This window comes from Cronobacter sp. EKM101R, assembly GCF_963888145.1.
GTDB classification, from domain to species: Bacteria; Pseudomonadota; Gammaproteobacteria; order Enterobacterales; family Enterobacteriaceae; genus Cronobacter; species Cronobacter turicensis.
Genome location: NZ_CAWPHW010000001.1, coordinates 605,809 through 721,151, shown reverse-complemented (window position 1 = coordinate 721,151; position 115,343 = coordinate 605,809). Strand labels below are relative to the sequence as shown.

The following is a 115,343-nucleotide window of genomic DNA, read 5'->3' as shown; positions in this document are numbered from 1 at the left end:
CCGTGTTACCGCACTGGCAGCAAGAGGATAAGAGATGGAAACCGTTTTAGCGAAAATCGTCGCGGATAAAGCGCTGTGGGTGGAAGCCCGCAAGGCACAGCAGCCGCTGGCGAGCTTTCAGAATGATGTCGTGCCGAGCACGCGCCGCTTTTATGACGCGCTGCGTGGCGCCCGCACCGTTTTTATCCTGGAGTGCAAAAAGGCGTCGCCGTCCAAAGGCGTGATCCGCAGCGATTTCGACCCGGCGCGCATCGCTGGCGTGTACAAGCATCACGCCTCGGCGATCTCGGTGCTGACCGACGAGAAATATTTCCAGGGCAGCTTCGATTTTCTGCCCATCGTCAGCGCTATCGCCCCCCAGCCGGTGCTGTGCAAAGACTTTATTATCGACCCGTACCAGATTTACCTGGCGCGCTTTTATCAGGCGGACGCCTGTCTGCTGATGCTCTCGGTGCTGGACGATGACCAGTATCGCCAGCTCGCGGCGGTGGCGCACAGCCTCGGCATGGGCGTGCTGACCGAAGTCAGCAATGAAGAGGAGCTGGAGCGCGCCCTGCGCCTTGAGGCGAAAGTGGTCGGCATTAATAACCGCGACCTGCGCGATCTCTCCATCGATTTGAACCGCACCCGCGAACTGGCGCCGCGCCTGGGTCACGGCGTAACGGTGATTAGCGAATCCGGCATTCATACTTATGGCCAGGTACGTGAGTTAAGCCGCTTCGCCAACGGCTTCCTGATTGGCTCCGCGCTGATGGAGCATGATGATTTGGAAACCGCGGTGCGTCAGGTGTTGCTTGGCGAAAACAAAGTGTGTGGGCTGACCCGTCCGGAGGACGCGCAGAGCGCGCTGCAGGCGGGCGCGGTCTTCGGCGGCCTGATTTTTGTCGACGCGTCGCCGCGCGCCGTCACTGATGAACAGGCGCGTGCGGTGATCGACGCCGCCCCGCTGCGCTATGTCGGCGTGTTCCGCGACGCGCCGGTGGAGGATGTCGTCGCGAAAGCCAACGCGTTTTCCCTTGCCGCCGTCCAGTTGCACGGCGACGAAGACCAGACTTACATCAGCGCCCTGCGCGCCAGCCTGCCGGAAACGACCGCTATCTGGAAAGCGCAAAGCGTCAGCCATGTGCTGCCGCCGCGTAATCTGCAGTATGTTGACCGCTACGTACTGGATAACGGCCAGGGCGGCAGCGGCCAGCGCTTCGACTGGTCTCTGCTTGAAGGGCAGACGCTGGACAACGTGATGCTGGCGGGCGGTCTTGGCGCCGATAATTGCGTTCAGGCCGCACAGCTTGGCTGCGCGGGGCTCGATTTTAACTCCGGGGTGGAGCGCGCGCCGGGCATCAAAGATAGCGACAAACTGGCGGCGGTATTCAGAACCCTGCGGGCTTACTAAAGGAAGATAATAATGAGCACACTGTTAAATCCCTATTTTGGCGAATTCGGCGGCATGTATGTGCCGCAGATCCTGATGCCCGCCCTGCGTCAGCTGGAAGAGGCGTTCGTCAGCGCCCAGAGCGACGCGGAATTCCAGGCGCAGTTCACCGATCTTTTAAAAAACTATGCCGGGCGCCCGACGGCGCTGACCAAATGTCAGAACCTCACCGAAGGCACCCGCACCACGCTGTATCTTAAGCGTGAAGATCTGCTGCACGGCGGCGCGCATAAAACCAACCAGGTGTTGGGACAGGCGCTGCTTGCCAAACGCATGGGCAAAACTGAAATCATCGCCGAAACCGGCGCAGGCCAGCACGGCGTGGCGTCAGCGCTGGCGAGCGCCCTGCTCGGCCTGAAGTGCCGCATCTATATGGGGGCGAAAGATGTCGAGCGCCAGTCGCCAAACGTGTTCCGCATGAAGCTGATGGGCGCGGAAGTCATTCCGGTGTACAGCGGCTCCGCGACGCTCAAAGATGCGTGCAACGAGGCGCTGCGCGACTGGTCCGGCAGCTATGACCGTGCGCACTATATGCTCGGCACCGCCGCAGGCCCGCACCCGTTCCCGACTATCGTGCGTGAATTCCAGCGCATGATCGGCGAAGAGACGCGCGTGCAGATTATGGAAAAAGAAGGCCGCCTGCCGGATGCCGTGATCGCCTGCGTCGGCGGCGGCTCCAACGCCATCGGCATGTTTGCGGATTTCATTAACGAAACGAGCGTCGGCCTGATTGGCGTCGAGCCTGCCGGTCATGGCATTGAAACCGGTGAACACGGCGCGCCGCTCAAACACGGACGCGTGGGAATTTACTTCGGTATGAAAGCGCCGATGATGCAGACGGACGACGGCCAGATTGAAGAATCTTACTCTATCTCCGCCGGTCTCGATTTCCCGTCTGTCGGGCCGCAACATGCATACCTGAACAGCATCGGACGCGCGGAATATGTCTCGATTACCGATGACGAAGCGCTGGAAGCCTTTAAAACGCTCTGCCGTCAGGAGGGGATCATCCCGGCGCTGGAGTCGTCTCACGCCCTCGCCCATGCGCTGAAAATGATGCGCGCCGATCCCGAAAAAGAGCAGTTGCTGGTCGTTAACCTGTCCGGGCGCGGCGATAAAGATATCTTCACCGTTCACGATATTTTCAAAGCACGAGGGGAAATGTAATGGAGCGTTATGAGCAGCTGTTTGACCGCCTGGCAGCCCGTAAGGAAGGCGCGTTTGTTCCCTTTGTGACGCTCGGCGACCCGTCGCCTGAGCAGTCGTTGCAGATTATCGACGCGCTGGTGGAAGGCGGCGCCGACGCGCTGGAACTCGGTATTCCGTTCTCCGATCCGCTGGCGGACGGACCGACTATCCAGAGCGCGACGCTACGCGCCTTCGCCTCTGGCACCACGCCGGATCAGTGCTTTGAAATGCTGGCCGCGGTGCGCCAGAAATACCCGGACCTGCCCATCGGGCTTTTAATGTACGCCAACCTGGTGTTTAGCCGCGGCGTGGATGAGTTCTATGCCCGCTGCGCCGCCGTGGGCGTGGATTCGGTGCTGGTGGCCGACGTGCCGGTGGAAGAATCTGCCCCGTTCCGCCAGGCGGCGATGCGCCATAACGTCGCGCCGATTTTCATCTGCCCGCCGAACGCCGATGACGATCTGCTGCGCCAGATAGCGTCTTACGGCCGCGGCTACACCTATTTGCTCTCGCGCGCCGGGGTGACGGGCGCGGAAAACCGCGCCGCGCTGCCGCTAAACCATCTCATAGAGAAGCTTACCGAATATCACGCAGCCCCCCCGTTACAGGGCTTTGGGATCTCTGAGCCTGCGCAGGTCAAAGCCGCCATTGAAGCGGGTGCCGCTGGCGCGATCTCTGGTTCGGCGATCGTGAAGATCATTGAGAACAATCTAAACGATCGCGCGGCGATGCTTGACGCGCTGAAAACGTTTGTCCGCCAGCTGAAAGCGGCCAGTTTGCCCGCATAACGTTGTCTTTTGAAATAAAAAGCGCGAGCCCTCGCGCTTTTTATTTCCCTGAATATCAGGGACATCCCGATTTTCATTCACAATTTTCCTTGCGAGTCCAGCGATACGATCGGCTTTTGAGCAAAATCTTAAGGCGGCCGTCGCATTCCTGACCAAAACTTATTCTCATGACAACGAAGCCCCGGCTGCAAACGCCACATGGTTTGCGGACCCGCCGGAAGGGAAACGGCAGGTTTCGGTGACAGAAAGCGTTGGAGCCACACACAGCGGCACAGACGCCGCCCCGGCCGGATCGTCGGAGGAGGTGTGGCAACTGACTTCAGACCATAAACCGCGTGAAAACGTAACGCGCAATCGCAGCCAGAACGGTCTGGCTGGATTACGGGAAAGGGTGGAGGTGAAGATGATTAACCAGCATATGATGAATAAAGCTCGCCGTGCAGCACGTGAAGCGTTAACCAAACGAAACGCCCGCAAATGGGATGAGGCCAACCGCATTATGCGTCAGGCTGCCGCCAGCGCGTTTAACTGACGTGTGGTGCCGAAGGATGTTAAGTGCCGCAAGTCGCGAGAAGCCGGTTTTCCGCTTCACCCGGCAGCAATAAAAAAACCAACCCGTCGAGGTTGGTTTTTTTATTGCTGAGAAACGCGCTGACGCGTGCTCAGAAACGGTAGCCCGCCGAGAACATAAAGACCCACGGGTCGAGACGCGTATCGATATTCTGCTGCTGGCCGTTCGCTTTGAATTTCACGGTAGTGTCGATATCCATGTACCAGACGGACATGTTAATCAGCCAGTCTTTATTCACCATGTAATCCAGACCCACCTGACCTGCCGCGCCCCAGGAATCGTCAACGCTCAAATCGCTTAAGCCACTTTTTTTACCGGTATCGTTAAAATCTTCGTCAAAGAATGTGGTGTAGTTAATACCCGCACCGATATAAGGACGCACTTTGCTTTGCGAATCGCCGAAATACCACTGCGCCATTAAGGTAGGCGGCAGTTGGTGCACGGTCGCGAGATCGCCCGTCGGGCCGAGGCCCACCTTATGACGGAACGGCGTCGCCGCCAGCAGTTCCACGCCGATATTGTCGGTCGCCATATACGTAAAGGTCAGGCCGAGCTGCGTATTGTTGTTGACCTTAAAGCCGCCCATACCCAGCACGTTGTCAGAGCCCTCTGACGGACGCACGGTCGCCGTACCTGCGCGCATAAAGAAATCACCCGCTTCATGCGCAGACGCCATACCCGAAAAACAACCCGCTAACGCCACCGCCACGATGAGTTTTTTCATTCCCGTTTCCCTTTTGTGGTTTTATTTGCCGGGTGAATATACTCACTACGAGTTAAGAAGTGATCCAACACAGATCACATTCGGGCTGCTAATTTAACATTCATTGATCTGAATTAATTTTTGCCAGCCTTGCGGCTCCGATGAATTTGATTTCAGGTCAATTTTTCCCTTTCCGCAGCCCCAAAATATATCTCGCATGCCCTCTTGCAAGTCCTTCCGGGCGGGAATAATTTAGTTTCTTCACAATTTTGAAACGATACGTTGTTTAGTTGCAGGTGAATGATGAGCGATCTCAATCCGTGCATGACGTGCGGTGCCTGTTGTGCTTATTTTCGTGTCTCTTTCTACTGGGCCGAGGCGGATGACGCGGGCGGCCCTGTCCCGGCGGCGCTTACCGAGCCGCTCACTCCTTTTCTGCGCTGCATGAGCGGCACTAACCAGAAACAGTGCCGCTGCGCGGCGCTGGAAGGTACGCCCGGCGAGGCGGTGCGCTGCACGGTGTATGAAAACCGGCCGTCGCCGTGTCGTGAGTTCGCCATGTCCGGCGAAGGCGGCGTGGTTAACGAGGCGTGCAATCGCGCCCGCGCCCGCTACGGCCTGCCGCCGCTTCCTGACAATTCCTTACCTGCCGCGCCGCTTTACAGCGCTGCCACTGCGCCATCATCCAGGGTACAATTGCCGGCGGAATAATATCTGCCAACCCAAGGAGAGTGCATGTCTATCACGGCAAAATCCGTTTACCGTGACACGGGTAATTTTTTCCGCAATCAGCTGGTCACCATCCTGCTGATTGCGCTGCTTTGCGCCTTTATTTCTATGATCCTCGGCCACGCCTTTACGCCTGGCGCGGATCAACTGGCGATTCTTAGCGAGGGCGACGCGATGAGCAACAGCGCCAGCCTGTTCGAACTGGTGCAAAATATGACGCCGGAGCAACAGCAGGTTCTGCTGAAAGCGTCGGCGGCGTCGACCTTTTCCGGCATGTTCGGCAATACGTTGCTGGTGGGCGGCGTGCTGCTGCTCATTCAAGCGGTGTCCGCCGGGCAGAACGTCAGCGCGCTACGCGCCATCGGCGCCTCCGCCCCGCTGCTGCCGCGCCTGTTTATCCTTATTTTCCTGACCACCTTCCTGGTGCAGATGGGTATTCTGCTGGTGGTGGTGCCGGGCGTGATCCTCGCGATTGTGCTGTCGCTGGCGCCGGTGATGATGGCGCAGGATAAAGCCGGGATATTTGGCGCGATGCGTAACAGTATGCGGCTGGCGTGGCGCAATATGCGCCTGGTCGCCCCTGCGGTGCTGGTATGGTTACTGGCCCGCACCGCCCTGCTGCTGTTTGCACCTGCTTTTGCCGCGCTGACGCCGCAAATCGGCGCCGTGGTCGCGGGAACGCTGAGCAACCTGCTGACCGCGCTGCTCCTCATTTATCTATTCCGGTTGTATATGCTTATCCGGGAATAACCCTTCCGCCCGCGGCGATGGTCGCTCGCGGGCCTTCTTACGGAACCGATGTATGAAGCAGTTACTCGATTTTTTGCCGCTGATCGTCTTTTTTGTCTTTTATAAATTACATGACATTTTCTGGGCGACCGGGGCGCTGATCGTCGCCACCGCGCTGGCGGTGATTTTTAGCTGGTACAAATACCGCAAGGTCGAAAAAATGACCCTGGTGACGTTTGTGCTGGTCGCGGTGTTCGGCGGGCTGACTATCTATTTCCACAATGCGGAATTCATCAAGTGGAAAGTCACCATCATTTACGCGCTGTTTGCGGGTGCGCTGCTGATTGGCCAGTGGGTAATGAAAAAGCCGCTGATCCAGAGCATGCTGGGCAAAGAGATAACACTGCCGCCACACGCCTGGTCCCGGCTTAATATCGCCTGGGCGCTCTTTTTCATCTTCTGCGGTCTGCTGAATATCTACGTCGCGTTCTGGCTTCCGGAAGCGGTATGGATGAATTTCAAAGTGTTCGCTATTCCCGGCCTGACGCTGGTCTTTACGCTGCTGAGCGGCGTTTACATTTATCGTCATATGCCGCAAGAAGAGAAGTAGTTCTCCGGCTGTTTTACTGAAAAAAACGCCCCTGCGGTTAGCGCCCGGGGGCGTTTTTTTATGCGCGATTTACCCCTCACTTCAGTTATCCCACTTTTTTTGTAAGCCATTACAGTCACATGCGCAATGATGAAGCAATTGTGGAGAAATCATGAAGAATCCCGACTTAATGTTGTAATGATAATTATTATCATTATCATGCGGGTCAGCAATTACATTTCTACACATAATGGAATAATTGATAATGTTTGAAAAAAAGCACGGGATTCGCACACCGCTGGCGCTGGCGGTAGCCTCACTTCTCGGTAGCGGCGCGACAGCGGCGCAGGCGGCTGACGTGGACGACGGCGATGTCATGGTGGTTCAGGCAACGGCCGAACAGGCGCTGAAACAACAGCCCGGCGTCTCCATTATTACGGCGGATGACATTGAGAAAGATCCGCCGGTAAACGACCTTTCAGACATTATTCGCAAAATGCCCGGCGTCAACCTGACCGGCAACAGCGCCAGCGGCAGTCGGGGCAACAATCGCCAGATTGACATTCGCGGCATGGGCCCGGAAAACACGTTGATTCTGGTCGACGGCGTCCCGGTCAGCTCACGCAACGCGGTACGCTACAGCTGGCGCGGCGAGCGCGACACACGCGGCGACACCAACTGGGTGCCTGCGGAAATGGTTGAGCGCATCGAAGTATTGCGCGGCCCGGCGGCGGCGCGTTACGGCAGCGGCGCCGCGGGCGGTGTGGTAAATATCATCACTAAACGCCCAACCAATGACTGGCACGGCTCTCTTTCGCTTTTCACCAACCAGCCGGAAAATGACAAAGAAGGCGCCACCCGCCGCGCTAACTTCAGCCTGAGCGGCCCGCTGGCGGGCGATGCGCTAACGATGCGCCTGTACGGCAATTTCAACAAAACCGACGCTGACGATTACGATATCAATACCGCGCAGAACGGCTCTTACGCCGCCGGGCGCGAAGGCGTGCGCAATAAAGACATCAACAGCGTTATCTCCTGGAAAATGACGCCGGAGCAGATCCTCGATTTTGAATATGGCTACAGCCGCCAGGGCAATATCTACGCAGGCGACACGCAGAACAGCAACAGTAACGCCAGCCCGAACGGTCTCATTCCTTTGCTTTATGGTCACGAAACCAACCGGATGTATCGCCAGAGCTATGGTATTACCCATAACGGCATCTGGGACTGGGGCCAGTCGAAAAGCGGCTTCTATTATGAGAAGACCAATAATACCCGTCTTCAGGAAGGCACCACCGGCCGCGTCGAAGGCATGATAACCAATGAGAAATACACCACCAGCCGCCTGGAAAACTATCGCGCCAGCAGTGAAATCAACGTGCCGCTGGCGTGGCTTGTGGATCAGACCGTCACGCTCGGCGCCGAATGGGATCGTGAGGAGCTTGACGATCCAGCCTCCATGCAGTCCACCAATGCCAGTAACATCACCATTGGCGATATTTCCGGCGACGCCGCCTCGCGCAGCAGTAAAAACAGCGCCACCACGGGCGCGGTCTGGTTTGAAGATAATATCGACGTGCTGCCCGGCACCGCCGTTATTCCGGGGCTGCGTTACGATCACCACAACCAGTCTGGCGGCAACTGGAGCCCGAGCCTGAACGTTTCTCAGGAGCTTGGCGATAACGTGAAGCTGAAAGCCGGTATCGCGCGCGCCTTTAAAGCGCCAAACCTGTATCAGTCGAGCAAAGGCTATCTGCTTGCCACGCGCGGCAATGGTTGCCCGATTGGAGTGAGCGGGAGCTGTTATCTGCTGGGCAATGATGATTTGAAACCAGAAATCAGCATCAATAAAGAGATTGGGCTGGAATACACACAAGACGGTTTTGATGCGGGCCTGACCTGGTTCCGTAATGATTACCGCAACAAAATCGTCTCCGGCGATCGCGTGGTGGGGTTTGCCTCTAACGGCAACAATATTCTGCGCTGGGAAAACGGCGGTAAAGCCGTGGTGGAAGGCCTCGAAGGCAATCTGACCATTCCTGTCATGAAAGAGACGCTGAGCTGGCGCACCAACGCGACGTATATGATTAAGTCGGAGATGAAAAAGAACGGCAACCCGCTGTCGGTTATCCCGAAATATACCGTGAACACCATGCTCGACTGGCAGGTGAATGACAAACTCTCCACCAACCTGAACTGGACTTTCTACGGCCGCCAGAAACCGCGCCAGGCCGCTGAAATTCGTGTTGAAGGCGACGGCAATCTTTCCCGTAAAGAAGTAGGCGCCTATTCCGTCGTCGGCGTGGGCATTAACTATGCGCTGACGAAAGATCTGCGCCTGAACGGCGGGGTCAGCAATCTGTTCGACAAAACGCTGTACCGCGAAAACGAAGGCGCCTCCACGTATAACGAACCGGGCCGCGCGTACTACGCTGGTGTAACGATGTCGTTCTGATAAACCCAGGGGGAGGTTCGCGCCTCCCCTTTCACCACCGCAAGATAGCCCCGCTTTCCCCGTTTTTTCCAGCCTTTACCCGCCTGCAACCGGTGTTATTATACCGTCGCTTCGCGCCCTTCGGGCGCAAGCCATTCACTGATAACACTAGCTGAGAAGCCCCATGACGACAGAGCAAACCACGCCTCAAGGTGAACTGGTTTTACGTACCCTGGCGATGCCCGCCGACACCAACGCCAATGGCGATATTTTTGGCGGCTGGCTGATGGCCCAGATGGACATTGGCGGCGCGATCCTTGCCAAAGAGATAGCCCATGGCCGCGTGGTGACGGTACGCGTCGACGGCATGACGTTCCTGCGCCCGGTCGCGGTTGGCGATGTGGTGTGCTGTTACGCCCGTTGCGTGAAGCGCGGCAATACATCGGTGACGATTAATATTGAAGTGTGGGTGAAGAAGGTTTCTTCCGAGCCGCTTGGCCAGCGCTACCGCGCGACCGAGGCGCTGTTCATTTATGTCGCGGTCGATGACGACGGCAAACCACGCCCGCTGCCGCCGGTGGCGTGACGACGTAAAAAAGCCAGAGACAATGCTCTGGCTTTTTTTCACATGCAGCGTTACTGCATGGTGGCGCCGCCATTGATGCGGAACACGATATTCACAATCAGGCCCGTGCCGGGCTTACCGGCTTCATAGCGCCATTTGCGCATCGCCTGTTTCACTTCGCGCTCAAACATATTGGCGGGTTTAGCGGACAGGATCTGCACATTTTCCACGCTGCCATCCGCCGCCACATCAAACTTCACGCGCACCTGCCCTTCCATACGCAGCGCATAGGCGCGCGCCGGATATTGCGGCTGGTTGCGGCTTAACGCGCGCGGGCCTGCGGGCGCGACATTCGCAGGCGCGGCGGGCGCCGGGCGCGACGCCGTCGCGGTAGTGCGCGTCGGCGTATTATTCTCAAACGGCGACGCCGGGCGAGGTTCGGCCGGTTTCACTTCCCGCTTCGCGGGCTCCTCCACCTTTTTCACCGGTTTAGGTTTCGGCTTAGGCTTCGGTTTCGGCTTCGGTTTTTCGATAACAACCGGCGCCGCTTTCGGCGGCTCCGGCACTACCTCGGGTTCCGGCTCTGGCTCTGCCACAGGCTCCGGCGGCGGCGGTACGACTTCAGGCTTCGGCGGCTCCAGCGATTCAGGCGCGACCATCGTTACTGAAATCGGCTGCGATGGCGCAGGCATTTCAACCACCTGATTTGCCGAGGTATAAAGCACGGCCGCCGCCACAATCGCGCCGTGGATCGCGACGGACAGTAGCGTCGGCCACGGAAAACGGCGAGGCATATCAAGGGTCATGGAAGTCATAGTCGTTTCACTGAATGAATGAGAGCTTAATTTTAAATGCAAATAGCAATCATATTCAACAACTCAGCCCGGTTCCTTGCGGTTTCTCTGGCGAACCGCTGAAAAAACCCGCTTGAATGTTAAGGATTTAACAGCCCGTTCAACTTTGCGTTGCACACCTGCTGGCTTTCACCTACCGTTATTTACCTTGCCGTTTCATAAAAAGGAGTGCGACATGCTTTATGTCATTTACGCGGAAGATGTGGCTGATTCACTGGAAAAGCGTCAGTCGGTGCGTCCTGCGCATCTGGCGCGTTTGCAGCTGTTACGGGATGAGGGGCGTCTGCTGACCGCAGGGCCAATGCCTGCGGTAGACAGCAACGATCCGGGTGCGGCAGGTTTTACCGGCTCAACGGTAATTGCGGAGTTCACCTCGCTGGAGGAGGCGCAGGCCTGGGCGGAGGCAGACCCGTACATCGCCGCTGGCGTTTATAAAACCGTCGCGGTGAAGCCTTATAAAAAAGTATTCTGACCGCGGCCGACAGGCTGCGTAGTGCAAAGGGCATTAACCTTCGGTGTGCCCTTTTTTTGCGCGGCCATTTTACCTGATAGCGTATTACTTGCCGCCCTGCACCAGTTGCAGCACCGTTGCCGGGGCGTGGTTTCGTGCGCTATGACATTTATGGGACGTCACGAACTGACGTGCCGCCTCGCAGGCGGAGACGCTCTCAGGCAGGCGCTGGCTGACGGTCACGGCCTCTTTAGCAAAGCCAAAAATTCCACTCGTTAATGTTCTGTCTTCAACGGTTCTGGGTCTTGCGCCGCAGGCTCCCTTGCGTAACAAAAATTTATGGATTTCTGTCAGAAATTCCTCTTGCTTAGTCATAAACGCTCCAGCAGTCACGGATGTAAGTTGTACCTGTAGGAATACAAGCTGTCGATAACCTTAATCTACCCTGGCCTGACCAGAAACAATCGCCGGAAATAACATTAAAAATGCTTCATTTTACATAAGAGCAATTATCACCGGCGGGAATACACCATATATTACAAATTGTGAATTTACGTTAAGTTTCGAAAAGTATTTTAAACGCATGATTTACATAATGTTCTTTCTGTTTACTCAGCATATTCTCAGATTGCAAATATTTAAAATTCCCACTTTCAGGCTGTCGATTTCTTATACCAGAATATTCCTAATTTTATTTAAATCCATTAGCGCGACGCGGGAAGTCGCGTCGCCAAATTTATCTTATTGCCATGAAGAGTAATGAGGTGAAAAAAGGAGGAATTTGCCGTAATTCGCGCGGCGAAAATGCAGGTGAAAACAGAGGCCGTTGCGGGGATATTTCGGGGCACCGCAGGCGGTGCCCTTTCACTACGTTTAGCGATCGTGGATGGCGAACAGCAACGAATTGCGCTGACGATTCACAAGACATTTTCTGATAGCGTGAATTCGCATATTGCGTCGGGATTGCGCTTCCAGCCAGCGAGCTTTACGCCGTTGAGACTGCCGCTGCATGCGCCAGCGCCCAACTTCGGTTCTACTACGCCTCATTTCTGATACTCTTGACTGAAACAGAACCGTCATTATAGCCCCTTCCCGCCGGCAGACCAGCCCTTTTCTGACAGGTTCTGATTGGAGCGCGACAGGGTTGTGCGTAAACTCTTAACGATACGCTTTTTAAAGGATTTTTAAACTATGACCACCTTCTACACGGTAGTGAGTTGGCTGATCATTCTGGGATACTGGCTACTCATCGCAGGCGTCACGTTACGTATTCTGATGAAACGCCGCGCCGTCCCTTCCGCCATGGCCTGGCTGCTTGTCATTTATATTCTGCCGCTGGTCGGGATAGTGGCGTATCTGTCGGTCGGCGAGCTGCATCTGGGCAAACGCCGCGCCGAACGCGCCCGCGCCATGTGGCCCTCGACGGCCAAATGGCTTAGCGATCTTAAAGCCTGTAAACATATCTTCGCCGAAGAAAACAGCGCGGTGGCGAGCGCCCTGTTCCAGCTTTGCGAGCGCCGTCAGGGCATCGCGGGCGTTAAAGGCAATCAGCTGCAACTGCTGACCTCTTCCGACGACGTGATGCAGGCGCTGATCCGCGATATTCAGCTCTCCCGCCATAATATCGAGATGGTCTTTTATATCTGGCAGCCCGGCGGGATGGCCGATCAGGTTGCGGAATCGCTGATGGCGGCGGCCCGGCGCGGCGTGCACTGCCGCCTGATGCTGGACTCCGCGGGCAGCGTCGCGTTCTTTCGCAGCCCCTGGGCGGGCATGATGCGTAACGCAGGCATCGAAGTCGTAGAGGCGCTGAAGGTTAACCTGATGCGTGTTTTCCTGCGCCGTATGGACCTGCGCCAGCATCGCAAAATGATAATGATAGATAACTATATTGCCTACACCGGCAGTATGAATATGGTCGACCCGCGCTTTTTCAAACAGGACGCGGGCGTCGGTCAGTGGGTGGATCTGATGGCGCGTATGGAAGGCCCCGTCGCCACCGCGATGGGCATCGTCTACTCCTGCGACTGGGAGATTGAAACCGGCAAACGCCTGCTGCCGCCTCCGCCGGATGCCAATATCATGCCGTTTGAGCAGGCCAGCGGGCACACGATCCATACCATCGCCTCCGGGCCGGGCTTCCCGGAAGATCTCATTCATCAGGCCCTGCTGACCTCGGTGTATGCGGCGCGCGAATATCTGATTATGACCACGCCCTACTTCGTGCCGAGCGACGACCTGTTGCACGCTATTTGCACGGCGGCGCAGCGCGGCGTGGATGTCAGCATTATTCTGCCGCGTAAAAACGACTCCCTGCTGGTGGGCTGGGCGAGCCGCGCCTTCTTCAGCGAGCTGCTGGCGGCGGGCGTGAAGATTTATCAGTTTGAAGGCGGGCTGCTGCATACCAAAAGCGTGCTGGTCGATGGCGAGCTGAGCCTGGTCGGCACCGTCAATCTGGATATGCGCAGTCTGTGGCTTAACTTTGAAATTACGCTGGTCATTGACGACGCCGGTTTTGGCGCCGATCTGGCCGAAGTGCAGGATGATTATATCTCCCGCTCGCGCCTGCTGGATGCGCGCCTGTGGGTGAAACGTCCATTCTGGCAGCGCGTGGTGGAGCGACTGTTTTACTTCTTCAGCCCGTTGCTGTAAAACGTGCCCAACATCATTTACTGGGGTAGTCACGATGGAAATGGATCTGAATAACCGCCTGACGGAAGACGAAACGCTCGAACAGGCTTACGATATTTTTCTGGAGTTGGCGGCGGATAATCTCGACCCGGCAGATATCATTCTGTTTAATTTACAGTTTGAAGAGCGCGGCGGCGCGGAGCTGTTCGATCCGTCTGAAGAGTGGCTTTCGCATGTCGATTACGATCTGAACCCGGATTTCTTTTCGGAAGTGGTTATTGGCCTTGCGGAGAATGACGGCGACGAAATTACCGACGTTTTTGCCCGCGTGCTGCTGTGCCGCGAAAAAGACCACAAGCTGTGCCACATTCTGTGGCGTGAGTAATCGCCAGCGGCGCGGCTTTCGCCGCGCTATGGTTTCCCGCCCGCTATTTTCTCACCGCATTCCTGACAATAGTTCGCCTGCTTTTGATATTTCGCGCCGCAGGCCGGGCAGCGCTGCGCCTCTTTTTTCTCTGCCAGCGCGTTGGTCATTTGCGAGGTAATAATGCCGGTCGGAATGGCAATCACCGAATAGCCAATCAGAATGAGCAGCGAGGCCACCGCGCGCCCGCCTGCGGTATGCGGCGTGATATCTCCGTAACCGACCGTCGTCACCGTCACCACCGCCCAGTAGACTGACGTGCCCAGCGTATTGAACCCGCTCGACGCGCCTTCGATGCCATACATCAGCGCGCCCGCAATTACCATGACGATGGAAATAAACGCATAGAACGCGATGAGTTGGTGACGCGCATTGACTATCGCCTGCCAGAGCACGCTGGTGGATGACATCATCCGCAGCAGCTTCAGGATCCTCAGCACACGCACAGCGCGTAAGGCTCGCCAGATAAAGAGATAGTTAATGCCCAGCTCCGGCCAGAGCCAGAGCACATAAAGCGGCAGCGTTGTCGCCAGATCGATAATGCCCCAGAAGCTCAGCGCATAGCGCGCCGGATTCGGCCAGACCAGCAGGCGCAGCAGATATTCCACCGTAAAGACGCCCGTAATGCCTATCTCCAGCAGGACGAAGATATGCCATTCGTCATAAGAGAGATGATACTGCGTGCCGAGACCGGACTCGATAAAAACGACAATGACGCTGAAGAGCGCGAACAGCCCGCAGAGCGCTTCAAAGCGTCGGCCGCTGCGCTGATGCTGATCGAAAAGGAAATGGTAGGCGCGCTGACGATATTCGGTTATCCGTGACACGTTGTCCTCGCAAAAGAAAAGGGCTGGCACCTGCCAGCCCTTGCGATTATAACGGGTCCACCTTCAGACAGGAAACCGCATGGCGGAAACTGCCTTCCAGCACCGGACGCGTCTGGGCGCATTCCGGGCCAGCCATCGGGCAACGTGTGCGGAACACGCAGCCCGACGGTGGATTGATAGGCGACGGCAGCTCGCCCTCAAGCAACTGAATGGTTTTATTCTTTTCGAGATCCGGGTCAGGGATTGGCACCGCCGACATCAGCGCGCGGGTATAAGGGTGCAGCGGATGATGATAAACCTCATCGTAGGTGCCAAGCTCCACAGCATGCCCCAGATACATCACCAGAACGCGATCGGAAATGTGCTTCACCACGGCGAGATCGTGGGCGATAAAAATCAGCGACAGCCCCATTTCACGCTGCAGTTTCTGCAGCAGGTTCACCACCTGCGCCTGAATGGACACATCGAGCGCGGAGACCGGTTCGTCGCAGATAATCAGCTTCGGCTCAAGAATTAGCGCGCGGGCGATGCCGATACGCTGGCACTGACCGCCGGAAAACTCATGCGGATAGCGGTTAACCAGGTTTGGCAGCAGGCCCACTTTCATCATCATCGCTTTGACGCGGTCACGCACTTCCTGACGCGGCATTTTCGGATGATAGGTGCGCAGCGGCTCGGCGATGATATCGCCAATGGTCATACGCGGATTCAGCGACGCCAGCGGATCCTGGAAAATCATCTGGATATCGCTGCGCACATCGCGCCACTCTTCCTGCTTCATGCCCAGCAGATCTTTGCCAAGCCACGCCACGCGGCCGCTGGTGGCTTTCACCAGACCAATAATCGCGCGCGCGAACGTGGATTTTCCGCAGCCGGACTCCCCTACCACGCCCAGCGTTTCGCCCTCATACAGGCGCAGCGTGACGCCGTCGACCGCTTTTAACGTTTTGGACGGCTGCCAGAACCACTGTTTGCCGTCTTTAATGTCGAAATGCACCTTGAGATCGGCCACTTCGAGCAGAACTTTTCTCTCTTCAGCTACGGTGCTCATTTCAGCTCCTCCACCGGTTTAAAGCAGGCGCGCAGGCGGCCTGGGGCGAACTCTTCCAGCGGCGGCGTCGTGCTGCAAATTTCCATCGCGTGCGGACAGCGCGGCTGGAACGGACACCCTTTCGGCAGGCGCAGCAGGTTCGGCGGATTACCCGGAATAGTGAGCAGAGATTCGCCTTCCGCGTCGAGGCGCGGGACGGCGTTGAGCAGACCGATGGAATACGGGTGCGCCGGATCGTAGAACACGTCGCGCGCTGCGCCATATTCCATGGTGCGGCCCGCGTACATCACCAGCACTTTATTACAGATGCCCGCAACCACGCCGAGGTCGTGGGTGATCATAATAATAGCGGTGTTGAATTCACGCTTAAGCTCATTCAGCAGCGTCATGATCTGCGCCTGAACGGTCACGTCGAGCGCAGTGGTCGGCTCATCGGCAATCAGGAGCTTAGGACGACACAGCAGCGCCATGGCGATCATCACGCGCTGGCGCATACCGCCCGAGAATTCATGCGGATACATGCGCATGCGCTTGCGCGCTTCCGGCATTTTGACCGCGTCCAGCATCCGGACCGATTCCTCAAACGCTTCGGCTTTGCTCATGCTTTTATGCAGCATCAACACTTCCATCAGCTGCTCGCCAACACGCATATACGGGTTCAGCGAGGTCATTGGATCCTGGAAAATCATCGAAATCTGCTCGGCGCGCAGGCGGTTTAACTCGCGCTCCGGCAGGTTGAGGATTTCACGGCCGTTGAACTTCGCCGACCCGCCGATGCGGCCGTTGGCGGCAAGCAGGCCCATCAGCGCGAACGCCGTCTGGGATTTGCCGGAGCCGGATTCGCCGACGATGCCGAGCGTTTCCCCGGCGCGCAGGCTGAAGTTCAGGTCGTTGACGGCGGTGACATCGCCATCCGGAGTTTCAAATGTGACGCGCAAATCTTTAACGTCAAGCAGCGTCGCTTGAGACGCCGCGGTCTGTTGCGGCGCAGAGAGTTCAATGGTGCTCATGGCGGCACTCCTTAACGATCTTTCGGGTCGAGGGCATCACGCAGGCCATCGCCGATAAAGTTAAAACAAAACAGGGTGACCACCAGGAAACCCGCCGGGAAGAGCAGCAGCCAGGGCGATACTTCCATCGAGTTGGCGCCATCGCTCAGCAGCGCGCCCCAGGAGCTGAGCGGCTCCTGCGTACCGAGGCCGAGGAAGCTTAAGAAAGATTCAAACAGGATCATGCTTGGCACCAGCAGGGAGGCGTAAACCACCACGACGCCCAGCACGTTCGGTACGATATGACGCACCACGATATTCGCCGTCGACACGCCGCCCACCTGGGCTGCCTCGATGAACTCTTTGCGTTTCAGGCTCAGCGTCTGACCGCGAACGATACGCGCCATATCAAGCCAGGAAACCATCCCGATAGCGACAAAAATCAGCAGGATATTTTGACCAAAAAAGGTCACCAGCAGAATCACGAAGAACATGAACGGGAAGGAGTTGAGGATCTCCAGCAGACGCATCATGACCGAATCCACTTTGCCGCCGAGATAGCCGGAAAGCGAACCGTAAAGCGTGCCGACAATCACCGCCACCAGCGCCGCCGCGACGCCTACCATCAGCGAGATACGCCCGCCAATCGCGACGCGCACCAGCAGATCGCGCCCGGAAGAGTCGGTGCCGAACCAGTGGCCGGATTCAGTATCCGGCGGGCTCGACATCATGCCCCAGTCGGTATCGAAGTAACTGAACTGCGACAGCATCGGCGCCAGGGTCACGAACAGCGCAATCAGCACCAGAACAATCAAACTCGCGACCGCCGCGCGGTTATGCATAAAGCGACGGCGGGCGTCCTGCCACAGGCTACGTCCTTCTACTTCCAGTTTTTCACTGAAGTTTTCCAGCGCCTCGCTGTTTTTCTTACTCAACATCATGGCGTACTCCAGTGTCAGTAACGAATTTTCGGATCGATAACGGCATACAGCACATCGACGATCGCGTTAAACAGAATGGTCAGCGCGCCGACCAGAATCGTCAGGCTCAGTACCAGCGAGTAGTCGCGGTTCAGCGCGCCGTTTACGAACAGCTGGCCGATGCCCGGCAGGCCGTAGATGGTTTCGATGACCATCGAACCGGTGATGATCCCGACAAATGCCGGCCCCAGATAGGAGAGCACCGGCAGCAGCGCAGGCTTCAGCGCGTGACGCAGTATAATGCGGCGCATCGGCAGCCCTTTGGCGCGGGCGGTACGAATAAAGTTGGAGTGCAGCACTTCAATCATCGAACCGCGGGTGATACGCGCGATACTGGCGATGTAAGCCAGCGACAGCGCGACCATCGGCAGGATCATGAATTTCAGCGCCCCGCCGTTCCAGCCGCCGCCCGGCAACCAGTGCAGCGTGATGGCGAAGATCATGACCAGCAGCGGCGCGACCACGAAGCTCGGTATGACCACGCCCGTCATCGCCACCCCCATGACGGCGAAATCCCACTTCGTGTTTTGCTTGAGCGCGGCCATAACGCCTGCCGCTACGCCTAAAATAACGGCCAGTAAAAACGCCGCAGCCCCTAATTTCGCAGAAACCGGGAAACTGGAAGCCACCAGATCGTTAACCGAATAGTCCTTATATTTAAAGGACGGACCGAAATCACCTTTCGCCAGTTGCTTCAGATAATTGAAGTACTGGGTCATGATGGGGTCATTAAGATGATATTTCGCCTCGATATTCGCCATCACTTCCGGCGGCAAATTACGTTCGCCGGTAAAAGGACTCCCCGGCGCGAGACGCATCATAAAGAAGGAGATAGTAATAAGGATAAACAGCGTCGGAATCGCTTCCAGACAGCGACGTAAAATAAATTTCAACATTGCCCGTACCTTCTGGCGTGTGCCTTTGACTCACGGAAAAATAAGACACAGTGGGGCAGAAAATCCTGCCCCACGAATTGCCATTAATGTTTGATAATATACAGGTTTTTAACGTAGACATTATCCAGCGGGTCTTTACCGGTGTAACCACCTACCCACGGTTTCACCAGACGGGCGTTTACGTAGTAATAGACCGGCACGATGACGGAATCTTTATCCAGCTGCTGCTCCGCTTTATTGTAGAGTTCGCTGCGCTGACCTTCATCGCTCACCTGCAGCGTTTCCTGCATCACTTTATCGAACGCGTCGCTCTTGTAATGCGAGGTATTGTTGGAGCTGTTGGACAGCATGGTGTTCAGGAAGGACGTCGGTTCGTTGTAATCCGCACACCAGCCCGCACGCGCTACGTCAAAGTTGCCCTGATGGCGGGTGTCCAGGAAGGTTTTCCACTCCTGGTTTTCCAGCTTCACGTTCACGCCCAGGTTTTTCTTCCAGATGGACGCGGCAGCAATCGCCAGTTTTTTGTGCAGATCGGAGGTGTTGTAAAGCAGATCGAACGTCAGCGGCTTGTCGGCGGTATAGCCCGCTTCGGCCAGCAGTTTTTTCGCTTCGGCGTTACGTTGTTCCTGACTCATTTTGAACCAGGCCGGTTCGGTGAATTTCGCACCGTCGGTGTACGGCGGGGTGTAACCATAGGCTGGCAGGTCGCCCTGGTTTTTCACTTTATGGACGATGATATCGCGATCCAGACCCAGCTTCAGCGCGGTACGTACGCGCGGATCGTTAAACGGCGCTTTCTGGTTGTTGATCTCGTAATAGTAGGTGCACAGATACGGGTCGACATGCACTTCTTTCGGGATCTCTTTTTTCAGCTTCTGGAACAGTTCAATCGGCATGTTGTTATAGGTCATGTCGATTTCGCCGCTGCGGTAGCGGTTTACGTCGGTCACTTCAGAAGAGATAGGCAGATAGGTCACTTCGTTGATAACGGTTTTCGCGTTATCCCAGTAGTTGGTGTTGCGCTCAAGCACGATGCGCTCGTTCACCACCCAGGATTTCAGTTTGTACGCGCCGTTAGACACGATGTTCGCCGGCTGGGTCCATTTCTCGCCAAATTTCTCAACGGTGGCTTTAGGCACCGGAGACATGGAAGAGTGCACCAGCAGTTTGTAGAAATACGGGACCGGCTCGCTGAGGGTCACTTCCAGCGTATGGTCGTCGATCGCTTTTACGCCAAGATCGGTGGCAGGTTTTTTACCGGCGATGATGTCGTCGATATTGGTAATATGACCGTATTGCAGATAGCTTTCATACGGTGAAGCGGTTTTCGGGTCAGCCAGGCGCTGCCAGCTGTAGACGAAATCCTGGGCCGTAACCGGCTCGCCGTTGGACCATTTGGCGTCTTTACGCAGATGGAAGGTCCAGACTTTAAAATCTTTGTTTTCCCACTTTTCGGCAACGCCCGCGCTCGGGTGGCCTTCCACATCCGTTACCAGCAGGCCTTCGAACAGGTCGCGGTTGATGTTGGACTCAGGCACGCCTTCAATTTTATGCGGGTCGAGCGACTGCACTTCTGAACCGTTGTTGCGCACCAGCGTTTGTTTCTCCGCCAGTTGCACACCCGCAGGAATATTCGCAGCCATTGCGTTTCCCGCGATTAGCGCAGAAAGAATTCCCGCTGCTACCAGACTTTTTTTTGTGATGATGGACATTGTGTTGGTACTCCACTCATTATTATTACTGACGAAAGTCAGCCCGTTCTCCCCTGATGGGGACCTGTGCAGCGCAGGAGCTTTCGCGTCCGCCAGGTGGTTTTTCTTTTTTACTACGTGCTATCACCGACTTTATTTATCACGGCTGCTCTCTGGCAGCCTGGCGTCGATTCTTTTGCTGCCCTTCCCTGTTTAAGGACAGTCTCTTTTCGCGCTACCTGTTGAGAGTAAGCGCTTTCATACGAAAATCATTCTCGTCTGCTGATAATTCGCAGGCAAATGTTTTGCCGGAAAGTATCAAATGCGTGAATTGTGCGCCAATACAATTTACAAATTTGTTAACCGCTTCTCTTTTGTCGCGAAAGAAGTCGTCGCGGCAACCCATCGAGAAACCGCGAGTTTTTCTTGCTTTGCGTTTATTATCAGTCAGTTAACCCGATTTTACACTGGAGATGCGGCGTGTCACTTCGCTCACAGCGCACCACAACATAAAATTAACAATTGAACAAAAATTAGCACATTTATCTGCGGTGGCGATGAATTTACTAATATCATTTCGTTAAACCCGCATCAATACTCAAAGTATCATGTGATAAAAATAACAGACTGATTGCTTTATTTATGAACGCACAAGAGGTTCCTGACACTGTAATTCATTGTTTTAATAATGCTTTGCCAGATATCAGATAAAGTTATGAAAAGAAAAGAGTGATGGGGAAGGTTATAGGAAATGCTAATACTAAAAGAAAAAAGCGAAGCTTCCGCTCCGCTTTTCTTGAGAAATAAAATGACTAACTTACCAGGCCCGGAAAAAGCGCTTTAATCCCCGTCACAATAAATTCAATGCCCAGGGCCATCAGCAACAGGCCCATAATACGGGTGATAACGTTGATGCCGGTCTGACCCAGCAGACGAACCAGCCATGGCGCCAGGCGGAACACGCCCCAGCAGCAGGCGGCGAAAAGCGCAATCGCAAGGGTAAAGCCCAGCATATACTGCCAGCTGTGAAAGCGAGTGCCCCAGACGATCGTCGAGCTGATAGCCCCCGGCCCCGCCATGAGCGGCAACGCCAGCGGCACCACGCCAATGCTTTCGCGAATCGCGGTTTCTGACTTCTCCTGCTTATTCTGCTTATCCTCGCCGAGTTTTCCGCTAATCATCGACATCGCGATGGTGACGACCAGAATGCCGCCCGCGATCCGGAAGGAGTCAATCGAGATGCCGAACACCTGCAAAATGGCGTCGCCCAGAAAAAGCGACGTCCAGAGAATAATGGCGACCGAGAGGTTGGCAGTCAGGTTGGTTTTATTGCGCGCGGCCGCCGTCTGATAGCTGGTCATACTGATAAAGACAGGGATGATGCCCACCGGGTTTACCAGCGCGAACAAACCGATAAAAAATTTAAAAAATGTAGGCAAATCAAACAGCATAGAATTCAAGGGAAGCTCCGCAGATTGGTAGGGCAACGGCGTGCGTAATGTAATCCAAAACCCCTGGCTACGCTACGGCATTACACCTTTATACATTCCTGATCTCGCGCCCGTTTGACCGCGTCGACCTGTGTTATTCTTTTGTTGAGTTTATGGTAATTTTAATTTCCACAACTGTAGCAAATATATTAATCACCGCTGAATTGCCGTCATAAGGGCTGCTGAAAGGAGTCAGCATGGGGTTAAATTGATTTAGATCACGCTTTTGATAACCAGAAGTGAGTATCTTGATGATGCCGCCAGGGAGTAAAACATTTTCCAGAAAAATGTATTCAGGCAAGGCTCTTTTAGTAAATCAGCGGAGGTTTAGGGTCGTCGTACTGGTAAACCTGTCTGTAACGCACGCTGTTTGGGGCTGACTATACTGTGGTTTCGAGCAGATGATTTACTAAAAGAGTTTAACATTATCAGGAGAGCATTATGGCTGTTACTAATGTCGCTGAACTAAACGCCCTCGTAGAGCGCGTCAAGAAAGCCCAGCGTGAATATGCCAACTTCACCCAAGAACAGGTTGACAAAATCTTCCGCGCCGCCGCTCTGGCCGCTGCAGATGCTCGAATCCCCCTCGCTAAAATGGCCGTTGCCGAATCCGGAATGGGTATCGTGGAAGATAAAGTGATCAAAAACCACTTTGCTTCTGAATATATCTACAACGCCTATAAAGATGAGAAGACCTGCGGCATCCTCGATGAGGATGACACCTTCGGCACTATCACCATCGCCGAACCTATCGGTATTATCTGCGGTATCGTTCCGACGACTAACCCGACCTCAACCGCCATTTTTAAATCGCTGATCAGCCTGAAAACCCGTAACGCGATCATTTTCTCCCCGCACCCACGTGCGAAAGAAGCCACTAATAAAGCTGCGGATATCGTACTGCAAGCGGCTATCGCTGCAGGCGCGCCGAAAGATCTGATCGGCTGGATTGACCAGCCTTCCGTTGAGCTGTCTAACGCGCTGATGCATCATCCGGATATCAACCTGATCCTGGCAACCGGTGGCCCGGGCATGGTGAAAGCAGCATACAGCTCCGGTAAACCGGCTATCGGTGTAGGCGCCGGTAACACTCCAGTCGTTATCGACGAAACTGCCGATATTAAACGTGCGGTCGCGTCTATCCTGATGTCCAAAACCTTCGATAACGGCGTTATCTGTGCATCAGAACAGTCCGTCATTGTTGTCGATTCTGCCTATGACGCGGTGCGCGAACGTTTTGCGAGCCACGGCGGCTACCTGCTGCAGGGCGCTGAACTGAAAGCAGTTCAAAATATCATCCTGAAAAACGGCGGTCTGAACGCGGCTATCGTTGGTCAGCCGGCCGTGAAAATCGCGGAAATGGCAGGCATTACTGTGCCGTCCAGCACCAAGATTCTGATTGGCGAAGTCTCTCTGGTTGATGAAAGCGAGCCGTTCGCTCACGAGAAACTCTCCCCTACCCTTGCGATGTACCGTGCGAAAGATTTTGAAGATGCGGTAGAAAAAGCGGAAAAACTGGTAGCGATGGGCGGTATCGGTCACACCTCCTGCCTGTACACCGATCAGGATAACCAGCCGGCCCGCGTCTCCTTCTTCGGCGACAAAATGAAAACCGCGCGTATCCTTATCAACACGCCGGCTTCTCAGGGTGGTATCGGGGATCTCTACAACTTCAAGCTGGCACCGTCTCTGACGCTGGGTTGCGGCTCATGGGGTGGTAACTCCATCTCTGAAAACGTTGGTCCGAAGCACCTGATCAACAAGAAAACCGTTGCTAAGCGAGCTGAAAACATGTTGTGGCATAAACTTCCGAAATCTATCTACTTCCGTCGCGGCTCACTGCCGATTGCGCTGGATGAAGTGATTACTGATGGTCACAAACGCGCCATGATCGTGACTGACCGCTTCCTGTTTAACAACGGCTACGCCGATCAGATCACCTCTGTGTTGAAAGCCGCGGGTGTTGAAACTGAAGTGTTCTTTGAAGTCGAAGCTGACCCGACCCTGAGCGTAGTTCGCAAAGGCGCCGAGCTGATGAACTCCTTTAAACCGGACGTTATCATCGCGCTGGGCGGCGGCTCCCCGATGGATGCTGCGAAAATCATGTGGGTCATGTATGAGCACCCGGAAACCCACTTCGAAGAACTGGCGCTGCGCTTTATGGATATCCGTAAACGTATCTACAAGTTCCCGAAAATGGGCGTGAAAGCGAAAATGATCGCTGTGACCACCACCTCCGGTACCGGTTCTGAAGTGACCCCGTTTGCGGTGGTAACCGACGACGAAACCGGCCAGAAATATCCGCTGGCGGACTACGCGCTGACCCCGGATATGGCGATTGTCGATGCCAACCTGGTGATGGATATGCCGAAATCGCTCTGCGCGTTCGGTGGTCTGGATGCGGTAACCCACGCGCTGGAAGCTTACGTTTCTGTGCTGGCGTCTGAATTCTCCGATGGCCAGGCGCTGCAGGCTCTGAAACTGCTGAAAGAAAACCTGCCGGCGTCCTACCATGAAGGTTCGAAAAACCCGGTTGCGCGTGAACGTGTTCACAGTGCCGCGACCATCGCCGGTATCGCGTTTGCGAACGCCTTCCTGGGCGTGTGCCACTCCATGGCGCATAAACTGGGTTCGCAGTTCCATATTCCGCACGGTCTGGCGAACGCCCTGCTGATCTCCAACGTTATCCGCTATAACGCGAACGATAACCCGACCAAGCAGACCGCCTTCAGCCAGTACGACCGTCCGCAAGCGCGCCGTCGTTATGCTGAAGTTGCCGACCACCTGGGTCTCTCCGCTCCGGGCGACCGTACCGCAGCGAAAATTGAGAAACTGCTGGCATGGCTGGAAAGCATCAAAGCAGAGCTGGGTATTCCGAAATCCATCCGCGAAGCAGGCGTTCAGGAAGCTGACTTCCTGGCTAATGTCGACAAGCTGTCTGAAGATGCCTTCGATGACCAGTGTACTGGCGCTAACCCGCGCTATCCGCTGATTGCCGAGCTGAAACAGATCCTGCTGGATAGCTTCTACGGTCGTGAGTACAAAGAAGGCGCTGAAGCAGTTCAGGCCGAAGCCGCTCCTGTTGTAAAAGCTGACAAAAAAGCGAAGAAAACCGTTTAAGATTATTATCTGAACGTAAAAACCCGCCGCCTGGCGGGTTTTTTTTGCCCTGCGAAAATCAGTCAGGTGCGCTGCGCACTGCGCGTACCAGAAACGCGGCTAATCAATGCCGCCCAGGCTCGCCTTTGCAACAAAGCAGCTTCTCTTATACACACGCAGCCTGATACACACGTCGTACCGGTCTGTAGCCCATTACGCGAACACGCCAGCCCCTGTTCCATAAAAAAGCCTCAGCGTGGCTCTGAGGCTTTTTCTGACAGGATCCCAGGGGAATAACGATGACGTGTTAATGCCCCTGCACGGCCTTTAAAGAGCTCTTCTCAAGCGCTTCTTTATAATGCTTACGACACACCGACACATAACGTTCATTTCCGCCAATGACAACCTGTTCACCTTCATTATAAGGCCGGCCCTCATGGTCGAGACGAAGCACCATGCCCGCCTTACGACCGCAAAAACAGACGGTTTTCAGTTCCACCAGTTTATCCGACCACGCCAGCAGATACTGACTACCTCCAAAAAGTTCGCCACGAAAATCCGTACGCAGGCCATAACAGAGCACGGGAATATCCAGCTTATCGACCACTTCAGACAGCGCATAAACCTGCTCACGCGTTAAAAACTGGCTTTCATCCACCAGTACGCAATGAACCGGGGCCTCGTGGTGGGCGTCGCGAATATCGTTGAATAAAGATGTCTGAACATTATAAAGCCGCGCGGGCGAGGATAATCCTATACGGGAACTCACCTTCCCGGCGCCAAAACGATCGTCAATTTCCGCCGTATAAACCAGCGTGCGCATTCCCCTTTCCTGGTAGTTATATGACGACTGGAGTAATGCTGTCGATTTACCGGCATTCATTGCCGAATAGTAAAAATAAAGTTGCGCCATCTGCTCGATAACCCTGGCTAAAGTGTTGATACGTTGCCGCCAGTGTATCATATTCTCGGCGCAGGCACCCCGCCGCCCAGACCCGGTGCGGACATATCTTATATAGTGATACGCGAAAGGATCAACGCTCAACACTTTGAAACAAATTGCGTCTCATATTGTGGATAAAGTGTGGAGAGAGCAGCCATTTTAGCCACTTAATCAAATAGGCATTGCTTGCTGACTATTCTAATAAGAGCCTGTCCTGGGCTACTGAAGGAACCACTAATACATAGGCAGGATATTTTTCTGGGCCGATAATAATCCCTTAAAAAATGGTGTTTCTCTGAAGAATTGGAGCCTGACGCCGCGCAGGACACCGCATTTTACCCCGTCAACTTTGTGCGTCAGTTCAAGAAAAATTTAAGTGTCGCTTTTTTAAATGCGCACAAATAATCCGATATTTTGACTTCCTTACATTTCGGCCTATTGCAGAACTGAATTTAAGGCTCTATTATTACCTCAACACACCACCCCATTATAAGTTTGAGATTACTACAATGAGCGAAGCACTTAAAATTCTGAACAACATCCGTACTCTTCGTGCACAGGCGAGAGAATGTACTCTGGAAACTCTGGAAGAGATGCTGGAGAAATTAGAAGTGGTTGTAAATGAGCGCCGTGAAGAAGAAAGCGCCGCCGCTGCGGAAATCGAAGAACGTACTCGTAAATTACAGCAGTACCGTGAAATGCTGATTGCTGACGGTATTGACCCGAATGAATTGCTGAACAGCATGTCTGCCGCTAAAACCGGTACTAAAGCGAAACGTGCTGCACGTCCGGCTAAATATCGTTATACCGACGAAAACGGCGAAAGCAAAACCTGGACTGGCCAGGGCCGTACGCCTGCTGTGATCAAAAAAGCGATCGACGAGCAGGGTAAACAGCTGGACGATTTCCTGATCAAGGATTAATTCCGTTCAGACAGTGCTTTTGGTGCTGTAACAAAAATCCCGCCTCGGCGGGATTTTTGTTTTTGTTTTTAAGGCCTCTCACAGTAAGCAAGAGGCGCTCAGCGCAATAGCGGCAGGGGTTTACCCTTCAACGTTATAAAAGCCTTTATACCACTCCACAAAGCGTTTAACGCCCTCTTCTACCGAGGTCTGCGGCTTAAACCCAATAACTTTATACAGCGCGGACGTATCAGCACTCGTTTCGAGTACATCACCCGGCTGCATCGGCAACATATTTTTCTGCGCTTCTTTGCCAAGGGCTTTTTCGAGAGCGGAAATATAATCCATTAACGCAACGGGAGAGCTGTTGCCGATATTATAAACACGGTATGGTGCTGAGCTGGTAGCCGGAGAGCCGTTTTCCACCGTCCATTGTGGGTCTGCCTGCGGAATGACATCCTGCAAACGGACAATCGCCTCAGCAATATCGTCGATATAAGTAAAATCGCGTCGCATCTGGCCGTGATTATAAACATCAATGCTGCTGCCTTTGACAATCGCCTGGGTAAATTTAAACAACGCCATATCCGGACGACCCCAGGGGCCATATACGGTGAAAAAGCGCAGCCCTGTCGTCGGCAGACCATACAGATGCGAATAAGTATGCGACATCAGTTCATTGGCTTTTTTCGTGGCCGCATATAAAGAGACCGGATGATCGACAGAATCGTCGGTGGAAAAAGGCATTTTACGGTTCAGCCCGTAAACGGAACTGGAAGACGCGTATAATAAATGCTCAACTTTATGGTGACGACACCCTTCCAGCACGTTTAAATGCCCCGTCAGGTTGGCATCCGCATAAGCATGAGGATTTTCCAGTGAATAACGCACGCCTGCCTGCGCAGCCAGATGAATGACACGCTGTGGCTGGTGATGAGCAAATAACGTTTCCATTGCCTGACGGTCTGCCAGATCAATTTTTTCGAAATGAAAGGCGGTATGTTGTTTAAGAAGATTGAGGCGGGCGAGTTTGAGGTTGACGTCATAATAATCATTCAGGTTATCGATACCGATAACCTGGTGACCGGCTGCCAGCAGACGTTCGCTAACATGAAAACCAATAAAGCCTGCTGCGCCGGTAACCAGAAATTTCATACGATCCTCATTAATTATGCAATGTTAATGGACGCTCCACGGCCGATTGCATAATAAACAAAGCCGCGTTTGCTGAGCCTTGCCGGATCATACAGGTTACGGCCATCAAAGATAACCGGTTCTTTCAGGGAATTTTTGATGAAATCAAAATCCGGCGCGCGGAATGCCTGCCACTCGGTGCAGATAATCAACGCGTCCGCGCCCTGCAGCGCCGCTTCTTTGGTGCCCATCAAACGCAAATCTGCGCGATGACCGTAAATACGCTGGGTTTCATCCATCGCTTCCGGATCGTAAGCCTGGACGGTCGCGCCATGTTTCCACAGCTCTTCCATCAGCACGCGGCTGGAGGCTTCACGCATGTCATCGGTATTCGGTTTGAAAGAAAGACCCCACAGCGCGAAGGTTTTGCCTTCCAGATTTTCGCCGAAATGACGGCGGATAAACTCCGGCAGCTTCATCTTCTGATCGTTGTTGACGTCTTCTACCGCTTTCAGCAGACGCGGCACATAACCGATATGCTCAGAGGTACGGATCAGCGCCTGAACGTCTTTCGGGAAGCAAGAGCCGCCGTAGCCGCAGCCTGGATAGATAAAGTGGTAGCCGATACGGGGATCGGAGCCGATACCCTGGCGCACTTTCTCGATATCCGCGCCCAGGCGTTCCGCCAGGTTTGAGATCTCGTTCATAAAGCTGATTTTGGTCGCCAGCATGCAGTTGGCGGCATATTTGGTCAGCTCGGCGCTACGAATATCCATCAGGATCATACGATCGTGATTGCGGTTGAACGGCTCATAGAGCTCGCGCAGCAGTTCGACAACATCATCGTTGTCGGTACCCACCACGATACGCTCAGGACGCATGCAGTCAGCGACTGCCGCCCCTTCTTTGAGGAATTCCGGGTTGGAAACCACATCGAACGGGAAATCCGCGCCGCGCGCTTTCAGCGTTTCGCTCATCACCTGACGCACTTTATCGGCGGTACCCACCGGAACGGTGGATTTATCCAGCACGACTTTATGACTGGTCATATGCTGAGCGATAGTGCGCGCTACAGCCGTGACATATTTCAGGTCGGCGGAGCCATCTTCATCCGGCGGCGTACCCACGGCGATAAACTGCATTACGCCGTGGTTAACCCCTTCCGCAGCGTCGGTGCTGAAATGCAGACGCCCTTCTTCGTAGTTTTTCTTCACCAGCGGCGTCAGGCCGGGCTCATAGATCGGGATAATCCCTTTCTTCAGGTTTTCAACCTTGTTGGCGTCAACGTCGATACACATGACGTCATGACCAACTTCCGCCAGCACAGCGGCCTGTACCAGCCCTACGTAGCCAATACCAAATACGGTTACTTTCATTACGTTGTCCCGGGTGATTAATTACTTCTTGTCGCCGACGGTGTCGTTAAGCCAGGTTTTGAACTCTTCACCCAGCGTATTGTGGCGAATTCCGTATTCCACAAAGGCCTGCATATAACCCAGTTTGTTGCCGCAGTCGTGGCTTTTGCCTTTCATGTGGTAGGCCTCGACGGTTTCTTTATCCATCAACATTGCGATGGAGTCGGTCAGCTGGATCTCATCACCCGCTCCCGGAGGGGTTTTCGCTAGCAGAGGCCAGATATCCGCGCCGAGCACGTAACGGCCGACAACCGCGAGGTTAGACGGCGCAACATCGGCTTTCGGTTTCTCAACGATGCCAACCATCGGCACGCTGTCGCCTGCCTGCAGCTGCGCGCCCTGGCAATCCACCACGCCGTACGCGGTCACGTCAGCCACCGGCTCAACCATGATCTGGCTGCGGCCTGTTTCGTCGAAACGCTTAATCATTTCCGCCAGGTTGTCCTGGGAGAGATCGGATTCAAATTCATCGAGGATAACGTCCGGCAGGATCACGGCCACCGGCTCATTGCCGACCACCGGATGCGCGCACATTACCGCGTGGCCCAGGCCTTTCGCGAGACCCTGACGCACCTGCATAATGGTCACGTGCGGCGGGCAGATGGACTGTACTTCTTCCAGCAGCTGGCGCTTAACGCGTTTTTCCAGCATCGCTTCAAGTTCAAAGCTGGTATCGAAGTGGTTTTCGATGGAATTTTTTGAGGAGTGAGTGACCAGAACAATCTCAGTAATGCCAGCGGCAATACACTCATTAACGACATACTGAATTAACGGTTTATCCACCAGCGGCAGCATCTCTTTTGGAATCGCCTTCGTGGCCGGCAACATCCTGGTTCCTAATCCCGCAACCGGGATTACTGCTTTTTTCACTTTCGAATTAATGGCAGCCATTGAATATTCTCCTGGACTGTTCAAGTTTCACACTTGTTCGTCAATTAAAAACGCGTTCGAGTATATCAGTTAAAAAATGGGGAAAGAGTCTGAATACCCTTGCGTCATGGCAATTTAGGACAAATACGAAGAAAACTGACGCGATATTACCACCTGCGCAGATAGCTAAGAAAAGCTATCTGCATCAGATAAATCAAATGCTCATTCTGCAGACAACATGAGTCTTAAACGACCGCCAGCGCCCCACACCTGACACTGCCAGGACTCGCAGCGCTGGCTGATTTGATTTAAGTAAGTATTGCCCAAAGTGCCCAAAGGGACACCGTTGCTGAGCTGAATTTGGTTATCTCCGGTATTTAACGTTGCGTTAAGACCGGCGGAGACTAATATGAGATTTTTTAATTCGCTGTGGTAATAACCCACCAGCAAAGGAAACTGTCCGTACAAATTCGCCTGGCGCAACAATTGATTTACCTGCTTAAGTAAAGCCCCAAGCTCCGGTAAACGCTGACGCTGTTGCGACAGTTGTTCCTGAAGTAATCCATTAAACAGCGCGCGTAATAACAGCGCGGCCAGCACGCCGTTGTCGCCAGCGCGCGTGACGTCGAGACAATAAAACGCCAGGTCGTTGTCGGAAATGGGCGCAATATCCAGCACCAGTCCCAGTTCGTCGGCGGCAACCAGCTGGCGATAATTGACGCGGCAGTGCGACATTACCTGCTGCACCGGCGGCTGTAGCTCTTTGAGCAACTTCGCGGCGGCGTGAGGGTTGTTCACCAGCGCATCCCAGTCCTGAAACAGGCGCTCTTCTTCCTCGACGCGCGAGTTGAACATATTGGGATAGAGGCAGGCGTAAACCGTTTCACGCAGCCGGTTAAAATCTTTGACGGGTTTCAGCAACACATCCTGCACGCCAAGACGCAGCGCTTTGGCGATATCAGACATATTGTCGGTCGCGGAAATGACCAGAATGGGGATTTGATTGCCGTCGTTGCGCAGACGCTCGATGAGCTTCAGGCCATTCATTCGCGGCATTTCCAGATCGCAAATCAGCAGATCTGCCGCGGCGTCGTGCATTTTCTCCAGCGCGTCAACGCCATCTTCAGCGAGATGCGTCTGCGCGCCCAGCGATGAAAGCCATGCGTCAAGCATTGAACGAAAAACGGCTTCATCTTCAACGATGAGGATCTGTTTGCCGGCTAATGGTTGCGTCATCTCTCCCCCCCTGAATGACTTGTTGCCAAGTTTGGCATGCTGAGGCGGGCTGTGCCTGTCAGAATTGCCCGAAGAATGTCAACGCAACAGGAAGAAACATAACGCTTTTGCGCCTGGTGCAATGAAGCGGGGGTAATCGTGCCCTGTGACCAAAAGATAAACTGCAGCATGTGGATACTTTATTTTATACCTTTGTGTAAGGCTAAGCCTTGCTGTGTGTTGGTTCGCCCCGGCATCAGGCGCCACGGGCGTAAAAGTTTGCATATCAGCGGCGGCGTGGCATCAAGGCCGTCGCTCGGTTAACATAGTGCCGCTGTGGCGTTTAACGCCTTAATTTTGTCCTCAAGGAGAAATCGTGTCGCAACTTTGTCCTTGCGGTAGCGCTCTGGAGTATAGCCTATGTTGCCAGCCTTATCTTTCTGGTAACAAGAGCGCAGCCCTCGCATCACAACTTATGCGCTCCCGATACTGCGCTTTCGTGATGAAAAATGCGGAATATCTGATAAAGACCTGGCATCCCGCCTGTGAGGCAGACCGCTTCCGTGCCGATATCGAAGCGGGCTTCGCCCATACGCAGTGGCTTGGCCTGACGATATTTGAAGAAGCGCCGGGTCATACCGAAAGCGAAGCGTACGTCAGTTTCGTGGCGCGTTTCCAGGAAAATGGCAAATCCGGCGCGATTATTGAGCGTTCGCGTTTTCTGAGCGAAGAGGGCCGCTGGTACTATATCGACGGCGCCCGCCCCGTGTTTGGACGCAACGATCCATGCCCCTGCGGCTCCGGGAAAAAATTTAAAAAGTGTTGCGGGCAATAACACCGCTGACTGACAACACACTGGCAAACCATCAACAGGATCACACCTGCAATGCAAGCATCACAACGTAAAGTACTGCGCACCATCTGTCCGGATCAGAAAGGGCTCATCGCGCGCATCACCAATATTTGCTACAAGCACGAACTGAACATCGTGCAGAACAATGAATTCGTCGATCACCGCACCGGCCGCTTCTTTATGCGCACCGAGCTGGAAGGCATTTTCAACGACGCCACGCTGCTGGCCGATCTCGACAGCGCGCTGCCTGCGGGCTCCGTACGCGAGCTGAATCCGGCCGGACGTCGCCGCATCGTCATTCTGGTGACCAAAGAAGCGCACTGCCTCGGCGATTTACTGATGAAAGCCAATTACGGCGGTCTGGATGTCGACATCGCCGCGGTTATCGGCAACCACGAAACGTTACGTTCGCTGGTTGAGCGTTTCGACATTCCGTTTGAGCTGGTCAGTCACGAGGGTCTCACCCGCGAGGCGCACGATAAGCTGATGGCGGACGCCATTGAAGCGCATCAGCCGGATTACGTCGTGCTGGCGAAGTATATGCGCGTGCTGACGCCGGATTTTGTCGCCCGCTTCCCGAACAAGATTATCAACATTCACCACTCGTTCCTGCCGGCGTTTATTGGCGCGCGTCCTTATCATCAGGCGTACGAGCGCGGCGTGAAAATTATCGGCGCGACCGCGCACTATGTGAATGATAATCTGGATGAGGGCCCGATCATCATGCAGGATGTGATTCATGTGGATCACACGTATACCGCGGAAGATATGATGCGCGCGGGCCGCGACGTTGAGAAAAATGTTCTCAGCCGCGCGTTGTACCAGGTACTGGCCCAGCGCGTGTTTGTTTACGGCAACCGCACGATTATTCTGTAAGTCATGGCCCGTTTCTGTTTAGCTTTAACACGTTACGGGCAAAAAGTACGCAAACAATCGTTATTGGCTAACGGAAGACTTTACAGGGGCGCGACATTTGATATGATGCGCCCCGCTTCCCGCAGTGGAGGCAGGCCAGTAAAAAGCATTACCCCGTGGTGGGGTTCCCGAGCGTACATCAGGGAGCTGACTGCAAATCTGCCGTCATCGACTTCGAAGGTTCGACTCGAGCGTAGTGAGAGAACGTTGCCGAAGGCAACAGCCTGAAGGGTGAGTCGCGAAGCGACGAATAATCCTTCCTTACAACGTCAATGCGAAATAAAGCGTTTTACCCCGTGGTGGGGTTCCCGAGCGGCCAAAGGGAGCAGACTGTAAATCTGCCGTCATCGACTTCGAAGGTTCGAATCCTTCCCCCACCACCATCTCACGCAGTACCTCTACAATATGAATTACCCCGTGGTGGGGTTCCCGAGCGGCCAAAGGGAGCAGACTGTAAATCTGCCGTCACAGACTTCGAAGGTTCGAATCCTTCCCCCACCACCATCTCCTTTAAATATCCCTTACGCTAATACACTCTTTCGTTCCCCTATAGCATGGACCGGGGAAGGATGAGAAGCTTCGACAAGGTTCGAGTCGAGCGACAGCGAGACAACGTTGCCGCAGGCAACGGCCCGAAGGGTGAGGAGCGCAGCGACGAGTAATCCTTCCCCCACCACCATCCCCTTTGAATACTCCTCACGCTAATACACTCTCCCATGTCCCATATGTCATTGACCGGGGAAGGATGAGAAGCTTCGATAAGGTTCGAGGCGAGCGACTGAGAAATCGCATTTCGTATCATCTGCTTTCGGTGGATGCGCTTGGCTTATCCACCCTACATTCACCTCCCATATGTCATTGACCGGGGAAGGATGATGCTTCCGGCATCCGCTGATGCCGGAAAGGCAAACCACAACTGTCAGTGATGAAGCGCGATCAGCATGTTGCCCGCTGCGTTTTTACCAGAATCAGCAACAGCAGACAGGTAGCGACAGCCGCTCCGAGGTTGTACAGCATCCCGGACACAAACGCAGAGGCATACTGTCCGGCTTGTGGCAGAGACGTCGCCTCTGAAAGCGCGCCATGAAACAGGATGCTAACAACGGCGACGCCCAGCGCCGCGCCAACCTGCTGCACGGTCGATATCACGCCGGATGCCATGCCCGATTCCGCTTCGTCGACGAAACCCAGCACCAGGTTCAGTAAGGGCGTCATAATGTAACCCTGACCAGCGCCGATCATTATCAGCGCCGGGATCAGCGTCGCGAGTTTAAGCTCAGCGCCAGATATTCCGACCTGCGCCATTAACACCCCGATAAAAACCGCATAGATGAGGCCGCCCCAAAACAGGGTCCGGGTTCCCTTTTTCGCCACCAGACGCGGCGCCACCAGCGATGCGAGCACAAACCCCACGCTACAGGGCGCAAACAGGCTTCCCGCCAGAAAAGGATCCAGCCCCAATCCCGTCTGCGCGAGTAAGGCAAAACAGAGAAAAAATGAACTGGAGGTCGAGTAGACCAGCAGCACCAGTAACGTGCCCAGCGCAAACTGGCGCTTCGACATCAGACGCATATCAACCATCAGCCACTTCCCTGCTCTGCGGCGTCGTTCCTGTTGCCGGTAAAAAAGCGCGAGCAACACCAGCGCCACACCGGGCGACCACAAGCTCCACGCAGGCCAGCCCTGCACCGCCCCCTCGATTAGCGGAACCAGTAACAGCGTCAGCCCGATGCTGACCAGTACCACGCCCATCCAGTCCAGCTGAGGCCTCTGCGGGGCGGTGGATTCGGGAATAGCGCGTGCCGCGAGAATGGCGATCGCCCCCACCGGTATATTGATGAGAAAAATGTTACGCCAGCTCAGCCCGAACAGATCGACATGTACCAGCCAACCGCCCAACACCTGACCGGCAATCGCGGCCAGGCCCAGCGTCATCCCCAGCAGGCCAAAGGCTCTGCGTCTGTCATTGCCCTCAAAGTTAACCCGAATGGAGGCATACACCTGCGGGAACAGCAGCGCCGCCGCCAGCCCCTGCAAGACACGGGCGCTAATAAGATAACTGATGCCGGGCGCCAGGCCGCAACACGCTGATGCCAGGGTAAAGCCCGCCATACCGACAATGAACAGCCGGCGGCGGCCAAAGCGGTCGCCCAGCCGCCCGCCAGTAATCAGCAACACGCCAAAAGCGAGTTCATACCCGGCGACGACGAGACTAATCTGGGCGAAATCCGCGCGCAGACCACTCTGAATGCCGGGAATGGCAACATTGACGACAAACAGATCGAAAATGGTGACGAACCCCGCGAGGAGGAGTACGGACAAGCCTGCCCACGGCGGCGCGGCGCGGGAGGCACGTTTGGTCGGCATCGTAAAGGAGTGGGGTAATTTCATATCGCGTATCCATTGTCTGAAGAATATGCGACGATTCTCACCGCCCTTTTAAACCATTACAATTTAACCGTTTATACTATTACTAAAAGCAATGAGATAAGCGATGCGAACACTGAATCGAACGCGTACCGATTTGGCCGCCTTTTTAAGGGCGCAGCGGGAGCGTCTGTCACCCGCCGATGTCGGCCTTCCCAGCGGCACCCGACGCCGGACGCCGGGGCTTCGGCGTGAAGAGGTCGCGGCGCTGGCGGGCGTCGGCCTTACCTGGTACACCTGGCTTGAACAGGGCCGGGATATCGGGGTGTCGTCCACCTTTCTGGATAATCTGGCCAGGGTGCTGAAACTGGATGCCGCCGAACGTCGCCACCTGTTTATGCTGGCGCACGAGCGCCCGCCGGCCGAGCCCGGTAAAACCTGGTGCGTGCTGCCGCCCCTGGTGCGACGCCTGATGCATGATCTGCCGCACCCCGCGTTTGTGCTTAATTTGCGCTGGGACGTGCTGGGGTTTAACGCCTCCGCCGATGCGCTGTTTCATTTCGCGCGTCATCAACCCGAGCGGCGTAACCTTCTCTGGCTTCTGTTCACCGATCCCGCCCTTCGGACGCGGGTGGTTGACTGGGAGGAACAGGCCCCGCTGATGCTCTCAAGCTTTCGCCGCGACTTCACGCGCGCCAGCCAAAGTACGGATATTCAGGAACTGGTCGATGAACTGGAACATGTCTCGCCAGAGTTCAAAATCTGGTGGCGACAACACCATGTTCACGCGCCCTGCAACGGCGTCCGCCGTTTGCTGATAGAAGAAAACCCCGTGCCGTTCGAATTTACGTCTCTGACCGTGGATGAAGACCGGCATCTGAGGCTGGTGGTCTATGCGCGACAACACGAAGCGACGACTCCGTGAGCCGTAAGCGCGCTCGCCGCGTGGCTACGAAGCAGAGAGAGGGGCTCCCCTCTCTTCAGAGCTTCACCTGGATTATCAGTAAGCAAACGGGGAATGTTGCTGCGCTTGTGTAAGAAATTGCCGGGCATCTTCACCCGCCGCGGTGTACAGCGGCGCGTTTTGATCGCGAGCGACGGCATAAATGGCATTCGCCACATCGTCTGCGTGCGTCACGGGCGCGTCGGCATTGCCCGCCTGGCGGATAAACTCATTCACCATCTCGCCGTACACCCGATCGTCCTGTCCGCCAAAATACGCCCGCGCATTTTCGCCAAACTTCGTTTCGGGCGAGCGCCCCGGTAACACCACATGCACGCGAATACCAAAAGGCCGGGCCTCGATGGCCAGTGACTCGCTCCAGGCATTCAGCGCCGCTTTACTGGCACGATAAACCCCAATCAGCGGCATCGCTTTGGTGGTGACGGACGACGACACATTAATGATCACCCCTGATTTTTTCTCTCGCATCTGCGGAAGAAACGCCTGGGTTAATAACAGCGTGCCCAGGACATTGGTGTTCATTAATTGTTGCGCGGTGGCAAGCGGCGTCAGTTCAACGGGAACCGGCGCGCCGACGCCTGCATTATTCACCAGAAGATCAATCGCGCCCGCTTTTTTCACCACCTCATTAATGCTCGCCTGCGACGTGATATCCAGCGGCAAGATAGTCAGCTTATCGCTTTCAGGAAAAAGCGACGGGTCCGGCGTTCGCATGGTGGCGATCACGTTCCAGCCTTTGGCTAAAAAAAGGGTGGCTGTTGCCAGCCCAAAACCTGAAGAGCATCCGGTAATCAGTGCAGTTGACATGGTTAATCCTCTCTGTTGGCAAGAGAGGCAATCATAGCCGCCGCCCGCTGGACAATATATAATCAAAAATCCACTTAACATTAGAGAGCGTCCAGTGGCAGACCCCTTAACCGATATTGTTGCGTTACTCAATCCCAGGCCCACGCGTGCAAAACTCGTGGAGGGTGCAGGCCAGTGGCGTATTCTCCGCGAGTCTGGCGGCGAGGCGTTTTACTGCGCCGTGCTACAGGGAGAATGCCTGATGAGCATCAACGGTAAAGCGCCGAGGCGACTGGTTGCCGGTGATTTCATTCTGATCCCCGCCACTTACACCTTTGAGACCACCAGTGCGGGCGCCGCCCTTCCCGTTGACATCTCGCAGCCCACCGTCCTTGGCGACGGACACGTGAGAATTGGCTCAACAACGGGGCCAGCTGAGCTTCTGATGAATGTGGGTCATTGTGAATTCGACACGCCGGACAAAGCGCTTATCGTCGCGTTACTCCCCAGTGAGATCCTGATACAAGGGCAACGCCGTTTCATCACGCTGTTTGAACTCCTGCTGGATGAAAGCCGGACCCGGCGGCCAGGGCGTGACGTGGTCATGACGCATCTTTTGCAACTGTTGCTGGTGGAATCATTGCGAAGCGATCCGGCGCTATCGAAAACCGCAGGTATCCTGCGAGGGTTACAACACGACAGGGTAGCCACCGCGCTGCATCTTATTCATGAAAAACCCGGCGCGGACTGGCAAATCGCACAGCTCGCCCGTGAGTGCGCCATGTCCCGCTCCTCTTTTTTCGCCGTGTTCAGCGAGACCGTCGGCATGTCTCCCATGCAATACCTGCTCTTCTGGCGCATGTCGCTGGCGAGGAAAGCCCTGCTAAGCGGCCGGGATAATATCGAACAGATTGCCTTGCGGACAGGCTACCAGTCGGCGAGCGCGTTCAGCGTCGCCTTCGCGAAACACGCCGGGATGCCGCCGGGTGAATTTCGCCGCCGGAGCAGAACAGCGCGGCCGGTTCAGCCCGCCCCGCACGAGGAGGAGCCGTTGGCCTGATGATGAGCATCACCGATAACAGCATTTTTTGGCCGGTGAAAATCAAGGAAAGAAAGAGACGCGGGCAGGCAAGGCCGTAAAAAAACGCCAGGCCCAACGGGACTGGCGTTTGGTGTTGCGGAAAAAACCTTAGCGACGCGCGCGTACCACCTGGTATCTGCGGGTCAGATACTCGACCGGCGCGCTCCAGACGTGCACCAGGCGCGTAAACGGGAACACCAGGAACAGCGTCATGCCCAGCACCAGATGCACGCGGTAGATAAACGCCACGCCATCAAGATGTTCAGCCGCGCCGCTGCGGAACGTCACAATACTCTGCGCCCAGCCCACCAGTTTCATCATCTCGCTGCCGTCCATATGCTGCGCGGAGAACGGTATAGTGATGAGGCCGAGCGTACACTGCGTCAGCAGCAGCGCCAGGATCAGAATATCAGCGCCGGTAGAGGTCGCGCGAACGCGCGGGCTGAACAGACGGCGTTTGAGCAGCAGCAGGCCGCCAACAAGCGTCATCGCGCCAAAGATCCCGCCTGCGATCATCGCCAGTTGCTGTTTCACGGCAATCGGCAGGAACGACTCATACATCCAGTGCGGGGTCAGCATCCCGAACAGGTGGCCGAAGAAAATGCCGAGAATACCGAAATGAAACAGGTTTGAGGCCATGTTCATTCCTTTGCGATCCAGCATCTGGCTGGAGGCGGCGCGCCAGGTGTACTGCCCGTAGTCATAACGTAGCCAGCTGCCCACCAGGAATACCGTACCGGCAATGTACGGGTAGATACTAAAGAAGAACATATTCAGGAAGTGCATTATTGCTGTCCTCCGGCAGAGATATTCAGATATTGCGGAGCGACCGCTCCGGCGAAGCGGCGCTGGTGCGCGGCGATGTCAGACTCGCCGCAGCCCTGGTCGGCGAAGAATTTCACCTGTTCTTCTTCCCAGACGGCGTCCAGCGCCTGCGGCGTGTCGTCGCGCGCCTCATCGGCGATTTTCTCGCGCACGTTGCGGGTATCCACCTGCGTATCGGAAAGCGCAATCAGCAGATCAAACAGCACCGCGTAGCGGCTTTCGCGCTGCTGAAGACGCGCGCCGAGCAGCGCCAGAATCGGCGCGATATCCCGCAGGCCGTTAATGGCCTCTTGCGCCGGAAGCTGCGCCAGGTACTCCAGATAGAGCGGCAGATGGTCCGGCAGCTCGCGGCTGTCCAGCATAAGTCCGGCACGTTCATACTGCGCCAGCAGATCCACCATCGCCTGGCCGCGATCGCGCGATTCGCCATGCACATGCTCGAACAGCAGCAGCGAGGTGGCGCGGCCGCGGTCGAACAGCTCGCCGTAAGCCGCCTGCGCATCCAGCAGATCTTCCTGCAGCAGATCGCGGATAAAGACGCCCAGGTGATGGGCGTTTTGCAGCGATAAATGTTGCGTATCGGTCAGCGCGTCGAACAGCTCCTGCTGATGCTGCCACAGGGCAGCATCCGGATACTCCAGCAGGCGGGAGATAATCAGCAGCTCGGTCATTAGCGCGGCTCCGTTTTCACCGTCACGTCGATAGCATCGATGCGGCGGCTGTTGAACAGGTTGAATTTGGTGTCCGAACCGTGGCAGCCATCGCCAAAGCTGAAGCCGCAACCGTTACGTTCCGGGAATGCGTCGTGCGCCAGTTCACGGTGGCTCGACGGCACCACGAAGCGGTCTTCGTAGTTCGCAATCGCCAGATAACGGTACATCTCCTGCGCCTGCGCTTCGGTCAGCCCGACTTCTTCCAGCGCGCGGGGATCGTTAACGCCGTCAACGGTTTCCGCACGTTTGTAGTGACGCATCGCGAGCATACGTTTCAGCGCCAGCAGCACCGGGGCGGTATCGCCCGCGGTCAGCAGGTTCGCCAGGTACTGCACCGGAATGCGCAGGCTGTCGACATCCGGCAGAATGCCGTTGCGGCCCAGCTCGCCCGCATCGGCGGCAGACTGAATCGGTGACAGCGGCGGCACGTACCAGACCATCGGCAACGTGCGGTATTCCGGGTGCAGCGGCAGCGCAAGCTTCCAGTCCATCGCCAGTTTCCACACCGGCGACTGCTGCGCCGCGTCAATCACGCTCTGCGGCACGCCATCTTTCAGCGCCTGTTCGATAACCGCCGGATCGTTCGGATCGAGAAATACATCCAGTTGGCGCTGATAGAGATCGGTTTCGTGCTCGGTGCTTGCCGCCTGCTCGATGGCGTCTGCGTCATACAGCAGCACGCCGAGGTAACGGATGCGGCCCACGCAGGTTTCGGAGCAGACAGTCGGCATCCCCGCTTCGATACGCGGATAACAGAAGATGCACTTCTCGGATTTCCCACTCTTCCAGTTGAAGTAGATTTTTTTGTATGGACAGCCGGTGATGCACATGCGCCAGCCGCGGCATTTGTCCTGGTCAATCAGCACAATGCCGTCTTCTTCGCGCTTGTAAATCGCGCCGCTCGGGCAGGTCGCCACACACGCCGGGTTCAGGCAGTGCTCGCACAGGCGCGGCAGATACATCATGAAGGTGTTTTCGAACTGACCGTACATCGCCTTCTGCATGTTCTCGAAGTTCTTGTCCTGCGAACGCTTTTCAAACTCGCCGCCCAGGATCTCCTCCCAGTTCGGGCCGGTTTCGATTTTGTTCATCCGCTGGCCGGTGATTTTCGAGCGCGGGCGGGCAATCGGCTGATGTTTGCCTTCCGGCGCGTTATGCAGATGCTGATAGTCGAAGTCGAACGGCTCGTAGTAGTCGTCAATGCCCGGCAGATGCGGGTTGGCGAAAATTTTGCCGAGCAGCATCCCGCGGCCGCCCATGCGCGGCTGCAGTTTGCCGTTGATTTTGCGCACCCAGCCGCCCTTCCACTTCTCCTGGTTTTCCCAGTCGTTCGGGAAGCCGACGCCCGGCTTGCTTTCGACGTTGTTGAACCACGCGTATTCCATCCCTTCGCGGCTGGTCCAGACGTTTTTACAGGTCACCGAACAGGTGTGGCAGCCGATGCACTTATCAAGGTTCAGCACCATGCCGACTTGTGAACGAATTTTCATTTTACGCTCTCCTGTTTCTGGTCGTTGCCTTCGCCGTCCAACCAGTCAATGTTCTTCATCTTACGTACCACCACAAACTCATCGCGGTTAGAGCCGACGGTACCGTAGTAGTTAAAGCCGTAGGCCAGTTGCGCATAGCCGCCAATCATATGGGTCGGTTTCGGGCTGATGCGGGTTACCGAGTTATGAATACCGCCGCGCTGGCCGGTGATTTCCGAGCCCGGAATATTCACGATGCGCTCCTGCGCGTGGTACATCATGGTCATCCCGGCGGGGACACGCTGGCTCACCACCGCACGGGCGGTCAGCGCGCCGTTGGCGTTAAACACTTCAATCCAGTCGTTATCCGCAATGCCGAGATCTTTCGCGTCGTCTTCGCTCATCCAGACAATCGGGCCGCCGCGCGACAGCGTCAGCATCAGCAGGTTGTCGCTGTAGGTGGAGTGAATGCCCCATTTCTGGTGCGGCGTCAGGAAGTTCAGCGCCTTCTCCGGATTGCCGTTGGATTTCTGCCCCATCACGGCTTTCACCGAACGGGTGTCGATCGGCGGACGATACACCAGTAGGCTCTCGCCGAAGTCGCGCATCCACGGATGATCCTGATAAAGCTGCTGACGGCCAGAGAGCGTACGCCACGGGATCAGCTCGTGAACGTTGGTATAACCGGCGTTGTAAGAAACATGCTCATCTTCAAGCCCGGACCAGGTGGGGCTTGAGATGATTTTGCGCGGTTGCGCCTGGATATCGCGGAAGCGAATCTTCTCGTCTTCTTTGTTCAGCGCCAGGTGCGTATGGTCGCGACCGGTGAATTCACTCAGCGCCGCCCAGGCTTTTACCGCCACCTGGCCGTTGGTTTCCGGCGCGAGCGTTAAAATCATCTCGGCGGCGTCAATCGCGGTGTTCAGCATCGGCTGGCCTTTAGCCGGGCCGTCCTGTTTGGTGTAGTTAAGCTTGCGCAGCAGATCCATTTCGCTCTGGGTGTTCCAGGCGATGCCCTTGCCGCCGTTGCCGATGGTGTCGAGCAGCGGGCCGATGGAGGTAAAGCGCTCATACGTCGCCGGGTAGTCGCGCTGCACCGCAATGATGTGCGGCGCGGTTTTGCCCGGGATCAGCTCGCATTCGCCTTTTTTCCAGTCTTTCACATCCAGCGGCTGCGCCAGTTCGGCGGCAGAGTCGTGCTGAATAGGCAGCGTCACAACATCCGTCTCTACGCCGAGATGACCGACGCACAGTTCGGAGAATTTCTTCGCGATGCCTTTGTAAATATCCCAGTCGCTTTTGGATTCCCATGCCGGGTCAACCGCGGCGGAAAGCGGATGAATAAACGGATGCATATCCGAGGTATTCATATCGTCTTTCTCATACCAGGTGGCGGTCGGCAGCACGATATCGGAATAGAGACAGGTGCTGGAGAGACGGAAGTCGAGCGTCACAACCAGATCCAGTTTGCCGTCGAGGCCGTTGTCCTGCCATTCGATCTCTTCCGGCTTCACGCCGCCCTGCTGGCCCAGATCTTTGCCCTGAATGCCGTTTTCGGTGCCGAGCAGGTATTTGAGCATGTACTCATGCCCTTTACCGGAGGAGCCCAGCAGGTTGGAGCGCCAGACGAACAAGTTGCGCGGGTGGTTTTTGCCGTTTTCCGGCTCTTCGGCCGCGAAGCGAATGTCCCCCGATTTCAGCGCGTTGACGGTGTAATCCACCGGGCTCATTCCGGCGGCGTCCGCCGCGGCTTTGATGCGCAGCGGGTTAGTGCCAAGCTGCGGCGCGGACGGCAGCCAGCCCATACGTTCTGCACGCACGTTAAAGTCGATCAGATGACCGCTGTAGCGTGATTTATCCGCGAGCGGCGACAGCAGATCGTCGGTCGTCAGGGATTCATAGCGCCACTGGCTGGAGTGGTTGTAGAAGAACGACGTGCTGTTCATATGACGCGGCGGACGGTTCCAGTCCAGCGCGAACGCCAGCGGCGTCCAGCCGGTTTGCGGACGCAGTTTCTCCTGGCCCACATAGTGCGCCCAGCCGCCGCCGCTCTGGCCGACGCAGCCGCAGAACACCAGCATATTGATAAGCCCACGGTAGTTCATGTCCATGTGATACCAGTGGTTCATACCGGCGCCGACGATGATCATCGAACGGCCATGCGTCTTGTCAGCGTTATCGGCAAACTCGCGGGCAGTACGAATAATCTGCGCGCGCGGCACGCCAGTTACCTGCTCGGCCCAGGCCGGAGTGTAGGCTTTCACGTCGTCGTAGCTCGCCGCGCAGTTGGCATCGCCAAGACCGCGATCCAGGCCGTAGTTGGCGAGCGTCAGGTCATAGACCGTCGCCACCAGCGCGCTGGAGCCGTCGGCAAGCTGCAGGCGTTTCACCGGCAGTTTATGCAGCAGGATGTTTTCAAGCTTCACGCTCTGGAAATGTTCGCTGCTTTCTCCGCCGAAGTACGGGAAGCCAACCTCTGCAACTTCGTCGTGGTGGCCCAGCAGCGAGAGGCGCAGTTCGGTCTCTTCGCCAGTCGTGCCATCACGCTGCTCAAGGTTCCATTTGCCTTTTTCGCCCCAGCGGTAACCGATAGAGCCGTTCGGCGCCACCATGTCGCCATCGCGGTTATCGAATGCGACGGTTTTCCATTCCGGGTTATTTTCCTGGCCCAGGTTATCGACCAGATCCGAGGCGCGCAGCATGCGGCCTGCGGCGTAGAAGCCGTCGCGCGCTTCGAGCATCACCAGCATCGGCATATCGGTGTAGCGGCGCACGTAGTCGGTGAAATACTGGCTCGGTTTGTCGAGGTGGAATTCACGCAGCATCACGTGGCCCATCGCCAGCGCCATCGCGCTGTCGGTGCCCTGTTTCGGCGCCAGCCACAAGTCGCACAGTTTGGCGATTTCGGCGTAGTCCGGCGTGACGGCGACGGTTTTAGTGCCTTTATAGCGAACTTCAGTAAAGAAGTGGGCGTCCGGGGTACGGGTCTGCGGAACGTTTGAGCCCCAGGCGATGATGTAGCTGGAGTTATACCAGTCGGCGGATTCCGGCACGTCGGTCTGTTCGCCCCAGGTCATCGGCGAGGCGGGCGGCAGGTCGCAATACCAGTCGTAGAAGCTCAGGCAGGTCCCGCCGATAAGCGACAGGTAACGCGCGCCGGAGGCATAAGAAACCATCGACATCGCCGGGATCGGCGAGAAGCCCGCGATGCGGTCCGGGCCATAGGTTTTGGCGGTCCAGACGTTGGCGGCAGCGATAAGCTCATTCACTTCCTGCCAGGAGGAGCGGACAAAACCGCCGCGTCCGCGCGCCTGTTTGTAGCTTTTCGCTTTTTCGCTGTCTTCCATGATGGACGCCCAGGCGTTCACCGGATCGCTGTGCTGCGCTTTCGCTTCGCGCCACAGTTTGATCAGGCGTTTGCGCATCAGCGGATATTTCAGGCGGTTGGCGCTGTAAAGATACCAGGAGTAGCTGGCGCCACGAGGGCAGCCGCGCGGCTCGTGGTTCGGCATATCGGGGCGGGTGCGCGGGTAGTCGGTCTGCTGGGTTTCCCAGGTGACGAGACCGTTTTTGACGTAAATCTTCCAGCTGCAGGAACCGGTGCAGTTAACGCCGTGGGTGGAGCGGACAATTTTGTCATGCTGCCAGCGTTGACGGTAACCCTCTTCCCAGTCCCGGTTCGTATCCAGAAGTTGTCCATGCCCATCGGCAAAGGTTTCGCCTTTCTGTTTGAAATAGCGGAACCTGTCCAGGAATTTACTCATCGGGGGTGTTCTCCTGTGTGGAGCCTGTTGGCTCTCTGGTCAAATCGACATTGGCTCAATGGGCGGCACGGTAACGCGCGGATTAACCTTCAGAATTGACAACGATCAACGCGGCCTGGCTTAGAAAAAGCGCGCTAAAACGCAGATACCTCCAAAGTATGATCTGAATAAATTAACCAACCCATTGGATATATTATGTTTTTTACAAAATCGGCGTATTTTTAAGCGCTTTCGGTTAACCGTCGGGTATTAAGGGGTAGTCTGAAAGTGACTGTGATCGTCGCCACGCTAATGTGCGGTTTTCCAGCGCACTGCCCGCGCTGAAACCCCTGCGCCAACACAAAGTATGTTGTAACTAATTCAGACATAAAAAAAGCGCGGCCAGGCCGCGCAAAGGATAACCAAAAGGTTAACCTGTTAGCGTGCTGATTTACGCCCGTAAACGAGCCAGGTCAGCACCACGCAAACAATGTAAAACACTAAGAAGACTTTCATCGCGCCAGCCGGTGAGCCGGTGAGCGCCAGCGACGTACCGAAGGCTTTCGGGATAAAGAACCCGCCGATAGCGCCGATAGCGGAGATAAACCCGAGCGCCGCCGCGGTGTCAGTCGCCGCTTCGCGCATCGCCTGTTCATCGCTGCCGCCCGCCGCTTTTACGCGGTCCATCGTCAGCTTGCGGAAAATCACTGAAATCATCTGGAAGGTAGAACCACTACCGAGCCCGGCGGTCAGGAACAACGCCAGGAACACGCCGAAGAACGCGGCGAAGTTGCCGCCGACACCGCCTGACGGCAGCGTGACGAACAACAGTGCGCTAAATATCGCCATCAGAATGAAGTTCACCAGCGTCACGCGCGTACCGCCGAGGCGGTCGGAAATCGCCCCGCCCGCCGAGCGCGCCAGCGCGCCGAGCAGCGGTCCGAAGAAGGCGAAATGCATCACGTTAACCTGCGGGAACTGGGTTTTCGAGAGCATCGCAAAGCCCGCGGAGAAGCCGATGAACGAGCCGAAGGTCGCGAGATACAGCAGGCTCATCATCCACAGGTGGCCGCGTTTGAGCACCGGCAGTTGCGCCCGGAAAGACGCTTTTGACGTCGCCAGATCGTTCATGCCAAACCAGGCCGCCAGCGTAAAGACGGCGAGGAACGGCACCCACACCCACGCGGCGTTTTCCAGATACAGCCGCGTGCCGTCATCCTGTACCACGCCTTCGCTGCCAAACGCGGCGAAGATGGAGAGCGAAATCGCAAGCGGCGCCACCAGCTGCATCACGCTGACGCCCAGGTTGCCGAGACCGCCGTTAATGCCGAGCGCCCCGCCCTGTTTCTGTTTCGGGAAGAAAAAGCTGATGTTCGCCATGCTGGAGGCAAAGTTCGCCCCGGCAAAGCCGCACAGCAGTGAAATGATAATAAACGTGCCAAACGACGTGGAGGTATCCTGCACCGCGAAACCCAGCCACACGCACGGAATAATCAAAATGCCGGTGCTGAACGCCGTCCAGCGACGGCCGCCGAAGATCGGCACCATAAAGGAGTACGGCACACGCAGCAGCGCGCCGGAGACCGACGGCAGCGCGGTCAGCATAAACAGCTGATCGGTGGTAAAGCGAAAACCTACCTTATTCAGATTGACCGCCACTGCGCTGAACAACATCCAGACGCAGAAAGCGAGCAGCAGACAAGGCACGGAGATCCACAGATTACGACGTGCGGTGTGCTGGCCGGTACGCTGCCAGAACTGATTATCCTCAGGTCGCCAGTCGGTAATCAACCCGCTTGTGGGACGTGCCGCAGCGGAAGAGTCACTCATAAACACCTCAAACATTAAGGGAATACTGCCGCCACGATAGAGCCTGGCCGCGCGCTTAAGTTGATGTAAATCAATGGATATTCTCTCTGTAATTTGAGCAAAAAATCTCCTTACCCCCCAGGGAGTAGGCGTAAGCGCTAAAAAAAGTGTGGTTTTTCAGGCGCAGCGCGTGTCTGCACGCGCCAGGTTTACAATGGGTGACATGAATGGCAATAAAGGAGTAATCCACAGTGGGTATGGGTATACTCCAGGGGATACCTGAGAATAAGCCCCACGCCTGTCCCGACGCCGTGTAAAGGAGCGCGCATCGCCATGCTGAAACGACGCTTTTCCCCGCTGACGCTTGCCAATCAACTGGCGATTATCGTCTTGCTGCTCGCCGGTCTCGGCATGGGCGGCATGGCGCTGGCGGGCTGGCTGGCCCAGGGCGTTCAGGGCAGCGCGCATGCGATCAACAAAGCAGGCTCGCTGCGCATGCAGAGCTACCGCCTGCTCGCCGCCGTGCCGGTCGGCACGGCCCGCGCGGAGATGTTCAGCGACATGGAGCGCACCGCCTGGAGCGATGAGCTTCAGCAGGCGGCCGTGCGCGACGGGCAGCAGGCGGCGCTGCTGGCTATCCAGCGCTATTGGCGTCAGCATCTGGCGCCCGCGCTGCACGACGCCCGCTCCCCGCAGGAGGTCAGCGCGCAGGTGGCGCAGTTTGTCGGCCAGATAGACGCGCTGGTCAGCGCGTTTGACAGCTCCACCGAACACCGCATCGCCCAGATAGTGATGCTGCAACGCGGGATGGCGCTGCTGATGGGCCTGCTGCTCCTCTTCACCCTGCTCTGGCTGCGCCGTCGACTATTGCGTCCGTGGCGTCAGCTGCTCGACATCGCCCACGCCGTCGCCCACCGCGATTTCAGCCAGCGCGCCAGCGTTTCGGGGCGCGATGAGATGGCAACACTTGGCCATGCGCTCAACAGCATGTCGGCGGAGCTTGCCGAGAGCTACGCGAGCCTTGAACAGCGCGTGCAGGAGAAAACCGCCGGGCTTGAGCAGAAAAACCAGATCCTGTCGTTTTTGTGGGAGGCGAATCGCCGCCTGCACTCTGACGTGCCGCTGTGCGAGCGCCTGGCGCCGGTGCTGACGCGCCTGCAAAATCTTACGCTGCTGCGCGATATCGCGCTGCGCGTCTATGAAGTGGATGACGAAGAGCACTATCAGGAATTTGTCTGGCAGCCGGACGAGCGCTGCGACGAAATCGGCTGTCATCTCTGCCCGCGCGACCTTTCTGCGCCGAGCGAAACCGGCACCACGCTGAAGTGGCGTCTGGGCGATTTGCACACGCAATACGGGCTTCTGCTGGCGACGCTGCCCGCAGGCTGCCACCTGAGCCGCGACCAGCAGCAGATGATCGATACCCTGATGGAGCAGCTCACCGCGACGCTGGCGCTTGAGCGTCAGCAGGAGCGTAAACAGCAGTTGCTGGTGATGGAAGAGCGCGCCGCCATCGCCCGCGAACTGCACGATTCCATCGCTCAGTCGCTCTCCTGTATGAAGATGCAGGTGAGCTGCCTGCAAATGCAGGGTGACGCGCTGCCGGAAGAGAGCCGCGAACTGCTCGGCCAGATCCGCCACGAACTCAACGCTTCCTGGCGACAGTTGCGCGAACTCCTCACTACCTTCCGCCTGCAACTTAACGAGCCGGGCCTGAAAGCGGCGCTGGTGGCGAGCTGTCAGGAATTCAGCGCGCGGCTCGGCTTCCCGGTGGTGCTCGATTATCAGCTTCCGCCGCGGCTGGTGCCGTCGCATCAGGCGATTCATCTGGTGCAAATTGCGCGCGAGGCGTTAAATAATGCGCTCAAACACGCCGAGGCGAGCGCCATTCATGTCAGCGTCACGCTGCATCAGGGCCAGGTGCGGCTGTGCGTGGCCGATAACGGCCGCGGCCTGCCGGATAACGCCGGGCGCACCAATCATTACGGCTTAATTATTATGCGCGACCGCGCGCAAAGTTTGCGCGGCGACTGTCAGGTACGGCGACGGACAGAAGGCGGCACCGAAGTGGTGGTGACCTTTATCCCCGATGCGCCGTTTTCATCCGTACCCGCACTTCCAGAAGGAGAAGTTCATGAATAACCCGGAACCGGCAACCATTCTGCTGATAGACGATCACCCGATGCTGCGCAGCGGCGTAAAACAGTTGGTCAGCATGGCGCCCGCTATCACGGTGGTCGGCGAAGCCGGAAACGGCGAGCAAGGCATTGAAATGGCCGAAGCGCTCGACCCGGATCTGATCCTGCTTGATCTCAACATGCCCGGTATGAACGGCCTGGAAACGCTCGATAAGCTGCGCGAAAAAGCGCTCTCGGGCCGGGTGGTGGTGTTCAGCGTCTCCAACCATGAAGAAGACGTGGTCACGGCGCTCAAGCGCGGCGCGGACGGGTATCTTCTGAAAGATATGGAGCCGGAAGATCTGCTTAAGGCGCTGCAACAGGCGGCGGCAGGCGAAATGGTGTTAAGCGAAGCGTTAACGCCGGTGCTGGCGGCAAGCCTGCGTGCAAGCCGCGCCACATCAGGCCGCGATGTCTCCCAGCTCACGCCGCGCGAGCGCGACATTCTCAAGCTCATCGCCCAGGGCCTGCCGAACAAAATGATCGCCCGCAAGCTCGATATCACCGAAAGCACTGTTAAAGTGCACGTGAAACATCTGCTGAAAAAAATGAAGCTTAAATCGCGCGTTGAAGCGGCGGTCTGGGTGCATCAGGAACGTATTTTCTAAGGCGTGGGCGCCAGCAGTTCGTAGCGCGGATCGTCCTGGGGCAGCGTCTGTACCGGCGCCGACAGTTTCAGGGTTATCCAGTTCGACGTCACCCGCTGGCCCTGCTCATCTTCCACCGTCACCGACAGCCGCCAGCTGTTGCTGGCCCCCGGCGAGTTATCCCAGGCAGGCATAATCACCGTCCAGCCGTCGGCGCTGGTGCTGTCGAGCGGCGGCGTCAGGCTCAGCGCCTGGGTGTCGCCCTGCCAGGAAAGCTGACGAATGCCGTGGCGGCTGCGCGCCTGCAGTTTCAGCGCCACTGTCTCGCCCGCGCTAAGATCCCAGGGCGGCGTCGCGAGGAATACCGACAGCGTCTTGCGCTGGCGAAACTCCATGACCGGCACGTTCGTGCGCTCCACACGGTCATACCGGCTGCCGCGCAGCGAACGCGAAGCCGCCACTTCATCCGGCGAGAGTTGCTTGTTCAGCGGCACCCCAAAGCGATAATTGAGCTTCAGCCCTAAATCATTCTGGCTCACGCCGCTTTCGCCCTGGCGGTGATGCGCGCTCACGGTGACGAGCGGCACTGGCGTATAGCTCAGCCCCACTTTCACCGCGACCGGATTGTGATAACCGGTGCCGCTGTCAAACAGCTCCACCTGATCGCCGAAATATTGCTCAAAGCTGACGCTGGTATTGATGTGCTGGTAAAACGGCAGATACGCCTGAGCGGTAACGTCGTAACCGCGCGCCATGCGCTGCTCCAGCAGGCCGGCGCGATGCTCCCACCCGCCGAGCGGCTGATAGTAGTTGGCGGAAAGACGCAGATAGTCGCCCCACGCCTCTGCGCCAAACCCGGCGCGCGACGTATCGTCGTCAAACAGGCGATCGTAAAAGGTGTTATAGCCGAGCAGCCAGTGACCGGCCGTCCAGCGCTGGCCGATGCCCGCATTGCCGACCAGGCCCTGATTTTGCTGGCTGACGCCGACCTGGCTCCAGGTGAGGTAGCGGTTATTGTCCTGCCAGGGCGTAAACAGCGAGCCGCTACTGCCGTTAAAATTCCCCTCTTCATCCACCAGCAGATCCACCGTGGCGTTGCCCCAGGGCGACAGGAGGCTTTCAGCCTCGCTGGTAATGCTGCTGCTGACCGCGTCACGCAGGCGGGTAAATGCGAAATGGCGCGCCTGCTGGCCGGGTGAAAGCGCGCTGTCGGTCTGGCTCGCTTCGCCAAAGGCTTTTAACACGTGGGCAAAATGCTTTTCCGCCGCGTCATTTTCAGGCGCGAGGCCGAGGTCGGGCAGGTTATCGCCATTTTCATCGAAGGGATTTTGCGCCTGGCGCACGTAGTCGTCGCTCTGGCTGGCCGGGAATGCCCGGGCCGGCAACAGCGCGGCGGTAACAACAGAGGGGAGAACAACCAATAACCACCGCATCACGTATGAATTTTTCTCTCCTGGGCCGGGTTTGCCGGAAAATGGATACATTTACACAGTATACCATATCGGGTTTGCCGCTCCCGACAAGCCCCGACGCCCCTTTTAAGGATAATCCGCAGCCCGTTTGCGCGCGGTGCGCTACGCTTAACGTTCCCACCCTGCGTGAGACACGCTGATGAAAAAATCGCTGCTCGCTTGCCTGTTTGCTATTGCCGCTGTTAACGCCGTCGCCGCGGAGTCTGACGACGGTATCTTCATGTTGCAGTCCCCGTCGTTTGCCGATAACGGCATGATGGAGAAAAAATTCGCCGGTAACGCGAAGCAAAATCCGAACTGCACGGGTGAGAATCAGTCGCCCGCGCTTATCTGGAGCCATGCGCCGCAGGGCACGACGCGTTTCGCGCTGATCGTTCACGATCCGGAAGGCGCGAAGGGGCTCGGCGTGACGCACCTGGTCGCCTATAACATTCCCGCCACCACCACCGGGCTTGCCGCCAATGCGCTGACCGACGGCAAAGGCTTCACCGCCGGAAAAAATACGCCGGGCACCCGCGCCTGGCATGGCCCCTGCCCGCCGCCCGGCAGCGGCGCGCACCATTACACTTTCACGCTTATCGCGATCGACTTACCGAGCGATCTCCCGCCCGGCCTGACGCGCGATGAACTCTTCGCGAAGCTCAAAGGCCACGCGCTCGGCGCCACCGGCCTGATTGGCCGCTTCGGGCAGTGAGGCCGTCTGCGCCAGCAGCGCTTTTAGTTCCGGGATGCACGAGCCGCAGTTTGTGCCGCAGCGCAGGGTGTCGCCGAGCTTTCCGGGGCTGTCGCAGCCCGCGCTAATGGCGGCCCGGATAGCGTTTTCATCCACGCCAAAGCAGCTACAGATCGTGCGCCCCTTCGCGGGCGCATGGCGCGCGCCCTTTCCTGCCAGTAGCGCATGACGCGCGGCGGCGTTCGCAGGCGGAGCAACGAATGCCGCCGCGATCGCCTCGCTCTCCACTGCCGGACGACGCGCCGCGCTGTAAAACGCCAGCATCAGCACGCCGTCGCACCACGCCAGCAGATGAAAAAACCCCTCGCCCTGCGCATACTGCATTTGCCAGCCTTCCCGCCCGGCCAGCTCGCGTAGCCAGCGCTGCGGCGACGCAACGCCCGCCAGCGTGAAGTGCAGACACCCGTCCAGCGCCCTGCGCCACCACAGCAGATCGGGCGCAAGCGGCGGCATCGTGCGGCAGAACAGTTCGCCCTGCCACCCGACGCGGCGTTTTTGCAGGCGCACGGCGGTCTGTTTGCTTTCCGGCTGGCCGGAATGCGGGCAGCAGACCGGCGCCACCAGCGTATTGACGCGCCCGTGGCTCGCGAATTGCGCGTTCCAGTGCATCGGGGCGAACAGCGCGCCTGGCGCCTGGGCGTCATCGAGCGTCGCCCAGCCGACCATAAAACCTTGCGTGGACGCCACTTCCACCAGATCGCCTTCACGCACAGCGTGGCGCGCCGCATCGTCAGGATGCATGACCACCTGCGGCAGCGGCTGGTGCTGCATCAGCCGCGCCACGCGGCCGGTGCGGGTCATGGTGTGCCACTGATCGCGGATGCGCCCGGTATTGAGCCACAGCGGGTAGCGCGCGTCGGGCTGCGCCTGCGGCAGCGCCGGGGAGACCGCCACCATATTGAGCCTGCCGCCGCGCCAGCCCGTTCCTGTTTCCAGCAGACGCGGCGTGCCCTGCGGCTGTTTGACCGTCACCGGCCACTGCACCGGCGCGAGCGCGTCATACGCCTCGCGGGTGAGAGAGGCCAGCGCGCTGATATCAAACGCCCGCGCGCCGTCGTTCTCAAAGCCCGACAGCGCCGCGTGCTCGCAAAAAATCTCGTGCGGGTGTTGCCAGCCAAACGCCTCGCTGAAACCCAGGCGGCGCGCCATCTGCGCGACTATCCACCAGTCCGCACGCGTTTCGCCGGGCGCGGGCAGAAAGGCGCGCTGGCGCGAGATCCGCCGCTCTGAATTGGTGACCGTGCCGTTTTTCTCGCCCCAGCCCAGCGCCGGAAAACGAAAATGCGCAAAATCCGCCGTGTCGGTCTGCGCGGTAATGTCGGACACCATTACCAGTTCGCAGCGCGCCAGCGCCTGGCGCACCGCGTCGCTGTCCGGCAGCGACACCGCCGGGTTGGTGCCCATAATCCAGACGGCTTTCACCTCGCCGCGCCCGATGGCGTCAAACAGCTCGACCGCCATCAGACCGGGCGTCTGCGCGATGCGCTCGCTGCCCCAGAACCGCCCGAGGCGGGCAATATCCGCCGGATCAAAACCCATATGACAGGCGAGCTGATTGGCAAGGCCGCCCACCTCGCGGCCGCCCATCGCGTTCGGCTGACCGGTCAGCGAAAACGGTCCACAGCCGGGCCGCCCGATGTTCCCGCTCGCCAGATGCGCGTTAATTATCGCGTTGCACTTGTCGCTGCCGCTGGACGACTGGTTGATGCCCATGGTGTAGAGTGTCATCGCTGTGGGCGCGCTCAAAAACCAGTCGTAAAAGCGGGCCACCTCGGTTTCCGCCAGCCCGCAGAACTGCGCCACGCGCGCCACGCTCCACTCGCGCGCGGCCGCAAGCGCCTGCGCCTGTCCGTCGAAAGCCTCCGGCGCGAGCGAGTCCGAAAGCGCGTTCAGCAGCCCGACAAACAGCCCGGCGTCGCTGCCGGGCGCCAGCGCCAGATGGAGATCGGCGATATCGCAGGTCGCGGTACGCCGCGGATCGATGACGACAATTTTCATCGTCGGGCGCGCCTGCTTCGCGGCTGCGATGCGCTGATACAGCACCGGGTGCGCCCAGGCGGCGTTGGAGCCGACGAAAACCAGCAGATCGGTCTGCTCCAGATCCGCATAGCTGCACGGCACCGCGTCGGCGCCGAACGCCCGCTTGTAGCCCACCACGGCGGAAGACATGCAGAGCCGCGAGTTGGTGTCGATATTCGCCGCGCCGATAAATCCCTTCATCAGCTTATTGGCGGCGTAGTAATCCTCGGTAAGCAACTGCCCGGAGGCGTAAAACGCCACCGCCTGCGGGCCATGTTTGTCGATAATCGCCCCAAGGCGCGAGGCCGCCGCGTCGAGCGCCGTCTCCCAGCTCGCCCGTTCGCCGTCGATTTCCGGGTACAGCAGCCGTCCGTCATGGCCGGTCGTCTCGCCAAGCGCCGCGCCTTTAACGCACAGCCGCCCGACATTCGCCGGATGGTTTTCATCGCCGCGCACGCTCACCGCGCCGCTGTCGTCGCGCTGCGCCACCACCCCGCAGCCCACCCCGCAATAGGGGCAGGTGGTTTTAACGCCGTTCATGACGCCTGCGCCTGTAACAGCAGCGCCTGACCGGCCACCCACACCTTGCCGCCCTCCACTTTCACCGGCCAGGCGCGCACCGCCTCGGCGAGCCCTTCCGCGAGCCGTCCGTCGCGCAACCGGATGCGCTGTTTGTAGAGCGGCGAAATCACCACCGGTTCGCCGCCGACGTCCCCCACCAGCCCGCGCGACAGCACGTTGGCGTCGCTGCCCGGCTCCAGATTGTCGAGCGCGTAGACGCGATCGCCGAAGCGGAACAGCGCAATCTGCATCTCGCCAAGCCGCGCGCCGATACCCGCCTGCGGCGGAATATCATTCACGTCGCACACCGCCTGCCACGGACGCTCCGGCGCGCGCGGCGTCAACGGCTGCACCACGTCCACCGGCTGCGGCTGGCCTCTGAGCTCGCGGCGCTGCACGGCTTCATCCGGTTTGTCGCTGTTCACATACGAGCGGAACAGCGCCAGCCGGTCGGGGCTCGCCAGCGTGGTCTGCCATTCGCACTGGTAGCTTTCGACCACCTGCGCCATTTCGCGCTCCAGTTCCTCGCCGATTCCGAGCGAATCCTCAAGAATGACCTCGCGCAGATAATCAATGCCGCCTTCCAGGTTATCCATCCAGGTGCTGGTGCGTTGCAGGCGGTCGGCGGTGCGGATGTAAAACATCAGGAAGCGGTCGATGGTGCGCAGCAGCGTCTCCCGGTCGAGATCGCTTGCGAAGAGATCCGCGTGGCGCGGCTTCATGCCGCCGTTGCCGCAGACGTAGAGATTCCAGCCTTTGTCGGTGGCGATAACACCCACATCCTTGCCCTGCGCCTCGGCGCATTCGCGGGTGCAGCCGGAGACCGCCATTTTAATTTTGTGCGGCGCGCGCAGTCCTTTGTAGCGGTTCTCAAGATCCACCGCGAGCCCGGTGGAATCCTGCACGCCGTAGCGACACCAGGTGGAGCCGACGCACGATTTTACGGTACGCAGCGATTTCCCGTAGGCGTGGCCGGTTTCAAAGCCCGCCGCCACCAGCTCCGCCCAGATTGCCGGGAGCTGTTCAAGCCGCGCCCCGAAGAGATCGATGCGCTGGCCGCCGGTGATTTTGCTGTAGAGCTGATAGCGTTTGGCGATGTGCCCGATGGCGATAAGCCCGTCCGGCGTCACTTCGCCCGCCGCCATTCGGGGTACTATCGAGTACGTGCCATCTTTCTGGATATTCGCGAAGTAGCGATCGTTAGTGTCCTGAAGCGGCAGGTGCGCTGGTTTCAACACATATTCGTTCCAGCACGACGCCAGCACCGAGCCCACCAGCGGCTTGCAGATTTCGCAGCCGTGGCCCTGGCCGTAGCGGCTGATGAGCTGGTCAAACGTGCGGATATGGTTGACGCGCACCAGGTGGTAAATCTCCTGGCGCGAATACGCAAAGTGCTCGCAGATATCTTTTTTAACCGTCACGCCCTGCTGTTCGAGCTGATACTCCATCACCTGTTTGACCAGCGCGCTACAGCCGCCGCAGCCGGTCGCCGCTTTGGTGCAGCGTTTCACCGCGCCCATATCGCCTGCGCCCCCCGACACCGCCGCGCAGATATCCGCCTTGCTGACGTTATGACATGAGCAGATCTGCGCGCTTTCCGGCAGCGCCGCCACGCCGAGCCCTTTGGCGGGCGCGCCGCTGCTGGCGGGCAGTATCAGCGTCTCCGGCTCGGCGGGGAGCGCCATGCCGTTGAGCATCATCTGTAGCAGCGTGGCGTATTCGCTACTGTCGCCCACCAGCACGCCGCCGAGCAGCGTTTTACCGTCCGCCGAGACGACGATTTTCTTGTAGATCCGCTTCGGCCCATGGGTCCACTGATAGCTCTGGCTGCCGGGCGTGCGCCCGTGCGCGTCGCCAAACGACGCCACCTCAACGCCAAGCAGCTTCAGTTTGGTGCTCATGTCCGCGCCCCGGAATGCGGCCGCCTCGCCCGCAAGCGTCGCCGCAGCGACCCGCGCCATCTGATACCCCGGCGCCACCAGCCCGAAAATTTTGTTCTCCCACAGCGCGCATTCGCCGATAGCGAAAATATGCGCGTCACTGGTGCGGCACTGGTCGTCAATCACGATGCCGCCGCGCTCGCCGGTAGCAAGCCCCGCCGATGTCGCCAGACTGTCCTGCGGACGAATGCCCGCCGAAAAGACAATCAGATCGGTTTGCAGGCTGTCGCCGTCGGCAAACTGCATGGTCAGGCCGCCATGCTCTTCCACAATCGCCGTGGTGGATTTGCTGGTATGCACGCTGACGTCCAGCGCCTCGATTTTCTCGCGCAGCATCGCAGCGCCTGGCGCATCGAGCTGCACCGCCATCAGCCCCGGCGCAAACTCGACTACGTGCGTTTTCAGCCCCAGTTGTTTGAGCGCGTTCGCCGCCTCAAGCCCCAGCAGACCGCCGCCCACCACCACGCCGCGCGTGGCGTGCTGCGCGCGCGCACGGATGGCGTCGAGATCGTCAAGCGTGCGGTAGACGAAACAGCCCGGTAGCTCGCGCCCCGGCACCGGCGGCACGAACGGCCAGGAGCCGGTGGCGAGCACCAGCTGGTCGAAATGCGTTTCATGGCCCTGCGCGTCGCGCACGATCTGCTGCGCGCGATCCACCGCCACAATCTGGCAGCCGGTGCGTAGTTCAATACCCGTCTGCGCGAAGAAATCGCCTTGCACCATGGAGAGCGACTGCGCGCTGCGCCCGGCGAAATACTCCGAGAGATGCACGCGATCGTAGGCCGCGTGACGCTCTTCGCCAAAGACGATGATATGAAAGCGCTCATGCAGCCCGGCGCTGACGCACTGCTCCAGAAAATGATGCCCAACCATGCCGTGGCCCACGACCACCAGAGTTTGTTTTGTCATCGTGTCATATCCTGCAGCCGCGGGCTGCGTTTCATCGGTTTCATCAAACAGCAGCCCGGCGCTGGCGCGCAGCGGCTGCCCGAAGTGATTCATCAGCGCGCTGGCGCTGTCGGTATCGCCATACAGCAGCACGCCGGTGAGCCTGCCGTGCTCCAGGATCAAGCGGCGATAGTGGCGGGCTATTGGGTCGAGGCTTATCAGCGTCTGCGCCTGCGGGCCGGGCGTCACCACACCCGCGCTGAAGACCGCGATACCTGTGACCTTGAGGCGCGTGCCTTTTTCTTCATACCCAAAGCGCGCCGCCTCGCCGCAGAGCCTCGCCGCCAGCACGTCCGCCTGCTGCAGACAGGGCGCCACCAGCCCCCAGGTTTGCGCGTTGATTTCACAGCACTCGCCGATGGCGCTCACCGCCGGGTGCGAGGCGCGAAGCGCGTCATCAACGACAATGCCGCGCTGGCAAGCGAGCCCGGCGGCCTGCGCCAGCGCTATCGTCGGACGCACGCCGGTTGCGATCACCACCCGCTGCGCCGCGACGATTTCGCCACAGGCAAGCGTCACGTCATCTGAGGTAATGCGCGTAATGCCGCTGTCGGTCACCACGCGGATGCGGCGCGCGCGAAGGCTTTCGGCAAGCCACTCGCCCGCCTGCGCATCCAGCTGCTGCTCCATCAGCCACGGGTGACGATGCACCAGCGTCACCGCCGCGCCCTGCCGGGCGAGCGCCGCGGCGGCCTCCACGCCGAGCAGCCCGCCACCCAGCACCACGGCCGGGCCAGGCGTGGCGAGAAGCGCCCCGACATCCGCCAGCGTGCGAAAGGCGCGCACGTGCGGCAGCTCGCTGCCTTCAATCGGCGGAATAAACGGCGTCGAGCCGGTGGCGAATACCAGTTCATCCCAGGGCAACGTGCGCGCGGCGGTGGCCACGGTACGCGCGGTCAGATCCACCGCCAGCGCCCGCTCGCCGGTTAATAATGTGACACCGTAACGTGCGTACCATGACGCGTCGTGAAGCTGCGTCTGCGCGGCGTGTTTTTCGCCTCCCAGCACCGGCGAGAGCAGGATGCGGTTATAGGCGGGCACCGGCTCATCGCCGATAAGCGTGATGGCGAAGCGCTCCGGCGCGCGCGCCAGCAGTTGCTCCACCAGACGCACCGCCGCCATGCCGTTGCCGATAATCACCAGTCGTTGCGCCATCGCCGCTCCTTACGCCGCTTTCGGCTGCTTTTCGTAGAGGAAATGCAGGATCTGCTGGCGCAACTGGTGATAGCGGCTGTCGTCGGCGAGCTGCACCCGGTTGCGCGGACGCGGAAGATTCACCTCCAGCGCCTCGCCCACCGTCGCCGCCGGGCCGTTGGTCATCATCAGCACGCGGTCAGAGAGCAACACCGCCTCGTCCACGTCATGCGTAATCAGCACGATGGTGGTGTTGAGCTCCTGCTGGATATGCATCACCGCATCCTGTAGGTGGGCGCGGGTGAGCGCGTCCAGCGCGCCGAACGGCTCATCCATCAGCAGCACTTTGGGCTTCATCGCCAGCGCGCGGGCAATGCCGACGCGCTGCTTCATGCCGCCGGAGATCTCGCCGGGGCGCTTATTGAGCGCGTGTCCCATCTGCACCCGCTCCAGGTTGTGAATAATCCACTCCCGGCGCTGGGCCTTATCCATGGTTTTGCGAAATACCTGATCTACCGCCAGCGCCACGTTCTCAAAGCAGGTGAGCCAAGGCAGTAGCGAGTGGTTCTGAAACACCACGGCGCGCTCCGGACCCGGCCCCGCGATTTCGCGGTTATCGCACAGCAAGCCGCCCTCGCTCGGCAGCGTGATGCCCGCGATGAGATTGAGCAGCGTCGATTTGCCGCAGCCGGAGTGGCCGATAAGACTTACGGTTTCGCCCGCGTTGATGTCGAAACTGACGTTCTGCAACGCCAGGAACTCGCCGCTGGCGGTGTTGAAGCGCTGACTGACGTTCTGTACCTGAATGACGGGTTTCATGGTCGCTCCTTATTTGTCCTGCCAGCTGAAGCGGCGGGCGATAAGCATCAGCCCCTGCTCCAGCAGCAACCCCACCACGCCGATAATGACGATGGCGATGAGAATGTTTTCCACGTTGAGGTTGTTCCACTCGTTCCAGATCCAGAAGCCGATGCCGAGGCCGCCGGTGAGCATTTCGGCGGCGACAATCACCAGCCAGGCGATGCCGATCGAGAGCCGCACGCCGGTGAGCACCGCAGGCAGTACCGCCGGAAAGAGAATGCGGCGCATCACCGTCCATTCGGAGAGCTGTAATACCCGCGCCACGTTCAGGTAGTCGTCCGGAATGCGCTTCACCCCTTCGGCGGTATTGATGACCATGGGCCAGATCGAGCAGATAAAAATGGTCCAGCTGGAGGCGGGCTCGGCCTTCTGAAACAACAGCAGGCCGATGGGCAGCCAGGCGAGCGGGCTGACCGGACGCAGGAGCGCGATAAGCGGGTTGAACATCCGCCCGAGAAAGGTAAAGCGGCCAATCAGAAAACCGAGCGGAATGCCCACCAGCGCCGCCAGCCCGAAGCCCACCGCCACGCGGCTGAGCGAGGCCAGCACATTCCAGCCGATGCCCTGATCGTTCGGCCCTTCGTTGTAGAACGGGTCGGCGAAAAGCGTCAGCGCCGAGTCGAGCGTGCTGAGCGGCGTCGGAAAGCCTTTGCTGCTGACGGCCGCGATTTGCCAGGCGATAACCAGCAGCGCCAGGCCCAGAATGCCCGGCACCACACGGGCCAGCAGCGCGTTCACCGTAGCCGCGAGAGGCGTGCGGCGTTTACGCACCGCCACGCGGGGCATCACTATCACTTCACCGGCGGGCTGTTCGGGCGCCGCGCTCACGGTCTGTTTAAGCTCTTTCATGGTTTCCCCTTAACGTTTCATGGCAAAACGGGCCGCATACGCGGCAGGATCGCGCCCGTCCCAGACGCTGCCGTCCATCAGACGACTGGCGCGACGCGTTGACGCGGGCAGCGCGATGCCGCCCACTGCCTCTGCGGCCTGCTGGTAGATGTCGGTACGGTTGATGCGGGCGGCGATGGCCGCGTAGTCCGGGTCGGTTTTCAGCAGGCCCCAGCGGCGGAACTGCGTTAAGAACCACATGCCGTCGGAGTGCCAGGGATAGCTCACTTCGCCGTCGCGGAAGAAGCGCATACCGTGCGGGTCCTGCCAGCGCTTTCCGGCGCCGTCGTCATACTCGCCGAGCATGCGCGGCGTGAGGTATTGCGCTTTGGTGTTGAGGTACGCGCGTTTCGCCAGCACCTGGGCGGTTTCGCGGCGGTTATCGTCCGAGGCGTCTATCCAGCGGGCGGCCTCCAGCACGGCGGCGGTGAGCGCGCGGGCGGTATTCGGGTTCTGCTCCACCCACAGGCGGCGGGTGCCGAGCACTTTTTCCGGGTGATCCGGGAAGATGGACTGCGAGGTGGCGGCGGTAAACCCGATGCGGTCGTTGATGGCGCGGGCGTTCCACGGCTCGCCGACACAGAAGCCGACCATATTGCCGATGCGCATGTTCATCACCATCTGCGGCGGCGGCACCACCACGGTGCGCACATCGTTGAAAGGATGAATGCCCGCCGCCGCCAGCCAGTAGTACAACCACATGGCGTGGGTGCCGGTCGGAAAGGTATGGGCGAAGGTGTAAGCGCCAGGCTCGCTTGCGGCGATCCGTTTTTTCAGCGCCTCGGGCGTGGTGATGCCTTTCTCCAGGAGATCGGCGCTGAGCGAAATCGCCTGGCCGTTCTGGTTGAGCGTCATCAGGTTCGCCATCGGCTGCGCCTTACCGGCGATGCCGAGCTCCAGCCCGTAGATCAGACCATAGAGCGCATGGGCGGCGTCGAGCTCGCCGGAAACCAGCTTGTCGCGCACCGCCGCCCAGCTCGCCTCTTTGCTGGGCAGGATGCGAATGCCATATTTTTTATCGAAGCCTTTTAGCGCGGCCATAACCACCGGCGCGCAGTCGGTAAGCGGAATAAAACCGACGCGCACGGTCTCAAGCTCGGGTTTGTCCGAGCCCGCGGCCCACACGCTGCCCATCAGCCCCGGTAACAGCATCGCGCCGCCCAGCGCGGCCCCGGCCTGCAACAGGCGGCGGCGGGAAAGAGAAAAGGATGAATCGCTCATGGCTGCTCCTGAAAATAAAAAAGGCGTCCGCCAATGTCCGAAGACATTGCAGGACGCCTTTATCCTTTCCGGTCTGCCCGCCGCCGTTGGCGAGCCGCCGGGAAATGTTTGTCAAGGTTTATTAAGCAAGGGGTGTGCCAGGTTTAACGGCGCACCCGCCGTCCGGTTTTCGCGGCCAGGCTGAGGGGAAATATACAAAGTCGGTGAACACGTTCCGTTCGCCATAACGCCTTTTTTATATGGACGCTTCCCTCACGCGAACGTGCAAAGGGGGCTCGCCGCCGCCCCCTTTGCAATCCCGGCTCCCGGCGGAAAATCGGCCTCATGGGCCGATTTTTTTTAGCCGGAGCAAAACTCTCTCCTCCGGCCTTCTTTTCCTGGTTATCGGGAGGCGGTGGGTGCGCTACGCTTACCCACCCTACGTAAAACGTGAGACCGATATTGTAGGGCGGGTAAGCGCAGCGCACCCGCCAGTGACATCGCCAAAACGCACCGCGCAACTCCCCCGCGCTGCCCCATTTCCATGCACACAATGCCCGCTTGCTGTGCAGCTACTCCTTTGGGGTTACCGGCCAGAGCTGGGCGACCGCCAGCATCGCTTCGGCAATCTCCACCATCCGTTTGTTTTGATCCATCGCGAGCTTACGCAACTGGTGCCACGCCTGCTCCTCGCTGAGTTGCTGATGGCTTATGAGCAAGCTTTTGGCGCGTTCGATAAGCTTGCGCTCCTCAAGATTCGCCTGCAGCGAGGCGAGCTGGCGCGTCAGCGATTCCACCTCGCGGGCCTGCTGGCGCACCAGCGGCAGCAGATGACGCTCAAGCGCCGGGGTCTGCGGCTCGTCATGCACAGGCGCGCGGCGGGCCAGCGCCGTTTCCGGCGTTTCGCTGCTCGTCTCTTGCGCCAGCAGCCTGCGGGCCTCGGCCAGCAGTGCGGCAATCAGCGCCTCTTCGATATCGCGCAGCGCGTCCAGCCGTGTGGTTTGCAGCGCAAACCAGCGCACCGCGCGCGCGCGGTTGTCATCATCGGCCGGCAGCCGCGTACAGGCGAGACGCCGCAGTTGCTCCAGCTCGCGCGTGGCTTCGCCGTCACGGTAGAAACGCTCGCGAATATCGGCGCTGGCGAGCGATAAAAACGTCTCGAAGCAGCGCTGCTGCCCGTCGATACGGTCCGCCAGCCGCTGGCGCAGCGGCTCGCTAAACGCCCCCTGCGTAAAGCCGATAGCGCCGGTGGCGCGCTCCTGGCCTGCCAGTTCCTTGCCCTGCATAAAGCTGTAGAGCGCCGTCAGCGCGCGGGCGAGCGACGCTTCATCAACGCTTTCGCTCGCCTCCGGCACCAGATCCAGCAGATGCCGGATAGTGAGATTAAAATGATCCATCGCCTCGCCGGGCTCCACCTCACGGGCGAGAATGCGCGCGCGAAGCGCAGGCAACTGCTCAAGCTGCCAGAGCGCGCAGGCCATGCGCCAGGAAAGCAGGCTGCCTGCGGCGGCGAGCGGCACAGGGACGGCGCGAAATTGCGCCGCGCGCTGGTCGGTTTCTGTCACGCAAAAGGCGCGCTCACGCGCGAAAAGCTGTCCGCCGGAACAGAGCCAGATGTTGGACGCGCCGCGCTCGCGCTGTAGCATATGCACCAGATGGCTTATCTGGCTGACCCAGTCGCCGACGCCCGACCACGCCTCCAGCTGGCTGCGTTTTCTCTCCCGGGCGAAACGAAACCACGCCTGCGCGTCCTGCAAGGATGTCGCGGGTATTGCCATCGCTCATTCTCCTGTTGTCGCCTTTACAGGAACCAAGCAATAACTATGCCGTCATGGCAAAGGAGTTCCGGATGCAAAAGATCGTGATTATCGCCAACGGCGCGGCTTACGGCAGCGAATCGCTGTTTAACAGCCTGCGTCTTGCCATCGCGCTGCGCGACCAGCCGCAGGCCCCCGAGCTGAAGCTGTTTTTGATGTCAGATGCCGTCACCGCAGGTCTGCGCGGCCAGAAGCCCGCCGAGGGGTATAACGTGCAGCAGATGCTGGAGATCCTCACCGCGCAGAATGTCCCGGTGAAGCTGTGCAAGACCTGCGCCGACGGACGCGGCGTGAGCGCGCTGCCGCTGATTGAGGGTGTGGAGATCGGCACGCTGGTGGAACTGGCCCAGTGGACGCTGGAGGCCGACAAAGTCCTGACCTTCTGATAATTACGCAGGTGTAATAATATTTTCTTATTCACCTGCGTTGCCCATCAAGTCCCTGCCCCGTGTGCCGATATTTTACTTAAAACCCATAACAACACGCTCGTCCCGACACACAACACTTACACAACACACAGCAGGGTATACGCCTATGTTAACGTCCATTCGCGCGCGCATCATCGCAGCCACCGCCGGCTGCCTGGTCGGTGCGCTGTTACTGAACACCATCATGAACTACCAGGTCACCCGGCTGGATAATCAGCAGGCGAGCCTGAATACGCTGCGCAGTACCAGCGCCAGCCACAATCTGGCGATCGGCGACTGGGTCAGCGGTAAAATCGCCATGATCCAGTCGCTGGATACCGTCGCGCTGGGCGCCGATCCGGTGCCGGTCTTTACGCAGATGGCGAAAGCGGGCGGCTTTATGAACGTCTACGTCGGTTACGCCACCAAAACCGCGAAATTCTCCAACCCGGAAGGCGTGCCGGCGGATTACGATCCGACCATTCGCCCGTGGTATCAGCAGGCGGTGAAAGCCGATGCGCCGGTGGTCACTGCGCCTTATGTGGATGCCGGAACCGGCAAGCTGGTGGTGACATTCGCGGTGCCGGTGAAGCAAAACGGCGCGATTGCGGCGGTTGTCGCGGGCGATCTCTCCATGGACAGCGTTATCGCTAACGTGCGCAGCATTCACCCCACCGAGAACAGCAGCGGGCTGCTGGTAAATGACGACGGCACGCTGATTGCGGCGAAAGATCCTGCGCTGACGTCAAAGCCCTTTGATAAGGCGGTGTCGGGCGTCGCGTTCAGCGAACTGAAAGCGAGCGATACGGCGCTGGAGGGTGATATCGGCGGCGCGCAAAAAGCCTTGCTGGCGACGCCGGTGCCGGGCACCCAGTGGTATCTGGTCATCGCGCTGGATGAAAACGACGCGACGTCCGGCATGCGCGCCCTGCTCAACACCTCGGCTATTTCCGTGCTGGTGCTGCTGTTGATTACCGGCGCGCTGATGCATTTCCTGGTCACAAAGCTGTTAAAACGCCTGCTGATGATCCGCGACGCGCTGGTGGCTATCAGCAGCGGCACCAACGATCTGTCGCAGCGACTGCCGGAAGATGGCCGTGACGAAGTGGCGCAGATAGCCCATGCCTTTAACGCCTTCTGCGATAAGCTCTCAGACGTGATGGGCCAGCTGCGCGACGCCAGCGCCTCGGTGAAAGTGGCGGCGAATGAAATCGCGGCCGGGAACCAGGATCTCTCCGGGCGCACCGAGCAGGCCGCCTCCAGCCTGCGTGAGACGGCAAGCGCCGTCGAAGAGATAACCGCGTCGGTCGCCAACTCCACCGATGCGGCGGCGCAGGCTAATACCCAGGCGCAGAGCGCGACGGATGCCGCCTCGCGCGGCGGTGAAGTGGTGTCCAAAGCCATCTCCACCATGCAGCTGATTGAAAGCGCCTCGGCGAAAATCGGCGATATCACCAGCGTCATTGACGGCATCGCGTTCCAGACCAATATCCTGGCGCTGAACGCCTCGGTGGAAGCCGCGCGCGCAGGCGAACAGGGCCGCGGCTTTGCGGTGGTGGCGGGCGAAGTACGTAACCTCGCCAGCCGCAGCGCCCAGGCGGCGAAAGAGATTAAATCGCTTATCGACTCCACCACGCAGAGCGTCGCGACCGGCTCGCGCTACGTTCGCCTCGCGGGGGAATCGATGGAAGAGATAGTCAGCAGCATCAGCAACGTTTCCGGGATCATGCGTGAAATCACGGTCGCCACCAGCGAGCAGATGAAAGGCATCCAGGAGATTAACCACGCGGTGGTGCAGCTCGATCAGATGGTGCAGCAGAACGCCGAACTGGTGGTGCAATCTGCCGCCGCGGCGGGCGCGTTGCAGGGCCAGGCGGGCGAACTCGCCCAGACCGCCGGCCATTTCCGCATTTAATCAGGCGCAGGCGCGCATTCAGACATTTTCCGCGCGCCTGCTCGCCGCTTTGGCGAACAATGTGATGAATATCGTATTGTGGCCGCATTTTTTGATCAAAATCAGCGTTCGCGGCCTCCCTCTTTGGTGTTATTTCCGACAGGTTTTGTGAACAGCCTCACGTTCGAAAGGCTGTCCTGACGGTTTTATCATTGACAGAGAGGTTAAAGATGGCGCGGGTAAAAGCAAGCCTGAAATTGTTTGGCGGAGACACGGTGGTGGTGCGCTGTTCAGCGAATTGCCACATTCATTTAATGAATGCTGGCGAGCGCGCTAAACGTGCGGGGGCGGATATTTTAAGCGTGCAGAACCGCAACAGCGCGTATATCAGCGTACCTTACAGCGGCGTCTGGGATGTGCTTATCGACAGTCACAGCCAGACGCTGGAACACTCCATCAGCTACGTTCCGGCCTGACCATTCTCCCCGGCGCCCGCCGGGGTTTTTCACGCGAAATGCGGTTGCAGTTCGCCGCGCTCGTCGTCATCGCGCGCCTGGCAGGCACGCACTTCAGACGCCAGCTCATCCAGCGACGCTTCACCCATGCCGAGCTTTTTCAGCTCCTGCTCCAGCGAGAAGAGATATTGCGCATTCGTGCCAAGCGGGCCGCTGGCGCGGGCGATAAGCGGCGCGATGGTCGCAGGACGGGTGTCGGCTTCATACAGCGGGTGGCTCGGGTCCATGATAAAGACCAGCGCGTGCACGGTGCGGCCATCATCAAGCGTGAGTTTGCACCAGCCCGGCAGGTAACAGCCGGTGATCATCTCGCGCTTCCACAGCAGCGTCAGTTCGGTTTCAAGCTCCGCCTCGGGCAGACGATACGCGACGCCAGTCGTGGCGCCGCCCTCTTTCAGCGCCAGCATGCGCCCTGGCTGACACGCGCTGCCGCGCCCGGCGGTGAGCCGCAGGCAGAACGCGCGGTGCCAGCCGCTGAGGGTCGCGGCGCAGCGCTCTTCAAACACCATTGCCGGGTTCCACATCAGGGACCCGTAACCAAAAATCCAGACCGGTTCGTTTTCAGGACGACAGGCGAGCGTGGCGGCCAGTGACGCCGCCCGCTGCTCTGGCGTCCACAGTAACGATTCCTCAATGGCTCCGAAAGCCGTCTTACAGTCTGCTGTCATTAAGAAATCACGTGTTAACACCTTCTACCTCCACCACGGCTGCTTCCCTGCGATTTTAAGCGCTTTCAGAATCTTTTTATCGCTCAATCAGAAAGCAATTACGGGGTGACGATAGGGGATTAACGCGCCGCTGACAAGACCGCAGCGGCGTTTTCGACCGACAAAAAACTTATCTGTCCCCGCACTGTACGCGGGGATAAAGGTAAAGATGGAAAGGAATCAGGCGATTAACTAAGCATTATTTTTTCTTATGCCATTTGTCGTCATCGCCCTTTTCGTACTCATGTTTAACGGCGGCCCAGGCGACGCGATGCGCCGTCTCTTCCCGACTGGCATCGCCGCGCCGGTCGTCCTCGTCTTTATATTGATCCCAGGCGCTGTTGAACGCCTCTTTATAGATATCCTGCGCGTGCGCCGGGAGGACGTTACGCACGTTATCGGGTAAATCGGTTCTGGAGGAATAGGGCATCGCTACGCTCCTTTACTGGCCAAAAGATAAGTGTGGAACACAATCGGACAGCGCGCCAGCCGCAAGCGAAGCGTAAAAATCTTATTCACAATCCCCTGTAAGATAAATGGATTCTCAATGAAACTGCATCTTTTGGCTAACTTAATGAAAAATTAGCGAATAGCCGTAAAAATTCGTAAATAAACCCTCATGACAGCGTGTTTTTTGGTACTTTTACGGTCAGCCTTCCTCCTCACTATAATGATAATGACCTGCTTCTCTGGAGAATTAACGTGACCAAAACAAGCCATGAGGCGGTGAAGACCCGCCATAAGGAGTCTTCTCTCATTTTCCCGGTATTAGCGCTGGCGGTGCTGGCGTTCTGGGGGTCCAGCCAGTCGCTGCCAGTGATTATCGGCATCAACGCGCTGGCGCTGGTAGGGATCCTCAGCAGCGCGTTTAGCGTGGTGCGCCACGCAGATGTGCTGGCGCACCGCCTTGGCGAACCGTACGGGTCGCTGATTCTGAGCCTGTCAGTCGTTATCCTCGAGGTGAGCCTGATCTCAGCGTTAATGGCTACCGGCGACGCCGCGCCGACGCTGATGCGCGATACGCTTTATTCAATCATCATGATTGTTACCGGCGGTCTGGTGGGCGTGGCGCTGCTGCTGGGTGGGCGAAAATTCGCCACGCAGTATGTGAATCTCTTCGGTATTAAACAGTATCTGATTGCCCTCTTCCCGCTTGCGGTGATTGTACTGGTCTTCCCGATGGCGCTGCCGGGCGGCAACTTTTCTACCGGTCAGTCGTTGCTGGTGGCGGCTATCTCGGCGGCGATGTACGGCGTGTTTTTGCTGATCCAGACCAAAACGCACCAGAGCCTGTTTGTCTACGAGCATGAAGACGAGGGCGACGACGATGACCCGCACCACGGGAAACCGTCGGCGCACAGCAGCCTGTGGCACGCGGTCTGGCTGATTGTGCATCTGATTGCGGTGATCGCGGTCACCAAGATGAACGCCAACCCGCTGGAAGCGCTGTTAAGCCATCTTAACGCGCCGGTGTCGTTTACCGGTTTCCTGGTGGCGCTGCTTATTCTCTCGCCGGAAGGCCTGGGCGCGCTGAAAGCGGTGCTGAATAATCAGGTGCAGCGCGCGATGAATCTCTTTTTTGGCTCGGTGCTGGCGACTATTTCGCTGACGGTGCCGACAGTGACGATTATCGCGATTCTGACCGGCAACGATCTCCATTTCGCGCTCGGCGCGCCGGAGATGGTGGTGATGCTCGCGGCGTTGATGCTGTGCCAGATTTCGTTTTCCACCGGGCGCACGAATGTGCTGAACGGCAGCGCGCATCTGGCGCTGTTCGCGGCCTATCTGATGACGATTTTCGCGTAGGGGTTATGGTGGGTGCGCTGCGCTGGAACGGTGGGTGCGCGTTGCTTACCCACCCTACAAGAACCTGATTGCTCCATTGGGGCGGTGGGTCACGCCCATAAAAAAACCCCGCATCGCGGGGTTTTTCTTTTTTCGGTCAGGCCGATCAGTTCTCGGTATCGAGTTCCGGGAAGCTTTTCACCAGATCGTCGATAGCTTTGATCTGCGTGAGGAACGCCTCAAGCTTCGCCAGCGGCAGCGCGGACGGGCCGTCGCATTTCGCGTGTTCCGGGTCCGGGTGCGCTTCGATAAACAGACCCGCGATGCCGGTCGCCATACCCGCACGGGCAAGCTCCGTTACCTGGGCGCGACGACCGCTGGACGCGGCGCCGAACGGGTCGCGGCACTGCAGCGCGTGGGTCACGTCAAAAATCACCGGCGCGTTGCCAGACACTTTCTTCATCACGCCAAAGCCCAGCATGTCGACCACCAGGTTGTCATAACCAAAGTTGGTGCCGCGATCGCACAGGATCACCTGCTCGTTACCGCCCTCTTTGAATTTATCGACGATGTTGCCGATCTGGCCGGGGCTAATGAACTGCGGTTTCTTCACGTTAATAACCGCGCCGGTTTTCGCCATCGCTTCAACCAGATCGGTCTGGCGCGCCAGGAAGGCCGGTAACTGGATAACGTCCACCACATCCGCAACCGGCTGGGCCTGCTCGGCGGTGTGCACGTCGGTGATGATTTTCACGCCAAAGGTCTGTTTCAGCTCCTGGAAGATTTTCATCCCTTCTTCGAGGCCCGGGCCACGGTAGGAGTGAATGGACGAGCGGTTGGCTTTATCAAAAGACGCTTTGAAAACGTAAGGAATGCCGAGCTTCTGGGTCACCGTGACGTAGTGCTCACAGATGCGCATCGCCAGATCGCGCGATTCCAGCACGTTCATGCCGCCAAACAAGACGAACGGCAGATCGTTCGCTACGTTGATATCGCCAATGCTAACCACTTTTTGTTTCATATTATCGCCTTTATCCTGTGTAAATCGGTACACGCCGCGCTTAGTGCAGGGTAATCTGCTTGTGCGAAATAGAGTTAATCTGCGCCCGAATCATCTCGCTGATCGGATCTTCCGGGCACTGCTCCACAAAATAGCTTAAATCATTGAGCGCCACGTGCTCGCAGTCGAGCTGGGCGTAAATCAGTCCGCGGTCGCGGATTTCATACGGATCTTCCGGGTTGAACTCCAGCAGCGCTTCGCTGGCGCGCAGCGCAAGCTCCATCTGCCGCTCTTCCATCAGCGCCGATTTCAGCGTGTCGAGCAGCTTGCGGATAACCAGGCTGTGTTCAGACTCTTCGAGATCGTCCATATAGAGTTCGGCCACCGGGCTGATGTTGCCTTTGAGCCACACTTCGAGCGTATGTTCATCCAGCGTTTCGCCGTTAAACGGATTGATGAGCCACATTTCGCCATCCATCCAGTCGGCGCGCAGGATGAGCTGCGTCGGGAAAATCACCGGCATCAGCGGAATATCAAGACGCCCGGCGATCCACAGCAGGATAGCCCCGAGGGAGACCGCGCTGCCCTGGCGCTTTTTCAGCACTTTATCCAGCCACAGCGCGTCAGACAGGCGGTAAACGCCGCGCGCGTCGCTAAAGCCCCACTCGCCGTAAAACAGCTCCAGCAGGCGCTCAAGCTGCGTATCCTGATGCGAGCCTTCGCAGATCTCTTCGCGGGCCAGCCGCACCAGGCTTTCGAGCTGGTCGTAAACGTCCTGCGCCGGAAAATCGTCGCGAATATGCTGTGAAACCAGAATCATGCCGTCACAGAGCGGCGCGTTGTTAAATTGGAAATCGGCCAACGACTTCATATCAACCCCAATAGCGGTATTTTGGTGGTGGCGAGTTTCACGATGATGTAGAGCACCACCAGCCCAAGCAGGAAAGCAATCCAGCGGACCTGCTGGCTGCGCGGGCGACGCCCGAGCGCGATAAAGCCTAAAACGATGTAGATGATAACGCCAAAGAGTTTTTCAGTCAGCCACGCGCCCTGCGGGGTGAACGGATAAAAATGCGTGATCAGCACCAGCGCCACGCCGCTGCCGAGCAATACGGTGTCGTTGACGTGCGGCACAATGCGCACCCAGCGCTTTGAGGACATCGGCGAGCTGCGGTACTGCCACCAGTAGCGCAAAATAAACAGACTGATGGAAATGACCACCGTCAGAATATGTAAGTGTTTTACTGCAAAATAAGCGGCCATGCTGCCTTACTCCTGTGTGTTGCGATAGTGTCCCAGCGTCAGACGTTCATTACCGCCGTAATCGCGGCAGGTTTCAACACCCTGATAGCCCGCGCGCTCAAAAAGTTCGCGCACCGCCCCGCCCTGCTGCCAGCCATGCTCCAGCAATAACCCGCCGTTATCCTCAAGGAAATGCCGCGCTCCGACAATCAGCGTTTTAAGATCCGCCAGGCCCGCATTTTCCGCCACAAGCGCGCTTTTCGGTTCGAAACGCACGTCGCCCTGCGTCAGATGCGGATCGTCGCCGTCAATATACGGCGGATTGCTGACGATAAGCGAAAAACGCGCGTCCGTCAGCGCGGAAAACCAGTGGCTTTGCAAAACCGTGACGTTATCGATGCCGAGCCGCTGCGCGTTGCGTTTAGCAAGCTCGACGGCCTCGGGGATGACATCCAGCGCGGTGACGTGGCAGTCCGGCCGCTCGGAGGCGATCGCCAGCGCAATCGCGCCGGTGCCGGTGCCGAGATCGAGAATGCGGCATGGCGTCGCGGGCAGACGCGCCAGCGCCTGCTCGACCAGACATTCGGTATCGGGACGGGGGATAAGCGTTGCCGTGGACACTTCCAGCGGCAACGACCAGAATTCACGCTGGCCGATGAGATACGCTACCGGCTCGCCCGCGGCGCGGCGCGCCAGCAGGGCTTCGAGCCGCGCGAGTTCATCGTCAGTCAGCGCGGTTTCGCCGAAGGCGAGGATAAACGTGCGCGTCCTGCCGGTCACAAACCCCAGCAGGATCTCCGCATCGCGGCGTGGCGATTCGCTTTCAGTGAGACGATGGATGGCCTGTTTCAGCCAATGCTGATATTCCATTACTCCTGCTCAGCCAGCGCCGCCAGCTGATCGGCCTGATGCTCCTGGATAATCGGCTCAATGAGCGCGTCCAGCTTGCCTTCCATCACTTCGTCGAGACGGTAGAGCGTCAGGTTGATACGGTGATCGGTCACGCGGCCCTGCGGGAAGTTATAGGTGCGGTTGCGGTCAGAACGATCGCCGCTGCCCAGCAGGTTGCGGCGCGTGGAGGCTTCCGCCTGCTGGCGTTTGGCGGCTTCCGCGGCATGGATGCGCGCGCCCAGCACCGCCAGCGCTTTGGCTTTGTTTTTATGCTGCGAACGCTCATCCTGGCACTCCACCACGATACCGGTCGGCAGGTGGGTGATTCGAATGGCGGAATCGGTGGTGTTAACGTGCTGACCGCCCGCGCCGGAGGAACGGAAGGTATCGATACGCAGATCCGCCGGATTGATGTCCGGCAGCTCGGCTTCCGGCAGCTCCGGCATCACCGCCACGGTGCAGGCGGAGGTATGAATACGGCCCTGAGATTCGGTCGCCGGGACGCGCTGTACGCGATGCCCGCCGGATTCAAACTTGAGCCGCCCGTAGACGCCCTCGCCGCTGATTTTGGCAATGACTTCTTTATAGCCGCCATGCTCGCCTTCGCTGGCGCTCATGATCTCCACACGCCAGCGGCGCGATTCAGCGTAACGGCTGTACATGCGGAACAGATCGCCTGCGAACAGCGCGGCTTCATCGCCGCCGGTGCCCGCGCGCACTTCCACGTAGGCATTACGCTCATCATCCGGATCTTTGGGCAGCAACAGTAACTGAAGCTCCTGCTCCAGCGCTTCGCCTTTCGCTTTGGCTTCCAGCAATTCGTCCTGCGCCATATCGCGCATTTCCGGGTCGCTTAGCATCAGGCGCGCGGTTTCCATATCTTCCTGGACCTGGCGCCATTCAAGGAAACAGCGCGAAACGTCGCTCAGCTGGGCATATTCGCGCGACAGAGCGCGAAAACGCTCCTGATCGGCAAGCGTACCCGCATCACCCAGCAGAGCCTGAACTTCTTCATGACGCTCCTGCAAGGCTTCCAGTTTGGCAACGATAGAAGGCTTCATAGGCGGTAGATCACCCTGTAATTAGAATTGTGTTGTGCTACTCCAGCCCGAGGCTGTTGCGCAGAATATGCAGGCGTTCATCATCCCCGTCACGGGCAGCCTGCTGAAGAGATTTGGTTGGGGTGTGGATCAGGCGGTTGGTCAGCTTGCGCGCCAGATCCTGCATGATGGCTTCAGCGTCGCCGCCGGTGCGCAGCGCCGCCAGGGCTTTGCTGGTGAGCTCTTCCCGCACCTGGTCGGCCTGGGCGCGATATTCACGGATGGTCTCGCTGACGCTCTGGGCGCGCAGCCAGGCCATAAATTCGCAGGCTTCCTGCTCGACGATAGACTCCGCCTGCACCGCCGCCGCTTTACGCTGCGCCAGGTTGTGCTGGATGATGCTCTGGAGATCGTCGACGCTGTAGAGATAGGCGTTGGCAAGTTTACCCACTTCCGGCTCGACATCGCGCGGTACGGCGATATCCACCAGCAGCATCGGCTGGTTGCGACGCGCCTTCAGCGCGCGCTCCATCATGCCTTTGCCGATAATCGGCAGCGGGCTCGCGGTGGAGCTAATGATGATATCCGCGTCTTTTAAACGTTCGTCGATATCGCCAAGCCCGATGACCTCCGCGCCGACTTCATCCGCCAGGCGCTGGGCGCGCTCGCGGGTACGGTTGGCGATGATCATTTTCTGCACGTTGTGTTCACGCAGGTGACGGGCGGCAAGCTCGATGGTTTCGCCCGCGCCGACCAGCATCACGGTGACCGTTGAGAGCGATTCGAAAATCTGCCGCGCCAGCGTACAGGCGGCGAACGCCACCGACACGGCGCTGGCGCCGATATCGGTTTCGGTGCGTACGCGCTTGGCGACGGAGAAGGATTTCTGGAACATGCGCTCCAGCTCACTGGCGTTAGCATGGCCGCGGCCGGAATCGGCGAACGCTTTTTTCACCTGGCCCAAAATTTGCGGCTCGCCCAGCACCAGCGAATCGAGACCGCTGGCGACGCGCATCAGATGGCTGACAGCGTCGTTATCGTGGTGCCAGTAAAGGCTGTTGCGCACCTCTTCTTCATCAAGATGATGGTAGTCGCACAGCCAGCGCACGAGTTTGTCGTGCAGGTTGTCTTGTTCCTCAACGCTGAGGTAAAGCTCGGTACGGTTGCACGTCGAGAGCACCACGCCGCCCTGCACCATCGGCTGCGACAGCAGGCTTTCCAGCGCCTGGTCGAGCGTATCCGGCGAAAACGTCACGCGTTCTCGCAGCGAAACAGGAGCCGTCTTGTGGTTGATGCCGAGAGCTAACAGGGTCATGGAGCGGGAATAGTACCAGCGTTGATAAGGTTTGCTGTGCGCATCATACAGGATGCGTAAGGTCAATAAAAGAGAACCGCCTCTTTTGGAGTAATAGGCCGTTTCATGATTTAAGACAACTATACCATAGACGCCCTCAGCCCCTGACGCTAGCATGAAGGGTTATAACCTCAATCAACATCAAGGATTTGTTCCTGTTATGGCGATTTCTTCTGTGCGTTTTTGGTCTCTCGCCCCGCTGGCGAGCCTGGTGCTGACCGCCTGTGTCAGCCACGCCCCGCAAGGTCCTGGCAAAAGCCCCGACGCCCCCCAGTGGCGGCAGCATCAACAGCAGGTGCAAAACCTCGCTCAGTTCCAGACCCGCGGCGCCTTCGCCTATCTTTCCGATCAGCAGAAAGTCTACGCGCGTTTCTTCTGGCAGCAGACCGGCAAAGAAAGCTATCGCCTGCTGCTCACCAATCCGCTCGGCAGCACCGAGCTTGAGCTGAACGCGAAGCCGGGTACGGTGGAACTGGTGGATAACAAGGGCAAGCACTACCAGGCAACGGACGCGGAAGAGATGATTGGCAAGCTGACCGGCATGCCGATTCCGCTTAACAGCCTGCGCCAGTGGATTGTCGGCCTGCCGGGCGACGCGACCGACTACGCGCTCGACGATCAATACCGCTTACGCGAAGTGAACTACACCCAGAACGGCAAAACCTGGAAAGTGGTGTATGGCGGTTATGACACCAAAACCCAGCCCGCCATGCCGTCTAATCTGGAGCTGCGCGAAGGCGACCAGCGCATCAAGCTCAAAATGGATAACTGGATTGTTAAATAATGACCCGTTGGCCTTCTCCGGCGAAGCTTAATCTTTTCTTGTATATCACTGGCCGTCGTGACGACGGCTATCACAATTTGCAGACGCTGTTTCAGTTTCTCGATTACGGCGACACGGTGCTGATCGCGCCGCGCCAGGACGGTCAGCTTCGGCTGGTGACGCCGGTCGACGGCGTGGCGGAAGACGACAATCTCATCGTGCGCGCAGCAAGGCTCCTCATGGAGAACGCCCGTAAGACCGGGCGGCTGCCGGAGGGCGCTGGCGCCGATCTGGGCGTGGAGAAGCGCTTACCGATGGGCGGCGGGCTCGGCGGCGGTTCATCCAACGCCGCGACGGTTCTGGTGGCGCTCAACCATCTCTGGCAGACCGGCTTTAGCGAAGATGAGCTGGCGCGCTTTGGCGTGCAGCTCGGCGCTGACGTGCCGGTGTTTGCGCGCGGCCGCGCCGCCTTCGCCGAAGGGGTGGGCGAACTGCTGACGCCCGCCAGCCCGGCCGAGAAATGGTATCTGGTAGCGCACCCGGGCGTGAGCATTCCGACGCCGGTGATTTTTGGCGATCCGGAGCTCACGCGCGATACGCCCGTCCGGTCAATGGAAACGTTGCTGAAATGTGAATTTCACAACGATTGCGAGCATATCGCAAGAAAACGTTTTCGTGAGGTTGATGCCGCGCTTTCCTGGCTGTTAGAATACGCGCCGTCGCGCCTGACCGGCACCGGAGCTTGTGTGTTTGCTGAATTTGACACCGAATCCGAGGCCCGCCGGGTGCTTAAGAAAGCCCCGGAATGGTTGAAGGGTTTTGTTGCGCGAGGCGTTAACCACTCCCCGTTACAGCAAGCCATCGCCGGGCAAACTGAGTCCTGGTGACAACGTCACCCCTGTTCCAGACGTTGCGCCATGCTCTTTAAATACACCGCCTGGATGGCGAACCTGCTTCCTGTCGCGTTTTGCGGCGCCGCCATCCACCACTGGACGCATGCCTGAGGTTCTTCTCGTGCCTGATATGAAGCTTTTTGCTGGTAACGCCACCCCGGAACTAGCACAACGTATTGCCAACCGCCTGTACACTTCCCTTGGCGACGCTGCTGTCGGTCGCTTTAGCGACGGCGAAGTCAGCGTACAAATTAATGAAAATGTACGCGGTGGTGATATTTTCATCATCCAGTCCACTTGTGCCCCCACCAACGACAACCTGATGGAATTGGTTGTGATGGTCGACGCCCTGCGCCGCGCTTCCGCAGGTCGTATTACCGCCGTTATCCCTTACTTTGGTTATGCCCGTCAGGACCGTCGCGTGCGTTCCGCGCGTGTGCCTATCACCGCGAAAGTGGTGGCGGATTTCCTGTCCAGCGTAGGGGTTGACCGCGTTCTCACTGTGGACCTGCACGCAGAACAGATTCAGGGCTTCTTCGATGTGCCGGTAGATAACGTCTTCGGTAGCCCGATTCTGCTGGAAGATATGCTGCAGCAGAACCTGGATAACCCGATTGTGGTTTCTCCGGACATCGGCGGCGTCGTGCGCGCCCGCGCCATCGCTAAACTGCTCAACGATACCGACATGGCTATCATCGACAAACGCCGTCCGCGCGCGAACGTCTCTCAGGTGATGCACATCATCGGTGACGTCGCAGGCCGCGACTGCGTGCTGGTTGACGACATGATCGATACCGGCGGCACGCTGTGCAAAGCGGCTGAAGCGCTGAAAGAGCGCGGCGCGAAACGCGTTTTCGCTTACGCCACCCACCCAATCTTCTCCGGCAACGCGGTGAACAACCTGCGCAACTCCGTGATTGATGAAGTGGTCGTCTGCGACACCATTCCGCTGGCTGACGAGATCAAAGCGCTGCCAAACGTTCGCACGCTGACCCTCTCCGGTATGCTGGCCGAAGCGATTCGTCGTATCAGCAACGAAGAATCTATCTCCGCCATGTTCGAACATTAATCGGACTGTGCTTAAAAACCCGCCCCGGCGGGTTTTTTTATTCTTTTGTTTTATTTGTATGATTTATGTATTCACCGTCTTATATTTATTTACATGATGGTGAGCTCATGGATGAAGTATCGTGAACACACAGTATCTCTCGCAAATTCTTCCCTTCCGCGCGCTGGTGGATGCCTGCTGGCGTGAAAAATATACCGTTTCCCGGCTGAGCCGCGACCTGATTGCCGGCATCACTGTCGGCATTATCGCCATCCCGCTTGCCATGGCGCTGGCTATCGGCAGCGGCGTGCCGCCGCAGTATGGGCTTTATACCTCCGCGATTGCAGGCATTGTCATTGCGCTGAGCGGCGGCTCGCGCTACAGCGTCTCGGGGCCGACCGCCGCGTTCGTGGTTATTCTGTACCCTGTCGCTCAGCAGTTCGGGCTTTCAGGGCTGCTGGTGGCGACGCTGCTCTCCGGCGTCTTTCTGGTGCTGTTCGGCCTGGCGCGCTTCGGGCGATTGATCGAATACATTCCGCTGCCGGTTACGCTGGGTTTTACCTCCGGGATCGGCATCACCATCGCCACCATGCAGATCAAAGATTTCTTCGGCCTGGAAATCGCCCATATGCCGGAGCATTACCTGCCGAAAGTAGCGGCGCTGGCGGTGGCCCTGCCCGGTCTGAATCCTGGCGATGCGGCGATCGGTATCGTTACGCTGGGCATGCTGATTATCTGGCCGCGTCTGGGCATTCGTCTGCCGGGGCATTTACCCGCGCTGCTGGCGGGCTGCGCGGTGATGGGCATCGTCCATCTGCTGGGCGGCAATGTCGCGACCATCGGATCGCGTTTTCACTATTTGCTGGCGGACGGCACCCAGGGCAGCGGTATTCCCCCGCTGTTGCCGCAACTGGTGCTCCCCTGGGATCTGCCCGGGTCTTCGTTCACGCTGAGCCTTGATGCGCTGCGCGCGCTGCTGCCCGCCGCGTTTTCCATGGCGGTGCTGGGCGCTATCGAATCCCTGCTCTGCGCGGTGGTGCTGGACGGCATGACCGGCACGCGCCACAACGCCAACAGCGAGCTTATCGGCCAGGGCTTAGGGAATCTGGTAGCGCCTTTCTTTGGCGGCATCACCGCCACCGCCGCCATTGCCCGTTCGGCGGCCAACGTGCGCGCGGGCGCGACATCGCCTGTCGCCGCGGTGTTTCATGCGCTGCTGGTGCTGTTAGCGTTACTGGCGCTGGCCCCGCTGCTCTCCTGGCTGCCGCTCTCGGCGATGGCGGCCCTGCTGCTGATGGTGGCGTGGAATATGAGCGAGGCGCATAAGGTGATTGGCCTGCTGCGCCGCGCGCCGAAGGATGACATCGTCGTGATGCTTATCTGCATGTCGCTGACGGTGCTGTTTGACATGGTGATTGCCATTAGCGTCGGGGTGGTGCTGGCTTCCCTGCTGTTTATGCGCCGGGTGGCGCGCATGACGCGGCTCGCGCCGCTGAATGTCGCCGTACCGGACGATGTGCTGGCCGTGCGGGTGACCGGGCCGCTGTTCTTCGCTGCCGCGGAAGGCGTCTTTACGCCGCTGCTGGCGCAGGCGGCAGGCAAACGCGTTATCGTGATGCAGTGGGACGCGGTGCCGGTGCTGGATGCGGGCGGCCTCGACGCCCTGCAACGCTTTATTGAACGTCTGCCGGAAGGCTGCAAGCTGCGCATCTGCCATCTCGAACTCCAGCCGCTGCGCACGCTGGCGCGGGCAGGCGTTCAGCCCATCCCTGGGCGTCTTGCTTTCTTCCCCGATCGCGACGCCGCGTTAGCCGCGCCGTAACTCAACGTGCAGGCGCAGTTCCCTGCGCCTGCATCAATGCGCCAAACGCCTGTTGCAGCCAGCCGAGCGTTTCCGGCGTCATCCAGGTGCCTTTGGAAAGGTGCGGCTCCCGCATCATCGCCTCCCGAAACTTCTGTTGCGTCTGCGGGTTATCGCCTGCAAAGGAGGAAAACAGCGTCAGCCAGTGCAGCGCTATCCCGCGCGCCTCTTCGCTTGATGGCGAGAGCTTCGTCTTCACTGCGGCATGCAGCTTCGCCACCAGCGGCGGCCACTCCATCATGCGATCGAAATAGTGCTCGCGGGTAAAAGCGAACTCCTCGGGCGTTAAATAACGCTGGTAAATCGCCAGTTTGCTTTCGGCAAATGCGCGGGTTATCCAGTCGATTATCGCGGGCGTAATGCCGGTTTTGTCGCGCATGGCAGGTTCGGCGGCATGCATTTCATTAAGGCGGGTCAGAAACGCCGGATTGCCCGCGGTATCCCGCTCCAGCGTTTCCATCCAGCGTGTAGCGAGCGCCTGCGCAGCCGGGTCGCTGACTGGTATGCCTTTCAATACCGCGTCATTCGCCTCACGGATAAGCGCGGCCCACTGCGCCTCGCGCTCAGCGCTCTCCTGCGCAAACGGCAATTGTTTCAGCTCGTCATGCGAAAACCATTTCTCATACATCGTCATCAACTCCAGTGTCTTAAGCCATTCCTGAAGATCCGGCTCATCGCCTGCCAGAAGCCCTTCACGTAGCGCCACCAGCCGGTCGCGCAGCATCGCGGTACGCGTAAGCTGGGCGTTAAGTTGGGTGATTTGCGTGTCGATGACTTCCGGCAGCGTCATGCTGCCGCTCTCCAGGCACTCCCGCACCTGCGCCAGGCTCAGCCCCATCCGCGTCAGCGCCTGAATATGATGCAGGCGTTGAATATCGTCGCGGTTATAGAGCCGGTAGCCGGCGGCCGTGCGGCCGGAAGGAATGAGCAGCCCGAGGCTTTCATAATGATGCAGCGTGCGAACCGTCAGACCGGCCCGTTTCGCGAGTTCACCTACCTGCAGCAACATAAGCCTCTCCTCTTCCCTTGCGAAGCCCACGGTGAGCCCTGACGTAACGTAAGGGTCAAGAGCGTACCATAAAAAAAGCTCCCGACCGGCGGGAGCTTTTTTCACAGCGTTTAGCATTAACTGGAGTGATGATTGCGCTTACAGCGTTTGTCATAGTGGCGCACCCACCAGTAGCGGTCGCACACCTGTTCATGACCGCCCACGCGAGCGCCAGCCAGCCACAGTACGGCACCAACAAAAATACTTAATATCGCGCCGTGCGCGAAAAACTGCGGCAGGTTAAGTTGCGGCAGCTGGTTAAGAACGGAGTAAGCGACGCCAACAACCATAACCACTAACCCCAGGCCCATCAGAAAATTGCCGAGCAACGACGCGTTTTTGCGTTTCATAGTTACCTCCGGAATGGTGGGCGGGAAAGTATCCCTGCGATTTATGTGTAAAGTATAGGCAACGCTTATGTATGAGGGTTGCGCCGGGGATCACATTTATGAACATTCTGAGGACGAAACTTTACAAATAAGCCAATGAATTGAATGAAAATCTAATGATTCATATCAGTGATTATTGATTTTCATTAAGCGGAGCGACGCGGTTTTGTGATCTGCGCGACACCACAGTAAACTACGCCGCAAACAGAGGTATTCAGGAACAGTAACGTGACGATTAAACTGATTGTGGGGCTGGCGAATCCGGGCGCGGAATATGCCGCCACCCGCCATAACGCGGGCGCATGGTATGTGGATCTGCTGGCGGATCGCTTTCGCGCGCCGCTGAAAGAGGAAGCCAAATTTTTCGGCTATACCTCGCGCATCAATGTGAACGGCAACGATGTGCGTCTGCTGGTGCCGACCACTTTTATGAACCTGAGCGGCAAAGCCGTGGCGGCGATGGCCACGTTTTACCGCATCGCGCCGGATGAAATTCTGGTCGCGCATGATGAACTCGATCTCCCGCCGGGCGTGGCGAAGTTTAAGTTAGGCGGCGGTCATGGCGGGCATAACGGCCTGAAAGACATCATCAGCAAGCTGGGTAATAACCCCAATTTTCACCGTTTACGCCTCGGTATCGGTCATCCGGGCGATAAAAACAAAGTTGTCGGGTTTGTGCTCGGCAAACCGCCGGTCAGCGAGCAAAAGCTGATTGACGATGCCGTGGACGAAGCGGCGCGCTGCACCGAAATCTGGCTGCAGGATGGCTTAACCAAAGCCACCAATCGACTGCACAGTTTTAAAGCGCAATAAACCGCGCGGCGGCGCGTCGCGAGGGCGATTTCTCCCCCGTTGCGCGCCTGTTACGTGTATAATAGCCAAATAACATCATTTCTCATCATCGGGTTAATTTTAACCCCCTGATAAACAAGCAATTAAGGTAATGTAAACCATGGGATTCAAATGCGGTATCGTCGGCTTGCCGAACGTCGGTAAATCCACTCTGTTCAATGCGCTGACCAAAGCAGGTATTGAGGCGGCGAACTTCCCGTTCTGTACCATTGAGCCGAACACCGGCGTCGTGCCTATGCCCGATCCGCGTCTGGATAAAATCGCCGAGATCGTGAAGCCGCAGCGTATTCTGCCGACCACGATGGAATTCGTGGATATCGCCGGTCTGGTGAAAGGCGCGTCCAAAGGTGAAGGCCTGGGCAACCAGTTCCTGACCAACATTCGTGAAACCGAAGCCATCGGCCACGTGGTGCGCTGCTTTGAAAACGACAACATCATTCACGTCGCGGGCAAAGTAAACCCGGCAGAAGATATTGATACCATCAATACCGAGCTGGCGCTCTCCGATCTCGACGCCTGCGAGCGCGCAATCCACCGTATCTCCAAGAAAGCGAAAGGCGGCGATAAAGACGCCAAAGCTGAGCTGGCCGTGCTGGAAAAATGCCTGCCGCAGCTTGAGAACGCCGGTATGCTGCGCGCGCTGGATCTGAGCAAAGAAGAGAAAGAGCTCATTAAATACCTGAGCTTCCTGACGCTTAAGCCGACCATGTACATCGCGAACGTCAACGAAGACGGTTTCGAGAACAACCCGTTCCTGGATCAGGTGCGTGAAATCGCCGAGAAAGAAGGCTCTGTCGTGGTGCCGGTGTGCGCCGCGGTGGAATCCGATATCGCTGAGCTCGACGACGAAGATCGCGACGAGTTCATGAAGGAGCTGGGTCTGGAAGAGCCGGGCCTGAACCGAGTCATTCGCGCGGGCTACTCCCTGCTGAACCTGCAAACCTACTTCACCGCTGGCGTGAAAGAAGTGCGCGCCTGGACCATCCCGGTCGGCGCGACTGCCCCGCAGGCGGCCGGTAAGATCCATACCGATTTCGAGAAAGGCTTTATCCGCGCGCAAACCATCGCCTATGACGATTTCATTACCTACAAAGGCGAACAGGGTGCGAAAGAAGCGGGCAAAATGCGCGCCGAAGGTAAAGAGTACATCGTGAAAGACGGCGACATCATGAACTTCCTGTTCAACGTCTAATCCTTTCTTTCACCTTATGAGGCGGCATTGCCCCTCATGAGATAGCGTTATTAAAATCCACGCTCCGGCGTGGATTTTTCTTTTTGTATCGATGTTTCTGAAGTAATGAGATCGATGCCGTTCCCGCCAGTGTACCCGCTGCGGCCAGATTTATGGCTCACATCAGGTCATAAGCGTGTACACTGCCGCGGTCGTAAACGTAAGTGCCCAGGAGGCAACAGTATGAAAGAAGGCCCGCTGACCGAGAAAGAGCTGCAATGGCTTGACGAGATGCTGGAAAAATATGGCAGCGAGGATTCGATTGTGGATGTCGCCGAGCTGGATGGTCTGCTGACCGCCGTGCTTTCCGGCCCGAGAACCATTGAGCCGAGCGAATGGCTGGTGGCGCTCTGGGGCGGACAAAACCGCATTCCCCGCTGGAGCAACGAGCGTGAGATGAACCGCTTTATGGAGCTGTGCTTCCAGCATATGAACGATATTGCCGATCGCCTCGCAGAGTTTCCCGATCAGTTCGATCCGCTGTTTGGCGTGCGCGAGACCGAAGGCCAGGATTTCACCGTCGTTGAAGAGTGGTGCTTTGGCTATCTGCGCGGCGTGGGGCTAAGCGACTGGTCGTCGCTGCCGGAAGATTTACAGCCCGCGCTGGACGCCATCGCCCTGCACGGCAAGGAAGAGAACTTCGCGCAGCTGGAGGCGCTTTCCCCGGAAGAGATGGAAGCGCGTTTTGCCGCGATCCGCCCTGCCGCGCTGGCGCTCCACGATTACTGGATTGCGCAGCCGCAAGCGGTGCCTGAGCCACAGCAGCCGATCGTTGCCGAGCAAAAACCGGGGCGCAACGATCCCTGTTTTTGCGGCAGCGGTAAAAAATACAAACAGTGCTGCCTGCACTGAATACCATGCGCCTGCGGGCGCATTTTTTTACGGGCGCGGCGAAAGCCTCATCGGCGATTTCGCGACAAGCCATCGCTTACGCGACGGATAAGCCTGATAAAAAAGTAATGGAACGGTTTGTCTATTATTTATTCGTCGCCTTCCCTGTTCTTCTGCAAATTATCCCTTCCCACCCCGCCAATAAAGGGCAGTCGAAGTTTAAGCGGCGACACATCCACGCCCATACTCAGCCCCAGGATGTTGACCTCAATCCCCTCTTCCACGCCCAGTGTGATCCCTGCAACGCCCAGGACAGAAACCTGAACGCCGCGTCCTGACGGCGGTAAGCCAACAACATGGCGCAGCGAGCGGAAATCCTTACCGATAGCGTTGGCGGGCATATCCAGCTTTAGCGCCGGGACTTCCCGGCCAATATGAGCGATAAACGTATTACTGTTTGGGCCAGGCCAGACGCGATAGGTCTCTGGCCACGGCCAGGAGGCGATAGCCGCTTCAATCTGCGGGATCATGGCTTCGGCTTTTGCCCCACGATGATCGGCCAGCAGGCGGGGTTTCGATCCGTACCAGTAGCCGTCCGGCGCGTTCTGGTTGCGTCTCACTTTCTTACCCGCGCCCCAGCTAATCACTTCATAGCGGTTATAGTGCGTTTCCCCGGCGCGCTTATAGATTATCCACGGATGCACCGCGACCACGCCTTTCCAGCCCCAGGTCGGGGCGGCGTAAACCTGTACCACCGCCAGCCCGGCGTTTTTCCGGGGATCGGGGGCCAGTCCGGCGGAATCGCTGCGGGCAGCCCACCATCCTCGCTGCGCCTGCGGATCGTGGTGATATAACGCCCGCCCGACGCTCGCGGCAAGCGACAGCAGGGTGATACAAAGAAAACTCAATGAAAGCGTTTTGATAAGCAACATGCGGGGCCAGTTACGGTTAAAAATACGTCATGACATGACGCTATCCTAACGCTGTGTTTATATCCAGCATAGCCCGTTTTGTGCTACGGATGGCACAACGAGCCAGACGACTGGCGAGTGAAAATGTCCTGCAGTGACAGGGCGCTATTTCCATCACTTGCGGCTTATTTCCTCTCCACCATCCCGACAATCGCGTCACGCAATTCCGCTTTCGCCTGGTCGGCATCAATCGCGCCAATCGTCACGGCCCAGGAGAGCCCTTCGGCGGCGCCGAACATCGCCCACAGCGCGGCGTCGCGCAGCGCGTTATCCGCCCGTAGCGGCGCAAACAGCGCGCGGCATTTTGCGATGAAATCGACCGCGTAATCCTGGCGCAGCTTTTCAAGCTCCGGCGTGCCGGTGAGCGCCGCCATCACGTTCGGCATTTCGCGCCCCTGCAACAGCGCGCATTCGATATAGGCATCGGCGATCACCGCAGCCAGCGGCGTCAGTTCGGGTGGGGTGCGCGCGATAGCCTCGTCCATTTTGCGGTTCTGGCGCACTTCATACTCGTGATAAAGCGTCGCCAGCAGGCCGGAGCGGCTGGTGAAATGATCGTAGACCACCGGTTTAGTGACGCCCGCCCGTTCCGCCAGTCTGCCGAGCGTCAGCGCCTCGGTGCCTTCTTCACAAATAATCTGCCAGGCCACTTCGGTCAACTGGGTGTGACGCGCCTCGCGGCTCAGCCGCTGGCGCGCGCGGTTTTCGGTCATACGTATTCTCCTTGACAGCGTTACCTACTAAAAGTAACTTACTAATGGTAGGTTACCTTTGGTATATCAGATTACGTCTGTCATCGCCTGATGGCAACGCAGGAGGAGTGAATATGCACGCATTAATCGTCGTTTCCCATCCGTTAGCGTCATCCCTGACCCACCGCGTAGCGCACGCGCTGGCCGAAGGTATTACGAGTACCCACAGCCGCAACAGCGCCGACATCGCCGATCTCACCCGCGAGGGCTTCAATCCGGTCTTCAATGAGAGCGACTACGCGGCGTTTATGAAAACCGCGCCGCTGCCGTCGGACGTCGCCCGCGAGCAGGCGCGCATCGATAACGCCGACGCGCTGGTGCTGGTCTTTCCGGTGTACTGGTGGTCAATGCCGGGCCTGCTGAAAGGCTGGATCGATCGCGTGTTTGCGAACGGCTGGGCGTATGAAGAGAGTCCTGAAGGGAAGGTAGTCAAAAAACTGGGGCATTTACCGGTGCACCTGGTGAGCATCGGCGGCGCAGATCGCAAAACCTACGATAAACACGGTTATCACCAGGCCTGGGATGCGCAAATTGTCCACGGGATTTTTGATTACTGCGGCGCGCCGGTTGTGACGAACGAGACGCTGTTTCTGCCGGATCTCAGCACGCCGGACGTCGCCCTGGAACAGGCGCGCGCGCTGGGCGCGAGAATTTTTACCGCGCCAGTGTAACGCGCATCAGACATGATGGTTTGCAGAACGGTTCAGTGGGGAAAAACAACGCGGGAGAAAACTGTCCCGGCGCGTCGCGCTTATGCCGTCTGCGCCTGCGGATAACCACAGGCGGAAAGCGTAAGGAAACGCCGCCGGGCGTTCACAGTGCGCCGGGCCGTCAGGCCGCGGCGCCGTTGGTCTGTGCGGCGAGGTGCGCGGCCCAGAGGCTCGCCACCCATTTCACGCCGCGCGCCGTAAAGCGCGGCTGGGCGAACGTATGCAGGTTTTCGCCCACGCCTGAGCGCAGCGTAAAGTAACCTGCCTGCAGGTGGTGATGCTGCGGCACCAGCGTCCCGTTGGCGCGCTGCATGATATTGCGCTCCAGCAGGAACTGGCGGAATTCCGGCTCCTTCACCTTCAGCATTTTGCACAGCTGGCGAAAGCCAAGCGACTCTTCGACCTGCACGAAACGGTCGAAAAACTCGGCTTTAGGGGCGAAGAGAGCCAGCTGCTGCTCCGCCCGCTGACGCTTTTCATACTGCTCGGCCCAGGCGCGCGCGGCGGCGGCCGGGTTGGTAAAGTCCGGCAGGCTGGCGTTACGCTCGCGCTCCTGCCAGCGATCGAGCATTTCGGCGGTAAACGCAGGCGAAATGCGCGCCACCGTGAGCAACGAGTCGCGTTTATTCAACAGAAACTCCTGACGCATCTCCCCTTCCCGCTCGTACAGATTAATGCCGATGGGCTGGGACAGACGCTGCGCCGTTTCCAGGCTTTTAATCATGCGCTTCACTTCACTGTGGGCAATACCTGTCAACGTCGCGATTTCACGGCTGCTCATTGTGACCGATTGATCCTGAGCATTAAGATTTTCCAGCGGAATCATCATAGGTTTCACCACTCATTCACTGACTCAATTACAACAACACCTGGTGCTTTGTAGAAATAGTATACAGTGACCTGGTTAAATATCCAGTAGATTTTTTAAGCGGTTTTACTTAAGTTTCAGGCGAGACGCGGTCTGAGACGTGTGGTCTGCTATGTGATTAAAAATTAAGCCCTTCCGATTAACCCTCCCCGATGCCCGCTACCAGCGCCCATAAAAAAAGCCCGCCAGTGCGGGCTTTTCAGACGACAAAAAAGGGTTATTCGAGCCCGGCGCGCTCCAGACCAAACGCCGCGTCCTGGCTGCCAGGCGCCATTTGCGACATCAGTTGCAGACGGTTCCAGCTATTGATAATGGCAATGGCAAAAGCGATCTCCGCGATCTCCGTTTCGGAGAAATGCGCGCGTACCTCGTGGTAGAGCGCATCGTTAATGCCCTCCTCGCCAATGTGTGTCATCGCTTCCGTTAAGGCCAGCGCCGCTTTTTCCTTCGCGCTAAACAGCGGCGATTCGCGCCACACCGGCAGATGATACAGACGCAGTTCGCGCTCGCCCGCCATCTTCGCCTCTTTCACGTGCATATCGACACAAAATGCGCAGCCGTTAAGTTGCGAGGCGCGAAGATCAATCAGATGTTTGAGCGCAGGCGGCAGGCTGCTTTTTTTCAGCGCCGCGCTGGCGTTCATCAGGGTGTTGACCAGCGCCGGAGCGGCCTGGTAATGGTTTACGCGCGTACTCATGGAAACTCCTTACATCACAAGAGAAAGCACCCCGCACGATGCGGAATGCGTCAGATTCTTCTCGTCTATCATACGGGCCCATGACATAGTAAAAAGGGTCAAAAAACGTTTAACGAGGCAGGACATGAAGCCAGGCTATCGCGAGATCTACCAGCGTTACCGCCAGAATATCCACGACGGGCTTCTGAAGCCGGGCGATCGCGTGCCGTCCATCCGCGTGCTGGCGCAGGAGTTACAGGTGGCGAAGAAAACCGTGGAGGCGGCTTACGCGGTGCTGGTGGGCGAAGGGTATCTGGTGAGCCGCGGCCCGCAGGGCACGCAGGTGAATCCGGCGCTCACGGTGCCTGCGCAGTTGGCGCAGGCAGCGCCCGCGGTAACGGGCGATGACGACGCGCTGCTGGCGTCTGACGAACACGACGGCTTTCTGCGCCCTGGGCTTCCCTCGCTGGATCAGTTTCCCTATAAAAAGTGGCTGTTGCTGAGCGCGAGAGCGACGCGCGCCATGCGCCCGGAAGAGATGGTGAACCCGCCGGTTGCGGGTTACGCGCCGCTGCGGGCCGCTATCGCAAGTTACCTGACGCTGTCACGCGGCGTGGCGTGCACCGCGGATGACATTTTTATCACGAACGGCTATCGCGGCAATCTGCTGCTCACTGTGCAGGCGCTGCTGGGCCGTGAAGGAAGCGTGGCGATGGAAGACCCGGCTTATTTCCTGGGCCAGCGATTACTGAATACGCTCACGCCGCATCTGTACGCCGTGCCGGTGGATAACGAGGGCTTACAGGTGGATTATCTGCAACGCCACCACCCGGACGCGCGGCTCGCGATTGTCACGCCGACGCACCACAGCCCGCTTGGCGTGTCGCTGTCGCTGCCGCGTAAACAGCAGTTGCTGGCGTGGGCGTCGCGCCATAATGCATGGATTGTGGAAGATGATTACGACGGCGAATTTCACTTCACCCGCAACGTACTGCCGTCGCTTAAAAGCCTCGATACCGACGATCGCGTGGTTTACATCGGCACCTTCAGTAAAACCATTATGCCGTCAGTGCGCATCGGCTATCTGGTGATGCCGCGCGCGGCGCGGCATGCGTTTCTGGAGAGCGGCGCGCTGCTGACGGGCGGCCAGCCGTTACTGATGCAAAAGATCCTCGCGGCGTTTCTCACCGGGGGCGAGTTCTATACGCACCTGCGGAAAATGCGCGCGCTTTACCAGCAGCGGCGCGCGATGGCTATCACGGCGCTGCACGCCGTTTACCCCGGCGTGTTTGAGACGCCGCTGGAGGATGGCGGGATGCACGTGGTGGCGTATCTGAAAACCGCGACCTGCGACGAAGCGCTCGCCCGCCTCTGGCAGCAGCACCAGTTGCACGTAAGCGCACTGTCGCCCTGGTACCGGCGGCCCGACAAACGCTACGGGCTGATTGTCGGCTACGCCAATCTGCGCTCGGCAGAAGAAGCCGTCGCCCTGCTCACGCGCGCCAGCCATGCGACGCAGACGCTGTTCGGCACAGATGCATAAAGGCTACTTGCCGAGCTTTGAAAGCATCTCCGGGCGCATGAATTTATTCACCACCAGCATAAACACCACCGACGGCACCAGCAGGATCAGCGCGGTAATGGATGAGATCTGGTAGTTGCCGGACATGCTGGCGTTATAGAGCAGCAGCGGCAGCGTGCTGATATCCGGCGCGCCGACGAAAAACGCGCCGGTAAACTCATCCAGCGATTCCAGAAACACAAAAATACTGGCGGCGATAATACCGGGCGCCGCCTGCGGCAGCACGATGCGAAAAAAGGTATACGTCGCGCTCGCGCCGAGATTGCGCGCGGCGCGGGCGAGCAGCGGATCGACGCTGCTGAAGGCCGCCACGCTTATCCAGATGGCGTACATCATGCCGTGAACGCTGTGCACCAGCACCACGCCCGTCACCGTCCCGTTCAGCCCCCACTGATAAAAAAGCCGCGCCACGTTCATGTAGACCGTGAGCCCCGGAAACGCCTGCGGGATCAGAAACAGCAGCATAAAGAAGAAGCGCAGCGGCATTCCCCGGCGCGAGAGCGCATAGCCGGCGGGCACCGCCACCGCCAGACACACCGCCACGGTGAGCAGCGCGACGCCGATACTGGTGAGTAGCGAGCCCGAGACATCGCTGTACGGGCTGAATACCTGCGACCAGTATTTCATCCCCCACTGCGCGGGCAGCGCGTGCGGAAAGTACCAGCTCTCGGCCACCGACCAGATAAGCAGATTCAGCACCGGGCCGAGCAGGATAAGCATCAGCAAAACCAGCAGCAGCGTCTGCCAGAAGAGGCCTGCGCGAAACGGCGTCAGGCGCGCGCGCCGCACCGGGGCCACGAGCGTATTGTCAGCCATCGGGCTCATGCGTGGGCTCCTTTTTCTTTAAGCGTATGGCGCAGGTAAAACCACGACAGCAGCGCGCATATCAGGTACGAAATAACGCCCAGCGCGTTCGCCACGTGGTAATCGCCGTAGGAACTGACGCGGAACGCCATATCGACGGTCATCATGGTGGGCGTGCCGGTGCCTATCATCAGCGGCACCGACAGCACCGAGAGCATCGTGACGGTGGAGAGCACCAGCGCCACGCCAAGCGTCGGCAAGGCCTGCGGCAACAGCACCTGCAACAGGATCCTTATTCGCGAGGCGCCGAAATTTTTCGCCGCCTGGATCTGCGCTGGCTCCACCGAGGCCATCGCCCCGCAGGTCAGCAACGTCACAAACGCCATTTGTTTCCAGACGAACGTAATAAGGATGCCTTTCCAGCCAAGCCACGAGACGGTTTCCAGCGGCGTGAAAAGCCCGCTTGCCACCAGCGCGTTATTCATCAGGCCGTTTTTGGCGAGAAACGTGCGCATCATCTGCGCCGTCACGATAAACGGAATAAACAGCGGCAACCGGTAGAGCAGCCCGAAAGCGCGCGCCAGCCCGCGGTATGGCGAGAGCACAATCACGCCGGAGAGCGCCACGGCAATCAGCGCCAGCACGGCCACCGCGACCAGCACAATCACCAGCGAGAACAGAATGTCCTGCGAGTAGAGGTCAACAACTTTGGTAAAGTGCGCCAGCGTGAACGCCGGAGCATCGGTGATAAACGCCGAAGCCAGCGAAAAGCCCAGCGGGTATAAAAACAGCACGGCGGTCAGCAGCGCGGCAGGCGCCACCAGCAGGCCGTAACGAAAGGAGTGTTTCATCGGCAGTTCCGCATAGTCACCGGAAAGCGCCCGACGTAGCCGCCGGGCGCGCGGGATCAGTTTGAGACCTGGCTTTCGTAGCCTTCTTTGATGTCGTCAAAGTACGGCGCTATCGGGAAGCTTTTGCCATAACGGGCCAGCGTCTGCGGCGAAATTTCAGCAAACAGTTTCTGCCAGGTCGGCGCGTCGAGCTGCGCTTTGACATACTGCGCGTCGATGCCCGGATACCAGTTGAACTGCTTCACAATGCCCTGCGCCTGCACCTCGGGGCTGGTCGCGAGCGCGATAAATTCCCTGGCGAGTTTTGCCTGCGCCGCTTTGGCGGGCACGACGTAATACATCGGCTGGCCCGGCATTCCCGGCGCAATCAGCGCGAGCTTCAGCGACGGCGGCACCTTGCCCTGATCTTTCCAGCTGTAAAACATATCCACCCACACCGGGCCCATGGCGATTTCACCACGGCTTAGCATGTCGAGCGTCCCGGCGTTGCCCGGCGTAAAGGTCACATTCTGGTTAAAGGCTTTGAGTTTTTCGAACGCGGGCGCCCAGCTTTTCTCGACGCTTTTATCGTACGGCTGCGCGCTGAGGCGCGCCGCGTCGGTGCCGTAAGCGTAGATCCAGCCCACCACGAAGCTCACGCCGGACATGCCGTTTTTGATGCCGTTATAGCCAAACGCCTTCGGGTTTTTCTGCGCCCACTGCACCAGTTCGTCATACGAGGCAGGCGGCGTTTTCACCAGCTCGCTGTTATACGCCAGCGCCGTCTGGCTCAGGAACATCGGCATCACGTAGCCGTCCACGTTAACGCCAAGCGCATTGCGCGCGCTCTCCTGGGAGACCATTTTCCCGGTGGGGATCTGGTCGCGAAACGCGGCCAGCAGCTCTTTTTGCACCAGCTCTCCGCCCGCTTTCTGGTGCACCACCGCCACATCCATATCCCACTGCGCGGCCCCGCTCTGCTGTTGCGCGGTCAGTTTTTCGATAATTTTGTTCGAGCCCGCGTCCCCCGGCCCCGTGCCGACTACGCGAATGGTGACGCCCGGATGGGTCGCCTCAAAACGGGGCGCCAGGAACGTTTTGACGTAATCGACCATATTCTGGTCGCCCGCCGTCGCCACGTTCAGTACCGTTTCCGCCTGCGCGCTGGCCGCCGTCCCGAACGAAAGCGCCGCCATAAGCGCAAGAGTGGTTTTCGCAAACATGAGATATCCCCGACTGTGTGAGTAAAAAATTACGAATGAAAACGATGCAGCGCCTGCGCCGGAACATGCAGCGCGACGGCGGCGTTGACGGGCCAGCACTGCGGGCTGTCCGCCTGAATTAACTGCTGACTGACCCGCACGCTGTGGCGATACTGATGGCCCATAAACGCGCTCTGCTCGATAACGCCGTCAAGCGTCAGTCCGGCGCACGGCGCAGCCGTTTGCGCGGCGCTTATCGCCACGTCGCTGCTTCGAAAACACACCATCTCCGCCTGCGTCTGCAGGCGGTTGGTCGCGCCCATGAAGTCGGCCACGAACGGCGTCGCCGGCTGCCGCCAGATGGCCTGCGGTGTGCCGGTCTGCTCAATGCGCCCCTGGTTCAGCACCGCCACGCGATCCGCCATGACCAGCGCCTCTTCCTGATCGTGGGTGACGATGAGCGAGGTAAAGCCGAGCTGCTGTTGCAGAGTTTTGATTTCGTGGCGCACGCTGAGACGTACGCGGGCGTCGAGGTTGGAAAGCGGCTCGTCGAGCACCAGGACATCCGGCTCCACCGCCAGCGCCCGGGCCAGCGCCACGCGCTGCCGCTGGCCGCCCGAAAGCGCGCTGATTTTGCGTTCTTCAAAGCCGGTTAGCTTCACCAGCGCCAGCATTTTTTTAATGCGCGCCTGAATATCGGCCTTCGGTAATTTACGCACCGTTAATCCAAAACCGATATTTTGCGCCACCGTTAAATGCGGCCATAAGGCGTAACTCTGAAAGACCATAATAATATTGCGCCGCTCCGGCGGCAGCGCGGTAATATTTCTGCCGCCCAGGAAAATAGCGCCGCTATTCACCTCAGCAAATCCGCACAGCGCATTTAACAGCGAGGTCTTCCCGCAGCCCGAGGGGCCGAGCAGCGCAATCATCTCGCCGCGATCCACCGGTAAATCAATCCCATGCAGTACGGTATTGTCGCCGTAGCGCAGCGTTAATTGCGATATCTGTAAATAACTCATTCTTTCCACCTGCGTTCCGGCGCGTTTTTTTATCAATGAACACGTGTTCATTGCGCTGTAAAAAAATTGCAACTTCGCCCCGACATGATAGGCGCCTACTTTGTCGCGCCTTTGTGACAATTTAATTAAGTGAGCGATAAAACAGGTGAGAAAATGATTATCGATGTGCTCGGCAGCGGCAGCGCTTTCGCCACGCAGCAAAATACCTCCGCGATATTAATTAAGGGCGACGGGCAGTGGCTGGTTGACTGCGGCCCGACCATTCCGCGCGCGCTCTGGCAGCGACAGACCGATATTAACGCCATCGATGTCATCTGGTTTACCCATGTGCATCCGGACCACTGCGCCGGGCTGGCGCCGCTGCTAAACCAGTGGAAAAGCGTCGGGCGCGTTAAGCCGCTCATCATTTACTGCCAGCCCGAACAGCGCGCGGTGTTGTTGCAGCAGGCGCTGCTGGCGGTCTGGCCGCAGACGACGTTCTGTTTTGCCATCGACTGGCGGGATATCACCGGCGACATGGCGTGGCGCGACTGGCGCATCCGCAGCGCGCCGACCCAGCATGAGATCCCGTGCCGGGCGCTGCGCATCGATACGGACGGCGCTGTTCTACAGCGGCGACGGCAGGCCGACGCCCGACAGCCTGGCGCTGATGGCGGGCGCGACGCTCGCGTTTCAGGAGTGCGCCTCCTGGCGGGCGCTGGACGATGACGCCTCCCACGGCGATTTCCCCTCCTGCCTGACGGTGTGCGAATGCCTGCAACTGCCCGCGCTGGGGCTTTATCACTGCCGGGAAGCGGATATTTCTGCTATTCGCGACGCCTGCGCGCGCCATCCGGCGCTGTTTTTCGTTGAAGAGGGTCAGCAATACACGCTGGCGCGCCCATGAAGCCGCGCCAGACGCGAGGGACCGTCACGGCGCAGGATGTCGCCGCGCGGGCGGGCGTCTCGCGCGCCGTGGTCTCCCGCGCGTTCAGCGACAGCGGCAGCATTTCGCCGGACACCAAAACGCGGGTGCTGGCCGCCGCCGCTGAGCTCGGGTATCAGGTCAATTTTCTGGCGCAGGGGCTGAACCGCCAGCGCAGCCAGCTTATCGGCGTGGTGGTCGCGCGCATCGGCGATCCGTTTCGCAGCGCGCTGCTGGAGGCGCTGCTTAATGCCATTTCACGGCGCGGTTATCAGGCGCTGGTGACGGAGATTTCCGACGAGAGCGGCCTTGAAACGACCCTGCGCCGCTTTATGCAGTACCGCGTTTCCGGCGTGGTGGTGACCTCCGGCCAGCCGCCGGAGGCTATCGTCAAGGAGTGCGTACAGCATCAGATCCCGGTGGTGGGCATCAACCGCCCGCCTGCCTGCGCCACGGTGGATACGGTCTGCTCTGACAATGCGCAGGGCGCGGCGCTTGCCGCCGTTCAGTTGCGCAATGCGGGTTGTCAGCGCTTCGGCTGGCTTAATTATCAACACTCGACCTGGGCCGGACAGCAGCGCGGCGCGGCGTTTCTGACAGCGCTTGGCGCGCGCGGCGTCAGCGTGGAGACGCACGTGACGACGCTTTACGCGCCGCAGGAGGGCTACGAGGGCGGGCTGGCGGCGGCGCTCGACGCGCGCGTATTGCCGGACGGCATTTTCTGCGCCAACGCGCAGCTCGCCTGCGGCTTTCTCGATGGTATGCGGCGGCGGGGGAAAACCGCGCCGCGGCATTTTCATCTGATCGGGTTCGATAACACGCCGCAAACGGCCTGGGAGGCTTACCAGCTCACCACGCTCGATCAGGATGTGACGACGCTCGCCGCACGGGCGCTGACGACGCTTGCCGAGCGCGCCCGGCATCCGGATGGCCCGGCGCGCATTGAACGGGTGCCCGTGACGCTTATACACCGGCGCACGTCGCCACGGCAGAGTTAAACCGCGGCTGAACCGGAGGCGAAAAACAGAAATATCCCCTTTACCCACTCTCGAAACGGGAATATTCGTCTAAGGTTTTCATATGGTTGATTCGCAGTGGTGTGCGCTGCGCCCCTTAAGGAGAATTCATTGATGTCACAATCCGTCACGCGCCGTCCCCGGACGCTGTTTTTCGCCATTCAGGTCGCCCTTAGCGGCGCGCTGCTGGCTTTCTCCACCCTGCCCGCCAGCGCGGAAGATGCGCCGGGCGCCGAGCGCGCCGCGCCGCAGCCGCCGGACCAGCTTCTCGGCCCGCTGTTTACGGATGTGCAGAGCGCGAAGCTGTTCCCCGATCAGAAAACCTTCGCCGACGCGGTGCCGAACAGCGATCCGCTGATGATCCTGGCCGATTACCGTATGCAGCGTAACCAGTCAGGCTTTGACCTGCGCCATTTCGTCGAGCTGAACTTTACCCTGCCGCAGAAAGGCGAAGCCTATGTCCCGCCCGCCGGACAGAGCCTGCGCGAGCATATCGACGGCCTGTGGCCGGTGCTGACCCGCTCGACGGATTCCGCCAGCAAATGGGATTCCCTGCTGCCGCTGCCGAAGCCTTATGTGGTGCCGGGCGGGCGTTTTCGCGAGGTCTATTACTGGGACACCTACTTCACCATGCTGGGGCTCGCCGAGAGCAACCACTGGGATAAAGTGCAGGATATGGTCGATAACTTCGCCCATGAAATCGACGCCTGGGGCCATATCCCGAACGGCAACCGTAGCTACTACTTAAGCCGTTCCCAGCCGCCGTTCTTTTCTTTCATGGTGGAGCTGCTGGCTACCCATGACGGCGGCGACGAGACGCTGAAAAAATACCTGCCGCAGTTGCAAAAAGAGTACGCGTACTGGATGGAAGGCAGCGAAAATCTGGCGCCTGGCGATGCCCACGAGCGCGTGGTGAAACTGAAAGATGGCGCGGTGCTGAATCGCTACTGGGACGATCGCGCCGCGCCGCGTACCGAATCCTGGCTTGATGACGTGACCACCGCCAAAAATAACCCGGATCGCCCGGCGACCGATATCTACCGCGATCTGCGCGCGGGCGCGGCGTCCGGCTGGGATTTCAGTTCGCGCTGGATGGATAACCCGCAACAGCTCGGCTCTATCCGTACCACCAGCATCGTGCCGGTGGATCTCAACGCCCTGCTGTTCCAGATGGAAAAAACTCTGGCGCGCGCCAGCAAAGCCGCTGGCGACAGCGCAGGCGCCGCCCGCTATGAATCGCTCGCGAGCCAGCGTCAGCAGGCGATCGAAAACCATCTGTGGAACGCGAAACATGGCTGGTATGCGGATTACGATCTGAAAACCAACAAGGTGCGCGATCAGCTGACCGCCGCCGCGCTCTACCCGCTGTATGTGAAAGCCGCGGCGCAGGATCGCGCCGAGAAAGTGGCGGCCGCGACCCGCGCGCAGCTGCTGAAACCGGGCGGCATTGTCACTACCACCGAGAAGACCGGCCAGCAGTGGGATGCGCCGAACGGCTGGGCGCCGCTGCAATGGGTCGCCACCGAAGGTCTGATGAATTACGGGCAGAAAGATCTGGCGATGGACGTCACCTGGCGGTTCCTGACCAACGTTCAGCATACCTATAACCGCGAGCAGAAACTGGTGGAGAAATATGACGTCTCCTCTACCGGTACGGGCGGCGGCGGCGGTGAATACCCGCTCCAGGACGGCTTCGGCTGGACCAACGGCGTGACGCTGAAAATGCTCGACCTGCTGTGCGGTACTGAAAAACCGTGTGATAACGTGCCGCAGAACCGTCCGGGGAGCGAGCGCGCGCCACAGCAGCAGGAAGGGAAAATGCTGAGCAAACCGGCAGAGGCGGCTGCACCGGCGAAAGCGGAAACTCCGGCGCCGGCCAGGGCGGAAACGTCTGCGCCGGCAAAAGCGGAAACGCCAGCACCGGCCAGCGAGAAAGCGCCTGCTGATGCCGCGCCTGCCGCGCCGGAAAAATCCGGCACGCAACCAGCTCCCGCCCCGGCACAGTAACGCTATTCCTCAACACCACTGCCCTCTCACGAGGGCAGTTTTTACCTCTGCCGCGTCATCTCCGCCCGAATATATCGTCCCCGCCAATTCTGTTAGTTGTATCTCTTGTTGTTAACGATAATAATTCGCATTCTTTATTACATCTCGTTACGTCCCTGTCATGCAGGGAGCAGCTGGCAACCAGAGAAGACAACAATGACCATGGCTTTAACCCTGAAACGCTCCGCGGCGCTGTGCGCGCTGGCGCTGGCCGCGCCTCACGCCACGTTCGCCGAAGAGACCATCACCGTAAGCGCCGCCCCCGCGCAAACCGCCGCCTCGCCCACCGAAGGCTATACGGTAAAAAGCAGTACGGGCGCGACCAAAACCGATCAGCCGCTGATCACCACCGCGCAGTCAGTTTCCGTGGTCACCCGTCAGCAGATGGAAGATCAGGGGGCCAGCACCTTTACGCAGGCGCTCAACTACACGCCTGGCGTTTTCTCTAATGTCGGCGGCGGCGCGACCCGCTTTGACGCGCTGGCGCTGCGCGGTTTTCACGGCGGCGACGTGGACAACATCTTCCTCGACAGCATGCGGCTTATGAGCGACGGCGGCAGCCATAACGTGCTGCAAATCGATCCGTGGTTTATTGAGCGTGTGGATATTATCAAAGGCCCGTCTTCCGCCCTTTACGGCCAGACCATTCCGGGCGGGTTGGTGAATCTCACCGCTAAGCGTCCGCAGTTCGATGCCGAAGGTCACTTCCGCCTCTCCGCCGGTACGCAGAATACGAAAAGCGCGGCGTTTGATTACACGGACGCGATTAACGATCAGTGGGCCTATCGCATTATCGGTATTACCCGCAACACCGATACCCAGTACGACAACACGCGCGAGGAGCGCTACGCCATTTCGCCTTCTCTGCTCTGGCAGCCGGACAGCGACACCAGCCTGCTGCTGCGCGCCTATCTGCAAAAAGATCCGTCCGGCGGTTACCACGGCTCGTCGCCCGCCGAAGGCTCGCTCTATGCCCACAATGGCCGCAAAGTCAGCCCGAGCTATAACGAAGGCGATCCGGGCGATGGTTATCAGCGCCGCGAGCAGATTTACAGCGCGGAGTTTGATCACCGCTTTAACGAGACCTGGTCAGTACACTCCAGCGGCAGTTATACCCACAGCAACGCCTCGCTGGCTCAGGTTTACCAGAATGGCTGGATTGGCGACACCAACACCCTTTCCCGCGGTTATGTCGGATATCAGGAGTCATTGAACGCCTGGTCAACCGACAACCGTTTACAGGCCGATTTCGCCACGGGCGAGGTGAATCACACGGCTGTGCTGGGGGCGGAATATCATCGCTTCCGTAATGATATTCAGGGCGCTTATGGCACTGCCGCGCCGTATAACCCGTTCACCGGCTATACGCCGCAAACCGGTCACGTCATCACTTCCACCAACGACTTTAACCGTCGTTACTACCAGACCGGCGTCTATTTGCAGGATGAGATGGCCTGGAATCGCTGGCACGCCACGCTTTCCGGGCGTTATGACCGTATTGTGGCGAAACAGGTCAGCAACACCGCAGGCACGACGATTCGCCGCTCTGATGATCACGTGGGCGGCCGCGCCTCGCTGCTCTACGCCTTTGAAAACGGCCTGTCGCCGTATATCAGCTACAGCCAGGCGATTACGCCGTCGATTCTGTATGACGCGCGCGGCGATATGCTGAAGCCGAGCACCTCTGAACAGTATGAAGGCGGCCTGAAGTATCAGCCGCCGGGCACGTCGGATATGTACACCATTGCCCTCTACGATCTGAAGCAAAAAGATGTCTCCCAGCGTGACGAGAACATCGCCACCTCCAGCTACCAGGCGGTCGGCAACGTGAAATCGCAGGGCGTGGAGATTGAAGCGCGCAACCAGCTGACGCCGCGTCTGAGCACCATTGCGGGCTACACCTGGAATCGCGTGCGTTTTGAAGATTCTCTCGGCGGGAAAGATGGCAATACGCCGCTGCTGACGCCGGATCAGATGGCGTCGTTCTGGGCGCATTATCAGTTTGACTATGGCATTAGCGCGGGCGCGGGCGTGCGTTACATCGGCAAACAGTGGGCGGATGACCAGGACACCCGCCGCGTCGCTTCCGTGACGCTGATGGATGCGATGGTGAAAGCCGATCTCGGCGCGTGGAACAGCGCGCTGAAAGGCGCGTTTGTGCAGGTGACGGCCAATAACCTGACCGATCGCGACTATATCTCCGGCTGCTATACCACTAACTGCTACTGGGGCGCGGAGCGGAGCGTGACCGCCACGGTCGGCTACGACTTCTGATTCAGACATAAAAAAACGGCCCCGCGGGGCCGTTTTCTCTGGCAGATTCAGACGGTCCGCAGGGACCGTTTTTTAATCCCTGCGTAGCATGCGGAAGATCAGCAGCACCACAATGGCGCCGACCACCGCCACCAGGAAGCTCGGCAGGTTAAAGCCCGTCACACTACCGCCAATCCCGAAGAACGTCGCCAGCCAGCCGCCGACCACCGCACCGACAATACCGAGCACGCAGGTCAGGATAAAACCGCCGCCGTCACGGCCCGGCATGATCAGTTTGGCAATGATGCCCGCAATAAGCCCAAATACGATCCATGACAAAATACCCATAGTCTCCACCCTCTTGGTTAAGTCTCACTGAATGGTCTGGCGCAAAGCGCGTCAAACCGAAGTGGTTCAAGTATAGGTAATAAAAAAAGATTCTTCCGGTAAGCTCGGATTATCCTCATACTGAAATAAATATATTTTAGGATAAATCTTAAGTTTCGGGCGAGCAGGCCGATAACCGTCCACATCTCTCTGTCAGTCATTTGAGGAATCACGCGACGTGAGCAATTACAGTGAGCAGTTTCTGAAGCAAAATCCGCTGGCCGTGCTGGGGATTTTACGCGACTTGCAAAAAAGCCAGGCGCCGATTCGCCTCTCCTGGGGTAGCTGGCAGTTTATCAGCCGTATTCTTGAGGCGTCGCCGGAACAACTGGTGCTGGATTTCGGCAGCCAGGCGGGCGAAAACCAGGCCGTGCAAAAAGCGAAAAATATTCAGTTCAGCGCCGAAGCCCAGGGCGCGAAGGTGGAATTTAATCTGCCTGCGCTGAACGTCGGGGAGTTTCAGGATCTGCCTGCCTTTGTCGCCCCGCTGCCGGAAGCCGTCTGGTTTGTGCAGCGCCGCGAGCATTTTCGCATCACCGCGCCGGTGCAGCCGCAGTTTTACAGCCTGGCGCGGATGCCGGACGGCAAACTGTTTCGCGGCCGCCTGCAGGATCTGTCGCTCGGCGGCATGGGAACGCTGCTGGAAGGCACTCTGCCGGAAGGGCTGGAAGCGGGGATGCAGTTCTCGCCGCTGGAGCTTGATCTGCTGGAGTGGGGAAAATTTCGCGTCGACGCGCAGCTGTTGACCATCAGCGAGCGCAAAGTGGTGGACAGTAAAAACGAGACCATCGCCACGCCGCGCCTGAGCTTTCGCTTCTTAAACGTAAGCCCGGGCACTGAGCGCGAGCTCCAGCGCATTATCTTCGCGCTGGAGCGTATCGCCCGGGAAAAAGCCAGCCGGGTGCGCTGATTACATGGCGTTCATCGCCTGCTGCACTTTCCAGATATAACGCGGGGCCTGCGGCGCCGGATGATTTTTCGCGACATGTTCGACAAATTCATCCGGGCTCAGGTCGTTAATCTTCTCAATCGCCGCTTTGCGATCGGAGGAGAAGGTGCGCAGCAGCGCGCCCGCGCCATTCACATAAGAGACTACCAGCGCATACTGCATCGTCTCCGGCTCCTCAATGCCCTTCAGCACGCCGTGTTCAAGAATGCTTAAGTACGCGGTGCCGAGCGAAATATTGCGCTCCGGGTTTTTCAGCTCACTGGACGTCGGCTCGCCGCTCCAGCCCATATAACGGTAGACTTCGCGCCCGGCGGTGGACGCTTTAATCTGCATCAGGCCGACAGCGTTGGATTTACTCACGAGCGTCGGGTTGCCGCCGGACTCCACCGCGATAATCGCCGTCACCAGACGCGGGCTCACGCCCCAGGCGTTGCCGGCTTTTTCGGTAATCGGCATCCACTGCATTGCGCGTTTCACCGGCACCTCTGGGTTCCAGGGCGGGTTTTTATAATCCGGCGTGGAAGAACACCCGGCGAGGAACACCACTAACCACATCAACCATCTTAATTTCACGCAACTTTCCTTTCGATATCAGTGCTAAACGACGCATCACGCCGGGAGGCCGCGCAGGCATCCGGATGACAACCGCTAAGGTTAGCGGCATGATAGCGGTTTCGCCTGGTATGTCAGCAAGGATTTGTTATGGTCTCTGTTCATCTCATCGCCCCGTCGGGTTACTGCATTAATCAGGACGCCGCCTGGCGCGGGGTGCGCCGCCTGGAAGATGCCGGAATAACGGTAAAAAATCAGCAGGTTATCACGCGCCGGATGCAGCGTTTCGCCGGGTGTGACGATGAGCGTCTTGGCGATTTACAGGCCTTAAGCGCATTGTCTGAAAATGCCCCGATCGTGATGCCGGTACGCGGCGGCTACGGGATGACGCGCCTGCTGGAGCGCTTTGATTCAAAGCCCTTAATCGCCCGCCAGCGGGAAAATCCGCTGCTGATTTGCGGCCACAGCGATTTCACGGCGCTACAGATGCTCCTGCTGGCGCGCGGCAACACGATAACCTTCAGCGGGCCGATGCTTGCCGGTAATTTCGGCGCGCCGGAGATGAACGATTTTACCTGGCGACACTTCTGGCAGGCGCTGACCGAACCGCAGTTTACGCTGGCGTGGCGCAGCGACGGCGCGCCCTGCGAAACCGCAGGCACCGTCTGGGGCGGTAATCTGGCGATGCTGGCATCCATCACCGGTACGCCGTGGATGCCGGTCATCGAGGGCGGCATTCTGGTGGTGGAAGACATCAACGAACACCCGTTCCGCGTTGAACGTATGCTGCTGCAACTGCACGCGGCCGGGATTCTGGCGCGCCAGAAGGCGCTGATCCTGGGAAGCTTCTCCGCCGCCGCCGTGAACGATTACGACGACGGTTACAATCTTGAGAGCGTCGCCGCCCTTTTGCGCGAGCGGCTCGCGATCCCGGTATTGACCGGCCTTGCGTTCGGCCATGAGCAGGAGACCGTCACGCTGCCGCTCGGCGCGCATGGCGAACTGCGCCACGATGGCGAACGCGCGCAGCTGCGCCTCAGCGGTCATCCGGTGTTGCCTGTTGCAGCGGCAAAGGGGTTTATATACGGGCAGTGAATGGTGTGCCTGAGCCGCCGGGCGTCTTGTTTGCGCCGGGCGACAGCGAGAGGTATCGCAACATAATGGAGGGCAAATATGTTCAGAGCTGGATTCGTTACAAAAAAAGCGCTGGCTGAATGGCAGGATATTCCATCGTTTCTGCCCGTGTTTCAGTTCCATGAAAAACACAGCGCGGTTATCAGAACGTCTTACCCGAACAAAATTTTACCCTGCATTGCAGAGTTCGATATGCACCAGGACCCGGTCATACGCGCGTTAATGTCAGTACGTCAGTTGCCGCAGCGATGCCGGAGCAACTCATCCGGCAATGCGGGAGGCGACTTTGGATTGCATAGCTTTACGCCTTTGCGCAGTTCGGCTTCTGAACTCTGTTTTGGCCTACGGGGACAATTCTGGCGGGCTGACTTTGGCCTGGAAACGGTGCCGGATGTCGCGGCCTATGAAACGGCAGTGAAAGCAGGCAGCGCGAAGTTGTTGCTGCGCTACCGGGTAAGACCGCTCGCGGAAGGAGCGCATGAATTGAGTACGGAGACATTTATCTACTGTCCTGACGGCCCCACCCGCCGCAAGATGGCCCTGTACTGGCTGGCGATCCGTGCCGGAAGTGGGTTAATCAGGCAGAGAACATTAAAGTCGGTGCAGTTAAAACTTGAGCGAGAAAGCAATCATTAAAACCGGCATTGGGATGGTTTGAATCCTTGCAAGATTCTGGCACTCACCTCGGGCCGGAAGTCAGACGAATAAGAAAACGGAATATCAGCGCAACGCTTCAGCTTTCCCTTACAAAAAATATGCCCCAAGGCGTTCGCCTGCCTGCCCTTATTCACGTTTGATACTCTTGCTCATATTGATGCCCGTCACTCCAAACCCGCTGGCCTCGTAGACATGGCGTGCTCGCGCGTTATTGCCTGCCACGCGAAGCCTGATCTGCTCAACACCCCTGGCCCGCATTTCATCCTCAAACGCCCGAAGCGCGTCTTTACCCAGCCCCCGCCCCTGGCAGGCGGTGAAAATATGAAAATCATAGATGAAGACGGTTTGCATACCGGGGTCGGGTTTATACCAGAGGTAACCAGTATGCTTGTGGTTGCTCTCATCTTGCACCAGCAGACACAACAATACATGGCCCGGTGTATTCACGCCTTCGGGAAGCATGGCGGCAATCTCCTGTTTTGCGCTTGTCAGCGCCTCTTCCTCAGAAAGCCGATAGTTGGCGGCAATTTCTTGCGCATAGTCCGTAATGAAATACTCCAGATAAGCGGGATATTCTTCCTCACACATAGGGCGAAACGTCAGCATGGGTGCTCCTTTTTCTCAGCAGAGCGGTCGCCTCGTTTTCTCAGAGCAACCGCCGTCTTTCGTTATCGGCTGTCACAATAAAGCTTCCCGCTAATCCTGTCAGCATAAAAGCCCCGGCCCGGGCTTCGGTATGCGCGGCAAGCAACACCTTCTTAATGCTTCGTGGCCCACCGTAAAAAATGGATAAATCAAACCTCACCTTCTCGTTGAGTGCATTCTCTGCCATGAAAGCAATCCATCATGAAAACAAGGATGTTATTGAATTTATTATTTTTAGCCATGTCGTTTAAGAATGGCACATTAACTCAATGGTTTTACTCATCTGTAGCCTCAGCTAATAAGGATCATCATGATTCGGTTCTTATTTAAATCTCTCATTACGAAACGGAATATTTATGAGCCTGTGAAGTTGAATCTGACGAGTAAATATCTCTACCGTGGTGCTTTCCTGTAATGGCCAGGCCAGTTGCTGTGCGCGGACGGTAACGGGCAGCGGGTTTCAGCGCGGCGCACAGGAGATGAGTTCACTTCATCGTCGCCTGAGGCTGGCCGCGTGAGGAAACGGCACCTCCCCTCGTTTTGCACAGCCAGGGCGAAGATCACCGTCTGATTTCGCTGGCTCGTAAAGACTCTCCGTGCATTTTTAGGGCCGCAGAAACGCCGCGACGAATAGATTATGACAGCGGCGCCAGCCTTTATAGCGCGCTATCCGTTTGAATATACCCACAAAACAAAAAAGCCGGAAAGGATATATTCTCCGCCGTCTCTGCTTTTATCAATTTCAGTTAAAGCCAGAAAAGCCCGTGCCGATAACTTATCTGTTCACGGCGCTTCACGCGGCTCTGTCATCTTATTCAGGACGAGGTTTAAATGTTCAGGAATTTACCTATCACGAAAAAGTTCTTTTTTGCCTTTGGCGCTGTTTTAGCTTTGCTGCTGTTATTATGCGCAACATTTTATAATAACTTTTCCAGCATCGTTAATACCAACGCCTGGAACATTCATAGCTGGCGCGTCATTGATAAAAGCCGTGCTCTGACCCAAAGCCTGGTGAATATGGAGACCGGTCTGCGCGGCTATGCCATTAATGGTAAAGAGGAAATGCTGGCTCCGTGGAATGCAGGCAAAGAGGATTTTGGTAAACTCTTGCAGGAAACGAAAGGCTTAACGGCGGATAACCCTGCCCAGCAGACGCGCCTGAATAATTTGCTTAAACAGGAGCAAGAGTGGCGGGATAAGTTTGTCACTGAACTGCTGGAAAACCGTCGCGCGCTCAATGCCGGGACAATGACGCAGGCAGGTTTCAATGCCGCCTTTGAAGCCAACACGGGCAAGTCGCAGATGGATCAAATGCGTAAAACCATTGATGACATCGTCAATGACGAAAAAAGTCTGCTCGGCGAACGCCAGCACTCTGTCGACTCCGTTGAAACGAAGACCCAACTGACCCTGTTTATCGGCGCGCTGTTAGGTGTCCTCGTCGCTTCCGCTTTAGGCTATGTCCTTGCCCGCTCCATTACCCTTCCGCTTGGGGAAGCGGTAAAAGCGGCCCAGGCGATTGCCGCAGGCGATCTCTCAACCCGTATGGTGGCGCATTCAAAAGATGAGACCGGTGTGTTGATCGACACCCTGACCGCCATGCAGGAGCAGCTCAAAAAGGTGGTCGCTGATATTCAGACCGCCGCGTCCTCTATCGACAACGCCTCTAAAGAAGTCGCGATGGGCAATACCGATCTCTCTGCACGAACGGAGCAGCAGGCCGCCTCGCTGGAAGAAACCTCAGCCAGCATGGAGCAACTGACGGCGACCGTAAGGCAAAACGCCTCTAACGCGCAAAGCGCCAGCAGCCTGGCGTCCGATGCGTCCGAGGTCGCGAAACAGGGCGGCGAAGTGGTGGATAAAGTCGTCGTCACCATGGCGGCCATTTTTGACAGTTCAAAAAGCGTGGTCGATATTATCGGCACCATTGAAAGCATTGCTTTCCAAACCAATATTCTGGCGCTCAACGCCGCGGTGGAAGCGGCTCGCGCTGGCGAGCAGGGCCGCGGTTTCGCCGTGGTGGCAAGCGAAGTCCGCGCGCTCGCGCAGCGCAGTTCGACCGCAGCGAAAGAGATTAAAGCGCTGATTGAAACATCGAATTACCGCATATCGGAGGGCACCGATCTGGTCGCGCAGGCGGGCAAAACCATGACCGGGATCGTCACGGCGATCGGCAACGTCTCGACAATTATGTCTGAGATCTATACCGCCTCCGGCGAGCAGGTTAACGGTATTGAGCACGTGGGCATCGCTATTAATCAGATGGATGAAGTGACCCAGCAAAACGCCGCGCTGGTTCAGGAAGCCGCGGCGGCGGCCGCGTCGCTGGAAGATCAGGCGGCGCAGCTAAACCGCTCGACGGCGATTTTTAAACTCGCCTGATACACAGAACGGGATAAAGTTGATGTCCGCTTCCCTCACGAAGCGGACATCAACGCGCAATAAATTAAACCTCCGCCCCTTCCACTAACACCAGCGTGCCAGATCGCGGTCGACGGGCGGGAAATCGAAGGTGCTGCGGCGCGCATGGCGAACTGCGCCACGACGGCGAACGCGCACAACTGCGCCTCAGCGGTCATCCGGTGTTGCCTGTGGCGGCGGCAAAGGGGTTTAAGCAAGGGAAGTGAAGTAGAAGTAAACGAGTGCCTGAGCAGTGTGGCTGCCCAGGCACAGATCACTTTATACAGAATACGCACGGTGCGGAAATTATATTTTTTTAAATACAGGTTTCTGGCGCGGCTTAATCATACAACCATTTACCTGCTTCCGCTGATGCTGCAAACATTCTTATCGTAAGGGGCCGGCGGGTCAGCTCAACATCTTTTTTATTCAGCTTAAACCAGCGCTGTAAGCATGATTTATATTCCCATGGAAAATATAAAGACCAATTTAAATCGTCAAGACTAATATTAAATCTTTCCTTATACTTCCTGATTGCATCTTCCAAATCGTCCCGCGGGCAATCATATAAATCCGAGTCCAGATCTAACGGTACTTCTTTCCAGTTCTGATCAAGATAACCCGGTATTTCTTCACGAAAAAGCGCCAGTACTTCATCAGTAATAGCCATCAGAATGAAGTCCATAGAATGCGGTCTGCTGGCCGGGCAATCAGATTATACTTTTTCTGGGTTCGTGTGGATACCCGATAAAGACTCAGTGAAAGAGAAGCCCAGCCAATCCAGGGAACCCACCTGGCAATGACAGCAGCCAGTTTATTCGATTTCTGCATTCTGACGCCTACAGGCGTAGGAATCCTTATACCAAAAGGTAAACGTGCATCCCTCAGGATGATCCTCGCATATTTTGAAACAACACTGGTACCCAGCGTTGCACCTTTTGGCTTACCTTTCGTACTTAACCACGGCTGACCAGACAGGATCGCGGCGGCGGAAACGGAATCCACGCCTAATTCATTACAAAATTCTTCCAGAAAAATGATGCTCAAAAGCTCTCCATTAGAAAGATTGGTATGCCCTCGATAGAAATAAGTTCCATTGAGTTCTTCAGTAGTATCCATACACTCACCTCAATAGGCCATTTGTCGTCCATTCCAGATATCAGTAAAGATAATGTTTCCATCATTGTGTTTCCAGGTGATCTTTTCGTAGTGGAGTTCTGGAGTTTCGAGATGGTTATTATTAGGTTCTCTGGCGCAGCCATAGCTGGAGATAAGGAGCGTTACGAAAAGCTAGCTACACCCTAAAACCACTACCTGATGTTTATCCAGTAACTTATTCAGCCACAGATATTTTGATTATGCTGATCAATGTTATTTGATCAAGGCCAGAATATGAGTATCTATTTCATAAGAAATGTGTGCTGAGATATCAATCTAACATTGTGCATTATTCGCAACGCCCGCTTCCTTCACGAAGCGGACATTCCTCCTCAGCAGATCACACTTCCGGCCCTTCCACTAACACCAGCGTGCCGGTCGCAGCTTTTAAACGCATGGCTTTGGCAGCCTGATAGGCCGGGCTTTCGTAAAAGCGCTTCGCGTCGTCAAACGAATCAAATTCGAAAACGAGGTGCTTTTCGTGGGCCTCGCCTTCAAGGTTTTCATACTGCCCTGACCAGGCCACGATTTTTGGATTAAAGGGCTGCATGGCCTGTGCGGCGGCTTCAGCATATTCCGCGTAGGCAGCCGGATCGGTGATGGTGACGTGAGCCACCAGATAGCCTTTTTTCATTTTCCTTTCCTTATCAACAGTGGATTTTACGCACGCGCATCAAGCGCCTGACGGGTTAGTGATTCTCTGCATGAATGCCCGCGGGTTGTGGGTAGCGCTGGGCCTCCTGCCGCGCAATCATCCATGCCGGATAATGCGGCGGCAGCGCGCTTACCGTATCAAGACGCGCCCGTTCTTCAGCGGTAAGCGTAATGTTGCTCGCGCCAAGATTATCGGTGAGCTGCTCCTGCCGTTTTACGCCGATAATGACGCTGGTGACCGCAGGGCGGGCAAGGAGCCAGGCGAGCGCTATCTGGCTGACCGATACCGAACGCGCCTGTGCGATAACCCGCATTTCGGCGACGCATTGCCAGGCCAGACCGCGGTCGACGGGCGGGAAATCGAAGGTGCTGCGGCGCGCATCGCTCGCGTCGGGGGCGCCCGGCCCGAATTTGCCGGACAGCAAGCCGCCCGCGAGCGGTGACCAGACGAGAAGCCCCAGATTTTCCTCGCTGACCAGCGGCACCAGTTCGCGCTCAATGTCGCGGCTGGCAATGGAATAATAGGCCTGTAATGTTTCAAAGCGCGTGGCATGAAGCGCCTCGCTCAGGCCCAGCGCTTTACCGAGGCGGCCAGCGGCCCAGTTGGAGACGCCGACATAGCGAACCAGGCCCTGGCGGGTCAGATCGTCAAGCGCGCGCAGCGTCTCCTCAACCGGCGTGACGCTGTCGCTGGCGTGGATCTGGTATAAATCGATATGGTCGACCTGCAACCGTTCCAGGCTCCTTTGCACAGAATCCATAATATGCCCGCGCGACGCGCCCCGATCGTTAGGCCCTTTCCCCATCACGCCGCCGGTTTTGGTCGCGAGAATAATGTCGCTGCGCGCCACGCCGAGTGCCTTCAGCGCAATGCCTGTAATGCGTTCCGACTGGCCGAAGGAGTAAATATCAGCGGTATCAATAAAATTAATGCCGCCCGCCAGCGCCTGCGCGATGAGCTGGTTGGCCTCTTCCTGCGCGACCGCGCCGATGGAAGACCACACGCCCGCGTCGGCGTTGCCGCCGAGCGTCATCGTGCCGAGGCACAGTTCTGACACGAACATGCCTGTCCGTCCGAGTTGTTTATATTTCACACAATGGTCCTTTTTGCAGGAGCGCCTGACGCTCTGGTTGTCCGTCGGTGTGAAAACAGTCTATTAAGTATTAAAATCGGTATAAATACGCTAAAAAAGAACACACTGTTACTTGCGAGAAGAACAATGAAAAACCTTGAGCCGCTGATGATTTTTGCGCGCGTGGCGGAAATGAAGAGCTTTACGCAGGCTGCGGAAAGCTTAGGGATCCAGAAAGGCCGCGCCTCCGTGGTGGTGCGCGAGCTTGAACAGGAGATAGGCGCCACGCTTCTGAACCGGACCACCCGCACGGTGCAACTGACGCAAGAAGGACAGGCGTTTTATACCCGCGCGCGCGATCTGCTCGCGGAAGCCGACGAGCTGAAATCCATGTTTTCTCAGAGTAAGACGGCGCTTCGCGGGCGCTTACGGGTCGATATGCCTGCGGTGTTAGCGGAAAACATGGTGATCCCTGCACTGCCGCAGTTGCTGGACGCCCACCCGGAACTCGAACTGGAGCTTTCCTGCACCGATCGCCGGGTCGATCTGATTCAGGAAGGATTTGACTGCGTGATCCGCCTCGGGCCTGTCGTTGATGAAACGCTGGTTGCCCGGCCGCTCGGAAAATTACGCATGGTTAATGCCGCAAGCCCGGACTATCTGGCGCGCGTCGGCGTACCGCAGACGCTGGAGGATCTTACCCGCCAGGGGCACCGGATGGTGCATTACATGCACCGTTTTGGCTCAAAGCCGTATGGCTGGGAGTACCCGACAAAAGAGGGGTATGCCTCGCTGATGCTGCCGGGCGCGGTAAGCGTCAACAACGTACAGGCGTATCACCGGGCGGGACTGGCGGGCCTGGGCCTGATTCAGGGCGGCTATTCCACCCTCGCGCCTTATATGGCGCGCGGCGAGTTAGTGGAAGTCCTGCCCGAGCTCCCTCCCGAGCCGCTGGATGCGGCTTTTGTCATTGCGCACCGGCGCAATTTATCGCAGCGCGTCAGAGCCTTCATGCGCTGGACGGAAGAGCTCCTGCAACCATGCTTCGCGTGATGCCAGTCAGCGCGACAGCGGACCAGGCGCGTTCAGACGCCCGGCAGACGTAAGACAAATCCCGAACTGTCGATGAACATCGCATCCCGGCTTAAAACGTTGCGAAATGCTAACCGGCGGGTCGGCGCCATCTGTTACCCTGAAGATAACGATCCACTCGGAAACACCCGGAAAAGGTCATTCACCGTGCTAATTAAACCGATTGATTCATAATTAGTATGTTAAGTTTTTAAAAAACCCATCAGCAGAGGAGAGTGCGCACGTTGGACGCCGGGACGATAATTAGTCTTTTTATTCTGGGTTCGGTACTGGTCACCTGCAGTATCCTGTTAAGTTCATTCTCGTCACGTCTTGGTATCCCCATTCTGGTGATTTTCCTGGCTATCGGCATGCTTGCGGGCGTGGATGGCGTGGGCGGAATTCCGTTTGACAACTACCCTTTCGCGTATCTGATAAGTAACCTGGCGCTGGCCGTGATCCTGCTTGATGGCGGGATGCGTACCCAGGCAAGCTCGTTCAGAGTCGCCCTCGGGCCTGCGCTGTCGCTCGCGACCGTCGGGGTGCTGATTACCTCGGGGTTGACCGGCATGGCCGCCGCGTGGCTGTTTCATCTGGACATCATGGAAGGGCTGCTGATTGGCGCGATAGTCGGCTCCACCGACGCTGCGGCGGTCTTCTCGCTGCTCGGCGGCAAAGGCCTGAACGAGCGCGTCAGCTCTACGCTTGAGATTGAGTCCGGCAGTAACGATCCGATGGCGGTGTTTCTCACCATCACGCTGATTTCGATGATTCAGGAACATGAAACCGCGCTGAGCTGGATGTTCCTGGTACACATTATTCAGCAGTTCGGGCTCGGCATACTCATTGGCCTGGGCGGCGGCTGGCTGCTTTTGAAAACCATCAACCGTATTCCACTGCCTTCCGGGCTCTACCCGCTGCTGGCGTTAAGCGGCGGCATCATGGTCTTCTCGGTGACAACGGCGCTGGATGGCAGCGGCATTCTGGCGGTTTACCTGTGCGGCTTTGTGCTCGGCAATAAACCGATCCGTAACCGCTACGGCATTCAGCAAACCTTTGACGGCCTGGCGTGGCTTGCGCAGATCGGCATGTTCCTGGTGCTCGGCCTGCTGGTGACACCGTCACATCTGCTGCCTATCGCCATCCCGGCGCTGCTGCTGTCGCTGTGGATGATTTTCGTTGCCCGTCCGCTCTCTATCTTTACCGGACTGCTGCCGTTTCGCGGGTTCAGCCTGCGCGAACGTGTGTTTATCAGCTGGGTAGGCTTGCGCGGCGCGGTGCCGATTATTCTCGCCGTCTTCCCGATGATGGCCGGACTTCCGCGCGCGAATCTGTTCTTCGACGTGGCGTTCTTCGTGGTGCTGGTGTCGCTGCTCTTCCAGGGCACGACGCTCGGCTGGGCCGCGAAAAAGGCCAAAGTGGTGGTGCCGGAAGTGGGTCGCCCGCAGTCGCGCGTGGGGCTGGATATTCACCCGGAAAACCCGTGGGAGCAGTTTGTTTACCAGCTGAGCGCTGATAAATGGTGCGTCGGCGCGGCGCTGCGCGACCTGCATATGCCAAAAGAGACGCGCATCGCGGCGCTGTTTCGTGAAAATCAGCTGATGCACCCGACCGGCAGCACCCGCCTGCGTGAAGGCGATGTGCTGTGCGTGATTGGCCGCGAGCGCGACCTGCCTGCGCTTGGCAAGCTGTTCAGCCAGTCACCGCCGGTGGCGCTCGACCAGCGGTTCTTCGGCGATTTTATCCTCGAAGCGGACGCGAAATTCTCCGATGTGGCGTTTATCTACGGGCTGGACGACCAGTCGGCGGTGGATCAAAACCGCACCATCGGCGAGGTGGTGCTGGCGCTGATTGGCGCCGCGCCTGTCGTGGGCGATCAGGTGGATTTCGCGGGCATGACGTGGACGGTGGCGGAAAAAGAAAACAACCAGATCCGCCGCATCGGCCTGAAAGTGGCCGAAGACGACGACGAATAACCGCCTGCTGCAATACATAAAAGCAAAAGGGAAACCCGTGGGTTTCCCTTTTTTATGGCCTTCGTTACGCCTTTAGCGTGTGCTGACCGGCACGCGCGGCGCCAGCGCGCACATCAGCTCATACCCGACCGTGCCGCAGGCCGCGGCGACATCGTCAATTTTAATCTCGTTGCCCCACAATTCCACCGGACTGCCGATGCCCGCCTGCGGGCAGGGCGTGAGATCGACCGTCAGCATGTCCATCGAGACGGTGCCGATGATCCCGGTGCGCACGCCGTCCACCAGCACCGGCGCGCCGTCCGGCGCATGACGCGGATAGCCGTCGGCGTAACCGCACGCCACAATCCCGATACGCTGCTCGCCCGTGGCGCGGTAACGGCTACCGTAGCCGACGGTATCGCCCGGCTTGAGGGTCTGCACGCCGATAATCTCGCTTTTCAGCGTCATCACCGGTTGCAGGCCGCTGGTGGCGATATCGCGCCACTGCCCGCTCGGCGATGCGCCGTAGAGCACGATGCCGGGGCGCACCCAGTCGAAATGCGCCTGCGGATGCCAGAGCGCGGCGGCGGAGTTGGAGAGCGAGCGCGGCGCGTCAATGCCTTCCGCGGCCTGCTCAATGCGCACCATCGCCGCGTCGATGCCGTCCGGCCGGTCGGCGTCGGCGAAGTGCGCCATCAGGGTTATCTGCCCTACGTTGGCGATCGCTTTCAGCTGCTGCCAGATACTGTGGACCCGCTCCGGCGTGAAGCCCAGGCGGTTCATGCCGCTGTTGATTTTGAGATAGACATCCAGCGGGGCGTTTAGCTTCGCCCCGGCCAGCGCTTTTAACTGCCAGTTGCTGTGTACGCTGGTGGTGAGCCGGTATTTATCGAACAGCGGCAGTTCATCGGCGTGAAAAAAGCCTTCCAGCATCAGGATCGGGCCTTTCCAGCCGCGCTCGCGCAGCAGAATCGCCTCTTCGAGATTGAGCATCGCAAAGCCGTCGGTGGCGCCCAGCGCCGACCAGACGCGGTCGAGCCCGTGGCCGTAGGCGTTCGCCTTGACCACCGACCAGACGCGCGACCGGGGGGCTGCGCGACGCACCACTTCCAGGTTGTGACGCAGAGCCTGCAAATCCAGGCTCGCCTGTATCGGACGAGACATGCGGGTTCCTTATCAGGGGTGCGCGCCGTGCAGGCGATGGGAAGACGACGGCGTAAAGCCGGGCGCGTAACGGGCGACCGACAGATCCTCGAACGGAATCGCGGGCGTGCGACCAGAGATAATATCGCTCAAAAGCTGGCCGGAGCCGCAGGCCATCGTCCAGCCGAGCGTGCCGTGGCCGGTATTGAGCCACAGGTTTTTAAATTCGGTGCGCCCTACCACCGGCGTGCCGTCCGGCGTCATCGGGCGCAGGCCGGTCCAGAATTTCGCCTGTTCGATATGTCCGCCGCGCGGGTAGAGATCGCGCACGACCATTTCCAGCGTCTCCTGACGCGGCTTCAGCAGCTCGGTGTTAAAACCGACGATTTCAGCCATACCGCCGACGCGGATACGGTCATCAAAGCGCGTAATGGCGATTTTATAGGTTTCATCAAGTACCGTGGAGACCGGCGCGCCGGTTTCATCGGCAATCGGAATAGTGAGCGAATAGCCCTTCAGCGGGTAGACCGGAATATCCACGATACCTTTGAGCATGGCGGTGGAATAAGAGCCGAACGCCATCACATAGCCATCCGCCTTAATGATTTCCTCACCGCATTTCACGCCGTAAATCCGCTGGCCTTCAGAAAGCAGCCGGTCCACCGGCGTGTTGTAGCGGAATACCACGCCTGCCGCTTCCGCCATCTGCGCAAGGCGCGTGGTGAAAAGCTGGCAGTCGCCGGTTTCGTCGTTCGGCAGTTGCAGCCCGCCGGTGAGCTTATGCGCCACTTCCGCCAGCGCCGGTTCAACCTGCGCCAGTTCAGCGGCTTTCAGCAGGCGGAACGGGACGCCTTCGCTCTCCAGCACCGCGATATCGCGGGAGGCGTTTTCATACTGCTGCTCGGTGCGGAACAGTTGCAGCGTCCCGCCCTGGCGGCCCTCATACTGGATGCCGGTAGATTCGCGCAGCGCTTTTAAGCAGTCGCGGCTGTATTCCGCGAGCCGCACCATGCGGCCTTTATTCTGCATGTAGTGGCGGGTGTCGCAGTTGCGCAGCATCTGCCACATCCATTTGAGCTGAAAATGCGTGCCGTCAAGGCTGATGGCCAGCGGCGCGTGACGCTGGAACATCCACTTGATGGCTTTCAGCGGCACGCCGGGCGCGGCCCAGGGCGCGGCATAACCGGGCGAGATCTGGCCGGCGTTGGCGGCGCTGGTCTCCAGCGCCGGGCCCGGCTCGCGATCGATAACCGTCACTTCGTGCCCCGCCTGACGTAAATACCAGGCGCTGGCGACGCCGACAACTCCACTCCCCAGCACGACTACATGCATGTCCTCTTCCTTCTCAGGCTAAAGAATAATTAACTGATTACAAATTGATAACCCAGAAGAAAATATTATTCAACATATGGCTTTTTTATGGTGAAGCCACTCACAACTTTCCCCGCCACAGCGGGGATAGCGCTTTCAGGATCTCCTGCTTCCCTTCCCTGCCCGGCAAAATATAATGCTGTTGAGACCGCCGTTTACCGACAGGCTGGCTCAGAAAATCGCGCAGAAAAAATTTTTGCCGTGGCGCTGATAAGTCGGGGGTGATCTATGCTTGACATTAAGGCTCTCCCCGGATGAGAGCCGCTAACAATGAGGGCGCGCTGATGGCTACCGTAACTGATTCCCTGAAAAAGGATACCCAACGTCTGAGCGACGGGCCGGACTGGACATTTGAGCTACTGGATGTCTATCTCGCTGAAATCGATCGCGTGGCGAAACTCTACCGGCTGGACACTTACCCGCATCAGATTGAGATAATTACCTCTGAACAGATGATGGACGCTTACTCCAGCGTCGGGATGCCGATTAACTACCCGCACTGGTCGTTCGGTAAAAAGTTCATTGAGACCGAGCGGCTCTATAAGCATGGTCAGCAGGGGCTCGCCTACGAGATTGTGATTAACTCCAATCCGTGTATCGCGTATCTGATGGAAGAGAACACCATCACCATGCAGGCGCTGGTGATGGCGCACGCCTGTTACGGCCACAACTCGTTTTTCAAAAATAATTACCTGTTCCGCAGCTGGACCGACGCCAGCTCGATTGTCGATTACCTGATTTTCGCGCGCCACTACATTACCGAATGCGAAGAGCGCTACGGCGTTGATGAAGTCGAAAAGTTGCTGGATTCGTGCCATGCGCTGATGAACTACGGCGTCGACCGTTACAAACGCCCGCAGAAAATCTCGCTCCAGGAAGAGAAAGCGCGCCAGAAAAGCCGCGAAGAGTATCTGCAAAGCCAGGTCAATATGCTGTGGCGCACGCTGCCAAGACGCGAAGAGGAGAAAGCCGTCGAGGCGCATCATCGCTTTCCGGTCGAGCCGCAGGAAAACCTGCTCTATTTTATGGAGAAAAACGCCCCGCTGCTGGAGTCGTGGCAGCGTGAGATCCTGCGTATCGTGCGTAAGGTGAGCCAGTATTTCTACCCGCAGAAACAGACCCAGGTCATGAATGAAGGCTGGGCGACGTTCTGGCACTACACCATCCTGAACCATCTCTACGATGAAGGGAAAGTGACCGATCGCTTTATGCTGGAATTTCTGCACAGTCACACTAATGTGGTGTTCCAGCCGCCCTACAACAGCCAGTGGTACAGCGGCATCAACCCGTATGCGCTCGGTTTCGCCATGTTCCAGGATATTAAACGTATCTGCCAGAACCCGACCGAAGAAGAC

At 58.2% G+C, this 115,343-nt stretch carries 104 protein-coding genes, 2 tRNA genes, 2 other RNA genes and 3 pseudogenes (2 of these 111 only partly in view); 51 read left to right on the top strand and 60 right to left on the bottom strand.

Annotation, left to right across the window (positions count from 1 at the left end; genetic code table 11):
- The 5 genes from trpD to AACV31_RS03520 form a co-directional block, all read left to right on the top strand.
- Nucleotides 1–31, top strand: partial view of a bifunctional anthranilate synthase glutamate amidotransferase component TrpG/anthranilate phosphoribosyltransferase TrpD gene (gene trpD, locus AACV31_RS03540; protein ID WP_165154384.1) — the 3' end only. Its footprint begins 1,565 nt before the window's first position; the window shows 31 of its 1,596 coding nt (coding positions 1,566–1,596); its start codon lies beyond the left edge, outside the window; its stop codon occupies nt 29–31.
- A gap of 3 nt (nt 32–34) precedes the next feature.
- A complete protein-coding gene (gene trpCF, locus AACV31_RS03535) occupies nt 35–1,393 on the top strand; it encodes a bifunctional indole-3-glycerol-phosphate synthase TrpC/phosphoribosylanthranilate isomerase TrpF (RefSeq protein ID WP_015741461.1) in 1,359 nt (452 codons plus the stop codon).
- Nucleotides 1,394–1,405: 12 nt separating this feature from the next.
- The gene (gene trpB / locus AACV31_RS03530) at nt 1,406–2,599 is read left to right on the top strand and encodes a tryptophan synthase subunit beta (RefSeq protein WP_007761956.1); all 1,194 of its coding nucleotides are present in this window, start codon (nt 1,406–1,408) and stop codon (nt 2,597–2,599) included.
- Nucleotides 2,599–3,408: a tryptophan synthase subunit alpha gene (trpA, locus tag AACV31_RS03525; RefSeq protein WP_015741463.1), complete on the top strand. Its 810-nt coding sequence runs from the start codon at nt 2,599–2,601 to the stop codon at nt 3,406–3,408. The genes trpB and trpA overlap by 1 nt, the downstream gene beginning before the upstream one ends.
- A 403-nt stretch (nt 3,409–3,811) precedes the next feature.
- Entirely contained in the window at nt 3,812–3,940 is a 129-nt protein-coding gene (locus AACV31_RS03520; protein WP_007761961.1) for a hypothetical protein, read from the top strand.
- 130 nt (nt 3,941–4,070) lie between these two features.
- Here the strand turns inward: AACV31_RS03520 and ompW are convergent, their stop codons facing one another.
- Nucleotides 4,071–4,703 (bottom strand): outer membrane protein OmpW, encoded by a 633-nt coding sequence (ompW, locus tag AACV31_RS03515; protein ID WP_007761963.1) that lies wholly within the window; start codon nt 4,701–4,703, stop codon nt 4,071–4,073.
- 282 nt (nt 4,704–4,985) lie between these two features.
- Here ompW and AACV31_RS03510 point away from each other — a divergent pair, with 282 nt between their 5' ends.
- From AACV31_RS03510 to yciA, 5 genes are all read left to right on the top strand, one after another.
- The gene (locus tag AACV31_RS03510; protein WP_075198573.1) at nt 4,986–5,393 is read left to right on the top strand and encodes a YkgJ family cysteine cluster protein; all 408 of its coding nucleotides are present in this window, start codon (nt 4,986–4,988) and stop codon (nt 5,391–5,393) included.
- A gap of 24 nt (nt 5,394–5,417) precedes the next feature.
- A complete protein-coding gene (locus tag AACV31_RS03505; RefSeq protein WP_007761968.1) occupies nt 5,418–6,161 on the top strand; it encodes a YciC family protein in 744 nt (247 codons plus the stop codon).
- Between the two features lie 52 nt (nt 6,162–6,213).
- A complete protein-coding gene (locus AACV31_RS03500) occupies nt 6,214–6,750 on the top strand; it encodes a septation protein A (protein WP_007761970.1) in 537 nt (178 codons plus the stop codon).
- 244 nt (nt 6,751–6,994) lie between these two features.
- Complete coding sequence (locus AACV31_RS03495) at nt 6,995–9,184, top strand: TonB-dependent siderophore receptor (RefSeq protein ID WP_165154386.1); 2,190 nt, start codon at nt 6,995–6,997, stop codon at nt 9,182–9,184.
- Nucleotides 9,185–9,347: 163 nt separating this feature from the next.
- Nucleotides 9,348–9,749, top strand: a complete 402-nt coding sequence (yciA, locus tag AACV31_RS03490) for an acyl-CoA thioester hydrolase YciA (RefSeq protein ID WP_007698407.1) — start codon at nt 9,348–9,350, stop codon at nt 9,747–9,749.
- Nucleotides 9,750–9,799: 50 nt separating this feature from the next.
- Here the strand turns inward: yciA and tonB are convergent, their stop codons facing one another.
- On the bottom strand, nt 9,800–10,543 hold the full coding sequence (gene tonB, locus AACV31_RS03485) for a TonB system transport protein TonB (RefSeq protein WP_207552689.1): 744 nt from the start codon (nt 10,541–10,543) through the stop codon (nt 9,800–9,802).
- A 214-nt stretch (nt 10,544–10,757) separates the two neighbouring features.
- Here tonB and AACV31_RS03480 point away from each other — a divergent pair, with 214 nt between their 5' ends.
- Nucleotides 10,758–11,054: a YciI family protein gene (locus tag AACV31_RS03480; protein WP_007761980.1), complete on the top strand. Its 297-nt coding sequence runs from the start codon at nt 10,758–10,760 to the stop codon at nt 11,052–11,054.
- 84 nt (nt 11,055–11,138) lie between these two features.
- Here AACV31_RS03480 and AACV31_RS03475 read toward each other — a convergent pair whose 3' ends face one another.
- Together AACV31_RS03475 and AACV31_RS03470 are read right to left on the bottom strand one after the other, a co-directional pair.
- Nucleotides 11,139–11,408, bottom strand: coding sequence for a hypothetical protein (locus tag AACV31_RS03475; protein WP_007761991.1), 270 nt, complete (start codon nt 11,406–11,408; stop codon nt 11,139–11,141).
- Nucleotides 11,409–11,906: 498 nt separating this feature from the next.
- On the bottom strand, nt 11,907–12,080 hold the full coding sequence (locus AACV31_RS03470; RefSeq protein ID WP_100207185.1) for a YciY family protein: 174 nt from the start codon (nt 12,078–12,080) through the stop codon (nt 11,907–11,909).
- A 144-nt stretch (nt 12,081–12,224) separates the two neighbouring features.
- On the opposite strand from AACV31_RS03470, the gene cls reads away from it, so the two are divergent.
- Nucleotides 12,225–13,685 (top strand): cardiolipin synthase, encoded by a 1,461-nt coding sequence (cls, locus tag AACV31_RS03465; RefSeq protein ID WP_075198571.1) that lies wholly within the window; start codon nt 12,225–12,227, stop codon nt 13,683–13,685.
- A 34-nt stretch (nt 13,686–13,719) separates the two neighbouring features.
- The gene (locus AACV31_RS03460) at nt 13,720–14,049 is read left to right on the top strand and encodes an HI1450 family dsDNA-mimic protein (protein ID WP_105538670.1); all 330 of its coding nucleotides are present in this window, start codon (nt 13,720–13,722) and stop codon (nt 14,047–14,049) included.
- A 26-nt stretch (nt 14,050–14,075) separates the two neighbouring features.
- Here AACV31_RS03460 and AACV31_RS03455 read toward each other — a convergent pair whose 3' ends face one another.
- The 8 genes from AACV31_RS03455 to AACV31_RS03420 form a co-directional block, all read right to left on the bottom strand.
- On the bottom strand, nt 14,076–14,915 hold the full coding sequence (locus AACV31_RS03455; protein ID WP_165154388.1) for an ion transporter: 840 nt from the start codon (nt 14,913–14,915) through the stop codon (nt 14,076–14,078).
- Between the two features lie 46 nt (nt 14,916–14,961).
- Nucleotides 14,962–15,966: a murein tripeptide/oligopeptide ABC transporter ATP binding protein OppF gene (gene oppF, locus AACV31_RS03450; RefSeq protein WP_015741475.1), complete on the bottom strand. Its 1,005-nt coding sequence runs from the start codon at nt 15,964–15,966 to the stop codon at nt 14,962–14,964.
- Nucleotides 15,963–16,976, bottom strand: coding sequence for an ABC transporter ATP-binding protein (locus AACV31_RS03445; protein ID WP_007762017.1), 1,014 nt, complete (start codon nt 16,974–16,976; stop codon nt 15,963–15,965). The genes oppF and AACV31_RS03445 overlap by 4 nt, the downstream gene beginning before the upstream one ends.
- Before the next feature lie 11 nt (nt 16,977–16,987).
- Complete coding sequence (oppC, locus tag AACV31_RS03440; protein WP_007762018.1) at nt 16,988–17,896, bottom strand: oligopeptide ABC transporter permease OppC; 909 nt, start codon at nt 17,894–17,896, stop codon at nt 16,988–16,990.
- Between the two features lie 14 nt (nt 17,897–17,910).
- Nucleotides 17,911–18,831, bottom strand: a complete 921-nt coding sequence (gene oppB / locus AACV31_RS03435; protein ID WP_007673995.1) for an oligopeptide ABC transporter permease OppB — start codon at nt 18,829–18,831, stop codon at nt 17,911–17,913.
- An 83-nt stretch (nt 18,832–18,914) separates the two neighbouring features.
- Complete coding sequence (oppA, locus tag AACV31_RS03430; protein WP_165154390.1) at nt 18,915–20,543, bottom strand: oligopeptide ABC transporter substrate-binding protein OppA; 1,629 nt, start codon at nt 20,541–20,543, stop codon at nt 18,915–18,917.
- A gap of 791 nt (nt 20,544–21,334) precedes the next feature.
- Nucleotides 21,335–21,973 carry a YchE family NAAT transporter gene (locus tag AACV31_RS03425; protein WP_007762025.1) on the bottom strand — a complete coding sequence of 213 codons (639 nt, stop codon included), beginning with the start codon at nt 21,971–21,973 and terminating at the stop codon, nt 21,335–21,337.
- Nucleotides 21,974–22,106: 133 nt separating this feature from the next.
- Nucleotides 22,107–22,313 carry a hypothetical protein gene (locus tag AACV31_RS03420; RefSeq protein ID WP_221413620.1) on the bottom strand — a complete coding sequence of 69 codons (207 nt, stop codon included), beginning with the start codon at nt 22,311–22,313 and terminating at the stop codon, nt 22,107–22,109.
- A 140-nt stretch (nt 22,314–22,453) separates the two neighbouring features.
- Here AACV31_RS03420 and adhE point away from each other — a divergent pair, with 140 nt between their 5' ends.
- On the top strand, nt 22,454–25,132 hold the full coding sequence (adhE, locus tag AACV31_RS03415) for a bifunctional acetaldehyde-CoA/alcohol dehydrogenase (protein ID WP_165154392.1): 2,679 nt from the start codon (nt 22,454–22,456) through the stop codon (nt 25,130–25,132).
- Nucleotides 25,133–25,418: 286 nt separating this feature from the next.
- Here adhE and tdk read toward each other — a convergent pair whose 3' ends face one another.
- A complete protein-coding gene (tdk, locus tag AACV31_RS03410) occupies nt 25,419–26,024 on the bottom strand; it encodes a thymidine kinase (RefSeq protein WP_165154629.1) in 606 nt (201 codons plus the stop codon).
- Between the two features lie 539 nt (nt 26,025–26,563).
- Here tdk and hns point away from each other — a divergent pair.
- Nucleotides 26,564–26,977, top strand: a complete 414-nt coding sequence (gene hns / locus AACV31_RS03405; protein WP_007679581.1) for a histone-like nucleoid-structuring protein H-NS — start codon at nt 26,564–26,566, stop codon at nt 26,975–26,977.
- A gap of 120 nt (nt 26,978–27,097) precedes the next feature.
- Here hns and AACV31_RS03400 read toward each other — a convergent pair whose 3' ends face one another.
- From AACV31_RS03400 to rssB, 4 genes are all read right to left on the bottom strand, one after another.
- Nucleotides 27,098–28,111: an NAD-dependent epimerase gene (locus AACV31_RS03400; RefSeq protein WP_165154394.1), complete on the bottom strand. Its 1,014-nt coding sequence runs from the start codon at nt 28,109–28,111 to the stop codon at nt 27,098–27,100.
- 14 nt (nt 28,112–28,125) lie between these two features.
- Nucleotides 28,126–29,466, bottom strand: a complete 1,341-nt coding sequence (locus AACV31_RS03395; protein WP_015741484.1) for a UDP-glucose dehydrogenase family protein — start codon at nt 29,464–29,466, stop codon at nt 28,126–28,128.
- A 21-nt stretch (nt 29,467–29,487) separates the two neighbouring features.
- On the bottom strand, nt 29,488–30,396 hold the full coding sequence (gene galU / locus AACV31_RS03390) for a UTP--glucose-1-phosphate uridylyltransferase GalU (protein WP_007762037.1): 909 nt from the start codon (nt 30,394–30,396) through the stop codon (nt 29,488–29,490).
- A gap of 201 nt (nt 30,397–30,597) precedes the next feature.
- Nucleotides 30,598–31,611 carry a two-component system response regulator RssB gene (rssB, locus tag AACV31_RS03385; protein ID WP_075198565.1) on the bottom strand — a complete coding sequence of 338 codons (1,014 nt, stop codon included), beginning with the start codon at nt 31,609–31,611 and terminating at the stop codon, nt 30,598–30,600.
- Between the two features lie 355 nt (nt 31,612–31,966).
- On the opposite strand from rssB, the gene AACV31_RS03380 reads away from it, so the two are divergent.
- From AACV31_RS03380 to AACV31_RS03355, 6 genes are all read left to right on the top strand, one after another.
- The gene (locus AACV31_RS03380) at nt 31,967–32,425 is read left to right on the top strand and encodes a YchJ family protein (RefSeq protein ID WP_165154396.1); all 459 of its coding nucleotides are present in this window, start codon (nt 31,967–31,969) and stop codon (nt 32,423–32,425) included.
- A gap of 51 nt (nt 32,426–32,476) precedes the next feature.
- Complete coding sequence (gene purU, locus AACV31_RS03375) at nt 32,477–33,319, top strand: formyltetrahydrofolate deformylase (RefSeq protein WP_007762042.1); 843 nt, start codon at nt 32,477–32,479, stop codon at nt 33,317–33,319.
- A 166-nt stretch (nt 33,320–33,485) separates the two neighbouring features.
- Nucleotides 33,486–33,630, top strand: a non-coding RNA gene (locus tag AACV31_RS03370) — RtT sRNA.
- Between the two features lie 26 nt (nt 33,631–33,656).
- Nucleotides 33,657–33,741, top strand: a tRNA-Tyr gene (locus tag AACV31_RS03365).
- Between the two features lie 36 nt (nt 33,742–33,777).
- Nucleotides 33,778–33,862, top strand: a tRNA-Tyr gene (locus AACV31_RS03360).
- Between the two features lie 44 nt (nt 33,863–33,906).
- Nucleotides 33,907–34,037, top strand: a non-coding RNA gene (locus AACV31_RS03355) — RtT sRNA.
- Between the two features lie 257 nt (nt 34,038–34,294).
- Here AACV31_RS03355 and AACV31_RS03350 read toward each other — a convergent pair.
- Nucleotides 34,295–35,749: an MFS transporter gene (locus AACV31_RS03350; RefSeq protein ID WP_165154398.1), complete on the bottom strand. Its 1,455-nt coding sequence runs from the start codon at nt 35,747–35,749 to the stop codon at nt 34,295–34,297.
- A gap of 103 nt (nt 35,750–35,852) precedes the next feature.
- On the opposite strand from AACV31_RS03350, the gene AACV31_RS03345 reads away from it, so the two are divergent.
- Nucleotides 35,853–36,650 carry a helix-turn-helix transcriptional regulator gene (locus AACV31_RS03345; RefSeq protein WP_165154400.1) on the top strand — a complete coding sequence of 266 codons (798 nt, stop codon included), beginning with the start codon at nt 35,853–35,855 and terminating at the stop codon, nt 36,648–36,650.
- A gap of 75 nt (nt 36,651–36,725) precedes the next feature.
- On the opposite strand, the gene AACV31_RS03340 is transcribed toward AACV31_RS03345, so the two are convergent.
- On the bottom strand, nt 36,726–37,496 hold the full coding sequence (locus AACV31_RS03340; RefSeq protein ID WP_165154402.1) for an SDR family oxidoreductase: 771 nt from the start codon (nt 37,494–37,496) through the stop codon (nt 36,726–36,728).
- Nucleotides 37,497–37,590: 94 nt separating this feature from the next.
- Here AACV31_RS03340 and AACV31_RS03335 point away from each other — a divergent pair, with 94 nt between their 5' ends.
- Entirely contained in the window at nt 37,591–38,535 is a 945-nt protein-coding gene (locus AACV31_RS03335; RefSeq protein WP_165154404.1) for an AraC family transcriptional regulator, read from the top strand.
- Nucleotides 38,536–38,664: 129 nt separating this feature from the next.
- Here AACV31_RS03335 and narI read toward each other — a convergent pair whose 3' ends face one another.
- The 5 genes from narI to AACV31_RS03310 form a co-directional block, all read right to left on the bottom strand.
- Complete coding sequence (gene narI, locus AACV31_RS03330) at nt 38,665–39,342, bottom strand: respiratory nitrate reductase subunit gamma (RefSeq protein WP_007698498.1); 678 nt, start codon at nt 39,340–39,342, stop codon at nt 38,665–38,667.
- A complete protein-coding gene (gene narJ, locus AACV31_RS03325; RefSeq protein WP_165154406.1) occupies nt 39,342–40,052 on the bottom strand; it encodes a nitrate reductase molybdenum cofactor assembly chaperone in 711 nt (236 codons plus the stop codon). The genes narI and narJ overlap by 1 nt, the downstream gene beginning before the upstream one ends.
- A complete protein-coding gene (gene narH, locus AACV31_RS03320; RefSeq protein WP_165154408.1) occupies nt 40,052–41,584 on the bottom strand; it encodes a nitrate reductase subunit beta in 1,533 nt (510 codons plus the stop codon). Before narH ends, narJ begins: the two co-directional genes overlap by 1 nt.
- On the bottom strand, nt 41,581–45,327 hold the full coding sequence (locus AACV31_RS03315) for a nitrate reductase subunit alpha (protein WP_015741497.1): 3,747 nt from the start codon (nt 45,325–45,327) through the stop codon (nt 41,581–41,583). The genes narH and AACV31_RS03315 overlap by 4 nt, the downstream gene beginning before the upstream one ends.
- Before the next feature lie 417 nt (nt 45,328–45,744).
- Nucleotides 45,745–47,136 carry a NarK family nitrate/nitrite MFS transporter gene (locus tag AACV31_RS03310; RefSeq protein WP_085958895.1) on the bottom strand — a complete coding sequence of 464 codons (1,392 nt, stop codon included), beginning with the start codon at nt 47,134–47,136 and terminating at the stop codon, nt 45,745–45,747.
- Between the two features lie 312 nt (nt 47,137–47,448).
- On the opposite strand from AACV31_RS03310, the gene narX reads away from it, so the two are divergent.
- The gene (narX, locus tag AACV31_RS03305) at nt 47,449–49,257 is read left to right on the top strand and encodes a nitrate/nitrite two-component system sensor histidine kinase NarX (protein ID WP_105596703.1); all 1,809 of its coding nucleotides are present in this window, start codon (nt 47,449–47,451) and stop codon (nt 49,255–49,257) included.
- A complete protein-coding gene (gene narL / locus AACV31_RS03300; protein ID WP_007698510.1) occupies nt 49,250–49,900 on the top strand; it encodes a two-component system response regulator NarL in 651 nt (216 codons plus the stop codon). Before narX ends, narL begins: the two co-directional genes overlap by 8 nt.
- On the opposite strand, the gene AACV31_RS03295 is transcribed toward narL, so the two are convergent.
- On the bottom strand, nt 49,897–51,312 hold the full coding sequence (locus tag AACV31_RS03295) for a YchO/YchP family invasin (RefSeq protein ID WP_165154410.1): 1,416 nt from the start codon (nt 51,310–51,312) through the stop codon (nt 49,897–49,899). The two genes, narL and AACV31_RS03295, sit on opposite strands and share 4 nt — an antisense overlap.
- 178 nt (nt 51,313–51,490) lie before the next feature.
- Between AACV31_RS03295 and AACV31_RS03290 the strand changes: the two genes are divergently transcribed.
- Entirely contained in the window at nt 51,491–52,045 is a 555-nt protein-coding gene (locus AACV31_RS03290; RefSeq protein WP_165154412.1) for a YbhB/YbcL family Raf kinase inhibitor-like protein, read from the top strand.
- Here AACV31_RS03290 and AACV31_RS03285 read toward each other — a convergent pair.
- The 6 genes from AACV31_RS03285 to AACV31_RS03260 form a co-directional block, all read right to left on the bottom strand.
- Entirely contained in the window at nt 51,941–54,643 is a 2,703-nt protein-coding gene (locus AACV31_RS03285; protein ID WP_165154414.1) for a nitrate reductase, read from the bottom strand. The two genes, AACV31_RS03290 and AACV31_RS03285, sit on opposite strands and share 105 nt — an antisense overlap.
- Nucleotides 54,640–58,707: a nitrite reductase large subunit NirB gene (nirB, locus tag AACV31_RS03280; RefSeq protein ID WP_165154416.1), complete on the bottom strand. Its 4,068-nt coding sequence runs from the start codon at nt 58,705–58,707 to the stop codon at nt 54,640–54,642. The genes AACV31_RS03285 and nirB overlap by 4 nt, the downstream gene beginning before the upstream one ends.
- Before the next feature lie 9 nt (nt 58,708–58,716).
- The gene (locus tag AACV31_RS03275; RefSeq protein ID WP_105580868.1) at nt 58,717–59,505 is read right to left on the bottom strand and encodes an ABC transporter ATP-binding protein; all 789 of its coding nucleotides are present in this window, start codon (nt 59,503–59,505) and stop codon (nt 58,717–58,719) included.
- Nucleotides 59,506–59,514: 9 nt separating this feature from the next.
- Nucleotides 59,515–60,396, bottom strand: coding sequence for a nitrate ABC transporter permease (gene ntrB, locus AACV31_RS03270; RefSeq protein ID WP_075198551.1), 882 nt, complete (start codon nt 60,394–60,396; stop codon nt 59,515–59,517).
- A gap of 9 nt (nt 60,397–60,405) precedes the next feature.
- A complete protein-coding gene (locus AACV31_RS03265) occupies nt 60,406–61,656 on the bottom strand; it encodes a CmpA/NrtA family ABC transporter substrate-binding protein (RefSeq protein WP_165154418.1) in 1,251 nt (416 codons plus the stop codon).
- A 551-nt stretch (nt 61,657–62,207) separates the two neighbouring features.
- Nucleotides 62,208–63,413 carry a nitrate regulatory protein gene (locus AACV31_RS03260; protein WP_165154420.1) on the bottom strand — a complete coding sequence of 402 codons (1,206 nt, stop codon included), beginning with the start codon at nt 63,411–63,413 and terminating at the stop codon, nt 62,208–62,210.
- Between the two features lie 71 nt (nt 63,414–63,484).
- On the opposite strand from AACV31_RS03260, the gene AACV31_RS03255 reads away from it, so the two are divergent.
- The 3 genes from AACV31_RS03255 to AACV31_RS03245 all read left to right on the top strand — a co-directional run bounded on the left by AACV31_RS03255 (nt 63,485) and on the right by AACV31_RS03245 (nt 66,229).
- Complete coding sequence (locus AACV31_RS03255) at nt 63,485–63,838, top strand: DsrE/DsrF/TusD sulfur relay family protein (RefSeq protein ID WP_007762079.1); 354 nt, start codon at nt 63,485–63,487, stop codon at nt 63,836–63,838.
- 148 nt (nt 63,839–63,986) lie between these two features.
- A complete protein-coding gene (locus tag AACV31_RS03250; protein WP_165154422.1) occupies nt 63,987–65,774 on the top strand; it encodes a methyl-accepting chemotaxis protein in 1,788 nt (595 codons plus the stop codon).
- 209 nt (nt 65,775–65,983) lie between these two features.
- Complete coding sequence (locus AACV31_RS03245; protein WP_007762087.1) at nt 65,984–66,229, top strand: DUF1883 domain-containing protein; 246 nt, start codon at nt 65,984–65,986, stop codon at nt 66,227–66,229.
- 29 nt (nt 66,230–66,258) lie between these two features.
- Here AACV31_RS03245 and AACV31_RS03240 read toward each other — a convergent pair whose 3' ends face one another.
- Together AACV31_RS03240 and chaB are read right to left on the bottom strand one after the other, a co-directional pair.
- On the bottom strand, nt 66,259–66,957 hold the full coding sequence (locus AACV31_RS03240) for a gamma-glutamylcyclotransferase (protein WP_105538743.1): 699 nt from the start codon (nt 66,955–66,957) through the stop codon (nt 66,259–66,261).
- A 217-nt stretch (nt 66,958–67,174) separates the two neighbouring features.
- A complete protein-coding gene (gene chaB, locus AACV31_RS03235; RefSeq protein ID WP_004388054.1) occupies nt 67,175–67,405 on the bottom strand; it encodes a putative cation transport regulator ChaB in 231 nt (76 codons plus the stop codon).
- A 272-nt stretch (nt 67,406–67,677) separates the two neighbouring features.
- On the opposite strand from chaB, the gene chaA reads away from it, so the two are divergent.
- A complete protein-coding gene (gene chaA / locus AACV31_RS03230; RefSeq protein WP_105580874.1) occupies nt 67,678–68,781 on the top strand; it encodes a sodium-potassium/proton antiporter ChaA in 1,104 nt (367 codons plus the stop codon).
- A gap of 145 nt (nt 68,782–68,926) precedes the next feature.
- On the opposite strand, the gene kdsA is transcribed toward chaA, so the two are convergent.
- Genes kdsA through hemA form a run of 6 tightly spaced genes read right to left on the bottom strand, consistent with a single transcriptional unit; the run spans nt 68,927 to nt 74,248 of the window.
- On the bottom strand, nt 68,927–69,781 hold the full coding sequence (gene kdsA, locus AACV31_RS03225) for a 3-deoxy-8-phosphooctulonate synthase (protein WP_075198543.1): 855 nt from the start codon (nt 69,779–69,781) through the stop codon (nt 68,927–68,929).
- A gap of 40 nt (nt 69,782–69,821) precedes the next feature.
- Nucleotides 69,822–70,631 (bottom strand): invasion regulator SirB1, encoded by an 810-nt coding sequence (sirB1, locus tag AACV31_RS03220; RefSeq protein WP_015741514.1) that lies wholly within the window; start codon nt 70,629–70,631, stop codon nt 69,822–69,824.
- Nucleotides 70,628–71,023 carry an invasion regulator SirB2 gene (sirB2, locus tag AACV31_RS03215; RefSeq protein WP_007762110.1) on the bottom strand — a complete coding sequence of 132 codons (396 nt, stop codon included), beginning with the start codon at nt 71,021–71,023 and terminating at the stop codon, nt 70,628–70,630. Before sirB2 ends, sirB1 begins: the two co-directional genes overlap by 4 nt.
- Before the next feature lie 6 nt (nt 71,024–71,029).
- Complete coding sequence (gene prmC, locus AACV31_RS03210) at nt 71,030–71,872, bottom strand: peptide chain release factor N(5)-glutamine methyltransferase (protein WP_165154424.1); 843 nt, start codon at nt 71,870–71,872, stop codon at nt 71,030–71,032.
- A complete protein-coding gene (prfA, locus tag AACV31_RS03205; protein WP_007762113.1) occupies nt 71,872–72,954 on the bottom strand; it encodes a peptide chain release factor 1 in 1,083 nt (360 codons plus the stop codon). Before prfA ends, prmC begins: the two co-directional genes overlap by 1 nt.
- Nucleotides 72,955–72,991: 37 nt before the next feature.
- Nucleotides 72,992–74,248 (bottom strand): glutamyl-tRNA reductase, encoded by a 1,257-nt coding sequence (gene hemA / locus AACV31_RS03200; RefSeq protein WP_032807408.1) that lies wholly within the window; start codon nt 74,246–74,248, stop codon nt 72,992–72,994.
- A gap of 199 nt (nt 74,249–74,447) precedes the next feature.
- Between hemA and lolB the strand changes: the two genes are divergently transcribed.
- From lolB to dauA, 4 genes are all read left to right on the top strand, one after another.
- Entirely contained in the window at nt 74,448–75,071 is a 624-nt protein-coding gene (lolB, locus tag AACV31_RS03195) for a lipoprotein insertase outer membrane protein LolB (RefSeq protein WP_165154426.1), read from the top strand.
- Entirely contained in the window at nt 75,068–75,937 is an 870-nt protein-coding gene (gene ispE, locus AACV31_RS03190) for a 4-(cytidine 5'-diphospho)-2-C-methyl-D-erythritol kinase (protein ID WP_161588903.1), read from the top strand. Before lolB ends, ispE begins: the two co-directional genes overlap by 4 nt.
- A gap of 127 nt (nt 75,938–76,064) precedes the next feature.
- Nucleotides 76,065–77,012: a ribose-phosphate diphosphokinase gene (gene prs / locus AACV31_RS03185; RefSeq protein ID WP_007762118.1), complete on the top strand. Its 948-nt coding sequence runs from the start codon at nt 76,065–76,067 to the stop codon at nt 77,010–77,012.
- A 121-nt stretch (nt 77,013–77,133) separates the two neighbouring features.
- Nucleotides 77,134–78,813, top strand: a complete 1,680-nt coding sequence (gene dauA / locus AACV31_RS03180; protein WP_165154428.1) for a C4-dicarboxylic acid transporter DauA — start codon at nt 77,134–77,136, stop codon at nt 78,811–78,813.
- A gap of 1 nt (nt 78,814) precedes the next feature.
- Here dauA and AACV31_RS03175 read toward each other — a convergent pair whose 3' ends face one another.
- Both AACV31_RS03175 and ychH read right to left on the bottom strand, forming a co-directional pair.
- Nucleotides 78,815–79,861, bottom strand: coding sequence for a MerR family transcriptional regulator (locus tag AACV31_RS03175; RefSeq protein WP_105580880.1), 1,047 nt, complete (start codon nt 79,859–79,861; stop codon nt 78,815–78,817).
- 116 nt (nt 79,862–79,977) lie between these two features.
- Entirely contained in the window at nt 79,978–80,250 is a 273-nt protein-coding gene (gene ychH, locus AACV31_RS03170) for a stress-induced protein YchH (protein ID WP_007775715.1), read from the bottom strand.
- Between the two features lie 267 nt (nt 80,251–80,517).
- On the opposite strand from ychH, the gene pth reads away from it, so the two are divergent.
- From pth to AACV31_RS03155, 3 genes are all read left to right on the top strand, one after another.
- On the top strand, nt 80,518–81,102 hold the full coding sequence (gene pth / locus AACV31_RS03165; RefSeq protein WP_007762123.1) for an aminoacyl-tRNA hydrolase: 585 nt from the start codon (nt 80,518–80,520) through the stop codon (nt 81,100–81,102).
- Between the two features lie 139 nt (nt 81,103–81,241).
- The gene (gene ychF / locus AACV31_RS03160) at nt 81,242–82,333 is read left to right on the top strand and encodes a redox-regulated ATPase YchF (RefSeq protein WP_007762127.1); all 1,092 of its coding nucleotides are present in this window, start codon (nt 81,242–81,244) and stop codon (nt 82,331–82,333) included.
- A 222-nt stretch (nt 82,334–82,555) separates the two neighbouring features.
- Nucleotides 82,556–83,224 (top strand): YecA/YgfB family protein, encoded by a 669-nt coding sequence (locus tag AACV31_RS03155; RefSeq protein WP_007762129.1) that lies wholly within the window; start codon nt 82,556–82,558, stop codon nt 83,222–83,224.
- A gap of 128 nt (nt 83,225–83,352) precedes the next feature.
- Here AACV31_RS03155 and AACV31_RS03150 read toward each other — a convergent pair whose 3' ends face one another.
- Together AACV31_RS03150 and AACV31_RS03145 are read right to left on the bottom strand one after the other, a co-directional pair.
- The gene (locus AACV31_RS03150) at nt 83,353–84,135 is read right to left on the bottom strand and encodes a DUF3750 domain-containing protein (RefSeq protein ID WP_165154430.1); all 783 of its coding nucleotides are present in this window, start codon (nt 84,133–84,135) and stop codon (nt 83,353–83,355) included.
- A gap of 164 nt (nt 84,136–84,299) precedes the next feature.
- Nucleotides 84,300–84,887, bottom strand: a complete 588-nt coding sequence (locus AACV31_RS03145) for a TetR/AcrR family transcriptional regulator (protein ID WP_165154432.1) — start codon at nt 84,885–84,887, stop codon at nt 84,300–84,302.
- 113 nt (nt 84,888–85,000) lie between these two features.
- On the opposite strand from AACV31_RS03145, the gene AACV31_RS03140 reads away from it, so the two are divergent.
- Nucleotides 85,001–85,597 carry an NAD(P)H-dependent oxidoreductase gene (locus tag AACV31_RS03140; RefSeq protein WP_075198534.1) on the top strand — a complete coding sequence of 199 codons (597 nt, stop codon included), beginning with the start codon at nt 85,001–85,003 and terminating at the stop codon, nt 85,595–85,597.
- A gap of 160 nt (nt 85,598–85,757) precedes the next feature.
- Here the strand turns inward: AACV31_RS03140 and AACV31_RS03135 are convergent, their stop codons facing one another.
- Nucleotides 85,758–86,465: a phage antirepressor KilAC domain-containing protein gene (locus AACV31_RS03135; RefSeq protein WP_041923639.1), complete on the bottom strand. Its 708-nt coding sequence runs from the start codon at nt 86,463–86,465 to the stop codon at nt 85,758–85,760.
- A gap of 256 nt (nt 86,466–86,721) precedes the next feature.
- On the bottom strand, nt 86,722–87,201 hold the full coding sequence (locus AACV31_RS03130; protein ID WP_165154434.1) for a carboxymuconolactone decarboxylase family protein: 480 nt from the start codon (nt 87,199–87,201) through the stop codon (nt 86,722–86,724).
- A 124-nt stretch (nt 87,202–87,325) separates the two neighbouring features.
- On the opposite strand from AACV31_RS03130, the gene pdxR reads away from it, so the two are divergent.
- A complete protein-coding gene (pdxR, locus tag AACV31_RS03125; protein WP_165154436.1) occupies nt 87,326–88,723 on the top strand; it encodes a MocR-like pyridoxine biosynthesis transcription factor PdxR in 1,398 nt (465 codons plus the stop codon).
- A gap of 3 nt (nt 88,724–88,726) precedes the next feature.
- Here pdxR and AACV31_RS03120 read toward each other — a convergent pair whose 3' ends face one another.
- The 4 genes from AACV31_RS03120 to AACV31_RS03105 are packed head-to-tail and all read right to left on the bottom strand — an operon-like array spanning nt 88,727 to nt 92,620.
- Nucleotides 88,727–89,578: an ABC transporter permease gene (locus AACV31_RS03120; protein WP_370458090.1), complete on the bottom strand. Its 852-nt coding sequence runs from the start codon at nt 89,576–89,578 to the stop codon at nt 88,727–88,729.
- A 5-nt stretch (nt 89,579–89,583) separates the two neighbouring features.
- Nucleotides 89,584–90,417, bottom strand: coding sequence for an ABC transporter permease (locus tag AACV31_RS03115; RefSeq protein ID WP_165154438.1), 834 nt, complete (start codon nt 90,415–90,417; stop codon nt 89,584–89,586).
- A gap of 56 nt (nt 90,418–90,473) precedes the next feature.
- The gene (locus tag AACV31_RS03110) at nt 90,474–91,619 is read right to left on the bottom strand and encodes an ABC transporter substrate-binding protein (protein ID WP_165154440.1); all 1,146 of its coding nucleotides are present in this window, start codon (nt 91,617–91,619) and stop codon (nt 90,474–90,476) included.
- A 29-nt stretch (nt 91,620–91,648) separates the two neighbouring features.
- Nucleotides 91,649–92,620, bottom strand: a complete 972-nt coding sequence (locus tag AACV31_RS03105; RefSeq protein WP_165154442.1) for an ABC transporter ATP-binding protein — start codon at nt 92,618–92,620, stop codon at nt 91,649–91,651.
- 153 nt (nt 92,621–92,773) lie between these two features.
- On the opposite strand from AACV31_RS03105, the pseudogene AACV31_RS03100 reads away from it, so the two are divergent.
- The 4 genes and pseudogenes from AACV31_RS03100 to AACV31_RS03085 all read left to right on the top strand — a co-directional run bounded on the left by AACV31_RS03100 (nt 92,774) and on the right by AACV31_RS03085 (nt 98,860).
- Nucleotides 92,774–93,506, top strand: a pseudogene (locus AACV31_RS03100) (MBL fold metallo-hydrolase).
- Complete coding sequence (locus AACV31_RS03095; RefSeq protein WP_165154444.1) at nt 93,503–94,522, top strand: LacI family DNA-binding transcriptional regulator; 1,020 nt, start codon at nt 93,503–93,505, stop codon at nt 94,520–94,522. The pseudogene AACV31_RS03100 and the gene AACV31_RS03095 overlap by 4 nt, the downstream one beginning before the upstream one ends.
- A gap of 132 nt (nt 94,523–94,654) precedes the next feature.
- A complete protein-coding gene (locus AACV31_RS03090; RefSeq protein WP_165154446.1) occupies nt 94,655–96,547 on the top strand; it encodes an alpha,alpha-trehalase in 1,893 nt (630 codons plus the stop codon).
- A 195-nt stretch (nt 96,548–96,742) separates the two neighbouring features.
- On the top strand, nt 96,743–98,860 hold the full coding sequence (locus AACV31_RS03085) for a TonB-dependent siderophore receptor (protein ID WP_165154448.1): 2,118 nt from the start codon (nt 96,743–96,745) through the stop codon (nt 98,858–98,860).
- A gap of 72 nt (nt 98,861–98,932) precedes the next feature.
- Here the strand turns inward: AACV31_RS03085 and AACV31_RS03080 are convergent, their stop codons facing one another.
- Nucleotides 98,933–99,187 (bottom strand): GlsB/YeaQ/YmgE family stress response membrane protein, encoded by a 255-nt coding sequence (locus AACV31_RS03080; protein WP_007698637.1) that lies wholly within the window; start codon nt 99,185–99,187, stop codon nt 98,933–98,935.
- 217 nt (nt 99,188–99,404) lie between these two features.
- Here AACV31_RS03080 and ycgR point away from each other — a divergent pair, with 217 nt between their 5' ends.
- Entirely contained in the window at nt 99,405–100,136 is a 732-nt protein-coding gene (gene ycgR / locus AACV31_RS03075) for a flagellar brake protein YcgR (protein WP_075198524.1), read from the top strand.
- Here the strand turns inward: ycgR and emtA are convergent, their stop codons facing one another.
- Nucleotides 100,137–100,748, bottom strand: coding sequence for a membrane-bound lytic murein transglycosylase EmtA (gene emtA / locus AACV31_RS03070; RefSeq protein WP_075198523.1), 612 nt, complete (start codon nt 100,746–100,748; stop codon nt 100,137–100,139).
- 129 nt (nt 100,749–100,877) lie between these two features.
- Here emtA and ldcA point away from each other — a divergent pair, with 129 nt between their 5' ends.
- Nucleotides 100,878–101,822 (top strand): muramoyltetrapeptide carboxypeptidase, encoded by a 945-nt coding sequence (gene ldcA, locus AACV31_RS03065; protein WP_165154450.1) that lies wholly within the window; start codon nt 100,878–100,880, stop codon nt 101,820–101,822.
- Nucleotides 101,823–101,900: 78 nt separating this feature from the next.
- A complete protein-coding gene (locus tag AACV31_RS03060; RefSeq protein WP_075198521.1) occupies nt 101,901–102,497 on the top strand; it encodes a hypothetical protein in 597 nt (198 codons plus the stop codon).
- Between the two features lie 147 nt (nt 102,498–102,644).
- Here the strand turns inward: AACV31_RS03060 and AACV31_RS03055 are convergent, their stop codons facing one another.
- Together AACV31_RS03055 and AACV31_RS03050 are read right to left on the bottom strand one after the other, a co-directional pair.
- Nucleotides 102,645–103,124, bottom strand: coding sequence for a GNAT family N-acetyltransferase (locus AACV31_RS03055; RefSeq protein ID WP_165154452.1), 480 nt, complete (start codon nt 103,122–103,124; stop codon nt 102,645–102,647).
- A gap of 40 nt (nt 103,125–103,164) precedes the next feature.
- Entirely contained in the window at nt 103,165–103,350 is a 186-nt protein-coding gene (locus tag AACV31_RS03050) for a hypothetical protein (protein WP_165154454.1), read from the bottom strand.
- A 644-nt stretch (nt 103,351–103,994) separates the two neighbouring features.
- Between AACV31_RS03050 and AACV31_RS03045 the strand changes: the two genes are divergently transcribed.
- Complete coding sequence (locus AACV31_RS03045) at nt 103,995–105,545, top strand: methyl-accepting chemotaxis protein (RefSeq protein WP_165154456.1); 1,551 nt, start codon at nt 103,995–103,997, stop codon at nt 105,543–105,545.
- A 137-nt stretch (nt 105,546–105,682) separates the two neighbouring features.
- A pseudogene (locus AACV31_RS03040) lies at nt 105,683–105,790 on the top strand (muramoyltetrapeptide carboxypeptidase); the annotation flags it as partial.
- A 113-nt stretch (nt 105,791–105,903) separates the two neighbouring features.
- Here the strand turns inward: AACV31_RS03040 and AACV31_RS03035 are convergent.
- From AACV31_RS03035 to AACV31_RS03015, 5 genes and pseudogenes are all read right to left on the bottom strand, one after another.
- A complete protein-coding gene (locus AACV31_RS03035) occupies nt 105,904–106,248 on the bottom strand; it encodes a DUF1493 family protein (RefSeq protein WP_075198517.1) in 345 nt (114 codons plus the stop codon).
- Nucleotides 106,233–106,682, bottom strand: a complete 450-nt coding sequence (locus AACV31_RS03030; protein WP_165154458.1) for an STM2901 family protein — start codon at nt 106,680–106,682, stop codon at nt 106,233–106,235. Before AACV31_RS03030 ends, AACV31_RS03035 begins: the two co-directional genes overlap by 16 nt.
- Nucleotides 106,683–106,691: 9 nt before the next feature.
- A pseudogene (locus tag AACV31_RS03025) lies at nt 106,692–106,840 on the bottom strand (type VI secretion system tube protein Hcp); the annotation flags it as partial.
- A gap of 221 nt (nt 106,841–107,061) precedes the next feature.
- Complete coding sequence (locus tag AACV31_RS03020) at nt 107,062–107,355, bottom strand: DUF1330 domain-containing protein (RefSeq protein WP_075198515.1); 294 nt, start codon at nt 107,353–107,355, stop codon at nt 107,062–107,064.
- Nucleotides 107,356–107,410: 55 nt separating this feature from the next.
- Complete coding sequence (locus AACV31_RS03015; protein WP_165154460.1) at nt 107,411–108,469, bottom strand: aldo/keto reductase; 1,059 nt, start codon at nt 108,467–108,469, stop codon at nt 107,411–107,413.
- Nucleotides 108,470–108,595: 126 nt separating this feature from the next.
- Between AACV31_RS03015 and AACV31_RS03010 the strand changes: the two genes are divergently transcribed.
- Nucleotides 108,596–109,501 carry a LysR substrate-binding domain-containing protein gene (locus AACV31_RS03010; protein ID WP_165154462.1) on the top strand — a complete coding sequence of 302 codons (906 nt, stop codon included), beginning with the start codon at nt 108,596–108,598 and terminating at the stop codon, nt 109,499–109,501.
- A 263-nt stretch (nt 109,502–109,764) separates the two neighbouring features.
- A complete protein-coding gene (locus AACV31_RS03005) occupies nt 109,765–111,495 on the top strand; it encodes a potassium/proton antiporter (protein ID WP_007762188.1) in 1,731 nt (576 codons plus the stop codon).
- 72 nt (nt 111,496–111,567) lie between these two features.
- On the opposite strand, the gene dadX is transcribed toward AACV31_RS03005, so the two are convergent.
- Both dadX and AACV31_RS02995 read right to left on the bottom strand, forming a co-directional pair.
- A complete protein-coding gene (gene dadX / locus AACV31_RS03000) occupies nt 111,568–112,638 on the bottom strand; it encodes a catabolic alanine racemase DadX (RefSeq protein WP_165154464.1) in 1,071 nt (356 codons plus the stop codon).
- A gap of 12 nt (nt 112,639–112,650) precedes the next feature.
- A complete protein-coding gene (locus AACV31_RS02995) occupies nt 112,651–113,949 on the bottom strand; it encodes a D-amino acid dehydrogenase (protein ID WP_075198510.1) in 1,299 nt (432 codons plus the stop codon).
- A gap of 323 nt (nt 113,950–114,272) precedes the next feature.
- On the opposite strand from AACV31_RS02995, the gene AACV31_RS02990 reads away from it, so the two are divergent.
- A protein-coding gene (locus AACV31_RS02990; protein ID WP_165154466.1) for a SpoVR family protein crosses the window boundary here: on the top strand, nt 114,273–115,343 show its 5' portion. The gene runs 465 nt beyond the window's last position; 1,071 of the gene's 1,536 nt are visible here — the first part of the coding sequence; its start codon is at nt 114,273–114,275; its stop codon lies beyond the right edge, outside the window.

Coding starts and splice junctions, on each gene's coding strand:
- narL (WP_007698510.1), top strand. CDS start 49,250: ATGAATAACCCGGAACCGGCAACCATTCTGCTGATAGACGATCACCCG.
- ychH (WP_007775715.1), bottom strand. CDS start 80,250: ATGAAACGCAAAAACGCGTCGTTGCTCGGCAATTTTCTGATGGGCCTG.
- yciA (WP_007698407.1), top strand. CDS start 9,348: ATGACGACAGAGCAAACCACGCCTCAAGGTGAACTGGTTTTACGTACC.
- dadX (WP_165154464.1), bottom strand. CDS start 112,638: ATGTCTCGTCCGATACAGGCGAGCCTGGATTTGCAGGCTCTGCGTCAC.
- AACV31_RS03265 (WP_165154418.1), bottom strand. CDS start 61,656: ATGAGCGATTCATCCTTTTCTCTTTCCCGCCGCCGCCTGTTGCAGGCC.
- AACV31_RS03055 (WP_165154452.1), bottom strand. CDS start 103,124: ATGCTGACGTTTCGCCCTATGTGTGAGGAAGAATATCCCGCTTATCTG.
- trpA (WP_015741463.1), top strand. CDS start 2,599: ATGGAGCGTTATGAGCAGCTGTTTGACCGCCTGGCAGCCCGTAAGGAA.
- AACV31_RS03085 (WP_165154448.1), top strand. CDS start 96,743: ATGACCATGGCTTTAACCCTGAAACGCTCCGCGGCGCTGTGCGCGCTG.
- trpB (WP_007761956.1), top strand. CDS start 1,406: ATGAGCACACTGTTAAATCCCTATTTTGGCGAATTCGGCGGCATGTAT.
- AACV31_RS03495 (WP_165154386.1), top strand. CDS start 6,995: ATGTTTGAAAAAAAGCACGGGATTCGCACACCGCTGGCGCTGGCGGTA.
- AACV31_RS03045 (WP_165154456.1), top strand. CDS start 103,995: ATGTTCAGGAATTTACCTATCACGAAAAAGTTCTTTTTTGCCTTTGGC.
- AACV31_RS03260 (WP_165154420.1), bottom strand. CDS start 63,413: ATGGCAATACCCGCGACATCCTTGCAGGACGCGCAGGCGTGGTTTCGT.
- AACV31_RS03095 (WP_165154444.1), top strand. CDS start 93,503: ATGAAGCCGCGCCAGACGCGAGGGACCGTCACGGCGCAGGATGTCGCC.
- AACV31_RS03520 (WP_007761961.1), top strand. CDS start 3,812: ATGATTAACCAGCATATGATGAATAAAGCTCGCCGTGCAGCACGTGAA.
- oppB (WP_007673995.1), bottom strand. CDS start 18,831: ATGTTGAAATTTATTTTACGTCGCTGTCTGGAAGCGATTCCGACGCTG.
- narJ (WP_165154406.1), bottom strand. CDS start 40,052: ATGACCGAGCTGCTGATTATCTCCCGCCTGCTGGAGTATCCGGATGCT.
- nirB (WP_165154416.1), bottom strand. CDS start 58,707: ATGGCGCAACGACTGGTGATTATCGGCAACGGCATGGCGGCGGTGCGT.
- AACV31_RS03475 (WP_007761991.1), bottom strand. CDS start 11,408: ATGACTAAGCAAGAGGAATTTCTGACAGAAATCCATAAATTTTTGTTA.
- AACV31_RS03500 (WP_007761970.1), top strand. CDS start 6,214: ATGAAGCAGTTACTCGATTTTTTGCCGCTGATCGTCTTTTTTGTCTTT.
- AACV31_RS03445 (WP_007762017.1), bottom strand. CDS start 16,976: ATGAGCACCATTGAACTCTCTGCGCCGCAACAGACCGCGGCGTCTCAA.
- sirB2 (WP_007762110.1), bottom strand. CDS start 71,023: ATGGCCGCTTATTTTGCAGTAAAACACTTACATATTCTGACGGTGGTC.
- AACV31_RS03510 (WP_075198573.1), top strand. CDS start 4,986: ATGAGCGATCTCAATCCGTGCATGACGTGCGGTGCCTGTTGTGCTTAT.
- AACV31_RS03295 (WP_165154410.1), bottom strand. CDS start 51,312: ATGCGGTGGTTATTGGTTGTTCTCCCCTCTGTTGTTACCGCCGCGCTG.
- trpCF (WP_015741461.1), top strand. CDS start 35: ATGGAAACCGTTTTAGCGAAAATCGTCGCGGATAAAGCGCTGTGGGTG.
- ldcA (WP_165154450.1), top strand. CDS start 100,878: ATGGTCTCTGTTCATCTCATCGCCCCGTCGGGTTACTGCATTAATCAG.
- AACV31_RS03145 (WP_165154432.1), bottom strand. CDS start 84,887: ATGACCGAAAACCGCGCGCGCCAGCGGCTGAGCCGCGAGGCGCGTCAC.
- adhE (WP_165154392.1), top strand. CDS start 22,454: ATGGCTGTTACTAATGTCGCTGAACTAAACGCCCTCGTAGAGCGCGTC.
- AACV31_RS03480 (WP_007761980.1), top strand. CDS start 10,758: ATGCTTTATGTCATTTACGCGGAAGATGTGGCTGATTCACTGGAAAAG.
- AACV31_RS03285 (WP_165154414.1), bottom strand. CDS start 54,643: ATGAACGGCGTTAAAACCACCTGCCCCTATTGCGGGGTGGGCTGCGGG.
- AACV31_RS03050 (WP_165154454.1), bottom strand. CDS start 103,350: ATGGCAGAGAATGCACTCAACGAGAAGGTGAGGTTTGATTTATCCATT.
- AACV31_RS03290 (WP_165154412.1), top strand. CDS start 51,491: ATGAAAAAATCGCTGCTCGCTTGCCTGTTTGCTATTGCCGCTGTTAAC.
- prfA (WP_007762113.1), bottom strand. CDS start 72,954: ATGAAGCCTTCTATCGTTGCCAAACTGGAAGCCTTGCAGGAGCGTCAT.
- AACV31_RS03115 (WP_165154438.1), bottom strand. CDS start 90,417: ATGAAACACTCCTTTCGTTACGGCCTGCTGGTGGCGCCTGCCGCGCTG.
- chaB (WP_004388054.1), bottom strand. CDS start 67,405: ATGCCCTATTCCTCCAGAACCGATTTACCCGATAACGTGCGTAACGTC.
- hemA (WP_032807408.1), bottom strand. CDS start 74,248: ATGACCCTGTTAGCTCTCGGCATCAACCACAAGACGGCTCCTGTTTCG.
- lolB (WP_165154426.1), top strand. CDS start 74,448: ATGGCGATTTCTTCTGTGCGTTTTTGGTCTCTCGCCCCGCTGGCGAGC.
- AACV31_RS03130 (WP_165154434.1), bottom strand. CDS start 87,201: ATGAGTACGCGCGTAAACCATTACCAGGCCGCTCCGGCGCTGGTCAAC.
- sirB1 (WP_015741514.1), bottom strand. CDS start 70,631: ATGAAGTCGTTGGCCGATTTCCAATTTAACAACGCGCCGCTCTGTGAC.
- AACV31_RS03135 (WP_041923639.1), bottom strand. CDS start 86,465: ATGATGATTCCGCTGGAAAATCTTAATGCTCAGGATCAATCGGTCACA.
- purU (WP_007762042.1), top strand. CDS start 32,477: ATGCAAGCATCACAACGTAAAGTACTGCGCACCATCTGTCCGGATCAG.
- cls (WP_075198571.1), top strand. CDS start 12,225: ATGACCACCTTCTACACGGTAGTGAGTTGGCTGATCATTCTGGGATAC.
- oppA (WP_165154390.1), bottom strand. CDS start 20,543: ATGTCCATCATCACAAAAAAAAGTCTGGTAGCAGCGGGAATTCTTTCT.
- AACV31_RS03090 (WP_165154446.1), top strand. CDS start 94,655: ATGTCACAATCCGTCACGCGCCGTCCCCGGACGCTGTTTTTCGCCATT.
- AACV31_RS03470 (WP_100207185.1), bottom strand. CDS start 12,080: ATGAGGCGTAGTAGAACCGAAGTTGGGCGCTGGCGCATGCAGCGGCAG.
- AACV31_RS03275 (WP_105580868.1), bottom strand. CDS start 59,505: ATGAAACCCGTCATTCAGGTACAGAACGTCAGTCAGCGCTTCAACACC.
- ntrB (WP_075198551.1), bottom strand. CDS start 60,396: ATGAAAGAGCTTAAACAGACCGTGAGCGCGGCGCCCGAACAGCCCGCC.
- AACV31_RS02995 (WP_075198510.1), bottom strand. CDS start 113,949: ATGCATGTAGTCGTGCTGGGGAGTGGAGTTGTCGGCGTCGCCAGCGCC.
- AACV31_RS03060 (WP_075198521.1), top strand. CDS start 101,901: ATGTTCAGAGCTGGATTCGTTACAAAAAAAGCGCTGGCTGAATGGCAG.
- AACV31_RS03110 (WP_165154440.1), bottom strand. CDS start 91,619: ATGTTTGCGAAAACCACTCTTGCGCTTATGGCGGCGCTTTCGTTCGGG.
- tdk (WP_165154629.1), bottom strand. CDS start 26,024: ATGGCGCAACTTTATTTTTACTATTCGGCAATGAATGCCGGTAAATCG.
- narX (WP_105596703.1), top strand. CDS start 47,449: ATGCTGAAACGACGCTTTTCCCCGCTGACGCTTGCCAATCAACTGGCG.
- AACV31_RS03150 (WP_165154430.1), bottom strand. CDS start 84,135: ATGTTGCTTATCAAAACGCTTTCATTGAGTTTTCTTTGTATCACCCTG.
- kdsA (WP_075198543.1), bottom strand. CDS start 69,781: ATGAAACAAAAAGTGGTTAGCATTGGCGATATCAACGTAGCGAACGAT.
- AACV31_RS03350 (WP_165154398.1), bottom strand. CDS start 35,749: ATGAAATTACCCCACTCCTTTACGATGCCGACCAAACGTGCCTCCCGC.
- pdxR (WP_165154436.1), top strand. CDS start 87,326: ATGAAGCCAGGCTATCGCGAGATCTACCAGCGTTACCGCCAGAATATC.
- AACV31_RS03030 (WP_165154458.1), bottom strand. CDS start 106,682: ATGGATACTACTGAAGAACTCAATGGAACTTATTTCTATCGAGGGCAT.
- AACV31_RS03400 (WP_165154394.1), bottom strand. CDS start 28,111: ATGAAATTTCTGGTTACCGGCGCAGCAGGCTTTATTGGTTTTCATGTT.
- AACV31_RS03020 (WP_075198515.1), bottom strand. CDS start 107,355: ATGAAAAAAGGCTATCTGGTGGCTCACGTCACCATCACCGATCCGGCT.
- ychF (WP_007762127.1), top strand. CDS start 81,242: ATGGGATTCAAATGCGGTATCGTCGGCTTGCCGAACGTCGGTAAATCC.
- AACV31_RS03340 (WP_165154402.1), bottom strand. CDS start 37,496: ATGTCAACTGCACTGATTACCGGATGCTCTTCAGGTTTTGGGCTGGCA.
- AACV31_RS03310 (WP_085958895.1), bottom strand. CDS start 47,136: ATGAGTGACTCTTCCGCTGCGGCACGTCCCACAAGCGGGTTGATTACC.
- AACV31_RS03105 (WP_165154442.1), bottom strand. CDS start 92,620: ATGAGTTATTTACAGATATCGCAATTAACGCTGCGCTACGGCGACAAT.
- AACV31_RS03345 (WP_165154400.1), top strand. CDS start 35,853: ATGCGAACACTGAATCGAACGCGTACCGATTTGGCCGCCTTTTTAAGG.
- oppC (WP_007762018.1), bottom strand. CDS start 17,896: ATGATGTTGAGTAAGAAAAACAGCGAGGCGCTGGAAAACTTCAGTGAA.
- tonB (WP_207552689.1), bottom strand. CDS start 10,543: ATGACTTCCATGACCCTTGATATGCCTCGCCGTTTTCCGTGGCCGACG.
- galU (WP_007762037.1), bottom strand. CDS start 30,396: ATGGCTGCCATTAATTCGAAAGTGAAAAAAGCAGTAATCCCGGTTGCG.
- AACV31_RS03250 (WP_165154422.1), top strand. CDS start 63,987: ATGTTAACGTCCATTCGCGCGCGCATCATCGCAGCCACCGCCGGCTGC.
- narI (WP_007698498.1), bottom strand. CDS start 39,342: ATGCACTTCCTGAATATGTTCTTCTTTAGTATCTACCCGTACATTGCC.
- AACV31_RS03010 (WP_165154462.1), top strand. CDS start 108,596: ATGAAAAACCTTGAGCCGCTGATGATTTTTGCGCGCGTGGCGGAAATG.
- narH (WP_165154408.1), bottom strand. CDS start 41,584: ATGAAAATTCGTTCACAAGTCGGCATGGTGCTGAACCTTGATAAGTGC.
- ompW (WP_007761963.1), bottom strand. CDS start 4,703: ATGAAAAAACTCATCGTGGCGGTGGCGTTAGCGGGTTGTTTTTCGGGT.
- AACV31_RS03175 (WP_105580880.1), bottom strand. CDS start 79,861: ATGTTGCTGCAGGTAGGTGAACTCGCGAAACGGGCCGGTCTGACGGTT.
- rssB (WP_075198565.1), bottom strand. CDS start 31,611: ATGACGCAACCATTAGCCGGCAAACAGATCCTCATCGTTGAAGATGAA.
- AACV31_RS03245 (WP_007762087.1), top strand. CDS start 65,984: ATGGCGCGGGTAAAAGCAAGCCTGAAATTGTTTGGCGGAGACACGGTG.
- hns (WP_007679581.1), top strand. CDS start 26,564: ATGAGCGAAGCACTTAAAATTCTGAACAACATCCGTACTCTTCGTGCA.
- AACV31_RS03395 (WP_015741484.1), bottom strand. CDS start 29,466: ATGAAAGTAACCGTATTTGGTATTGGCTACGTAGGGCTGGTACAGGCC.
- AACV31_RS03155 (WP_007762129.1), top strand. CDS start 82,556: ATGAAAGAAGGCCCGCTGACCGAGAAAGAGCTGCAATGGCTTGACGAG.
- AACV31_RS03315 (WP_015741497.1), bottom strand. CDS start 45,327: ATGAGTAAATTCCTGGACAGGTTCCGCTATTTCAAACAGAAAGGCGAA.
- AACV31_RS03140 (WP_075198534.1), top strand. CDS start 85,001: ATGCACGCATTAATCGTCGTTTCCCATCCGTTAGCGTCATCCCTGACC.
- AACV31_RS03505 (WP_007761968.1), top strand. CDS start 5,418: ATGTCTATCACGGCAAAATCCGTTTACCGTGACACGGGTAATTTTTTC.
- prmC (WP_165154424.1), bottom strand. CDS start 71,872: ATGGAATATCAGCATTGGCTGAAACAGGCCATCCATCGTCTCACTGAA.
- AACV31_RS03035 (WP_075198517.1), bottom strand. CDS start 106,248: ATGGACTTCATTCTGATGGCTATTACTGATGAAGTACTGGCGCTTTTT.
- oppF (WP_015741475.1), bottom strand. CDS start 15,966: ATGAGCACCGTAGCTGAAGAGAGAAAAGTTCTGCTCGAAGTGGCCGAT.
- AACV31_RS03120 (WP_370458090.1), bottom strand. CDS start 89,578: ATGGCTGACAATACGCTCGTGGCCCCGGTGCGGCGCGCGCGCCTGACG.
- AACV31_RS03460 (WP_105538670.1), top strand. CDS start 13,720: ATGGAAATGGATCTGAATAACCGCCTGACGGAAGACGAAACGCTCGAA.
- AACV31_RS03425 (WP_007762025.1), bottom strand. CDS start 21,973: ATGCTGTTTGATTTGCCTACATTTTTTAAATTTTTTATCGGTTTGTTC.
- AACV31_RS03255 (WP_007762079.1), top strand. CDS start 63,485: ATGCAAAAGATCGTGATTATCGCCAACGGCGCGGCTTACGGCAGCGAA.
- AACV31_RS03080 (WP_007698637.1), bottom strand. CDS start 99,187: ATGGGTATTTTGTCATGGATCGTATTTGGGCTTATTGCGGGCATCATT.